112 protein-coding genes and 1 tRNA gene (2 of these 113 running past the window's edge) are annotated in these 110,784 nt (G+C 55.8%); 64 read left to right on the top strand and 49 right to left on the bottom strand.

Annotated elements, in window-relative coordinates:
- Positions 1 to 191, bottom strand: the 5' end (the start) of a protein-coding gene (locus WG622_RS06700) for an HD domain-containing protein (RefSeq protein WP_339402877.1). It extends 394 nt beyond the left edge of the window; only the first 191 of its 585 coding nucleotides appear in the window; the start codon lies at positions 189 to 191; its stop codon lies off the left edge, out of view.
- A gap of 369 nt (positions 192 to 560) precedes the next feature.
- On the opposite strand from WG622_RS06700, the gene WG622_RS06695 reads away from it, so the two are divergent.
- Positions 561 to 878: a hypothetical protein gene (locus WG622_RS06695; protein ID WP_209357816.1), complete on the top strand. Its 318-nt coding sequence runs from the start codon at positions 561 to 563 to the stop codon at positions 876 to 878.
- A gap of 93 nt (positions 879 to 971) precedes the next feature.
- Positions 972 to 2,360: an adenosylhomocysteinase gene (gene ahcY, locus WG622_RS06690; protein ID WP_339402876.1), complete on the top strand. Its 1,389-nt coding sequence runs from the start codon at positions 972 to 974 to the stop codon at positions 2,358 to 2,360.
- Between the two features lie 43 nt (positions 2,361 to 2,403).
- On the opposite strand, the gene WG622_RS06685 is transcribed toward ahcY, so the two are convergent.
- The 3 genes from WG622_RS06685 to WG622_RS06675 form a co-directional block, all read right to left on the bottom strand.
- A complete protein-coding gene (locus tag WG622_RS06685; protein WP_339402875.1) occupies positions 2,404 to 3,384 on the bottom strand; it encodes a Gfo/Idh/MocA family protein in 981 nt (326 codons plus the stop codon).
- A gap of 80 nt (positions 3,385 to 3,464) precedes the next feature.
- Positions 3,465 to 4,070, bottom strand: coding sequence for an HD domain-containing protein (locus WG622_RS06680; protein WP_339402874.1), 606 nt, complete (start codon positions 4,068 to 4,070; stop codon positions 3,465 to 3,467).
- Positions 4,067 to 4,936: a phytanoyl-CoA dioxygenase family protein gene (locus tag WG622_RS06675; protein ID WP_339402873.1), complete on the bottom strand. Its 870-nt coding sequence runs from the start codon at positions 4,934 to 4,936 to the stop codon at positions 4,067 to 4,069. Before WG622_RS06675 ends, WG622_RS06680 begins: the two co-directional genes overlap by 4 nt.
- Before the next feature lie 222 nt (positions 4,937 to 5,158).
- Between WG622_RS06675 and WG622_RS06670 the strand changes: the two genes are divergently transcribed.
- The gene (locus WG622_RS06670; protein ID WP_209357820.1) at positions 5,159 to 5,500 is read left to right on the top strand and encodes a DUF2853 family protein; all 342 of its coding nucleotides are present in this window, start codon (positions 5,159 to 5,161) and stop codon (positions 5,498 to 5,500) included.
- A 201-nt stretch (positions 5,501 to 5,701) separates the two neighbouring features.
- On the opposite strand, the gene WG622_RS06665 is transcribed toward WG622_RS06670, so the two are convergent.
- Genes WG622_RS06665 through tsaD form a run of 5 tightly spaced genes read right to left on the bottom strand, consistent with a single transcriptional unit; the run spans position 5,702 to position 8,903 of the window.
- Entirely contained in the window at positions 5,702 to 6,097 is a 396-nt protein-coding gene (locus tag WG622_RS06665; RefSeq protein ID WP_209357821.1) for a DUF1761 domain-containing protein, read from the bottom strand.
- 60 nt (positions 6,098 to 6,157) lie between these two features.
- Positions 6,158 to 6,577, bottom strand: a complete 420-nt coding sequence (locus WG622_RS06660; RefSeq protein ID WP_339402872.1) for an EVE domain-containing protein — start codon at positions 6,575 to 6,577, stop codon at positions 6,158 to 6,160.
- Complete coding sequence (locus WG622_RS06655) at positions 6,577 to 6,849, bottom strand: YciI family protein (protein WP_339402871.1); 273 nt, start codon at positions 6,847 to 6,849, stop codon at positions 6,577 to 6,579. Before WG622_RS06655 ends, WG622_RS06660 begins: the two co-directional genes overlap by 1 nt.
- 3 nt (positions 6,850 to 6,852) lie before the next feature.
- A complete protein-coding gene (locus WG622_RS06650) occupies positions 6,853 to 7,809 on the bottom strand; it encodes an NAD(P)H-dependent glycerol-3-phosphate dehydrogenase (protein WP_339402870.1) in 957 nt (318 codons plus the stop codon).
- Positions 7,806 to 8,903: a tRNA (adenosine(37)-N6)-threonylcarbamoyltransferase complex transferase subunit TsaD gene (gene tsaD / locus WG622_RS06645; protein ID WP_339402869.1), complete on the bottom strand. Its 1,098-nt coding sequence runs from the start codon at positions 8,901 to 8,903 to the stop codon at positions 7,806 to 7,808. The genes WG622_RS06650 and tsaD overlap by 4 nt, the downstream gene beginning before the upstream one ends.
- A gap of 68 nt (positions 8,904 to 8,971) precedes the next feature.
- Between tsaD and WG622_RS06640 the strand changes: the two genes are divergently transcribed.
- From WG622_RS06640 to WG622_RS06625, 4 genes are all read left to right on the top strand, one after another.
- A complete protein-coding gene (locus WG622_RS06640) occupies positions 8,972 to 9,670 on the top strand; it encodes a uroporphyrinogen-III synthase (RefSeq protein ID WP_339402868.1) in 699 nt (232 codons plus the stop codon).
- 96 nt (positions 9,671 to 9,766) lie between these two features.
- Positions 9,767 to 11,038, top strand: coding sequence for a COG4223 family protein (locus WG622_RS06635; protein WP_339402867.1), 1,272 nt, complete (start codon positions 9,767 to 9,769; stop codon positions 11,036 to 11,038).
- A 9-nt stretch (positions 11,039 to 11,047) separates the two neighbouring features.
- Positions 11,048 to 12,526 (top strand): heme biosynthesis protein HemY, encoded by a 1,479-nt coding sequence (locus WG622_RS06630; RefSeq protein ID WP_339402866.1) that lies wholly within the window; start codon positions 11,048 to 11,050, stop codon positions 12,524 to 12,526.
- 44 nt (positions 12,527 to 12,570) lie between these two features.
- Positions 12,571 to 12,646, top strand: a tRNA-Thr gene (locus WG622_RS06625).
- Between the two features lie 843 nt (positions 12,647 to 13,489).
- Here WG622_RS06625 and WG622_RS06620 read toward each other — a convergent pair.
- The 4 genes from WG622_RS06620 to WG622_RS06605 are packed head-to-tail and all read right to left on the bottom strand — an operon-like array spanning position 13,490 to position 16,528.
- Entirely contained in the window at positions 13,490 to 13,783 is a 294-nt protein-coding gene (locus WG622_RS06620; protein WP_339402865.1) for a YciI family protein, read from the bottom strand.
- 8 nt (positions 13,784 to 13,791) lie between these two features.
- Positions 13,792 to 14,640 (bottom strand): MBL fold metallo-hydrolase, encoded by an 849-nt coding sequence (locus tag WG622_RS06615; protein WP_339402864.1) that lies wholly within the window; start codon positions 14,638 to 14,640, stop codon positions 13,792 to 13,794.
- Positions 14,637 to 16,067: a sulfatase family protein gene (locus WG622_RS06610; RefSeq protein WP_339402862.1), complete on the bottom strand. Its 1,431-nt coding sequence runs from the start codon at positions 16,065 to 16,067 to the stop codon at positions 14,637 to 14,639. The genes WG622_RS06615 and WG622_RS06610 overlap by 4 nt, the downstream gene beginning before the upstream one ends.
- Positions 16,064 to 16,528: a MarR family winged helix-turn-helix transcriptional regulator gene (locus WG622_RS06605; protein WP_339402861.1), complete on the bottom strand. Its 465-nt coding sequence runs from the start codon at positions 16,526 to 16,528 to the stop codon at positions 16,064 to 16,066. The genes WG622_RS06610 and WG622_RS06605 overlap by 4 nt, the downstream gene beginning before the upstream one ends.
- A 103-nt stretch (positions 16,529 to 16,631) precedes the next feature.
- On the opposite strand from WG622_RS06605, the gene WG622_RS06600 reads away from it, so the two are divergent.
- From WG622_RS06600 to WG622_RS06585, 4 genes are read left to right on the top strand one after another with little or no spacing between them, the layout of a single operon-like run.
- Complete coding sequence (locus tag WG622_RS06600; protein ID WP_339402860.1) at positions 16,632 to 17,585, top strand: tripartite tricarboxylate transporter substrate-binding protein; 954 nt, start codon at positions 16,632 to 16,634, stop codon at positions 17,583 to 17,585.
- A gap of 33 nt (positions 17,586 to 17,618) precedes the next feature.
- Complete coding sequence (locus WG622_RS06595; protein ID WP_339402859.1) at positions 17,619 to 18,164, top strand: hypothetical protein; 546 nt, start codon at positions 17,619 to 17,621, stop codon at positions 18,162 to 18,164.
- Positions 18,164 to 19,747 carry a tripartite tricarboxylate transporter permease gene (locus WG622_RS06590; protein ID WP_339402858.1) on the top strand — a complete coding sequence of 528 codons (1,584 nt, stop codon included), beginning with the start codon at positions 18,164 to 18,166 and terminating at the stop codon, positions 19,745 to 19,747. Before WG622_RS06595 ends, WG622_RS06590 begins: the two co-directional genes overlap by 1 nt.
- Positions 19,744 to 21,270 (top strand): sulfatase-like hydrolase/transferase, encoded by a 1,527-nt coding sequence (locus WG622_RS06585; RefSeq protein ID WP_339402857.1) that lies wholly within the window; start codon positions 19,744 to 19,746, stop codon positions 21,268 to 21,270. Before WG622_RS06590 ends, WG622_RS06585 begins: the two co-directional genes overlap by 4 nt.
- Before the next feature lie 722 nt (positions 21,271 to 21,992).
- Here WG622_RS06585 and WG622_RS06580 read toward each other — a convergent pair.
- The 8 genes from WG622_RS06580 to WG622_RS06545 all read right to left on the bottom strand — a co-directional run bounded on the left by WG622_RS06580 (position 21,993) and on the right by WG622_RS06545 (position 30,446).
- Complete coding sequence (locus tag WG622_RS06580) at positions 21,993 to 23,030, bottom strand: ABC transporter ATP-binding protein (RefSeq protein ID WP_339402856.1); 1,038 nt, start codon at positions 23,028 to 23,030, stop codon at positions 21,993 to 21,995.
- On the bottom strand, positions 23,018 to 24,430 hold the full coding sequence (locus WG622_RS06575; protein ID WP_339402855.1) for a mannitol dehydrogenase family protein: 1,413 nt from the start codon (positions 24,428 to 24,430) through the stop codon (positions 23,018 to 23,020). The genes WG622_RS06580 and WG622_RS06575 overlap by 13 nt, the downstream gene beginning before the upstream one ends.
- Positions 24,423 to 25,322: a helix-turn-helix domain-containing protein gene (locus WG622_RS06570; RefSeq protein WP_339402854.1), complete on the bottom strand. Its 900-nt coding sequence runs from the start codon at positions 25,320 to 25,322 to the stop codon at positions 24,423 to 24,425. Before WG622_RS06570 ends, WG622_RS06575 begins: the two co-directional genes overlap by 8 nt.
- Positions 25,322 to 26,158: a carbohydrate ABC transporter permease gene (locus tag WG622_RS06565; protein WP_339402853.1), complete on the bottom strand. Its 837-nt coding sequence runs from the start codon at positions 26,156 to 26,158 to the stop codon at positions 25,322 to 25,324. The genes WG622_RS06570 and WG622_RS06565 overlap by 1 nt, the downstream gene beginning before the upstream one ends.
- A gap of 4 nt (positions 26,159 to 26,162) precedes the next feature.
- Positions 26,163 to 27,104, bottom strand: coding sequence for a carbohydrate ABC transporter permease (locus WG622_RS06560; protein WP_209357841.1), 942 nt, complete (start codon positions 27,102 to 27,104; stop codon positions 26,163 to 26,165).
- Between the two features lie 147 nt (positions 27,105 to 27,251).
- Complete coding sequence (locus WG622_RS06555) at positions 27,252 to 28,526, bottom strand: ABC transporter substrate-binding protein (RefSeq protein WP_339402852.1); 1,275 nt, start codon at positions 28,524 to 28,526, stop codon at positions 27,252 to 27,254.
- Between the two features lie 247 nt (positions 28,527 to 28,773).
- Complete coding sequence (locus WG622_RS06550; RefSeq protein ID WP_339402851.1) at positions 28,774 to 29,085, bottom strand: DUF4387 family protein; 312 nt, start codon at positions 29,083 to 29,085, stop codon at positions 28,774 to 28,776.
- The gene (locus tag WG622_RS06545) at positions 29,082 to 30,446 is read right to left on the bottom strand and encodes an acyclic terpene utilization AtuA family protein (protein WP_339402850.1); all 1,365 of its coding nucleotides are present in this window, start codon (positions 30,444 to 30,446) and stop codon (positions 29,082 to 29,084) included. Before WG622_RS06545 ends, WG622_RS06550 begins: the two co-directional genes overlap by 4 nt.
- 457 nt (positions 30,447 to 30,903) lie before the next feature.
- On the opposite strand from WG622_RS06545, the gene WG622_RS06540 reads away from it, so the two are divergent.
- The 4 genes from WG622_RS06540 (at position 30,904) to WG622_RS06525 (ending at position 36,285) form a co-directional block, all read left to right on the top strand.
- Complete coding sequence (locus WG622_RS06540; protein WP_339402849.1) at positions 30,904 to 31,848, top strand: response regulator; 945 nt, start codon at positions 30,904 to 30,906, stop codon at positions 31,846 to 31,848.
- Between the two features lie 225 nt (positions 31,849 to 32,073).
- On the top strand, positions 32,074 to 32,433 hold the full coding sequence (locus WG622_RS06535) for an Hpt domain-containing protein (protein WP_209357845.1): 360 nt from the start codon (positions 32,074 to 32,076) through the stop codon (positions 32,431 to 32,433).
- Positions 32,420 to 35,857, top strand: a complete 3,438-nt coding sequence (locus WG622_RS06530) for a PhnD/SsuA/transferrin family substrate-binding protein (protein ID WP_339402848.1) — start codon at positions 32,420 to 32,422, stop codon at positions 35,855 to 35,857. The genes WG622_RS06535 and WG622_RS06530 overlap by 14 nt, the downstream gene beginning before the upstream one ends.
- A 29-nt stretch (positions 35,858 to 35,886) precedes the next feature.
- Positions 35,887 to 36,285 carry a response regulator gene (locus WG622_RS06525; protein ID WP_339402847.1) on the top strand — a complete coding sequence of 133 codons (399 nt, stop codon included), beginning with the start codon at positions 35,887 to 35,889 and terminating at the stop codon, positions 36,283 to 36,285.
- Here WG622_RS06525 and WG622_RS06520 read toward each other — a convergent pair.
- Entirely contained in the window at positions 36,282 to 36,719 is a 438-nt protein-coding gene (locus WG622_RS06520; protein WP_339402846.1) for a flagellar FliJ family protein, read from the bottom strand. The two genes, WG622_RS06525 and WG622_RS06520, sit on opposite strands and share 4 nt — an antisense overlap.
- A 3-nt stretch (positions 36,720 to 36,722) precedes the next feature.
- Positions 36,723 to 37,589: a flagellar motor stator protein MotA gene (gene motA, locus WG622_RS06515; protein WP_339402845.1), complete on the bottom strand. Its 867-nt coding sequence runs from the start codon at positions 37,587 to 37,589 to the stop codon at positions 36,723 to 36,725.
- Positions 37,590 to 37,746: 157 nt separating this feature from the next.
- On the opposite strand from motA, the gene WG622_RS06510 reads away from it, so the two are divergent.
- The gene (locus tag WG622_RS06510; protein ID WP_339402844.1) at positions 37,747 to 38,901 is read left to right on the top strand and encodes a hypothetical protein; all 1,155 of its coding nucleotides are present in this window, start codon (positions 37,747 to 37,749) and stop codon (positions 38,899 to 38,901) included.
- A 55-nt stretch (positions 38,902 to 38,956) separates the two neighbouring features.
- On the opposite strand, the gene WG622_RS06505 is transcribed toward WG622_RS06510, so the two are convergent.
- From WG622_RS06505 to WG622_RS06490, 3 genes are all read right to left on the bottom strand, one after another.
- A complete protein-coding gene (locus tag WG622_RS06505; protein ID WP_438839080.1) occupies positions 38,957 to 40,291 on the bottom strand; it encodes a flagellar motor protein MotB in 1,335 nt (444 codons plus the stop codon).
- A 154-nt stretch (positions 40,292 to 40,445) separates the two neighbouring features.
- Complete coding sequence (locus tag WG622_RS06495; RefSeq protein WP_339402843.1) at positions 40,446 to 40,928, bottom strand: Ros/MucR family transcriptional regulator; 483 nt, start codon at positions 40,926 to 40,928, stop codon at positions 40,446 to 40,448.
- 148 nt (positions 40,929 to 41,076) lie between these two features.
- Positions 41,077 to 41,373, bottom strand: coding sequence for a hypothetical protein (locus WG622_RS06490; protein WP_339402842.1), 297 nt, complete (start codon positions 41,371 to 41,373; stop codon positions 41,077 to 41,079).
- A 419-nt stretch (positions 41,374 to 41,792) separates the two neighbouring features.
- Between WG622_RS06490 and WG622_RS06485 the strand changes: the two genes are divergently transcribed.
- From WG622_RS06485 to WG622_RS06470, 4 genes are all read left to right on the top strand, one after another.
- On the top strand, positions 41,793 to 42,332 hold the full coding sequence (locus tag WG622_RS06485) for a winged helix-turn-helix domain-containing protein (RefSeq protein WP_339402841.1): 540 nt from the start codon (positions 41,793 to 41,795) through the stop codon (positions 42,330 to 42,332).
- Positions 42,333 to 42,795: 463 nt separating this feature from the next.
- Positions 42,796 to 43,107, top strand: coding sequence for a hypothetical protein (locus tag WG622_RS06480; protein ID WP_339402840.1), 312 nt, complete (start codon positions 42,796 to 42,798; stop codon positions 43,105 to 43,107).
- A gap of 215 nt (positions 43,108 to 43,322) precedes the next feature.
- A complete protein-coding gene (locus WG622_RS06475) occupies positions 43,323 to 44,552 on the top strand; it encodes a flagellar hook-length control protein FliK (RefSeq protein ID WP_339402839.1) in 1,230 nt (409 codons plus the stop codon).
- A 14-nt stretch (positions 44,553 to 44,566) separates the two neighbouring features.
- Positions 44,567 to 45,232 carry a flagellar hook assembly protein FlgD gene (locus WG622_RS06470; protein WP_209357855.1) on the top strand — a complete coding sequence of 222 codons (666 nt, stop codon included), beginning with the start codon at positions 44,567 to 44,569 and terminating at the stop codon, positions 45,230 to 45,232.
- A 3-nt stretch (positions 45,233 to 45,235) separates the two neighbouring features.
- Here WG622_RS06470 and WG622_RS06465 read toward each other — a convergent pair whose 3' ends face one another.
- The 5 genes from WG622_RS06465 to WG622_RS06445 are packed head-to-tail and all read right to left on the bottom strand — an operon-like array spanning position 45,236 to position 48,771.
- The gene (locus WG622_RS06465; RefSeq protein WP_339402838.1) at positions 45,236 to 45,742 is read right to left on the bottom strand and encodes a flagellar biosynthesis protein FlgH; all 507 of its coding nucleotides are present in this window, start codon (positions 45,740 to 45,742) and stop codon (positions 45,236 to 45,238) included.
- 9 nt (positions 45,743 to 45,751) lie between these two features.
- On the bottom strand, positions 45,752 to 46,537 hold the full coding sequence (gene flgH, locus WG622_RS06460) for a flagellar basal body L-ring protein FlgH (protein WP_339402837.1): 786 nt from the start codon (positions 46,535 to 46,537) through the stop codon (positions 45,752 to 45,754).
- Positions 46,534 to 47,205 (bottom strand): flagellar basal body P-ring formation chaperone FlgA, encoded by a 672-nt coding sequence (gene flgA / locus WG622_RS06455; protein WP_339402836.1) that lies wholly within the window; start codon positions 47,203 to 47,205, stop codon positions 46,534 to 46,536. Before flgA ends, flgH begins: the two co-directional genes overlap by 4 nt.
- 3 nt (positions 47,206 to 47,208) lie before the next feature.
- Entirely contained in the window at positions 47,209 to 47,997 is a 789-nt protein-coding gene (flgG, locus tag WG622_RS06450) for a flagellar basal-body rod protein FlgG (RefSeq protein WP_209357858.1), read from the bottom strand.
- Positions 47,998 to 48,027: 30 nt separating this feature from the next.
- Positions 48,028 to 48,771 carry a flagellar hook basal-body protein gene (locus WG622_RS06445; protein ID WP_339402835.1) on the bottom strand — a complete coding sequence of 248 codons (744 nt, stop codon included), beginning with the start codon at positions 48,769 to 48,771 and terminating at the stop codon, positions 48,028 to 48,030.
- A 143-nt stretch (positions 48,772 to 48,914) separates the two neighbouring features.
- On the opposite strand from WG622_RS06445, the gene WG622_RS06440 reads away from it, so the two are divergent.
- The 4 genes from WG622_RS06440 (at position 48,915) to WG622_RS06425 (ending at position 54,752) form a co-directional block, all read left to right on the top strand.
- Positions 48,915 to 50,759, top strand: coding sequence for a tetratricopeptide repeat protein (locus WG622_RS06440; protein WP_339402834.1), 1,845 nt, complete (start codon positions 48,915 to 48,917; stop codon positions 50,757 to 50,759).
- A gap of 147 nt (positions 50,760 to 50,906) precedes the next feature.
- Positions 50,907 to 52,208 (top strand): flagellar hook protein FlgE, encoded by a 1,302-nt coding sequence (locus WG622_RS06435; protein ID WP_339402833.1) that lies wholly within the window; start codon positions 50,907 to 50,909, stop codon positions 52,206 to 52,208.
- Between the two features lie 26 nt (positions 52,209 to 52,234).
- Positions 52,235 to 53,653, top strand: a complete 1,419-nt coding sequence (flgK, locus tag WG622_RS06430) for a flagellar hook-associated protein FlgK (protein ID WP_339402832.1) — start codon at positions 52,235 to 52,237, stop codon at positions 53,651 to 53,653.
- A 13-nt stretch (positions 53,654 to 53,666) separates the two neighbouring features.
- Positions 53,667 to 54,752, top strand: a complete 1,086-nt coding sequence (locus WG622_RS06425) for a flagellin N-terminal helical domain-containing protein (RefSeq protein WP_339402831.1) — start codon at positions 53,667 to 53,669, stop codon at positions 54,750 to 54,752.
- Between the two features lie 91 nt (positions 54,753 to 54,843).
- Here the strand turns inward: WG622_RS06425 and WG622_RS06420 are convergent, their stop codons facing one another.
- Positions 54,844 to 55,617: a response regulator transcription factor gene (locus tag WG622_RS06420; protein ID WP_245168772.1), complete on the bottom strand. Its 774-nt coding sequence runs from the start codon at positions 55,615 to 55,617 to the stop codon at positions 54,844 to 54,846.
- 164 nt (positions 55,618 to 55,781) lie between these two features.
- On the opposite strand from WG622_RS06420, the gene WG622_RS06415 reads away from it, so the two are divergent.
- From WG622_RS06415 to WG622_RS06395, 5 genes are all read left to right on the top strand, one after another.
- Positions 55,782 to 56,918, top strand: coding sequence for a flagellar basal body P-ring protein FlgI (locus WG622_RS06415; protein WP_209357864.1), 1,137 nt, complete (start codon positions 55,782 to 55,784; stop codon positions 56,916 to 56,918).
- Positions 56,918 to 57,241, top strand: a complete 324-nt coding sequence (locus WG622_RS06410) for a rod-binding protein (RefSeq protein ID WP_209357865.1) — start codon at positions 56,918 to 56,920, stop codon at positions 57,239 to 57,241. Before WG622_RS06415 ends, WG622_RS06410 begins: the two co-directional genes overlap by 1 nt.
- Entirely contained in the window at positions 57,238 to 57,735 is a 498-nt protein-coding gene (locus tag WG622_RS06405) for a hypothetical protein (protein ID WP_339402830.1), read from the top strand. The genes WG622_RS06410 and WG622_RS06405 overlap by 4 nt, the downstream gene beginning before the upstream one ends.
- 190 nt (positions 57,736 to 57,925) lie before the next feature.
- Positions 57,926 to 58,765: a flagellin N-terminal helical domain-containing protein gene (locus WG622_RS06400; RefSeq protein WP_339402829.1), complete on the top strand. Its 840-nt coding sequence runs from the start codon at positions 57,926 to 57,928 to the stop codon at positions 58,763 to 58,765.
- Between the two features lie 253 nt (positions 58,766 to 59,018).
- Entirely contained in the window at positions 59,019 to 59,858 is an 840-nt protein-coding gene (locus WG622_RS06395) for a flagellin N-terminal helical domain-containing protein (protein ID WP_339402828.1), read from the top strand.
- A 71-nt stretch (positions 59,859 to 59,929) separates the two neighbouring features.
- Here the strand turns inward: WG622_RS06395 and nagA are convergent, their stop codons facing one another.
- Positions 59,930 to 61,114 (bottom strand): N-acetylglucosamine-6-phosphate deacetylase, encoded by a 1,185-nt coding sequence (nagA, locus tag WG622_RS06390; protein ID WP_339402827.1) that lies wholly within the window; start codon positions 61,112 to 61,114, stop codon positions 59,930 to 59,932.
- Positions 61,115 to 61,555: 441 nt separating this feature from the next.
- Here nagA and WG622_RS06385 point away from each other — a divergent pair, with 441 nt between their 5' ends.
- Positions 61,556 to 62,398: a flagellin N-terminal helical domain-containing protein gene (locus WG622_RS06385; RefSeq protein WP_209357870.1), complete on the top strand. Its 843-nt coding sequence runs from the start codon at positions 61,556 to 61,558 to the stop codon at positions 62,396 to 62,398.
- Positions 62,399 to 62,479: 81 nt separating this feature from the next.
- Here WG622_RS06385 and WG622_RS06380 read toward each other — a convergent pair whose 3' ends face one another.
- Positions 62,480 to 63,904, bottom strand: coding sequence for a FliI/YscN family ATPase (locus tag WG622_RS06380; RefSeq protein WP_339402826.1), 1,425 nt, complete (start codon positions 63,902 to 63,904; stop codon positions 62,480 to 62,482).
- Between the two features lie 24 nt (positions 63,905 to 63,928).
- On the opposite strand from WG622_RS06380, the gene WG622_RS06375 reads away from it, so the two are divergent.
- The 13 genes from WG622_RS06375 (at position 63,929) to WG622_RS06315 (ending at position 74,898) form a co-directional block, all read left to right on the top strand.
- Entirely contained in the window at positions 63,929 to 64,279 is a 351-nt protein-coding gene (locus WG622_RS06375) for a flagellar basal body protein (protein ID WP_339402825.1), read from the top strand.
- A gap of 3 nt (positions 64,280 to 64,282) precedes the next feature.
- Positions 64,283 to 64,693 carry a flagellar basal body rod protein FlgC gene (flgC, locus tag WG622_RS06370; RefSeq protein WP_209357875.1) on the top strand — a complete coding sequence of 137 codons (411 nt, stop codon included), beginning with the start codon at positions 64,283 to 64,285 and terminating at the stop codon, positions 64,691 to 64,693.
- Positions 64,694 to 64,699: 6 nt separating this feature from the next.
- On the top strand, positions 64,700 to 65,017 hold the full coding sequence (fliE, locus tag WG622_RS06365) for a flagellar hook-basal body complex protein FliE (RefSeq protein ID WP_209357876.1): 318 nt from the start codon (positions 64,700 to 64,702) through the stop codon (positions 65,015 to 65,017).
- A gap of 68 nt (positions 65,018 to 65,085) precedes the next feature.
- Entirely contained in the window at positions 65,086 to 65,322 is a 237-nt protein-coding gene (locus tag WG622_RS06360; protein ID WP_209357878.1) for a flagellar biosynthetic protein FliQ, read from the top strand.
- A gap of 35 nt (positions 65,323 to 65,357) precedes the next feature.
- Positions 65,358 to 66,122, top strand: coding sequence for a lytic transglycosylase domain-containing protein (locus WG622_RS06355; protein WP_339402823.1), 765 nt, complete (start codon positions 65,358 to 65,360; stop codon positions 66,120 to 66,122).
- A gap of 12 nt (positions 66,123 to 66,134) precedes the next feature.
- Positions 66,135 to 68,231, top strand: a complete 2,097-nt coding sequence (gene flhA / locus WG622_RS06350) for a flagellar biosynthesis protein FlhA (RefSeq protein ID WP_339402822.1) — start codon at positions 66,135 to 66,137, stop codon at positions 68,229 to 68,231.
- Positions 68,232 to 68,234: 3 nt separating this feature from the next.
- A complete protein-coding gene (locus WG622_RS06345) occupies positions 68,235 to 69,002 on the top strand; it encodes a flagellar biosynthetic protein FliR (RefSeq protein ID WP_339402821.1) in 768 nt (255 codons plus the stop codon).
- Between the two features lie 15 nt (positions 69,003 to 69,017).
- Complete coding sequence (locus WG622_RS06340; RefSeq protein WP_209357882.1) at positions 69,018 to 70,151, top strand: EscU/YscU/HrcU family type III secretion system export apparatus switch protein; 1,134 nt, start codon at positions 69,018 to 69,020, stop codon at positions 70,149 to 70,151.
- A 91-nt stretch (positions 70,152 to 70,242) separates the two neighbouring features.
- On the top strand, positions 70,243 to 71,349 hold the full coding sequence (locus tag WG622_RS06335) for a mandelate racemase/muconate lactonizing enzyme family protein (RefSeq protein WP_339402820.1): 1,107 nt from the start codon (positions 70,243 to 70,245) through the stop codon (positions 71,347 to 71,349).
- Positions 71,346 to 71,747 (top strand): ester cyclase, encoded by a 402-nt coding sequence (locus tag WG622_RS06330; protein ID WP_339402819.1) that lies wholly within the window; start codon positions 71,346 to 71,348, stop codon positions 71,745 to 71,747. Before WG622_RS06335 ends, WG622_RS06330 begins: the two co-directional genes overlap by 4 nt.
- Positions 71,744 to 72,850, top strand: coding sequence for a mandelate racemase/muconate lactonizing enzyme family protein (locus WG622_RS06325; RefSeq protein WP_339402818.1), 1,107 nt, complete (start codon positions 71,744 to 71,746; stop codon positions 72,848 to 72,850). Before WG622_RS06330 ends, WG622_RS06325 begins: the two co-directional genes overlap by 4 nt.
- Before the next feature lie 52 nt (positions 72,851 to 72,902).
- Complete coding sequence (locus WG622_RS06320; protein ID WP_339402817.1) at positions 72,903 to 73,808, top strand: DMT family transporter; 906 nt, start codon at positions 72,903 to 72,905, stop codon at positions 73,806 to 73,808.
- A 61-nt stretch (positions 73,809 to 73,869) separates the two neighbouring features.
- Entirely contained in the window at positions 73,870 to 74,898 is a 1,029-nt protein-coding gene (locus tag WG622_RS06315) for a VOC family protein (protein WP_339402816.1), read from the top strand.
- Here WG622_RS06315 and WG622_RS06310 read toward each other — a convergent pair.
- Positions 74,895 to 75,788, bottom strand: coding sequence for a LysR substrate-binding domain-containing protein (locus tag WG622_RS06310; protein ID WP_339402815.1), 894 nt, complete (start codon positions 75,786 to 75,788; stop codon positions 74,895 to 74,897). The genes WG622_RS06315 and WG622_RS06310 overlap by 4 nt on opposite strands.
- Before the next feature lie 131 nt (positions 75,789 to 75,919).
- Between WG622_RS06310 and katG the strand changes: the two genes are divergently transcribed.
- Entirely contained in the window at positions 75,920 to 78,079 is a 2,160-nt protein-coding gene (gene katG, locus WG622_RS06305) for a catalase/peroxidase HPI (RefSeq protein WP_339402814.1), read from the top strand.
- Between the two features lie 101 nt (positions 78,080 to 78,180).
- Here katG and WG622_RS06300 read toward each other — a convergent pair whose 3' ends face one another.
- Genes WG622_RS06300 through WG622_RS06285 form a run of 4 tightly spaced genes read right to left on the bottom strand, consistent with a single transcriptional unit; the run spans position 78,181 to position 80,774 of the window.
- Positions 78,181 to 78,858: a MotE family protein gene (locus WG622_RS06300; protein ID WP_339402813.1), complete on the bottom strand. Its 678-nt coding sequence runs from the start codon at positions 78,856 to 78,858 to the stop codon at positions 78,181 to 78,183.
- A 2-nt stretch (positions 78,859 to 78,860) separates the two neighbouring features.
- Positions 78,861 to 79,208 (bottom strand): flagellar motor switch protein, encoded by a 348-nt coding sequence (locus tag WG622_RS06295; protein ID WP_339402812.1) that lies wholly within the window; start codon positions 79,206 to 79,208, stop codon positions 78,861 to 78,863.
- Positions 79,189 to 80,142 carry a flagellar motor switch protein FliM gene (locus WG622_RS06290; protein ID WP_209357894.1) on the bottom strand — a complete coding sequence of 318 codons (954 nt, stop codon included), beginning with the start codon at positions 80,140 to 80,142 and terminating at the stop codon, positions 79,189 to 79,191. The genes WG622_RS06295 and WG622_RS06290 overlap by 20 nt, the downstream gene beginning before the upstream one ends.
- A gap of 11 nt (positions 80,143 to 80,153) precedes the next feature.
- Positions 80,154 to 80,774, bottom strand: coding sequence for a flagellar basal body-associated FliL family protein (locus WG622_RS06285; protein WP_292306944.1), 621 nt, complete (start codon positions 80,772 to 80,774; stop codon positions 80,154 to 80,156).
- 135 nt (positions 80,775 to 80,909) lie between these two features.
- On the opposite strand from WG622_RS06285, the gene fliF reads away from it, so the two are divergent.
- The 5 genes from fliF to WG622_RS06260 all read left to right on the top strand — a co-directional run bounded on the left by fliF (position 80,910) and on the right by WG622_RS06260 (position 85,678).
- Positions 80,910 to 82,688 carry a flagellar basal-body MS-ring/collar protein FliF gene (fliF, locus tag WG622_RS06280; protein ID WP_292306941.1) on the top strand — a complete coding sequence of 593 codons (1,779 nt, stop codon included), beginning with the start codon at positions 80,910 to 80,912 and terminating at the stop codon, positions 82,686 to 82,688.
- Entirely contained in the window at positions 82,685 to 83,356 is a 672-nt protein-coding gene (locus tag WG622_RS06275; RefSeq protein WP_339402811.1) for a FliH/SctL family protein, read from the top strand. Before fliF ends, WG622_RS06275 begins: the two co-directional genes overlap by 4 nt.
- Positions 83,357 to 83,359: 3 nt before the next feature.
- On the top strand, positions 83,360 to 83,719 hold the full coding sequence (gene fliN, locus WG622_RS06270) for a flagellar motor switch protein FliN (RefSeq protein ID WP_209357898.1): 360 nt from the start codon (positions 83,360 to 83,362) through the stop codon (positions 83,717 to 83,719).
- Positions 83,720 to 83,774: 55 nt separating this feature from the next.
- Positions 83,775 to 84,539: a flagellar type III secretion system pore protein FliP gene (fliP, locus tag WG622_RS06265; RefSeq protein ID WP_339403006.1), complete on the top strand. Its 765-nt coding sequence runs from the start codon at positions 83,775 to 83,777 to the stop codon at positions 84,537 to 84,539.
- A 113-nt stretch (positions 84,540 to 84,652) separates the two neighbouring features.
- On the top strand, positions 84,653 to 85,678 hold the full coding sequence (locus WG622_RS06260; RefSeq protein WP_209357900.1) for a flagellar motor switch protein FliG: 1,026 nt from the start codon (positions 84,653 to 84,655) through the stop codon (positions 85,676 to 85,678).
- A 7-nt stretch (positions 85,679 to 85,685) separates the two neighbouring features.
- Here the strand turns inward: WG622_RS06260 and WG622_RS06255 are convergent, their stop codons facing one another.
- From WG622_RS06255 to WG622_RS06245, 3 genes are read right to left on the bottom strand one after another with little or no spacing between them, the layout of a single operon-like run.
- Positions 85,686 to 86,513, bottom strand: a complete 828-nt coding sequence (locus WG622_RS06255) for a DUF1217 domain-containing protein (RefSeq protein ID WP_339402810.1) — start codon at positions 86,511 to 86,513, stop codon at positions 85,686 to 85,688.
- A gap of 11 nt (positions 86,514 to 86,524) precedes the next feature.
- Positions 86,525 to 86,956: a flagellar biosynthesis repressor FlbT gene (locus WG622_RS06250; protein WP_209357902.1), complete on the bottom strand. Its 432-nt coding sequence runs from the start codon at positions 86,954 to 86,956 to the stop codon at positions 86,525 to 86,527.
- 3 nt (positions 86,957 to 86,959) lie between these two features.
- Positions 86,960 to 87,358 (bottom strand): flagellar biosynthesis regulator FlaF, encoded by a 399-nt coding sequence (locus WG622_RS06245; protein WP_209357903.1) that lies wholly within the window; start codon positions 87,356 to 87,358, stop codon positions 86,960 to 86,962.
- 314 nt (positions 87,359 to 87,672) lie between these two features.
- Between WG622_RS06245 and WG622_RS06240 the strand changes: the two genes are divergently transcribed.
- Positions 87,673 to 88,746 (top strand): response regulator, encoded by a 1,074-nt coding sequence (locus WG622_RS06240; RefSeq protein ID WP_339402809.1) that lies wholly within the window; start codon positions 87,673 to 87,675, stop codon positions 88,744 to 88,746.
- A 138-nt stretch (positions 88,747 to 88,884) separates the two neighbouring features.
- Here WG622_RS06240 and WG622_RS06235 read toward each other — a convergent pair whose 3' ends face one another.
- Positions 88,885 to 91,101: an NADP-dependent isocitrate dehydrogenase gene (locus WG622_RS06235; RefSeq protein ID WP_339402808.1), complete on the bottom strand. Its 2,217-nt coding sequence runs from the start codon at positions 91,099 to 91,101 to the stop codon at positions 88,885 to 88,887.
- A gap of 346 nt (positions 91,102 to 91,447) precedes the next feature.
- Between WG622_RS06235 and gap the strand changes: the two genes are divergently transcribed.
- Complete coding sequence (gene gap / locus WG622_RS06230) at positions 91,448 to 92,449, top strand: type I glyceraldehyde-3-phosphate dehydrogenase (protein WP_339402807.1); 1,002 nt, start codon at positions 91,448 to 91,450, stop codon at positions 92,447 to 92,449.
- Positions 92,450 to 92,527: 78 nt separating this feature from the next.
- Here gap and WG622_RS06225 read toward each other — a convergent pair whose 3' ends face one another.
- A complete protein-coding gene (locus WG622_RS06225) occupies positions 92,528 to 93,178 on the bottom strand; it encodes a ChrR family anti-sigma-E factor (protein WP_339402806.1) in 651 nt (216 codons plus the stop codon).
- Positions 93,175 to 93,696 (bottom strand): sigma-70 family RNA polymerase sigma factor, encoded by a 522-nt coding sequence (locus WG622_RS06220; protein ID WP_209358188.1) that lies wholly within the window; start codon positions 93,694 to 93,696, stop codon positions 93,175 to 93,177. The genes WG622_RS06225 and WG622_RS06220 overlap by 4 nt, the downstream gene beginning before the upstream one ends.
- Positions 93,697 to 93,936: 240 nt before the next feature.
- On the opposite strand from WG622_RS06220, the gene WG622_RS06215 reads away from it, so the two are divergent.
- The 4 genes from WG622_RS06215 to WG622_RS06200 are packed head-to-tail and all read left to right on the top strand — an operon-like array spanning position 93,937 to position 97,634.
- Positions 93,937 to 95,229 (top strand): NAD(P)/FAD-dependent oxidoreductase, encoded by a 1,293-nt coding sequence (locus tag WG622_RS06215; RefSeq protein ID WP_339402804.1) that lies wholly within the window; start codon positions 93,937 to 93,939, stop codon positions 95,227 to 95,229.
- Positions 95,226 to 95,969 carry a DUF1365 domain-containing protein gene (locus WG622_RS06210; protein ID WP_339402803.1) on the top strand — a complete coding sequence of 248 codons (744 nt, stop codon included), beginning with the start codon at positions 95,226 to 95,228 and terminating at the stop codon, positions 95,967 to 95,969. Before WG622_RS06215 ends, WG622_RS06210 begins: the two co-directional genes overlap by 4 nt.
- A complete protein-coding gene (locus tag WG622_RS06205) occupies positions 95,969 to 97,126 on the top strand; it encodes a class I SAM-dependent methyltransferase (RefSeq protein WP_339402802.1) in 1,158 nt (385 codons plus the stop codon). Before WG622_RS06210 ends, WG622_RS06205 begins: the two co-directional genes overlap by 1 nt.
- Complete coding sequence (locus WG622_RS06200) at positions 97,119 to 97,634, top strand: DUF3833 domain-containing protein (protein WP_339402801.1); 516 nt, start codon at positions 97,119 to 97,121, stop codon at positions 97,632 to 97,634. Before WG622_RS06205 ends, WG622_RS06200 begins: the two co-directional genes overlap by 8 nt.
- Before the next feature lies 1 nt (position 97,635).
- Here the strand turns inward: WG622_RS06200 and WG622_RS06195 are convergent, their stop codons facing one another.
- From WG622_RS06195 to WG622_RS06185, 3 genes are read right to left on the bottom strand one after another with little or no spacing between them, the layout of a single operon-like run.
- Positions 97,636 to 98,652, bottom strand: a complete 1,017-nt coding sequence (locus tag WG622_RS06195; RefSeq protein ID WP_339402800.1) for an ABC transporter substrate-binding protein — start codon at positions 98,650 to 98,652, stop codon at positions 97,636 to 97,638.
- A complete protein-coding gene (locus tag WG622_RS06190; RefSeq protein ID WP_339402799.1) occupies positions 98,622 to 99,998 on the bottom strand; it encodes a sensor histidine kinase in 1,377 nt (458 codons plus the stop codon). The genes WG622_RS06195 and WG622_RS06190 overlap by 31 nt, the downstream gene beginning before the upstream one ends.
- Positions 99,995 to 100,660, bottom strand: coding sequence for a response regulator transcription factor (locus WG622_RS06185; protein WP_209357917.1), 666 nt, complete (start codon positions 100,658 to 100,660; stop codon positions 99,995 to 99,997). The genes WG622_RS06190 and WG622_RS06185 overlap by 4 nt, the downstream gene beginning before the upstream one ends.
- Positions 100,661 to 100,768: 108 nt before the next feature.
- Here WG622_RS06185 and WG622_RS06180 point away from each other — a divergent pair, with 108 nt between their 5' ends.
- From WG622_RS06180 to WG622_RS06140, 9 genes are all read left to right on the top strand, one after another.
- On the top strand, positions 100,769 to 101,752 hold the full coding sequence (locus tag WG622_RS06180) for a Bug family tripartite tricarboxylate transporter substrate binding protein (RefSeq protein ID WP_339402798.1): 984 nt from the start codon (positions 100,769 to 100,771) through the stop codon (positions 101,750 to 101,752).
- Positions 101,753 to 101,834: 82 nt separating this feature from the next.
- Positions 101,835 to 102,317 (top strand): tripartite tricarboxylate transporter TctB family protein, encoded by a 483-nt coding sequence (locus WG622_RS06175; RefSeq protein WP_339402797.1) that lies wholly within the window; start codon positions 101,835 to 101,837, stop codon positions 102,315 to 102,317.
- Positions 102,318 to 102,320: 3 nt separating this feature from the next.
- Positions 102,321 to 103,835, top strand: coding sequence for a tripartite tricarboxylate transporter permease (locus tag WG622_RS06170; protein WP_339402796.1), 1,515 nt, complete (start codon positions 102,321 to 102,323; stop codon positions 103,833 to 103,835).
- On the top strand, positions 103,825 to 105,012 hold the full coding sequence (locus tag WG622_RS06165; RefSeq protein ID WP_339402795.1) for a CaiB/BaiF CoA transferase family protein: 1,188 nt from the start codon (positions 103,825 to 103,827) through the stop codon (positions 105,010 to 105,012). Before WG622_RS06170 ends, WG622_RS06165 begins: the two co-directional genes overlap by 11 nt.
- A complete protein-coding gene (locus tag WG622_RS06160) occupies positions 105,009 to 105,773 on the top strand; it encodes a citryl-CoA lyase (RefSeq protein WP_339402794.1) in 765 nt (254 codons plus the stop codon). Before WG622_RS06165 ends, WG622_RS06160 begins: the two co-directional genes overlap by 4 nt.
- Before the next feature lie 134 nt (positions 105,774 to 105,907).
- On the top strand, positions 105,908 to 107,338 hold the full coding sequence (locus WG622_RS06155; protein ID WP_339402793.1) for a circularly permuted type 2 ATP-grasp protein: 1,431 nt from the start codon (positions 105,908 to 105,910) through the stop codon (positions 107,336 to 107,338).
- Positions 107,339 to 107,344: 6 nt separating this feature from the next.
- Positions 107,345 to 108,286 carry an alpha-E domain-containing protein gene (locus WG622_RS06150; RefSeq protein ID WP_339403005.1) on the top strand — a complete coding sequence of 314 codons (942 nt, stop codon included), beginning with the start codon at positions 107,345 to 107,347 and terminating at the stop codon, positions 108,284 to 108,286.
- Complete coding sequence (locus WG622_RS06145; protein ID WP_339402792.1) at positions 108,279 to 109,097, top strand: transglutaminase family protein; 819 nt, start codon at positions 108,279 to 108,281, stop codon at positions 109,095 to 109,097. Before WG622_RS06150 ends, WG622_RS06145 begins: the two co-directional genes overlap by 8 nt.
- A 36-nt stretch (positions 109,098 to 109,133) precedes the next feature.
- A complete protein-coding gene (locus WG622_RS06140; protein WP_339402791.1) occupies positions 109,134 to 109,874 on the top strand; it encodes a proteasome-type protease in 741 nt (246 codons plus the stop codon).
- 3 nt (positions 109,875 to 109,877) lie between these two features.
- Here the strand turns inward: WG622_RS06140 and WG622_RS06135 are convergent, their stop codons facing one another.
- Positions 109,878 to 110,784, bottom strand: partial view of a Hint domain-containing protein gene (locus WG622_RS06135; RefSeq protein WP_339402790.1) — the 3' portion only. It continues 65 nt past the right edge of the window; 907 of the gene's 972 nt are visible here — the last part of the coding sequence; its start codon lies off the right edge, out of view — the gene reads right to left on this strand; the stop codon is at positions 109,878 to 109,880.

Raw genomic sequence — 110,784 nt, 5'->3', positions numbered from 1 at the left:
CGGGCATAAAGCTCTTCGACAAGCAGTGAGTGTTCCGCGACCGAATAGGCGTAGTCGCCCAGAGTCTGCCCATTCCAGCGCGCCACAAAGGCGAGGCCGTGGGCGATGTCTTCGATTTCGATGTCCACCGGAGTCGGGTCCAAGAGGTCAAGCCTCCGGCCAGATAGCATCCGTTGCCATGCGCGTGCCATGTGGTGTCCTGTATTTTTGACCGAGTGTCCCCTAGCTGGGCGGGGATCGCAATGGATTCTTGGCACCGACACGCAAAAACCAACCCCTGTGCCGTGCAGGGAATTTGTCTATCTATAGCAATTGTCACAGCGGGGGAGCGCGACAATTACAACATATAGTGTCATAAATTGGTTACAAACTCAACTTTCGCGCTTGAGTTTTTACAAAATAGCGCTGACACTCAATACGTTCGACTAGGTCTGTCGCCGAGATCTCCGCCGGGTGCGGGTGTATGTGCGATACAGTTGGATCAATATCTAGTGCGAGGGGGACGCGCGTTCCTCCCGCGTGTCCTCCTGCCAGAAACCATTCAGAGAGCAGGAGTTACTATGTTCAAACGACTGACAATCTCGGGACTGCTTTTCGGTCTTTTGGCTGTGGCGCAGCCGTCGCTGGCGCGTGAAAATTGTGGCGTTCGGGAGACCGTGGTCGCCAAATTGCAAAACAGCTATTCAGAAAGCCTCGTAGCGGGCGGGCTACAGGGCAACAAGAATGTGCAGACCATGGTAGAGGTCTGGGCGTCGGAAAAAACCGGCACTTTCACCATGCTTTTGACGAGCCCCGAAGGCGTGTCCTGTGTGGTCGCCGTGGGTACGAATTTCTTTACCAAAGAGCCCATGGAGTTGGCAGAAGGCCTCAAAGGCTAGACTGGGCGGGACTACGACCTACTTGACCATTGTCGCAAGCGCTCTTGAGTGTTATGCGAACGCGAAATTCGTACTGGTCAGGAGAGCGGGCATATGCCGACAGACTATATAGTTAAAGACATCGCGTTGGCTGGTTTTGGCCGCAAGGAACTCGATATTGCTGAAACCGAGATGCCGGGCCTGATGGCGCTGCGCAAGGAATATGGCGAAGAAAAACCGCTGAAAGGCGCGCGCATCGTTGGGTCTCTGCACATGACGATCCAGACAGCTTGCCTGATCGAGACGCTGGTCGCACTGGGCGCGGATGTGCGCTGGGCGTCCTGCAACATCTTCTCGACCCAAGACCACGCGGCGGCGGCGATTGCAGATGCTGGCATTCCTGTATTTGCGATCAAAGGTCAGTCTCTGGAAGAGCACTGGGACTATCTGGACAAGTCCTTCCTGTTTGAGGACGGCCCGAACATGATCCTCGACGATGGCGGCGACGCGACCCTCTATGTTCTGCTGGGTGCACGTGCCGAGGCGGGTGAGGACATCATTCCAGTGCCGCAATCTGAGGAAGAAGAAGTCATCAAAGCGCAGATCGCGAAACGTATGGCGGCCTCTCCGGGCTGGTTCACCAAGACCCGCGATGCGATCATGGGCGTGTCCGAGGAAACCACCACCGGCGTACATCGTCTCTATGAGCTGCAGAAAAACGGCCAGCTGCCCTTCCCTGCGATCAACGTGAATGACTCGGTCACCAAGTCCAAGTTCGACAACAAATACGGCTGTAAAGAGAGCCTCGTTGACGGTATCCGCCGCGCGACCGACACGATGATGGCGGGTAAAGTGGCTGTAGTTTGCGGCTATGGCGATGTGGGCAAAGGCTCTGCGGCATCTCTCGCAGGTGCAGGCGCGCGTGTGAAAGTGACCGAAGCCGATCCGATCTGCGCGCTGCAAGCCGCGATGGACGGGTTCGAAGTCACCTTGCTGGAAGACGAAGTCGCCACCGCAGACGTTTTCATCACCACCACCGGCAACAAAGACATCATTCGCATCGAGCATATGCGCGCGATGAAGGATATGGCGATTGTTGGCAACATCGGCCACTTTGACAATGAGATCCAGGTTGCGGCTCTGAAGAACCACAAATGGACCAACATTAAAGAACAAGTGGACATGATCGAGATGCCTTCCGGCAACCGGATCATCCTCTTGTCTGAAGGTCGTCTGCTGAACCTTGGTAACGCAACTGGCCACCCATCCTTTGTGATGTCAGCCTCCTTCACCAACCAGGTTCTGGCGCAGATAGAGCTGTTCCTGCGTGGAGATCAGTACAAGAACGAGGTCTACATCCTGCCAAAGCATCTGGACGAGAAAGTGGCTGCGCTGCACTTGGATCGTGTTGGTGCAAAGCTGACCAAGCTGACCGAAGAGCAAGCGTCCTACATCGGCGTGACGCCAGAAGGTCCGTTCAAGCCAGAGCATTATCGCTACTAAGCGACATCAAATAGACAAAGGGCCTCACTTCGGGGCCCTTTCTTTATGCGCAGGCAGCTTCCCAATCGTTGAGGAAGCGCATGATTTCCAGTGAGTCCTTTAAACGTGGGGATGGCCGTGGCGCTTTGGTTAAACCCGCAGCAAGGCTTGCTTCGACCATTTCGAGTTGGTGATCGAAAGCGTCTCCCTGAACATCGACCGAGTACTGCATTTCTGACCCATCATAGCCACGCCACGTAAACCCATTGGCTTCCGCATCCGGCAGCCATGGGTTGTGGTCAAAGCGGATCGTGCCTTTGGTGGTGGCAATCACGAACTCATGCGCCATGCCATAGCTGTCTGTAGAGTGTAGAGACGCGAGAACGCTGTTTGCAAAACGCACAGTCACAGCCGCGTCGCAGACGTTGGCGTCTTCGTTGAAGTTGCCCTGAGCGGTGAGGTCTCGGGCAGAAAACACCGCGTCTCCGCACATGGTCTGCACAACCAAATGCATCAGAGATACGGGATAACAGCCAAGGTTATAGAGCGTGCCTTTGCCGGCAGGATTGACCACTTGCCAAATGTCGGCGGCATAGAAACCTGTGATGTGACGCAGCTCTCCGACATCTTTGGACCGCAAGACGTCGACGAGGGTTTGATAGATCGGATGTGCCAAGTACATCAGCCCTTCGACAAAGAATTGGCCCGAAGAAACGACCGTTTCAGCCAAGGTCTCAGCGTCGTCATAGGTCGTTGTCAGAGATTTCTCGCAGAGAACCGCTTTCCCAGCAGTCAAAGCCACTTCTGAGGCCTCTCGGTGCAAATGATTTGGCAGGCCGATATAGATGGCATCTACGCCCGGCAGGGCGGCTAGCTCGGCGACAGTCTCTACACCTGTCCCAATCCCATATTGGGCCTGCAATTCGGCGCGCGTCTCAGCCGAGCGCCCTGAAATCGCGACCGCCTCAGATCCTTCGCGCCGCGCAATCGCGCCCAGCATGGCGTGTGAAATAAACCCGGTACCTGCGATGCCCCATCTGCTCATGATTGTCTCCTGCTTGGCCGACCTGACGGCCAGAAAGGCAGGACCATAGGCCAAGCATCTCAGGTGGGAAAGCCGAAACCCTAGGCTACGAGCGCTGACACAAACCCCTCGCGCAGCACCGCTGGATCGTAAGCCTTGCGCCCAAAGACTTCGCGCACCATGGGTTCGAAATGCGAGAGCGGCTTCATTGGGTACTCGGGATCAAAAGACGACTGATCCCAGCGCTCGCAAAAGGCGGCACAGCTGTCAAAGCACGGGTGATCCTTAAACTGATCCCGCGCGTTTTCGTCCCAGCCATAGTGTTTGCCGTAGTAGAGCATCTGGAAAATCCCATGGTGTTCGACCACCCAAGACACATCCCAGCGCACGAATGGACGGATGACCTCGGCGGAAAAACGATCATGGTTCTGTGGTGCAAGCCCATCACCGATGTCATGCAGCAAAGCCCCAACGATCCAGTCGATATCCGCCCCATCGGCCTCGGCGCGGGTGGCGGATTGCAACCCATGTTGCAGCCGGTTTATTCGATAGCCTTCCAGCGAGGCCTGCCCGTGCCGCTCCATCTCTTCCAGCACCCGATCGGCGGTCATGCCCAGATAGGGTTTCTCCAGCTCGGCCAGCAATAGGTAGTCTTCCTTGGTGCCATCCTTCATCTGGGTAAAGCTAACCAGTTTTTCTTCGCTCATGACGCACCTTCCGCCTGATACATGCCCACATTCCCTTCGGCCCCTGCGGCCAGAGTGGTGGATTGATGATTAAGAACCTCACGATAGAGCGCGAGGTCTTCGGGATCAAACAGGCGATTGGGGCCTGCGATATGGATCCAGCCGTTCTCGGCATCCTTGCCGCGCACAAGCATCGCATAATCACGCCCCTGCGCCGACTGCCGCACGCCCGGGGTGACATAGCGGATCGCCAAACCGATCCGGCGGTCATCGGAGGTGTTTGGCGCGGAGGCATGGAACGTCCGCCCATGGTGAAACGACATTTGACCGGGTTTCAGAGGCCCGTGCTCGGCTTTCATCTCGTCGATGCCCGCGATCTCTTGCCCGCGCGACAAAAGGTTGTCCTCATCAAAAGTGTCCTCATGCGCCACGATCTTGTTCTTGTGGCTGCCGGGGATGAACCGCATGCAGCCCGCCTCGACGCTTACGTCAGAAAGCGCGATCCAAGCCGTCAGCTCTTCGTCTGTTTCGCCCATACCCCAATAGGTGATGTCCTGATGCCAGCTGACGACGGATTTGGTGCCGGGCTCTTTGATGAAGAGCTCTACCGACCAGACCAAAAGGTCCGGCCCAAGGATCGCGGCAACCTGATCAAGGATCTGGGGCGTGCGCGATACCTGCGCGAGCAAAGGAATGACCAGATGTCCGTTCACGCGAAAGAACTGTCCCAGATCAAAGCCATCCGCACCAGCGGCATACATCTGTTCCAAAGTCTCAACCTGCTGGCGCAAGCCTGCCGCGTCCTCAGAGGAAAACGCGGTCAGACCGGCCACATAGCCTTTGTCGTGATAGTGCTGGGTCTCTGTCGGTGACAGTTGTCCTTGCATGGCATCTCTCCTCTATGCCTTTACTGGGAAAGCATGCGACCCAAGGTCAACGCGCGTCCACACCGAATACGTCACCGAAATGGTCGCTTTTCGCATGAATTTGCGGGGAATAGCGGGAAGTTTTCCCTTTGTGGGTTTCGCCAATCCGGCTAGGCTCACTCCCAAGCACCACTCGGCGCTGTCTTTAATGTTGTTTGCTTTTTTGCAGGTGGGAGAAAGAAAATGGGAAAACGCGACGATTTGATCGCTCAATACGCGGATGATCTGCGCAACAAATGCGGTATGGAGCCAGATATGGACCTGCTGGAAAAGGTCACTTTGGGCTGTGGTCCGGCGATCTATAACGCGGATGCCTCGACGGTGGCAGCGACGCAGGAAAGCGAGCTGGAAACCGTGAAGAACAACTTCCTGATCAAGAAGCTGGGCCTTGCGGATGGTCCGCAGCTGATGGATGCGATCAACTCGGTCATGGACACTTACGGTCGCTCTGAGCGCAACAAGTACCGCGCTGTGGTCTACTACATGCTGACCAAACATTTCGGCAAAGAGTCTATTTACGGCTAATTCCGAGGCCCGCGTTCGCGCGGGCTTTCCTACACCAGAGTTTAATCAAATTTCACTTTATTTATAACAGCTTGGAATTTGATTTTCCGCGCCACACTCGCTAGATCTCTGGGGAAACCATGATGCATTTACGTGCTTTGGTGTGTGGGATTTCGGGGGAACGGGGACGTGCTTTGAACAGGCGCGTCCCCGTTCGCATTTTCAGATCAGGGTCAGAACCAAGCCGATAATCGCGCTGCCGCCGGTCGCATAGATACCGTCCAGCAGGATCAGCGCGCGCGGCCGGCCGGCGAAAGTGTAGTTGGTCGCAAGCCACGGTACCGCCAGAAACAGACCGGCACCCAGTCCCGCGATCAGGCCTTTTCCGGGTTCAGTGATGCCCGACAACGCAAACATATGCCGCATCATGCCCGCCACGATGATCAGGCAAATGATCGACACGATATAGGGCATTGGGTTCTTCGAATTGGCAGGCCGCCCGTCCTCACCGACCTCAACCCCCGAAGCTGCCATCCAGGGTTTGGCCATCGCCATATACCAGACCGCGCCAAACACATAAGCGGCCACTGCAGCCGCAATCACACTCACAAAACCCATTCGTCCCTCCATGAATTGGGGTTTACGCAAGGGAACTATGCGAGAATTTTCGGGGTCTGGCTAGGTTTCAACGCCCGCTATGTCGCAGATCACCTGCCACTCGTCCTCGGTCACGGGCTGGACTGACAGGCGAGAGTTCTTGACCAGCACCATCTCGGCCAGACGCGGATCTGCCTTGATCATGTCCAGTGACACCGGCGTTTTCACAGGCACTACGGCCTTGATATCCACGCACTCCCAACGGTCGTCGTCGGTGGTGCTATCTGGATGGGCCTCGGCGCAGACTTCGACCACGCCGACGACGGATTTCTTTTTTTGGGAATGATAGAAAAACCCGCGATCGCCCAGTTTCATCTCGCGCATGAAATTGCGCGCCTGGTAGTTGCGTACACCGTCCCATTCCTCGCCCGCGTCACCTTTGGCAACCTGATCGTCCCAGCTCCAGGTCGAGGGTTCGGATTTGAACAGCCAATAGCGCATCAGCCGATCACCTTGTTCCACGCAGTGATTTCGACGGATTGAAAGAGATCGGCGGCTTTATAGGGATCCTGCGCGGCCCAGGCCTCGGCGGCGGCCATATCGGGCAAGTCCAGAATGATCAGCGATCCGCACATCTCGCCGTTGTCGTCCAGAAACGGGCCTGCCATTTCGACTGCATCGGTGGATTTCAGATAGGCCACATGGGCGTCGCGATTGGCCTTGCGGACCTCAAGTGCACCGGGTTTGTCTTTCGCAATCAGGGCAAAACGCATGGGTTATTCCTCTTTCGGGGGGCGGGCCAGAAGTTGCTCCATAGCCTCGCGTAGGTTGAGTTTCTGGTCAAGCAATCCGACGACCGCTTGGGTGATGGGCATGTCGAGGCCAAGTCCGGTCGCACGTGTTAGCGTTGCGCGCGCGGTGGCGGCACCTTCGACGGTGATGGTCGGGTCAAAGGGTTCGCCCCGCCCAAGCGCGAGGCCAAATTGATAGTTGCGCGATTGCGTTGAGCTGCAGGTCAGCGACAGGTCTCCGAAACCAGAAAGGCCTGACAAGGTGGCCCGATCCGCGCCCAACGCATGCGCCATGCGTTTCATTTCCGCAAATCCACGCGTCATAAGCGCCGCGCGGGCGCTTTCGCCGAGGCCCGCGCCAATGGCCGCCCCACACGCAATCGCAATGACATTCTTAAGCGCGCCACCGAGTTCGGCACCGGTGACGTCTGTTGTGCGATATATGCGCAAGTTTGGGGCTTTGAGAGCGTCTTGCAAGGCTTGGCCCTTTGCGTCATCTGCGCAGGCCAAAGTCAGGGCCGTTGGCAGACCAATGGCGATGTCTTGGGCAAAGCTCGGGCCCGTCAGGATCGCGCCGGTTGCGTCGGGGTATATGTCTTGGATGATGGACACAGGGCCTTTGCCAGTTGAAAGCTCGATGCCCTTACAGCAGGCGACCAGCGTTTTGCCGTTGAGCTGTGGGAAACTTGCAAGAACAGAGCGGAGCGTCTGAAGTGGCACGGCCAACAAAACCACGTCGGGCAGATCTTGGGGAAGGTCCGACGTCAACGTCACGAGGTCGTTGAAGCGCACGTCCTTTAGGCGGGCACTTTGTCGTGTTCTGTTTTGCGCCGCGATGGAGTTTGCATCTCGTCCCCAAAGCGTCACCTCTGCGCCGCCGAGGGCAAAACTCTGCGCCAAAGACGTGCCGAAAGCGCCAGCGCCCAGAACCAGAATGCTCATGCTTTGGCTCCTTTCTTGCCGCCACCCAAAAGGGCAGGGGCTTTCTTGTCCAGTGGCCAGCGAGGGCGCGCAACAAGGGACATATCGTCCTGATGCCCTGCCTTGAAACGTGCGAGGCCCGCATAGGCGATCATTGCGGCGTTGTCTGTGCACAGCGCGAGAGGCGGGGCGGTGAAATCCACTGCGTGATCTGCACAAACAGTCTCTAATGCGCCGCGAATGGTCTGGTTTGCGGCGACGCCACCTGCGACGGCAAGGGTCGGCGTTTCGGGATTTTCCGCGAGATATGTTTCCAAAGCGCGCGCTGTTTTCTTGGTCAAGACATCCGCCACCGCCGCCTGAAATGACGCGCAAAGGTCCGCGCGATCTTGGCGCGTTAGCCCGCCTTTCTCTGCGACCATTGCATCGCGCGCGCGCAGCAGAGCAGTCTTGAGGCCAGAGAAGGACAGATCACAACCCGGACGATCCAGCAGTGGCCTTGGGAACGCAAAGCGCCTGGGGTCGCCCGACTTGGCTTCAGCTTCGACGCTGGGGCCGCCGGGTTGCGGCAGGCCCAAAAGCCGCGCGGTTTTGTCAAAGGCTTCTCCGGGGGCATCGTCAATGGTGCCGCCCAGACGCGTGAATTCTTCAGGTCCGTGTGCTATCAGAAATTGGCAATGCCCACCGCTCACCAATAGCATCAGATAGGGAAAGGCGATCTGATCCGTCAAACGCGGCGTCAGCGCATGGCCCGCAAGATGGTTCACGCCGACCAACGGAATACCCAGACCCGCCGAAAGCCCTTTGGCACACATCACGCCAGAGATCACGCCACCGATCAGCCCCGGTCCAGCGGTGACAGCGATGGCGTTAACGTCTGAAAACCCTATTCCCGCCTTAGACAAAGCCTCTTCGACCGCCAAGTCCAGCTTTTCGGCATGGGCCCGCGCTGCGATTTCCGGAACGACACCCCCGAAAGCAGCGTGTAACTCGGTCTGGCCATAAACCACATTGGACAGGATTTTCGGCGCGGCCTCGCCTGATTGGCGCACCACGGCCGCCGATGTGTCATCGCAGCTGCTTTCGATACCGAGAAGGGTGAGAGTGTCCGTCATGGTCTGCCATTGCGCCGTTTGATATGGGCAGGTAACACTCTAGGCCCGCGCAAACAATGGGTGAGACAATGTCCGCCGTGAAACCCGTGATCATCCTGACCCGCCCCGCAGCGCAAAATGCGCGGTTCGCGCAGGCTATTGAGGCCAGCGGTCTTGAAGCGAGGATCATCGAGGCTCCGGTGACCCTGATCATTCCTGAGCCGCAAACCGCTGATCTGAAACCAGCGGCAACCGCGATCTTTACCTCATCCTATGGGGTTGAATACGCGCCCGGAGGAACCGGTGTTGCGTGGTGCGTTGGCGACAGGACAGCGGAAGTTGCCGTTACGAAAGGCTGGCAAGCGCGGTCCGCAGGCGGAGACGCAGACGCGCTCTTCAAGCGGATTTGCGCCGATCTCGCGGGCGCTGAGGTGCAGGACACGCTCGTGCATTACTGCGGAAAAGAGACGCGTGGTGATCTGAGTGGACGGCTCTCTAATGTTGGAATTTCCACCCAACGATGTGTGGTTTATCGGCAGGAGAAACAGGCGTTGTCTGAGGACGTACACCAAGTCATATTAGGCTCTGATAAGGCTATTTTTCCTGTTTTTTCGCCAAACTCGGCTCAAAGGCTTGTGCAGCAGTTGCCCGCGGGCTCCAAAGTGGATTTTGTCGCAATTAGTCAAGCAACAGCTCAGACGCTCCCGCCAGAGATGGTCCGTAATGTGGCGGTTGCGAAAACCCCCGATGCCCAGTCTTTAATCGAAGCGCTGCGTGACATGGTTTAGGGGGAAAAAGCTGCGGAGTGACGCATTGTAGCACTGAGGGTGCTAACTTAGATTGATAGTAACGATTTGAAGAATACGGATTCGAAAGGGAAGATCGTGGCGAAAGCGAAAAAGAGCGATACGTCGGACGATCAGGACAAAACGCCCTCAACTGACGTGAAAGATGACGTTGTCGAGGCCGAAGTGCTTGAGGAAATTCCAGCAGAGGCCGAAGAAGCCGCCGCCGATGTGGAAGACACGTCGGATGAGGCAGAGAGTGCCGCTTCGGAAGGTGATGCAGCAGAGGACGAGGACGCCTCTGATGAGGACACCGAAGAAGAGGCTCCTGCCGAAGATGTTCATCCCGAACCGGAAACCAACGACCTAGAACCCGAACCAGCGCCTCAGCCCACGCCGGAACCTGCGCGTTCGAATAGTGGCTTTGTGCCCCTTCTGATTGGCGGTATCCTTGCCGGAGGCATTGGCTTTGGGGCTGCCCAAGTTTTGGGACCTCTGCAATCAGGCCCGGACGAGGCGACTTTGGCGTTGCAGTCTCAGGTGCAAGAGCAGATGGCATCCATCGAAGCCCTGCAAGCCCTGGTCGAGACATCGCAAGGCGCGGCGGATCAGTCCCAACAAGCGGCGTCGACGTTGCAAGGCTCTGTTGACGGGCTGACCTCGTCTTTGGCGGCCATCAACGGCCAGTTTGACGACATAGCAAATGCGCTTGCCGGATTGGATGCGCGGATCATCGAGCTGGAAAAACGTCCGCTGACCCAAGGATTACCGTCCTCGGCGATAGAAGCATACGAGCGCGAGCTTGAAGAGCTGAAGGCCTCGGTTGCGTCGCAACGTGCCGAAGCACAGGCCATGGAAGAAAACGCCAAGATGACGGCACAACAGGCCTTGGCCCGTGCAGCACTCACGCGAGTCTTGTCAGCGCTTGACGCAGGGCATTCGTTCCGCGCGCCCCTCACGGATTTTGCGACGGCAACCGGTTCGCCAGCTCCTGCCGTCCTTGAAAGCCTTGCCGACACCGGTGCCCCAAGTCTTGCGTCCTTGCAAAGCAGCTTTCCGGATGCCGCCCGCGCAGCCCTTGCCGCCGCGCGCCGTACTGAAGGCCAATCGGGCAACCGCCTTTTGTCCTTCATGCAATCCCAGCTCGGCGCGCGCTCTGTCACGCCACAGGAGGGGGACGATGCGGATGCCGTCCTCAGTCGCGCTGAGGGCGCTTTGACATCGGGCAATCTGACGGATGCCTTGGCGGAATTGGCCGCCCTGTCTGAGGACGCTCAAGCCGAAATGGCAGAATGGATTGCCAGCGCGCAGACCCGCCAAGAGGCCCTCGCCGCTGGCGAAGCTCTCTCTCAAGCACTCAACACGAATTAAAGGTCGCTCATGCTCTGGTCTCTTACCAAAATCCTTCTTTTCGTGGCGGCGATCGCAGGCCTGACCCTTGGTGCGGGCTATTTGTTGGAAAGCGACGGGGGCGTGATGCTGACCGTTGCGGGCGTGGAATATACGCTCAGCCCGTTGATGTCGGTGATCGCGCTTTGTGTGTTGCTTGTGGTCCTGTGGGTTTTTCTCAAGCTTATGTCGCTGTTGGTTGCGACGCTTAAATTCATCAATGGCGATGAAACCGCGCTTAGCCGGTATTTTGACCGCAGCCGAGAACGCCGTGGCTTTCAGGCTCTGACCGAAGGCATGATGGCCTTGGCTTCGGGCGAAGGTCGGGCCGCTATGGACAAGGCGCGCAAGGCAGAACGGCTGTTACGGCGTCCTGAACTCACCAACCTGATCACAGCGCAGGCCGCTGAAATCACTGGCGACAAACGTAAGGCCGAAGAGGTCTATAAACGGCTTTTGCAGGATGATCAGACCCGATTTGTGGGTGTGCGGGGCCTGATGAAGCAAAAGCTTGAGGATGGCAAAACTGAAACCGCGCTCAAGCTAGCCGAAACCGCTTTTGCCCTGAAGCCGCGCCATGTGGAAACCTCTGACATTTTGCTCAAGTTGCAAGCGGACAGCGAAGACTGGAAGGGCGCGCGCAACACGCTGAACGCCAAACTCAAGCACGGCACGTTGCCCCGCGACGTACACCGTCGTCGCGATGCGGTTCTGGCCTTGTCCGAAGCGAAGGCGCTCTTGTCAGAGGACGCATCGATCTCCGAGCGAGAGGACTTTATTGAGGCCAACCGCCTGTCGCCGGATCTGATCCCGGCAGCAGCAATGGCCGCGCGCAGCTATATCGCCAAAGGCAAGCCTCGGTTCGCGATGAGGATCCTGAAAAAAGCCTGGGAAGCACATCCTCACCCTGATCTTGCCGCCGCCTACGCCGAAATCGAGCCGAACGAGACGCCTCAAGAGCGGATCAAGCGGTTTGGGGTTCTAGTCAAACCGACTTTGGACCATCCGGAAACCAAGATGCTGATGGCCGAATTGCAAATCGCCGCCGAGGATTTTCCAGCGGCACGCAAAGCGCTGGGCGACTTGTGGGAAGCCGACCCCACCGCAAGGTCTCTGACCATCCTTGCGGCGATTGAAAAAGGGGAAGGTGCTGCGGACGACATCGTCAAAGGCTGGCTCGCCCGCGCAGTCAACGCGCCACGCGGGCCGCAATGGGTTTGCGACAAGTGTCACAATATTCACGGCGAATGGGTACCGGTCTGTGGCAATTGCGGAGCGCTGGATAGCCTAAGCTGGACTGCGCCGTCGTCCGACGACACAGGAGGACCTGTTTCCGTCGATATGCTTCCTATGATCGTCGGTGCTCCTGAACCGATGACGGGCGAAATTGTGTTTTCCGATTCCGTTGGGAGCGGCGATACAGAAGAAGAAATTGACGAAGAGACGGTCGCCCACGAGCCGACAAAATAGGCCTTTTCCATCCCGGGTCGGGGTGTTAAACCCCGGCCTCAGGCGCCGCTGTAGCTCAGCTGGTAGAGCACGTCATTCGTAATGATGGGGTCGTAGGTTCGAGTCCTATCAGCGGCACCATCAAAATCTGACAACACTGAATAAAATGTAAGGCGCTTTGGTTTTCCGCCTTATTGTCCACCTACGCGTAGGCGAATAGGGCGCGATTGGTGGCGGTTTAAGACGGGGTGCGCCCCGGAACAGTGTAGACTGTCTCGACCTAGACCAGAAATGCGGAAGCATATTTTTGGTATCTAGTTGAGGTCAGCGTATTCTAGGGTGAGTCTCAGGGGATTTTCACAGTTTAGACAAAGTAATTTTGTTTCTAAAACAAGCGGTTATCTTTCAAGTGTCTACATCGATTGTTTGCATAAAACTAAGCCAAAGACTCTACTTTGTTCCCTATGTAGCGATCTGCACCGTTTTATTCACGGTCTCGTTGAATCTCGGCGAGCGCGGGCGGACAGGACACGCACCTGTAGCTTTGTCCGCTCTTTTCGGGTGTCGGGAGCTGTTCCCTCGTGTTGAGACCGCAGTTTGGTCGCCGAAGTACGAAGAAGTGAGGCACACGCTCTTAGATCTGAGCGGTATTTTCTGCGATAGCAATACAGGGTTTTTCAAAGGGGCGGAAAGCGGATTTTCGCAGCGCGTGCGAAACCAACCGCCGATGACGTAAGTCTTTCTCATTTTTGGCGACTAGGTTCACAAAAATTCAGAAAACACGACGGAATGCTTTCAGCCGGTTTGCGACTGAGAAAATTTTAGTTTGATTGTTCCGCCAAATTTAGAGTGAATCGCACAAAGCCAAATAAATCGAGAGGTGACCAGTTCTTCCTGACTGATTGCGTGGGTTGGGGCTGTTAGAAAAGGCAGTGAAATCCCGGTTTGCCAATTTGTTATTTCTGTCCAAGAAGGCTTGTGGCGTCACTCCGGTTCGGAAATATTGAACCTCTTTCCGGTCGCAAAAATCTTGTAGCTGCGCAGCTCAGGGCTGTACATTGGGTCTCCCTCAATAAGGCGCACGATTTCGTCGCGATCTGTCGCACGCAAGATCCAGATGCCGCCTGTCGGATCAGAATCTTCAGCCCCCGCCAAGGAACCGCCATCCAGGAAAATCTCGGTCCGAGATGTCAGGTATGCGACGTGCTTTTCAAAGTGCGTCTTGCGCCGTTCAAGCATTTCTGGCGCGTCATTGAATATCACGACCCAATGATTCATCGGCTTTCCTATATCTCAAACGTCATAAGGTCTTCGGCAATCGTGGCCCGCGCTCCAAATTCTAGACTTGCGTTTTGTTGCGCTTTTTCGAACCGTGTTGGTTCGTCCATGTACTTCCTGAAATGCGTGATGACTAAGGCCTTGGCCCCGACACGTTGCGCGAGTTTGCCGATTTCCGTTGGGGTTGGCGTGACCGCGGCCATCGCGTTGGACGCATCGCTATCTTCAAGGCGATAGCACCAATGCAGCAAAAGGTCAGCATCCTCAGCAAGGCTTTCGAGGTCCTCGCAAAGGCCCGCGTCTCCTGAGTAGACAAATCGTTTGCCCCCAGCATCCAGCGCAAAGCCCATGCAGTCCAAAACAGGCTGCGCGTGGGGAACCGCGCAAGAGCGAATACGCCATCCCGTTCCTTCGATTGTATCGCCGGGCGTGATCTCTTGGACGATCGGCGCGGGCCATGGGCGGGGCAGGGTGCCACCACGCTGAACCCAGACTTCTTGGCTATGGGGCAATTCTGTTCGCGCGATAAGATCATGCGCAAGCACTCCGTCGCGTCCAAAGTATCCCTTAGTGATCTGAGCAATCGGCGCAGGCCCAAATACTTTGATCGCTGCGCCACCCTCGTCCCATGCTGCATGCACCAATCGGGCATAGTCCATCATGTGATCCGAATGCAGGTGGCTGAAAACGATGTGTGTGATGTCAGAGGGCAGTCGGCCCGATCTTAAGAGATTGTCAAAGACGCCACCGCCGCAATCAAAAAGTATGCGATCCGCGCCAACTTCAATAAGGTAGCCGCTGGAGGCGCGACGTTCATAGGCCTCTGGCGAGCCTGACCCCAAGATTGTTAGCTTCATTTTGCCATCTCCGGTGGTGGCGTGGCACCTGGCGCGCCGAGGCCCAAAGCTGCGTCTCGTCCACCAACGCGCTCGACCAAAGATGCCTGATCCGCGAAAGCCTGCGCGTCGGTCGCTGCGGGATCGCAAATTGCGCTAAGCTCTGCGTGGAGTTCCGCGAGTTTTGCGGCACTGTCTGGATCAGTGGCCAGATTGCGCAATTCTTCAGGATCTTCGGCCAGATTGAAAAGTTCGTCAGGGAAGCCGACATAATGGATCAGTTTCCAATCTCCCTTGCGCAGCATGAAGGCACCGGACACTGCGCCAGCGGCGTGGTATTCCGAGAATACGACGCGTTCTTTGGGCGAGTCCGCCGCAATCGACGAAAGGTCCGTGACGCCGTCCGTTGGGGTGAAGTCGGCCTCAAAATGGGTTGCAATCGTTGCCGCAAGATCCAGAAGGCTGACAGGCGTATCACATGTGCCTGTGGCGACATTTGGCCCCGCCATGATCATGGGAACCGCCGCGCTTTCCTCGTACATGTTTGACTTGCCCCAAAGGCCGCGCGCCCCAACGTTGTCACCATGATCTGACGAGTAGATAATCGTCGTGTTATCGAGTTGGCCGCACTCTTCCAGAGCCGCAAGGATTTGGCCGATATTGTAATCGAGCCATGAGCAAAGCCCATAATACGCCCGCAGCGCGGAAATCCGTTCATCCTCGCTTTTGAACTTGGCCTCACTGTCCATGAAGGCGTTTTGCTTTTCCACCCATGGGTGGCGTGGATGGCCTTTGTTCGGGTGAAGTTTTACCTCAGGCATCATGTCTGCCGGATACATGTCATAGAACTCCTGAGGCACCACCAATGGGAAATGCGGAGCCACTAATCCCACATAAAGGCACCACGGGTCTTCGCCGCCATTTCGATCGTCAAGCCAGGTTTTTGTGCGCGCGACGACCGCTTCGTCGTAATCGGTGTATTTGCTGTTCCCAGGCCCGATGTAGTCACCCAGCATGCGGCCGGGCCCCAGAATGCGTTCGTCTTCCTTACGTATGCTTGCCCAGACCATTCCGACGCCGTCGGCAACCATCATCGGAATATGTTCGACGTCAAAACCTGCTGGGTCTTCCTCTGATCGATAGTGGAGTTTGCCGATGCTCTCAACTGGCACACCTTTTTCCTGAAGAGCATGCCCCCAGCCGCGGATTGACCCCTCGTAGGGCATCGCATTATCCCACATGCGCGTTTGATGAGGATAGAGGCCTGTTGCAAAACTCGCGCGGGCGGGCACACAGATGGGGCAGGGCGTATAAGCGTTGGTAAAGCGCATGCCCCGAGCCGCCAACCTGTCCAGATTTGGTGTTTTAACAAATGGGTGCCCGGCGCAACCCATCGCGCGGGACTGATGTTCATCCGATAGAATAACAAGGAGGTTGGATTTGGTCATGGGATCTCGCGTGTTTTCGAGGCGGCTTCAAGTTTGTCGATCACTTTGTAAAACACCTCGAGGTCATCTTTGGAGACGTCCTTCAGCAAAAGGTCCTGTCGGGCTTGCATGATCGGCATAGCCTTGGCGCAAATATCGCGCGCGCGCTGCGTCAGGGTCAAATGCTGAACGCGTTTGTCCATCTCGTCGGGTGTTTGTTCCAGCAGTCCTTTGTCAACCATGGAGGCGATTTTTCGGCTCAGCTGCCCTTTGTCGATTTCGGTAATGTCCGACAACTGCTTCAACGTGTTGAATTCAAACCATTCCAGAGTTTGCAATATGCGCCATTCGACAAGCGATAGCCCGGAACTGGTTTTTAGGATCGATGTGGCTTGAGCGTTCAGGCTCGCCTGAAGCCGCGCCAGCCGGAAGGTGACAAAGGATGTGAGTTGCCGTGGTCGGGGTTTCTGATCCTGCTTCATGGGGCAACATTTTCAGAGTTAAGTTGATAGGTCAACTTTTTATTTGACAGGTCAACTAAATTGTGGATTCCTAGCTGGCAACAACATTTTGGGAGGAATGAAAATGAAAAATCTATTGAAAGCGGGAGCTGCGGCTGCCGTTCTGGCAGTCTCGACGGCGACTTCGGCGTTTGCGGACGGGCATGGATGGTCCCCTGAGGGGCCTATCAAAATGATCATCGCATTTGCTGCGGGGGGTGGTGCTGACACCTCTGGTCGCCTGATTGCCGAAGAGGTTCAAAAGGCGACTGGCTGGGAAATCATTCCAGAGCAAGTTACGGGCAAAGGCGGTGTGAACGCAGCCGTAGCGCTCAAGGACATGCCGGCCGATGGCACGAGCATCGCTTTGATCGTGACCGAAACGCTTGGCTACAACGCTGCCGCAAACCCCGGAGCGGGCATCACGCCCGCTGACTTTACGGGTCTGACGACAACTGCTGGTTTCCAAATGGGCATCGTGTCCAAATCCGACACCGGATGGACCTCTTTTGCTGATATGATTGCTGCGGCCAAAGGCGGTCAGGACATCCGCTTTGGTACAATGAGCCCGAAGCTCTCTGACCTTGCTTTCCTGTTGGGTGAAGCACAGGGCGTTGACTTTAATATCGTACAGGTCCGCGGCGGCCGTGCCGTTCTGAATGGCGTCACCGCAGGTGATATGGACGTAGGCTTTATGGCTGGCATCCAAGGCAAAGGCGTCGCCGCTGGCGATCTGGTAAACCTTGCCTCTGCCCTCACGGTGCCTCTGAAGCAAACGCCTGATGCGCCAACGATGGCTGACCTTGGTGTGGATTTCACTGCGGATGGCTACTTTGTTTTTGTGGCACCTGCCGGTCTGCCTGATGACGCGCGAGAGGCTTTGACAAACGCATTGGCTGCGGCAACGACAACAGGTGGCGCAGGCGCCATGATCAACAAGGCCTTTGGTGGTGCTCAAAACATCATGGGTGCCGATTTGGACGCCTTGCTCGCCGCTGACTATGAAAGTGCAGGAGCGCTTCTAGAAGCAGTTCAATAAATTTCCAAAACTTCATACTCCGAGGCCAAGCCAATGTTTTCTAACTCTAAAGCAGAACGTTGGCTTGGCCTTTTTTGTGTCGCCTTTGCCTTGGTGTTGATTTTTGTCTGGATTCCCCACGACGTCGAAACAGGGGCGTTTCAAAAGGTGCGTCGACGATTGACCATTGGGGATAGCCTGGCGCCAATGGTGGCGGGGGTCGTCATTCTGCTCGGGGGGGTATTGACGTATCTTTCCCCATCGGAAAACGCGAAAACACTGGACCGCAAAGCAATCCTCTGGGTTTGTCTTGTGGTTCTCTCAGTTGCTGTTTCCATCACGATCATGCGTTGGTTCGGGCCTCTGGTGACAGAGTTACTGACCGACCAAACCTACCGCAGTTTACGGGCCACAGCGCCGTGGAAATATGTGGGCTATGTGAGCGGAGGAGGTGCTCTGGTCTATCTTCTGATCGGAGTTGCCACGCGATCCTGGTCGTTGAAATACCTTTTGATTGGCCTGCTTGCCGCGCTGTGTATGGCTCTGTTTTACGACCTGCCATTTGAAGACCTTCAATTGCCGCCAAATGGAGATGTCTGATGGGCATTTGGGACCACGTTCTACTTGGGTTTCAGGCCGTTTTTCTGGGAACAGAGGCCTTTAGCATATTCGGTCTGCCGATTTCTGTGACTGTCCTGATGGTTTTGGGCGGCTTCCTTTTGGGCATCGCTGTGGGGGCCACTCCGGGTCTTGCGGGGCCCATGGCAATGGCCATCGCCCTGCCGATTTTGATCTCGATCTTTGGGTTTTCTTCAGATGCGTTTCTACCGGTCCTAGGGTTTCTCGTCGGGATCATGAAGGGTGCGACAGTTGGGGGTGCAGTGCCCGCAATCCTCTTTAATACGCCCGGAACGCCCGACGCCTATATGACAACGCTTGACGGCTGGCCGATGTCAAAAAAGGGAGAGGCGAAGAAGGCGCTTCGAGTGGCCCATTTCTCTTCGGCCTCTGGGGACACGTTCTCTGATATCGTGCTAATCCTTTGCGCCCCGTTCTTGGCCGTTTTGGTTGAAACCTATCTCGACCTTCCGGAAAAGACGGGGCTGCTGCTGCTGTCTTTGGCTTTCATCGCCTCTGTGATCGGGAACTCGGTTGGCAAAGGTCTGATCTCTATGGGACTTGGCCTATTGGCCGCGATGGTCGCAACGGGCGAAGATTTCTATCCTCGCCTAACAATGGGTATCCCAAGTTTAAATGAGGGCTTCCCGATCGCCTCTGCGATCCTCGGCGTTCTTATCATTGGCGAGGTCTTTCGACGCCTTGAAGACATGCGCTACGGAGGCGTTCAAAAACAGGGACAGGCCGTAGCAAGTGCATCCGCGTCTTCTCGGCTTGGGTGGGCAGGGTTGCGCCCCTTGCTTCCGTATATCGGACGTTCGGCCGTTATTGGCACGGCCATCGGGGCGCTTCCCGGCATCGGGTCAACGCTGGCCGCAACATTGGGCTATTCCACCGGCAGCACGCGACATGAAAAGACCAAAGCACCTGATGCCCCAAGTTTCGGCGAAGGGGCGCCTGAGGGCATTGCCGCGACGGAAGCGGCAAATTCCAGCGTGTCCGGCGCGAACCTTATTCCAGTCCTTTCCTTGGGTATTCCGGGCAATGCCGCCGCTGTTTTTCTGATCCTGGCGATGGATACAATTGGCGGCTTCAACCCCGGTCCATCGGTCTTTCGCCTAAGTGGCGATGGTGTGAATACGGAAATGGTTTTGGCTTTCGGATTGTTCACGACCATGTTTTTGGCAAACGGTCTCAATTGGACAATCGGAGGCCTGTTCATGCGCGTCGTCGGCGTTATGGCCCGTATCCCGAACCATCTCTTGCTTCCGATTGTTTTCCTGATGACCCTAACGGCGATCTATGTCCAAGAAACCAGCCTTGCGGCGATTTGGATCACGCTTGGGTTCGGCGTGCTGGGGTACCTCATGCGCAAACTCGATATATCGCCATTGCCCTTTGTGATTGCCTTTATTCTATCTGGCAAACTCGAAGACACCGCACGCCAGGCCTTCGCTGCAACTGGCGCAGATCCGTTCTTCTTGTTCAAAAGCCCGGTCGCGCTCGCCTTTGTTGTCCTAACCGTTGTCGTCGTCGTTGCTAACCTGAGAAAGTCTTCTAAATGAGCCGCCCAAACATCCTTTTGATCTCTGCAGACCAACATCGTGCCGATTGCTTTGGGTTTGAAGGGCGGAGCATTAAGACGCAGCATCTGGACAGGCTGGCGGCAGACGGCACCCATTTTTCGAATTGCATCACGCCAACAGTGGTCTGCCAACCAGCACGTGCATCCATCCTGACAGGGCAGCTATGTCGGACGCATGGCGTCCACGACAATGGCATCGACCTTGATCCCGCGATTGGAGAAAAGGGATTTGCGGGCGCTATGTCGGCGGCTGGCTATGACACAGCCTACTTCGGCAAGGCGCATTTCTCGACGTATCATACCTTCGAAGCCACCGGCACGCCTGAGTGTCTAAAATCCTCGGCCAGCTATCCCGACACGTGGAACGGCCCCTACATGGGCTTTGACCATGTGGAGCTGATGCTTGTCGGGCACAATTGGTTCCTACCGGAAAAACCGCCCCATGGTCAGCACTATGAGCGCTGGTTCTATTCCGATGGGAAAGGGGATGAAAAGAACGCACTTTACCAAGAAAACGCGGGCGATACCAAAGGCGCGGCTCAGACGTGGCATTCCAAATTGCCGGTGGCCTGGCACAACTCGACATGGACTGCCGACCGCACAATTGATTGGCTTGAAAATAGTCGCGGAGATTCACCGTTCTGCGCTTGGGTGAGCTTCCCTGACCCGCACCATCCCTTTGATGCCCCTGAACCCTGGTCGCGATTGCACGATCCGGCCGAAGTAGACCTTCCTAAGAACCGCGTGCGTTCCTTTGAGGGGCGCCCTTGGTGGCATGAAGAGGTCCTAACAGCAGAACCGACAGGCGCAAAAAAAGACGCCGAAGTTCGCAAGTCCTATAGCCGTATCGCTGAACAGAGTGATGAGCAACTGCGCGAGATTATCGCCAATACCTACGGCCAGATTGCACTTATTGATCACAACGTAGGACGTATTCTCATCGCTCTCGAAGAAGCAGGGATCGCTGACGATACAATAGTTATCTATATCTCTGATCACGGTGATTGGCTTGGCGATCATGGGCTGATCTTAAAGGGGCCCATGCACTATGAGGGCCTCCTTAGGGTACCGATGATCATGCGCGGCCCTGGCGTGCCCAAGGGTAAGAAGGTCGATGAACCTGTTTCGACCCTGGATCTGGGGCCAACGTTCTTTGACTATGGCGAGGCCGTGGCGCTTCAGCCGCAGCATGGCGAAACGCTTAGGCCTTTGATCGAAACCGAAGAGGCGACAAGAGAGTTTGCCATGAACGAGTGGGAGCTTTTGCCAACACGCGCTGGGGTCGCCCTTAGTTTGCGCACAGTGCGCACGAAAACGCACAAGTTGACCTATGATCTAAGGTCCAAAGCTGGTGAGCTTTATGATCTAGCGAGCGATCCAGACGAGATGCAGAACCTGTTTGATGATCCTGCGCATAAAGATGAACAAGACTATCTGATGGAACTTTTGCACAAACGTCCCGACGATATGCGCCCAATCCAAACCCAGGTCGGGATGGCTTAGGGCCAGGTATCGATTGCATTTCTTTTGCAATTCTGGCGCGGAAAAGAGATAGGCATTCTCAGGAAAGATCGCATTTTCATTTTTTCGCTTGGTAAAAGCCAGTGTGCGCAAAGCTTGAATGGTCTCCACAAGAGTTACACGTGAGCGAGCGAAGCCTATCTCAAAAGTGGCATCGCGGCACATAAGGAGGTTGCGAATGACCGGTTTGGGCCGAAAGTGGTACGGCGGAATTCCCTATTTTGACCACCAAATGAAGTAGTCTCTGAAGATAGCGATCCAAAAGCTCATCCAAAACGGCCTGTGTTTCCTGCAGTGCAATCGTAGATCCGTGCAGCTCGTTTTCCCGCAGGCGGGACACGTCTTCGGTTTTTCAGTTGATTCTTCTCAAATAAAAAATGGAACACTTTTCATTCGTCCCTGACATGCCCGGTCCGTCCGAATGAAAAGTACTGTACATTCGTGTTGAGGACGCGGCTTAGTCGACTTGCGAGACTAACCATGCAATCCCTTCCGAAAGAACTCGCAATACTTTCTCTTCACTTGGAGAGAAAGGCTCAATGCCTTTGTGGGGGACCTTGTAGCATTCAAGATGGCGCTTTTAACGAGGTTACCCATAAGCGGCACCACTTCTCAATCCAGAAGTAACCCTGGGCTCGGCGCTTGGGCTTTCAGCTTTCGGGCGGGGGCAAAATGTTACACCCGTCGCCGTAAAACGCCTTGGTTCAGCCCCGTCTCACACCCGTTGTTTTGTCGAAAACATGTACCTTCTCTTCCAAGAAAGAAAAGTGCAGCTCGTCGCCGTTTGAAACCTTGGGCGGCGTTTCCAGTTTCGCGATGAATTCGACGCCATCGTCTGTTTTCATGTGAACCAGCGCGAGCTCCCCTAGGTTTTCGACGATCTCAAAGCGTGCCGTGATCATGGCCTCGTCTGAGGAACACAGGCGCAGATGCTCGGAACGGATGCCGATGATGGCCTCCTCGTCGCTCAGAGACGCCAAATTCTTGGGCGCGGATGCGGCCAGATTTGACGGTGCGAAGAAGTTCATCTTTGGGCTGCCGATGAATTGTGCGACGAACGTGTTTTGCGGTCGGTCATAGAGGTCGATCGGAGCGCCAACTTGTTCGATATTGCCACCGCGCAAAACGACGATCTTGTCGGCCAAGGTCATGGCTTCGACCTGGTCGTGGGTGACGTAGATCATGGTGGAACCCAGCCGCTCATGCAGTCGCGCGATTTCGAGGCGCGTTTGAACACGCAGGGCGGCGTCCAAGTTGGACAGAGGCTCGTCAAAGAGGAACACTTCGGGTTCGCGCACAATTGCACGGCCAATGGCCACGCGCTGGCGTTGACCCCCGGAAAGCGCCTTGGGGGTGCGATCCAGATAGTCTGTGATGTCGAGGATCGCCGCTGCCTCACGGACGCGTTGGTCGATCTCATCTGCGGGCATCTTGGCCTGCTTCAGACCGAACGCCATGTTCTTATAGACCGTCATATGCGGGTAAAGCGCATAGGTCTGGAACACCATCGCCACACCGCGTTTGGCGGGGGCCACGTCATTGACCAGAGTGTCGCCGATGGACACGTCGCCCCCCGAGATCTCTTCAAGACCCGCAATCATGCGCAACAACGTAGATTTACCGCAGCCTGACGGGCCGACGAAAACCACGAATTCACCGTCTTCGATATCGAGGTCGATGCTCTCGATCACTTGGACGTCGCCGTAGGACTTGGCGACATTGCGGAGTGTTAAACCAGCCATCTATTTTCCATTTCTTGGATTGCCGCAGTGAGGTCGGGCACAAAGGTTTCATATGTTGTCGGAAGATCGCCCCAGAGGTTTGGGTCGCAGACCAGATAGGCCTCGCGATCTTTCGGCAAAATCGGGGAGAGTTTGTCCCAAAGGGGTTCGTGATAAGGAACCTGCGCCTTTCCCGCTTGGAACTGACGCGCATAGACGATCCAAGAGGCTGCGCAGTCATAGCCTGCCAGCGGGCGCTTGCCTTGTTCTAGACAGGCGCGCAGCGTTGGACGGATATAAATCGCCATTTTCGAATAGCCATCCATGCAGATGCGCTCGAGTTGATCTGCAATGCCTGCATTCTCAAACCGCGCTGCGACTTGGGACAGGTAGGCCGAGGTATCGAACGGTATATCGTGGCCGAGGCCTGCGAGGACTTCTTCACGCTCATAGCGGTCGAAATGTTGGCGCAGCTCGGGATCAGCCATGGCGTGATCAAACGTGTCGTGACCGGCCAATGCGCCAAGATAACACAGCGCCGTGTGCCCCCCATTCAGGATGCGGATCTTGGCTTCTTCATAGGGCTCAACGGTCTGAACGACTTCGACGCCAACTTTTGAGAGGTCCGGCATCGGGCCTGCGAATTGATCCTGAAGCACCCATTGGCTGAAATCTTCGGCGTGGATGGGCGAGGTCGCGTGATCCGGGAATAGCTGGACGACTTCGGATTTAAGGTCCGGCGTGCTGCGCGGGGTGATCCGGTCGACCATCGAGCATGGGAAGCTCGCATTCTCAAGAACCCAAGCTGCCAGCTCCGGTTTTCCCGCGGCCTCCATATAGGCCAGAAGCGCATTTTTCAGCACTTTGCCATTGTTGCGAATGTTGTCGCAGCACAGGAGGCTGATGGGCGCATTGATGGACTGCACGCGACGCTCCAGCGCTTGCGTCAGAAAGCCGTAGATCGTCGCAAGACCGCCGCCATTAAGCTCATCAGCAACGGGCCCAGCCGCAAGGTCGAGGCTCCAGTCGTCCTTGAAGTAGTAGCCGCTTTCCGTGACCGTCATGGAGGCCACATGGACCGAAGGACGGGACAAAAGATCAAGCGCCGCGTCCAGATCTGTCGCGGCGTCTACGAACGCTACATGAGACCGGATCGAGCGGAATTCCTGTGTTCCGTCCGCTGCAATGGACTTCAGCAGATAGCCACGTTCCGCCCCAGCGGCTTCGGCAAAAGACGGCGACTCTGAGGCGCGCAGATTGACCGCTGCAATGCCCCAGCGAAGGTCGCCCGTCGCCTGCATGTAGTCGTCCACATAGACTGCCTGATGCGCCCGATGAAACGCCCCGTAACCGATGTGCACGATGCCGATATCACAGGATTTGCGATCATAGGCGGTCGTGAAGAATTGCGTATCAGTCATAGGAGGCTCCACTCGCAGGAGCCAACTCGGACCGCGTCAGATCGCGATAAGCCGAGGGGGTCATGTCTTTGACTTTGAGGAAGTGGCGATTGAAGTTCGCGAGATTACGGAAGCCGACCTCGTGACAGATCGTGGCGATCTTGTCGTCTGTGGCTTGCAGCATGGAACAGGCCTGACCAATCCGCACTTTGGTGACGAATTCGACAAACCGGCTGCCTGTGAACTTCTGAAAATTGCGCGAAAAGGCAGTCGGGCTCATCCGCGCCATATCGGCGGCTTCTTCGAGCGTGAACTCTTCGGCAAAATGTGTGGTGATGTGGTCAACCACATCCGCAATGCCCGATTGCTTGGTCGTGCGCGTTGGGAAAGCGACGGTGTGATCGGACAGCTGCTTTTGATGAGGATGTTTGGAGGCAATCGTCAGGAACGAAAGAAACCGTGTGATCCTTTCCGCGCCTGTTGCGTCGCGAATGCCCGCGAGATGCGTGGCGGCGACCGATTGATCAAAGTCGATGAACTCAATCCCGCCGCGAGAACGTTGCAAAACCTCGTCCAGCTCGCGGAATTCGGGGAAGCCCTTTGCAACCTGATCGATGCTTTGTTGACTGAATTGCACCAGCATATCGCGCAGCTCGACCGGTTCATACGCGCCGACCTCATCGGTCACCCAGTTATGTGGCACATTCGGACCGACCAGATAAAGCGCACCGGGTCCAAATGGGCCGATATGCTCGCCAACAAATGCCTTGCCATGGGTCGAGGTGATCAGATGCAGCTCATAGACCTCGTGGCTGTGCCAGCGGCATAGGTCCGTGGGCCAGCCGTGTTCCAGATAGCGGACAGACTCGGACGCCTGATCGACAAATTCAAATTCGGGGGTCAGGATCGACATTACTTCACCGCTCCGAATGTCAGGCCCTGCACGAGCTGTTTCTGACAGAACCAACCAAGGACGACGATAGGGCCGACGGCGGCGGTGGACACAGCGGACAGGCGGCCAAAGAACAGGCCTTCTGGCGCTCGGTTGCCTTCGATCAGCTTGGACAGCGTGGCCGCTTCCGTGGTGGTCAGGCGCACGGTCCAATAGGCTTCGTTCCAGCAGAAGATAAAGCACAAGAGCGCGGTCGAGGCGACGCCACCCCAGGCCAGCGGGATCAGGATGTCTTTGATCTCGCCCCAGGTGTTCACACCGTCCATTTTGCCCGCTTCGATGATCTCTTTCGGGATCTCTTTGAAGTAGGTGAAGAGCATCCAGATCACGATCGGCAGGTTGATCAGGCTCAACACCAGAATGATCAGGAAATGGGTGTCAAAGATGCCAAGGAAGTTCTTGGTCAGGAAGGTCATCGGATATAGAACCGCAGCCGCAGGCAGCATCTTGGTAGACAGCATCCACATCAGGATGTCTTTGGTGTGACGGCTTGGGTTGAACGCCATCGCATAGGCCGCAGGTACGCCGACAAAGAGCGTAAAGGCTGTGGCAAAGACCGAGGTGATGACCGAATTGGTCGCAAAGCGCCAATAGTCATAGTTCTGGGTCATATTGGCGTAGTTCTCAAGCGTCGGCGTAAAGAACAAGAGATGCTCTGGTTTGACCGCGTCGGCGTCTGTTTTAAAGCTGGTAAAAACCATCCAGAAAATCGGAAAAAAGAAGATCAGTGCGACGACCCAGGCCAATGTGGGCCAGAAGATACGGCTAAATTTGGTTTCTTGAGCGACAATAGCCATAGGATCAGTCCATCAGAGTTTTGCCGACCATCCGCAGAAGGAAGATGGCGACGATATTTGCAAGAATGACAGCGAAGATGCCGGTGGCGCTGGCAGCACCGATGTTGTTGGTCGAAAACTCGCCGATCAGATAGGGCAGGTTCTTGTTGCCGTTGCCGCGGCTGACGATCTCGATCTCGGCGTAAAGCGACAGGTGAAAAATCGCCTGGATCATGACCACAATTGCAATCGGACGACCTAGATGCGGTAGCGTCAGGTTGCGGAACATGGACCATGCGTTGGCTCCGTCCAAAATCGCGGCTTCCTTTTGCTGCTGATCCTCAGATTGCAGGGAGGTCATAAAGATCAGGACAGCAAAAGGAGTCCACTGCCAGGTGACCATGATGATCACAGCATAGGCCGATGTTTGGGTCGCGCGGAACGAAATCGGATCGATCTCGGGCCAAAGGGAGAAGAATGCCCCCAGTATCGGGAAATTCTGTAGGCCCGAGATCATCTCATTGATCCCCGCCACGGCCAGACCTTGCAGGCCAAGAACGGGGTCCAAAATCATGTTGATCCACAGAACCGCGTTCACTGCTGGCATCACAAAGAAGGGCGAAATCAAAAGTACGCGCACGATGCCGCGTCCCGGGAAAGATCTGTTGACCAAGATCGCAATCGCGAGGCCCAGAACTACGGTAAGAATGATGATCGAGCTGACGATGAACAGGCTGTTCTGCACCGCGAACCAAAAGTCCTTGGCCTTGAAGAGTACAAACTCATAGTTCCCAAACCCGCGCCAGTTGCTCAGACTTGGGGTCGTCCATTCCGGACGTCTCAGGTTGTTCAAGTTATAGCGGATAAAGGAAAAATACAGCGTCATGCTCAGGGGCACGAGCATCCAGATCAACAGCAAGATCACGGATGGTGTCTGCAATAATCTGGGGAGAGTTCGTTTGGACATGGGGTCGGTTCTCGGTAACTTCGCAACTCGGAATGGGTCTGCGATTAGCAAAACTCTAAGAATTTAAGGGAGTTTGGCAAATGGCAGGGCAAGCTGCGCGGAGTGAGAGGGGCGCAAGACGCGCCTCTCTCGATTGCCTGATATGGCTTAGTAGTAGCCTGCCTCGGACATGATTGCGTCAGCTGCCGCTTGTGCTGCTGCCAGAGCATCATCGACAGATTTCGCACCGGACAGAGCTGCCGCCATTTCCTGAGCCACCGCAGAACCCACTTCTGGGAATTCTGGGATCGCTGCGAACTGAACGCCAACGTAAGGCTTCAGATCTGTCGCTTCTGGGGCTGCGGATTCAATTGCGGCCATTTCAGCTGCGGCGAAACCTGCAACCGCCTGGAACTCAGGGAATGCGTAGGTGGACGCACGCTGGCCAGTTGGGACAGAGCCCCAGCCGAACTCTGGATGGTTCGCAACCGCTTGGACGTACTCTTTAGATGTCGCCCACTCGATGAAGTCCTTCGCAGCATCTGCGTTCGGAGATCCAGCTGGAACCGCCATCGCCCAAGCCCAGAGCCAGTTGGCCCCTACTGGGTTACCCGCGTTTGGAGATTGTGCGTAAGCAACACCGTCAACTTCAAGGAAGGAAGCCGCGATTGTGGCGTCGATCCACATGCCACATTTGCCTTCGTTGTAAAGCGCGAGGATCTCGTTGAAGGAGTTACCTTCGGATCCTGGAGGGCCATAGGTGCCCAGCAGATCTACGTAGAAGTTGATCGCAGCTTTCCACTCGTCGCTGTCCAGAGTTGGACGGAAGTCTTTGTCAAACCATGCGCCACCGAAAGAGTTCACAACCGTGGTGATGAACGCCATGTTGTCGCCCCAGCCTGGCTTACCGCGCAGACAGACGCCATAAACGCCCGCATCTGGGTTGTGGATCGCAGCGGCTGCTGCTTTGACGTTGTCCCAGCTGTCGTTGTCAGCAATGGAAACGCCGGCTGCGTCCATCAGGTCTTTGCGATACATCACCATCGAGCTTTCGCCGTAGAATGGGGCCGCATACATGGTGCCCTCATGGGACAGACCTGCGCGGATCGCGGGCAGAATGTCGTCTGCATCATAGTCTGCACCGAAGTTCAGAGGCTCGATCCAGCCGGCTGCGCCCCAGATTGGCGCTTCCTGCATGCCGATGTTGATGACGTCATACTGGCCACCACCGGTCGCCGTGTCAGAAGTCACCTGCTCGCGCAGAACGCCTTCTTCCAAGGACACCCAGTTCAGCTTGACGCCGGTCTCGGCGGTGTAGGCTTCGGCAACGGTTTGCATGTTGATCATGTGACCGTTGTTCACGATTGCGATGGTCAATTCGTCTGCCGATGCGAATGTTGCCGCAGCAGTCAGAGCAAGCGCAGATACGCTCAATTTCTTCATAATTTCCTCCCAAAACAAATTCGGTTTGGTCCCGAACATGCTCTTATTCTGGCGATGGATTCTCGATACAAACTAGTATGAAGTCGGCTTAGAATGATACTTTTAGTCTAGTTTTCGTCAAGAATTTCCAAAATTTCGCCAATTGAATATATGTTGAGAGGGATTAACAGCTTGTTGGCGTCACGGGTTCATCTTTCAGAATCTTGCTAAACGCATCGATTCCCTTGGCCACCCGCGCAGGTTTTCGTCACGCGTCTTCAGTGGCCTCAAGGTCCGCCAAAAGTGTTGCAAAAGACGCCCCATGCATATCGCGATCAAATCGTGTGCCTTGGATCTGGGGTCTTGGAATACTGAATTTCAACACATTGAGATCAGCGATTTCATACCGCTTAAGCTCGGATTCTTCCGCACCCAAGGCTCTTGCCACTTTCGCGGTCTCAGCAAGGGCGCATGCCTCATGGAAACGTTGCGGAGACTCACAAAAGATATCGATCGTCAGCCAAAACGGCCCGGCATTCTTGGATCTGATCTTGAAGGCTATGTCCGAGAGCTTTGTCATACGCCGATCTCCAGAACTTCGAGGTGGAAAGCGTCCATTGGGTCATCCAGTTCCAGAACATGATTGAGGCAAAACTCATAGATCTCGCCGCGTGACATTTCCGCAGGAGAGAACGGGAAGGCGAAAGTTGGCATCTCTTCCTGCTCGCTTAGGGGGTGATGCAACAGATAGGGGTTCAGGATCTTGGCAACCTCTCGCGACGCGGCTTCCGTGGGTGCCGTCACGATCCCCAAAACGCCGATCTCGCTGCCATGGCGAGCGTTTTGGTCCAGCTCTCCTAAAGTCGCGTTGGCGCCAATCAACCGAAGCTCTAACGTAAAGGCCTCGTTCAAACGCGTCTTGGCCTTGGCGGTGCATTTTTCCGCGATGTCATCGACCCAGGCTTGAATGTTGTCGACATAGCGTGGCTCTCGCACCAGAACCAAAGAGACGGTTTGATATCCGCCACTCCGTGCGCCCTCTAGTTTTACTGTATAGGTGTCGCTTGGCACCCATGCGCTGCCCGTCACGCGGACAGAGCGGTCGTCCATGGCATCGTATTCTGCGCCTGTGACGTCCAAATGCCCGCCGGGTTCATAGAGCTGATAGGGATTTGAGTTCTCGTAAAGCATATGTGCAGACACGGTGTAGGGCGTCGCGCGGGCGGCCTCGCCCATGGGTTCCACCGTAAATCCCGCATCGTCAAAATGGATCATGATCGTGCCGGTGTTCGGGCTGGTCGTTGCCAGCGCTCCGCATTCACCGATCTTTGCACCATGCCAGGCCGCGCCTGCGTGACACCCGCGCGCCAAGGGCAGGGCTGCGATGGTCGCCGTGTCGGTGGTGCGCCCTGCAATGACAATGTCAGCGCCTGTTGCGAGGGCTGCCTGAATTTGCTCGGCTCCGGCGAGCGCCACAACGTTGGTGCAGCTCTGCAGCGTTTCTGCGCTGATCCCAATATCCGGAGCGAGGGGTTTGATACGCCCTTCCGTCAGCGCCTTGGTCATGAGGTCAACGGGTTGCCCGGATTTCAAAACGGCCACGCTAAGCGACATGCCCTCTTCGGTAGCAATTTCACGCGTGATTTCGACAAGCCAATCCACCGCATCGTCAGCCCCACAGGTGCCAGCAGTCCCGATCACCAGAGGCACGCCCGCCTGTGCCCGCGCCAGCATCAATTCGCGCCACTCGGCTTTGGTCGATCCGCGGGAGTACTTGGATGTGCCGGTTCCCAGATAATGCGGGCCGCTGTCTGTCGAGCCTCCGTCGATGGCGATCAGGTCCGGGCCCTCTGCCACGCCGCGGGCGAGGGCGTCCCTGTCATAGCCAAGCCCGAGGGCGCCCGAAGGTATGAGGATTTTGGTCACGTTGGATTGAGTCACGGGGTGGTGCTTTCACGAAAGATGCGTCCTGTGTGAGCTAGTCACCGGACCTGACACAGCCCTGACAGAGCCGTCCAAACGGGCCATTGATCTTGATTCGGAAACAAAGCCGGCCGGGCCGTTTCGCGACTCGCAACAATGGCGGGCATCTGCATGCTGGTGAAAATTCGCTTCTGACCCGCGTCAGCCAGTAAACCCAAGATTGCATAGCATCCGGCCCACAAAGTTCCGTACTAATCAATTAAGAAATTGTAATTAAACAATAAAACCTGATCCACAGTTCGATTTTACGGTTAATGTCTGGTTAACGAAACAGGAAATATTTTCACCAAATCCGAGTATACGCCCCAATTGCGCCATATTCTCCCGTATATAGTGGTCGGAAACGACAGCAGTCCTACAGGCGAATTCCATTGCAGAAGCGACCGGGCCCGTGGGTGAGCGAACGGAGACGAATATGAAAATTCTGGCCGTCGATGATGACGAACTGATCCGCGAAATTCTGGGTGCAACACTCGAAGCGCATGGCTACACGGATGTGACCATGGCCGATTGCGGCGAGGACGCCCTGCGCAAGATCGCAGCCGCGCCGCAGCCGTTTGATGGGTTTATGTTCGATATCCAAATGCCAGGCATGGACGGCACCGAGCTCTGTCAGCAAGTGCGCCAGATGGAGCAGTACAAGAACTCTCCGGTGATCATGATCACCGCGATGAACAACAAAGAATATGTCGACCGTGCCTTCATGGCGGGCGCGACGGATTATGTGACCAAGCCCTTCGACACGACTGAACTGATGACCCGTATTCGTCTCGCGGATCGTCTTCAGCAAGAAGCGCGCAAGGCAGCAACAGCTCAGGCGGCAGCCCCTGCGGCAGCGGCAGCGGCCCCGAAAGCTCCGTTCCGCGATCCGGTCACGATCAAAGACGTACGCGGCGTTGTGAAAAGTGCGGCGCTCGACAACTATGTCATGCTGATGCTGGAACAGAAGCAATTCGCCATGGGCGCCTTTGCCCTGCAGATCCCTGAACTGGAAGCCGTGCACGCAGGATCCAGCACCGAAGAATTCACGTATGTTGTCACTGACATCGCCGAAGTCATTTCGGATTGCCTTGTCGGGGCGCAAGCCTTCCTCAGCTATCTTGGCGGCGGCACCTTCGTCTGTGTGGGTGCGAAAGCAAAACTGCCGTCCGCAGATGCGATGCATGATGAGTTCGTCATGATGCTGAACGACCCTGATCTGGTCTATTGCGAAGAGGTACAGACCGGCTTCTCTGCCATCATTGGCGATGCGGCGGCGCCTAAGCTGTTCGAGAAGCGCGGCGACCTGCGGTTCCTGGATCGTGCGGTCGAAAAACTTAAAGAAGCAGGCGGCTCCGGTCGTGCAGCCTTCGCGGCCTAAGCGCCTTTTTTCAAGCTATGACAAAAGGCCGGGCGTGGACCTCGGCCTGTGATCTCCAAAGCAAAAACCGCGAAAAATGTCATAAACCCCTGTTTTCTTTAACGGTCCTTTAAGAAAACAAGCCGTTTTTTTCACAGGTGATGATCATTTCGTGGTATATAAGAAGCATAATAAACAATCAGCGCCAGAAGAGCGTTGAGGTAAAATGTGGATGAGAGCAGTGCCATGATGCAAGGTACAGAGGCCGACAAGTCGGCCATCTTACAGGCCGGTTTGGCAAAAATTCGCGAACGATTCATCAGCTCAATCGATGGGCGGATCGAAGAGTTTTGCGCGCTCCTGGAACGTTTGGAAAATCCAGAGACAGAAGAATCTGCCTGCTTGGATATTCGGGCCGAAGCACACAAGCTTCACGGAATTTGCGGAAGTGTGGGGTTTCCCCGCATGGGCGCATTGGCAGCTCAGCTAGAGCAGCATATTGATTCCCTGGTCGCCGGACCACGCCCCCTCAACACCGACTTTGTCGACGAGCTCCTCAACACGCTGATGGATGAGATGGAGCAAAGTTTGGATGGGGCCGCATAAAGCAACCGTGATCCCTCGGCTTGAAGCCAACGGACACCGGCACTTTCTAATCATACTGATAGCCACAGCTTATCTGCTGTTGTCTGCGCCGTTTACCTCGGCGCAAAATGAGCAGCCTGTGTTCAGTGGGCAGACGGATCTTGTAGAACGCCGTATTCTGACCGTCGGAGTTTTGACCACCGAGGGCGTGACGCGCGCAATCGAAGCCTGGCGGCCCACGGTCGATCTGTTGAACCGCGAAGCTGATATCGTCGAAATGCCGGTACGGTTCGTCCTAAAGCCGCACACGCTCCCATCGCTGAGGCGTGCCGTCGAAAGCGGCGAGCTGGACTTTATTCTGAGCAACCCAGCCTTCTTTGTTTCCGCTGAAGTAGAGCATGGCGCGCGCGCTGTGCTGTCGCGCGCCCGCATGTGGGACGACCGCACCTATGGTGAAATTGGGTCGGTTATCTTCACCAACCAAGACAGCCCCTATCGCAGTTTGTCGCAATTGCGCGGCCGTCGCGTGATGGCTGTTGGTCAAGATGATTTCTCTGGCTGGTGGCTTGCGGAACAAGAATTCCGGCGGCGGCGTCTGGAGCCTGATCGTACGTTCAGTGAACTGATCTTCGCGGACGGTAACGAACGCGAAGTGGTTTACGCAGTGCAAACCGGCCTAGTTGACGCCGGTGTCGTGCGCGCTGGAGTGCTTGAATCCCTGCATCGTGGCGGCGTCATCGATATCGACGATTTTGCGCCGATGGAGCCGATCTTGCATCAGGGCTATCCCTTTATGTCGTCGACCGAGCTCTATCCGGAATGGCTCCTATCTGCGATGCCGAATATCGACGAAACGACGCTGGCGCATGTCATCAACGTTCTGTTGAACGTAGAGCCGGATTCGGCGGAATCTTTGGCCGCCGCGGGCGCGGTCTGGCAAGCGCCTCGAAACTATCAAAAGGTGCATGACCTTTTGATTTCATTGCGTGTTCGGCCCTATGAAAACTATGTGCTGCAGGCCGCAGGGCGGATCTATCAGAACTATCGCTTCTATATCCTGGCCTTCGTCAGCGCGATCCTTGCGTCTTTGGTCTTCCTGGTCTTCCAGTTGCGCCGCAACATGCTGATGGTCGAGATCAACAAGAACGTTCTGCAGTCCGAGATGAGATCCAAGGTCTTTTATCGGAGCGCCGTCGAAGAACATACTGTGTTCCTGATGATGGATACGCGTGGACGCATCACCCACGCCAACTCGAACTTCTGTGATACAACTGAGCGCTTGGCCGAGGATCTGATCGGCACGCAACTGATGGATATCCTGCCGGAACATGAACAGATGATCCTGCAGAATGATGTTATGTCCTCGATGCGCGCTGGGCAGCCATGGGATGGGCCGATGAAGGTCTATAAGGATGATGGCTCGATTGCCTGGGCGCAATGTACGATCATTCCGGTCTCGGGTGCCGAGGAAGAGCTGAGCGAAATTGCCGTTGTCGCGACTGATATGACTCAGACCCGCAAGGGCATCTCGGAAGCCACCTTTAACGATTCACTAGAGCTGATCGAGGATCAGGTGATCGTCTTCCGTCCGGAAAACTATGACCTGCTGTATTGCAACAAAGCCGCCGACGAAATGTTCGTCGGACGTCGCGCCAATATCGATACTTGGCGCGAGCGTAAGGTGTCTCATTTCATCACTGACGACGATATGCGCAGCCTCAAGATGCGCTGTCAGGCGCTGCAGGAAGGTCCACAGCGCCGGATGACGTGGGAAGTGACCGCGCAGAATGGCACGCCCTATGAGATCAGTCTTGAATACGTCGAACCAGAGAACGACGAGCCGCGTTTCATCTCGATGTATCGCGATATCACCGCGCGCAAGGTGGCCGAAAAAGCCAAGAACGACTTTGTTGCCACCGTCAGCCACGAGCTGCGCACACCTCTGACCTCTATGAAGGGTGCCCTTGGTCTGGCGCTGTCCGGCGCAATTGGCGAGATGCCCGAGCAGATGAACAAGATGGTCTCGATGGCGTCTAACAACTGCGACAAGCTGGTGACCCTGATCAATGACATGCTGGACATCGAAAAGATGACCGAGGGCTCGATGGAGTTCGCTCTGGAGCAGGTTGATCTGGCGGAAGTTGTCGAAGAGGTCGTAGAGGCGAACAAGATGAAGGGCGAAAAACGCTCGGTCAACGTGCGCTACAATCTTGTCGAGGATGAAGAGGGCATGTTCACCCTCGGCGAAAGAACCCGACTGGTTCAGATGCTCGAGCATGTGGTCGACAACGCTGTTAAATTCTCCGACGACGCAAGCGAAGTAATCGTCTCGCTGCTTGTACACCGCGGACGCCTTCGCGTGTCTGTGCGTGACTTTGGGTGCGGTATTCCTACGGCCGCGCGCAGCACGATCTTTGACAAGTTCACGCAAGCCGACATGGGCGATACACGCGCAGCAGGAGGCACTGGTCTCGGCCTCGCGGTCGCCAAGGCGATCACTGAAGGTCACAATGGCCGGATCTTCTTTGCCTCCGAAGAAGGTACGGGATCTGAGTTCTTCATCGATCTGCCACGCTTGATTGGCGAAGAAGTTGTTTCGCTTGAAGAGGCCAACAAAGCCGCTGAAGAAGCCGAAGCCATTGCGCGCTCTGAAGGTGCCGCTGATGGCGAGAAGCGAAGTGCGCAAAGCACCGTCGCGATCAACTACGACTCCATGGAGGTCACCCATTTCTCGCAAGTGGGCATGAATGCGGAACAAATCGGAGAAGAAGGTGAAGTCTTTGAAGGTCAGAGCTCTATTCAGAACCTGCTTGTGCAATTGCGCTCTGGTGGCTTTGACGTCGATATTGAATCTGGAAGCGTCTCGGTCGCGCAGATTGTAAGCGGCAAGGGCGTGGTCGGTCAGTCTACAGTCTTCAACTGGCTGAGCGATCAGGGCCGCAACCTTATCGCGGGTCTTACCGAACGCAATCAGCTGGCCAACATCCCAGTGTCCGTCATTCAGGCGAAGGCAGTGGACGAGAACCTGACCGACGCTTTGATGCTGAACGGCGTGCGCGCGAACCTCTACACCAACTGGCTGTCGACCCTTCCTGAACTAAGCGACAAAGAGGATCTCAAGTTTGACCTGATGGCCGTGGCGTCCAGCGATCTGCCCATTTTGGATGCAGAAGAGATCAATATGTCCTCGGTGACTGATGTCCAACAGGCACTTGCGCTGGCCGGAATGGAAAAATTCGACGCTGTCCTTCATTTTGACACATTGGGATTGGCAAACTGTATGACAGTGATTCCCGTCGTCGGAGGCAAACTGCCTGCGTCGGTTCCTGTCGTTCTGGTCGTATCCCAGACCGAAGCGCCAGAAGCAGAGCGTGGGGTCGTATCGAAATTTACAAGGTCCAACCCAGCAGGACGAGGCAAATCGCGGCGCAGGTCGCGCGGCTAGTCCGAACCCTAAGAGAAAAGAGGCAAACCATGGGTGAACTAAACAAAATCCTCCACGTCGAAGACGAGGCCGATATTCGCGAGATCGCGCATATGGCTCTTGAACTTATCGGCGGTTTCGAAGTTGCACAGGCCGAGCTTGGCACTGTTGCTCTGGACATCGTTCAGGGCTTTGCGCCTGACATGATCCTAATCGACGTTCAGATGCCAGAGCTGACGGGTCCAGAAACTCTGGAAGCGATCCGCAAGATGCCAGGCTTTGAGAACATCCCAGCGATCTACATGACTGCGAAAGTCAGTGAATCTGAAAAAGGGTCTTTGATTGGTCCGTTGGAACTGGGTCTGATTTCCAAGCCGTTTGATCCAACCACTCTGGCTACGCAGATCCGTGCCATGTGGGACAAAGGTCTTTCCGCCGCAGCCGCCTAAGACGATCCGCCCATCTGCCGCATATACCGGTTGCGGGCGACCTCTTCGAGCGCATTGGATTCTGCAAGATCCTCTTCTCGCCTCTTTTCATAGAGGGACTTGTCCAGAACGTTCTCGTTCGTGCGCACTTCGGCATAAGTTTCAAAAAGCCGCCCCTCGATCTGGGCGGCTTTTTCGTCGAGTTTCACCATTTCTCGGTCAATGAACTCGCGCCTTTGCTGCACGGCTTGCAAAAACCCTGCAAGAAAAGGCGCCGCTTCTGGTGAGGTGATCTGGGTCTCTGTTTCCAGACGATGGGTCAGCGAATCCAATTCGCGTTGCAGATTGCCTTGCGCCGCGCGGATCACACCCATCTTGGCGGCTTGCTCGTCCAGCTCATGCTCTTTGATCCTTTGCAGGGTTGTCAGAGCTTTGATCCGACGGGCGCGGTCCATGGATTAGGCTTCGGCCAGATCGGTGCGGGCTTCTTCCATCTCATAGAAGCTTGGCTGCAGGATGGTCGGGATATTGCCGCGGCCGATTTCAACGCAGATGGTCGGGCTGTGGTCATGCAGGATCGCCACAAAGATATCGCGGATCACGTTATAAAACGCGCCGTCCTGTTCTTCGATAGCAGTCAGACGACCGGATAGAGGGGCCACGAAACAGTACGCCAAGAAAACCCCAAGGAAGGTACCCACAAGCGCACCACCGATCATCTCACCCAGAACCGCAGGGGGTTTGTCGATCGAACCCATAGTTTTGATAACACCCAAAACCGCCGCAACAATCCCGATCGCCGGGAGGCCGTCGGCCACAGTCTGAAGCCCATGGGCCGGGACTAACACCTCGTGGTGATGCTTCTTGAGCTTTTTGTTGATCACGTCCTCGGTCTGGAACGGGTCGTCAAACTGCAGCGCCAGCATGCGGAAGCTATCGGTGATCAGATCAATCGCATGGTGGTCATGCTGGATCCGCGGGAATTGCGAAAAGATCGCGCTGTCATGTGGGTTTTCGATGTGCTCATCCAGCGCCAAAACGCCGTCACGCTGATAGATCTTGGTCAGGCCATACATAAGGTTCAACAGATCGATATAGTCGCTCTGCTTCCACTTGGGCCCCTTCAGCGATTTGAAGACCGCCTTAAAGGTGCCGATCACATCGCCAAAAGAGTTCGCGGCCACATAGGCCCCGAGGGACGCGCCGCCGATCATCATGCCCTCGTAGGGAAGGGCATGAAGGATGGGGCCCATTTCCCCGCCTGACAGCAGGAAGCCACCAAAGACGAGGGCGATAACAAGGATAAATCCGATAATGATGTTCATTTTCAGGTCGCTGTATTTGGGGGGCTTATTGTTGCCCGACTGCTCTATTTTTAACAGATTCTCGCACATCCACCCCGTAACCAGCAAGGAATAAAACGGTATTTCGTGAAGGATTGGCAAGAATAATTGACAATCATAGCGTGTAGGTTAAAGAATAGTGAAAATAATCATGGCCTTTGGAGAGGATCCAGAGATGTCACGGCCCGAGCAGATCATGTCAGTCTTATTGGACGCAGAGGATATGCGTCTCATTCACCGCGCCTGGCCGGTGGATATGCGTCTTGGCGTATGTCTTATGCCAAGCGGCGATTGTCAGCTTATGTTATTTCATCAGGATGAAAGTCTCGGCTTTCCGGACCGGCTGAAAGACCATTTCGGTCTGCGCGCGTCAGAGATTTCCATTCATCCTAAGGTTGCAGGTTTTGCGACTCATCCGATGAAATATTCGGAAGAGCGCGCACTGGCTAATCTTTTGTCCGACAATCTCGAGTTAACCGAAGAGGCTTTGGACTATTCCGTAAACTTCGCCTACGCCCGCGAAGAGGGACTGGACCCGGTGAACTTCATGGGGCGCGAAGCCGCACATCCATCAGCTGCGAACAGTGTCATCGAGGATGCGGAACTTGTACCTGTTGATCCGCCCGAACTCACCTTTTCAACGCGGCGCAAATCAGCCTCATCCAACAAGCCAATTCGCAACCTGCACTTTGATCTCAAACGCGAGGCGCAACGCTTAGAAGGTGGCACTGGCAGAAAAGCCCCCAAGGCTCCAACCTTTGGTTTCAAATCCGCCGCGCATCTCTCGGCCCTTGATACCGAGCCGAAAGATTTTGTCCTAAAGGCAACGCCAGCGGGTGGCATCACAATCACGGCGAAATCGGGCGTTGGCCCAAAGATAACAGTACGAGACGCGCAGCAAGTCTTCTTGCGTGACGACCGTAAACTCCTGGCGCTGCAGCTGGGTGAAACGACAGTTCCGGAAGAGATCAATCTGCTGCCACACGCAGTGCCCTCTGCATTGCTGCAAGCTCTTGGCGGCAAGGTGGAGGCGGCCGAGGTCTTTGTTCAAGACGACTATGTCTATGCCACCTTGGGTCAACAACCTGTTGTCCAGGCCAAGGCCAGTTCCAAGAAAGCTACGCCCAAACCTCTCAAGGTACGTAAGCGCTGGGCGGCGCTGCGTCTTGTGGGGTTAACCGCCCTGACGATTGCCGGGATTTATCTGGTTCTCAACAGCCCGTTGGGTGCTCCTCCCGAGCCGGTGGCGGTGGAAACACCGATCGATTGGCAGAGTTTTACCGGTAACCTCTAAAAGCAAACCGCCCGCGACGGGATCGCGGGCGGTTTAAATAAGATTTTCTCAGGTCTTAGCGAAGAGCACTGCGCAGGTTTTCAAAGACTTGCTCGTCCAAAACTGTCGCTTCCGGCGCGCTTGGCAGGATCTCTTCGACCACCGATGCCTTTGGTGCTTCCATCGCCATGGTTTCTTCTTTGACCATCTCTGCCTCTACCGGAGTCTGCGCGATTGGGGCAGGTGTGGCTTCGATCGTTTCGGTTGCCATGGCCTTTGCACCTTCTGGCACCTCTGACTTTTGATAGGCCAGCAGAACCTCGATGCGACGGTTGGATGGATCCTTTGGTGCATCCGCGTTCAAAAGCTGCGTGTCCGCGAGGCCAGATACCCGAGAGATCCGGTCCTGCGTGACGCCAGTTTGCAGCAGCACACGGCGCATTGCATTGGCGCGGTCCGAGCTCAGATCCCAGTTGTCATAGGATGTCTGGTTGGCAAATGGCACTGCATCGGTGTGACCAGAGATCACCATATCGTTTGGCAGTTTCGCCAGGCCTGCACCCAGTGTTTCCATCAGCATACGGGTCGCTTTGTTCATCTTGGCCTTACCAGAGGCAAACATCGCCTTACCGTCTTGATCCATAATCTGCACCAGCAAGCCCTCATCGGTTTCCTTGAACACGATGTTTTCCTGCAAAGCGGCCAGCTCGGGCGCTTGTTGCATTGCTTGCTTCACTTCCGCTTCAAGGGCCGCAAAGCGCTCTTTGTCCGCAGTATGAGTCGGGTCTTGCTCAGGTACCGCTTGCGAATTCGCACCAACATGGGTGCTGTTTGGATCCAGAGCTTCGGATTCCTCCATAGTGCTGCCAGCGGCAACGTTTGGATTGACTGTACTTTCGTCGAAAGCTGGGGCTTCCGCATCTGCAGACGCGGCGGCTGCACCGCCTTCGGACAGACCTTCTGCCGAGGAATCTTCTACAAATTCGGGGCTTACGGCGCCTGCTGCTGGGTTCGTATGGTCACCCATATTAGTGCCACGCATCTCCTCATCCGGGCTCGCGGTCTGAGTCACATCCATGATTTCCCAGGTTGCAGGGCTTGGGTCGTCCACCTCACCGCGGTCCGAACCGCGGGCCACAGTCGCACCATTTGACGCGGTCAATGTACCCGGAGGGCCCAAAGTCGCACCGTCCAGAACACCAGATCCACCTGGCATCGTCGCATCTGTAAAGTATTCAGCAATCCCGCGCAGTTTCTGTTCATCCGAGGATGACAGGATCCACATCAGCAGAAAGAACGCCATCATCGCGGTCATAAAGTCCGCATACGCAACTTTCCATGCGCCGCCGTGGTGTCCATGCCCTTCGACGACTTCGATCTTTTTAATAATCGTTTGGCCTTTGGCTGCCATCGTTTCTTGCCTCATATCGCCGGTTTGACCCGGTTGATTCCCGTAAACCGGCTTTTGCGCGGTTTTTCTCGGGAACAGATATGAAGGGGAACCGTGCCCCTAGAGGGGCGCGATTAAGAAAAGATTGTGGCAGGTTGAGAAACAATTGGGGCGCTTAGCGCGCCACCGCACCTTGTTCCGCTTCGCCATCGCGGTTGTATTTGCCCAGGCCGACTTTCTTTGCGTAGGCGGCCTTGCGCTCGGAATACTTTGGCGCAACCAGTGGAAAGTCCTCAGACAGGCCGAACATTGTGCGATATTCGTCCTCAGTCAGACCGTGCTCTGCCTTAAGATGCCGCTTGAGCATCGTAAAGCCCTTGCCACAGCAGAGGCAGTAGACCTTATCGTCTGTCACAGCCTTTTCTATGGCGATTGCGGGTTTGACGATTGGGGCCTCCACCGCATTTGGTGCGATGGTCGTTGTGCTATGGGAAACCGTATGGGACGGGATCCCCGCGAATACTGGGATAAGTCGCTGAGCGAGTGAAAGGATGTCGTCCTGTGTAACATCCGTGCGTCCTGCGTAAGATGCGACGACCTGCGCGACGGCACCTAAGGATTGCTGCGATTGGTTATCCATGTTGTCTTTATCGTTCATGGGCTGCCTCTTTTTATGGCAAGGTATATAGAGGTTCGATTCAAGTACTGTCAAGAATAGCGAGGCGCTGTTCATGACAATTTGTGCGAATTTTCCCTTACATTACCGTGGGTTGTGAGTCCCGTGACTTGCGCAACCGGCGCAAAAATCAACCTATGCGCGCTTCTGCCAGAGCAGCCGTCTGATTTTCCAAGACATAGAACTGATGCCGGCGACGGGCCGCCAGATAGTGCGAGTCAAGGATAGCAGGGCGGTTGGCCGCGCGCGCCAAAGTTGGCATCATCGGCATCTCGGCGGGTTCGATATCGTGCAGAATATCAAAGGCCGCGGCGAGGACGTCGAACATGAAGTCGTTGGTTTCAGGGGAAGAAAGCAGCTTCTCGATGGTAGCAACTGCGTCTTGTGCAGCCGCCATTCCGGCATAGGTCGCCTGAGTCTGTGCCATGAGGATACTCCGTTCAGAGTGTTAACCGGCGCATTCTGCAACCTGACGAAACCTTAGGCTGATCAAGGTTAAAATAAGGTCAAAGTTTGCGGTTCTTGAAAAATAAATGGTTAAAAGATGTAAAACCCCAAGATCTCGCGCTTACTGTTTATTTAAATCCTTGCGTAGGACTCACGGCGCACCAATTCACAATTCTCGTTGCGTGTTTAGGCATTCCTTCCCTATGAAAGACGGGGCAGAGGGCAAAAAAAATGCTTGGCAAACCGACATATGCGATTGTCTTAGATCGGGATAACGCGCGCGCGTTATCCTTGCGGCATATGTTTTCTGTGATTTGCGGTGAATCTTGTGAGGTTTATTCAAGCGTCGAGGCCTTTTTTGACCACGTAAGTACGGATGTGTCCCCGCAAGTCATTCTCGTGGGCGATGTTCCAGATCGGGCTGATGCGGTCAAAGCAATTGCGGATGCTATCCCAGGATTTCTGATCGCAATTGAACAGTCAGACGGCGACCTTTCCGTCGAAGATGCATTCTTGCAAGGAGCCGATGATGTGCTCCGCGTGCCTTATACCCTGCGGGAATTGGCTTTGCGGCTGCGCGCAAGAATTGGATTGCTCGGTTCTTCAGAGAATGACGATCTGTTCTTGGACGCGACACATTGGGGCGACGAAGCTTATATCTCTGAACGCGCCGGTTTAACCGAGTCCGAAGCGCATATCGTGCACGTTCTCATGAAGCATAGCGGCAAAATCGTTTCGCGAGATGCCCTGAGCTTAGAGATTGATGGGCGCGCTTGGGACTATGGCGACCGAAAATTTGACGTCCACGTTGCAAAGATACGCAAAAAATTAACCTCGACATTTGGTGACAATATCTCTGTCCAGACTGTGCGGTCGGCTGGTTATATTCTGTCGATCGACGAAATTGGGCAGGCCGAACTAGCGGAAAATCAAATCTGACAGTGTCCATTGTGTGTGCTGTCAAGAAGAGAATTGTAAATGTCGATTTTCAACCTACATGTCGCGGTTTCTTGGAAATGCTGGCCTATAGGTTGTGGATAACTCGGGCTTGTGGTGGGAAAACGTTAACTTTCTCTTGTTTTTGGCGAGTTGCAAAAGGCGGTGCTCCCGCATTTAACGATTCGCCGCGCCGGGTTGTCGGGTTCGAAGACTCAAAATTAACAATCAAAAATTCGACCACAATTTTACAAAGAGTCGATTCTACTTTGAACAGAGCTGTCCTAAGATATGACCAAGCGATAAAATATATTCGGGGGAATATGTAGTGGACTACGATGCGCTACTCGCACAGATATGGGGTGGGTCCATAGAGCTAGATCGCGCTTCTGAACCATCAGGTTTGGTCGCTCTTTTGACATCCATGATCAGTGTTCCGTTGGTTGTGTTGCAATCGGACGCTGAAATGGATCGGCCTTATGCGTTCATGGAAACAACCGAAGTGATGGATGGGGTCATCCTCGGTGACGTCTTGGCAGAAGAGATGGAGCTGGAAGTTCCTTACGGCGCTATGATCCTAGTCGAGCCAAAAGGGTTCTTCGACAAAAAGACGTCAGCAGGGACTCTTGGACAGATCCTTGGTTTGGTATTGATGGACATTGCACATCCAGATGCGCCAGCGACTGCCGGCGTGCCTCGGGACGAAGATCACAAGCTGGGCAATCCTATCGTCGCGCTAAGCGAATTCGCTCAAAACTGGGCCAATCGCATTCAGTAGATCTTTTTATGGTTAACACAACCTAAAGCTTTTGTTGATTTAATCCTTCATTAATCAAGTCTATCTTTGTTTATCCTTAAAACTGTGTGATTTTATCCTTGCCGAAGGAGCTTCGGCAGGGTGCACTCTGAAATTCAGTCTTCAGACAGGGCACTTAAATGACCCGGCACAGAACCGGGCGTTGTTGAGGTAGTGCAGGCTTTAAGACTTTGAATATGAATACCGCTATCAATCCGCTGGTTTCCCTTCTTGGTGGGGGTGCTCCGAACGCGGGACAGACCGCGTTGCTGGGTTCGACGAGTTTCGCGCAGTTAATCCAAGGGCAGCAGCTTTTGGCCAACACGCAAATTCATCCAAACAATGAATTGGCGACCCTAGTGCTCAAAGCTAATAACGCAGTTGCATCTTTGAAAGCGCTTGAGGATCTGGATTTTTCCGACCTTACGTTGGATGATATCCATGCATTTTTCGCCGAAGGTCAGGACTTAGGTGTCGATCCACATTCCTTGATCGAGACATTACGCGACATTCAAGACATCTTGCGCGATCTTATCGATGTGTTGCCGGACCTGATGTCTCAATTCGCACCCGAAGAACTGGTAGTCGAAGACCTGGATGTTCTAAACTTTGCGGCGATTGTCGAGGTATCCATTCTAGTAAGGGATATCATTTCAAATCAACATCTTGCCGCTCAACAGACAGCCGTCGTAAGCCCTGATGCGCCGCATCTTCAAGTGGTCGCAGCTACGCGACGCGAGCCCCAAATTTTCAACGGTGCAGGTGTTCGCCCTCTTCAATCTCTTTCCCTGGTTTCTGACATCGACGGGATTACCTTGCCAGAGCCCAACGTCAGAGAGACGCTGACGCCCCCTGGCGCGACGGTGTTTCGGACAATTGTCACCGCAGTGATCCAGTCGCAAAGATCTTCAGTACAGTCGATCGATTTCGAGGCCAGCGAAGCCCCCCTTGCGCTGAGTGCCCGTGCGGATCAACCGATTTTTGAACAAATCGACCAACCGCAGGCCCCTCAACCAGCTCAGCGGCCTGAAAACCTGATCTCCACAAAATTCGCGAATGTCTTGGTCAATCAGGTGCGACAGGTTGATATTCAAGAAGGCACAACGCGCATCGAACTGTCTCCGCGTGGATTGGGCAGCATAGAAGTCGAGATGCGTACAAACAGCGACGGGTCTCTGTCTGTTGTTGTCCGCGCTGAAAACGACGCGGTGCTATCTGCTCTGCGCGAAGAAAGAGACCTTCTGGCGGCCATTATCGGTGAAAACGCGTCCGGATCTTTGGATTTTCAAGAATATTCGCAAGAACAAAGCAATGAACACTCGGGCTTTGCCAACAATAGTGCTATAGTGGGCGAAGAAGAACTTGCAGAGGCCGAAGTTGGATCAGAGGCAATTGTCGACGGTCCGCACTTGGATCTGGTGACCTAGCGGGAACGTAAAGCATGGATGCAGTTGGCTCCAATAGTTTGCTGAATACTTCAGGCGTAAACAGCACGTCGTCTCTCGCTTCGTTGAGCGAGGACTATGAGCGGTTCTTGACGCTTTTAACCGCTCAAATTCAGTACCAAGATCCATTGGAGCCGATGGATTCCACGCAGTTCGTGACACAGCTTGCGCAACTTAGCCAAGTTGAACAGGCGGTTGCCACGAACGACAATCTCGAGCAGCTGGGCGCAAAGATCGGATCGCTGGTCTCGGTATCTGGCGCGGATATGATCGGCCGAGATGTGACCATCCCGTCCAGCCAATTTGCTTTGGCCAATGGCACAACGGACGCAAGCTATCGGGTTCCTGAAGGAACCAACAGCGTCAGCGCTCAAATTCTGGATGAAAACGGCACGGTCATTCGAACTTTGTCAGATCTATCGATTGACTCTACCCAAGTCCAAAACTTGAACTGGGATGGGTTGGACGAAGGTGGAAACGCGCTTTTGGATGGTGAGTATTTCGTTTCCCTCACGGCTTTGGATATTGACGGAAACCAACTGGAAACCAGCACCTTCAGAAAAGCACGCGTGGAAGAAGTGTTGTTCAGCAATGGCGTGAATTACTTCAACCTGGATAGCGGACAGCAGGTTGAGTCTACCTTGGTGTTGTCCGCAAGCTAATCTCTACATTCTGTTTGTACGCGCTGTGCTGAATTCGTTTATGCGCGCGGTGCGGATGGCGTCGAAGTCCCGGTGCATTTTACGCACGATTTCCTCGATCATCTTCAGGCGATCCAGATTGTTTTCCTCACCAGGGTTCACCCACAACGTGGTTTCCGCCATATCTGACAAGACGCCAATAGCACCATCCCGAAGGCGCGCACGGCCTTCGGCACCATTCAAGCGTTCAAACTCGCTGGCTCCGGCCAGATAGACATCCATATCAATCACGATATGCAAAACATTCTCGGGTTGCATGACCTGCACGGTGAATTTCCCGAGCGGCATTTTATACAGGATTTCTTTCGGAGCAGCCGCCACCTTGCCGGCCTCTTCCTTCTTCATCTGCATCTCTTGGTCGGCCATTTCCGCAGGCGGAGGCGCTGCTTCCGGGGCCATCATTTGCCCCAGAAAATAGCCCGTGGGCCCCAATAGCAGGGGCCCAAGCAGTATGATCAGAATTTTCTTCATTTCAGACCCCTAGTAGGGGAGGATCACGTCTAGGAAATCTTCGCCATAGCGCGGTTGTTGAACCTGGCTGATCTGACCGCGTCCACCATAAGTGATGCGGGCCTCGGCAATCTTGTCATAGGCGACTGTATTCAACGTGCCGATGTCTTGAGGACGGATAATCCCCGCAACACGCAGCTCGCGCAGTTCATTGTTCACTTTGACTTCTTGACGACCTGCGATGACAAAATTTCCATTGGGCAGTTCTTTGATGATCAAGGCTGCGACTCGCAGGTTGATGGCTTCTTTCCGCGCAATAGAACCTTCGCCTTTAGAGGCAGAGGTATTGCCCAGATCAATGATCTGCGGGGAAGGCACTTCGCCGGCGCCAACGCCCGGAAGCACTTTGTTCAACTGGCTGCCATAACCCAAGAATACTGGTGTATCGACGTCCTGCGTCGAAGACCGCGACCGTTCAGACGCGTTGTCCAGTTTGGCATCATCAGAGATATTGATGACGACCGTTAGGATATCACCCACGGTTTGCGCGCGTTGGTCATCAAAGAAGCTGGATGTCCCACGCCGCCAAAGGCTGCTGGCTTCGGCCCGTTTTGGACGCATCATGGGTTCTTGCGCAGGCATCGGAACCGAAATTCGGTTAACTTCGGGGATGTCCGTGGACATATCACTGAACTGAGGATTGCGATGCTCTTTGAATTTCGGCGTGCAGGCACCCAATGCCATGCCGGAAATCAGCAGTGCCGATACGACAAACCGTCCACGGGAAAAGGATTTGGCCAGAGATGGGACTGTCAAAATTGTGCCTCCACAAGCCCATCGCCTTTCGCGATGGCTGTTATTGTTTTGTTGCTTGAAAGATTGACCACGCGCACTTCCTGCCCGAGATGCGCGTCAGAGATCGCTTTGCCTGCTGCGGTCAGCTGCAGCGGCCCATGTTGCAGTTCGATCGTGACCCTGTCACCGCGCGACACGATGACCGGGGGCGACACTGACTGGTGGTGCACGGGGCGTCCGGGCGAAAGCATGCGGCGCACCTGCATGCCCACGAGTTCCTCGTATTCAGTGATGGCAAAGGCATGAACACGCGCCCAGGCCATATCGATCATTTCGATGTCGCGGGGCAGCAGGATCTCGTCAGGCTGCACGCGACGGTTCACGACAGGGATGGGGACGCTCAGAACCGCAAGGCCCCAAACGCGTGTGACGTCTCCGAAATTCGTGACAACATTGGCGATGAACTGGCCGCTGTCTTTGTCGATCCAGAATTCTTGGATGTACTGGCCGTCTTTGGGCAGCCCATCCGCCAGATGCACGACAAACTGACCGCTGGGCGGCAGCGCCGGACCAAACTCCTGCTCTGCGCGCTCTGCCACGAGGTCTGTGATCAAAGCGGCCCATGAGGCGCTCGGTAGCATCAGAACGCTGAGGGTCAGAGCCAGAAGATATGTTGCGACACGCTTCATCGATTAGGACTTAATCTGGTTTGCTGTCTGCAGCATCTGGTCCGCAGTCTCGATAGACCGAGAGTTCATCTCATAGGCCCGTTGAGCCTGAATGAGGTCAGTGATCTGTGCCACGATATTCACGTTGGCGTTTTCCAGATAACCTTGCTGAACCAAACCCACACCTGGATCACCCGGAGTGACAATGGTGGCTGCGCCAGAGGCCGTGGTTTCTTCGAGCAAGTTGTTACCGATTGGTTTCATTCCTGCTTCGTTAAGGAAAGTCGCAAGGTTCAACTGGCCGAGGTCAGTGGTCTCATTGTCGTTGCCGAGGAAGGCTTGCACCAATCCCTGACCGCTGATCACCACGGAACGCGCATCGTCGGGTATGTTGATGCCCGGATCGACTTCGAACCCATCCAGCGTCACCAATTGACCTGTTGCGCTGACTTGAAAGGCTCCGGCGCGCGTATAGGCTTGAGAGCCGTCTGGGCGTGTCACGACAAAGAAGCCACGGCCATTCACAGCGAGGTCGAACTGGTTTTCCGTCTGTGCAAGCGCACCCTGTGTATTCAGGCGCACAACACCTGCACCCTGAACACCAAGGCCGACATTCAGTCCAACCGGGCGCGATGTGCCGTTGGTTGAGGTCGCCGCGCCTTCTTGAAGCTGGGCTTGGTAGATCAGGTCCTGAAAGGCGGCGCGTCCGCTCTTGAAGCCGGTCGTGTTGGCGTTCGCGATGTTGTTGGCAATCACGTCGACATTGGTCTGCTGCGCCAACATGCCGGTAGCGGCAATTCCGAGAGCTTTCATGGCCTTGTTGTCCTTATGTTATTGCCAGCCTCAGACCACACGGCCCAGACGCTGGATTGCCTGTTTAGTCAGTTCGTTTTCGTCGCTCATCAAATGGGTCGCGCGTTCGTAAGCGCGCTGGATGTCCATAAGATGGATCATTTCGACGACCGGCTTCACGTTGCTTTGCTCGATAAAGCCCTGCGCGAATTGAGCGTTCTCAACCGGTGCGGAGGCCGGGGCATTTGGATGTGGGAGGAACAAGCCATTTCCAAGCGGCGATGCGCTCGCAAAGCTTGGAACATTAAACAGTCCGATGCGGCCTAGAACGCCACCATTCTGATCCGTGAGCGTGCCGTCCTGGCCAATCTGCACCAGATGAGCGACGTCCTGAGGGATGTTAATCGGAGCACCGGCTTCATCCACAACGGGGTTGCCCGCAAGATTGACCAGCTGCCCATCTGCATCCACGGAAAGACGTCCGTCACGACCATAGGCCGTTTGCCCATCTTCTGTCAGATACCCAAGCCAACCTTGTCCCGTTACCGCGATGTCCAAAGAGTTACCGGTCTGAACCAAAGCACCCTGAGACAGGTCAACATAGATGCCATTGTCTTTGACGAAACTCACAGCTTGGGTGTCGTCGCCAGAACCTGAAGGGTCCACAGCCTCCAGCAAAGGATGCTGCGCCTTGTACCCTGCGGTAGAGGCGTTTGCCATATTGTGCGCTGCCAAATCCAACGAACGCTCTAAGGCGGTCGCCAGCGAAATGGACACATAGCTGGTTGTTCCCATGCCCGTTGCCTTTGTCGACATGCACTAATGCAAGAACAAAAGTGCTATACTGCTCATTAGTTTATTGTTTCTTTAAGAATTATCCATCAAGATAAGGATTAAAACAAGCTATATTTGGCAAAGAGCAAGAATAGAAAGAAAAGATGGGCAAGGCGCGACTGCTTCTGACGATCCCGTTCTGGGTGCTGCTTTTGGCATCCGGCGTCTATTCTGCGTCTGACCCAGGCGAAGAAGAGCCTAAAGTTGAAGAAGCTGAGCCTGCGCCCAAAGAGCCTAAGAAGTTAGAGATCACCGCTCCTCAGACCTCTGTTCAGCAGTTGTTTGATCTGGACCTTCGCCGCTGGCCCGAAGAGCGATTTTACGAGAACCTCACGGGACTTATCAATGAGCTGTCCGTCCGCTATGGCGACGAAGCGACGGCCACGCTTCTGGATACAGCGGAGTTGTTCCTTGGACAGATGATGGTCGCCGAAGCGGAATCCGTTCTTGGAGAGTTGGAAGAGGTTTCGCCAGGCCAACTCCGTCGCAAAACTGCGCTTAAACATGCCCAGATGCTTTTGAACGGTGCTTCAGTCGACGATTTTGAGGCGTCTCCATTGAACGAAGACAGCAGACCGGACCGCGCGTTTTGGTCCGTGCTGCAGGCGATTGCCACGGCCGACGGAGTCATGCTCAATGAAAACCTCAGCGGTGGTGTATTGGGGCTGATCCACCAGACGAGGCCGGTTGCGCGCTCGGTTCTGCCGATCATTATCGAAGCGATGATCGAGACCGAACAGCTGACTCTGGCCGCACGCAGTCTTGAGTTGCTCGAAGACTTCCCCGACCTCAGTGATGCACCGATGGGGCATTACTTAAGGGGTCGCGCGGCGGAAAAGCAAAACAATCAAAAGACAGCGCTTGTGCATTACTTTGAGGGCATCAAGGGATTTGACCGCTATGCCGTGCGCTCGCGGCTTGCGATCGCTGATATGGCGATCATGGATGGTGGGCGCGGCGCTTTGATGGCGGCAGAAGACGTGCTTGAAAACGGTCTGGATTCTTGGCGCGGCGATCAGTTTGAGATCGCGACTCTTCAGAAGTTGCACGAAGTTTATGCGGCTGCGGATGAGCGGGTCGAAGGACTTATCCTTCTCAGCAAGATCACAATGCGTTTTCCCGGTACCGAAGCCGCAGAGCGCGCCGAGGCCGCGTCAAAAGATGCGCTGCGTGCGGTGTACCAGGACGGTTTTGACGGCAAAATTCCGCTGTCTCGCTGGCTTTCGGTCCACCTCAGATTGGTGCCAGCCTATCGATACCATCCTGAATACGCACGGCTTGTCGAGGAACTGGCGGATCATCTCATGACCCTTGGTGGGACGACGATGGCAGCCAAGGAATACCAGCGGGCTTTAGATTTCCGCGTGGACCTGAAGGATCTGAATTCCGACTGGGTATCTGATGAAGAAATGATTCAGAACAAGCTCAAACTGGCGCGTGCTTATGCTGCTGGCGGACAGTATCAAGAAGCCAAAGAAGCCCTCGCGACGCTGGACGGCGCGGTTGATATCATGGTGCGCAATGACATCAATACTCTGCGAGCAAAGATCGCAGCGCAGATGGGCGACGCAGATGGGTTGCTGCGTACCCATGTGATGTCCCCAAGTGCGGAGAATTTGCGCAATGTCAGCCATGCGCTTTGGGAAAAGCAGGAATGGGATGGCGCAAACGAGTTCTACAACCGCCTTTGGGCGGAGTATCCGGGCAGTTTCAGCCTCAGCGACGCCACATATTTGCTGATTGCCGCGCATCGTACCGGAGATCGAAATACTGCGACCCGCGTGGTCGAAGCCTTCCCGGGCATGACAGAATCAGAGAACTGGGTGCGACTGGCAGAGAGCTTCTTGTCGCAACCTCCGGACGTGTCGACTCTCACGCTGGATGCGGCGAATGGGCGGTTGGATCGCCTCAACTCTGCATTGGAAAATATCCAAGGAAATGGGCTTTAATCCTTAAAATAACTCATCTGTTCTTGAGAAATCATAGATAAATATGCCGAGAACAAGGATTTTTTAATTTCTTTAACTCTGCTTAAAGGAGTTTCATGTAACTATCCTTGCAATCAAAAGACTAAAAAGAATAACGAGGCAGACAAAATGTCATTGACCAGTGCGCTTCAAACAGGCGTGAGCGGCCTGTCAGCAAACTCGACAGCGGTGGGCGGAATCTCCGAAAACATCGCCAATGCGAATACTGTCGGTTACAAACGTAGCTTCTCTCAAATGGTAACGACCACCGCATCGCAGGGTTCGGACAAAGGGGTATTGTCCGTTATCGCCCAAGAAGTAAGTACCATTTATGCGGCGGGCGGTCTTATCGCGACCAATAGCAGTACCGATTTGGCGATCTCGGGGCGCGGTTTTTTCGTTGTTACGGAACAGCCAAACGAAACCAATCAGGGCAACTTCTTGTTGACGCGGGCAGGGTCGTTTCTGCCTGACGCGGACGGCAATCTGGTAAACGCTGCTGGTTACTACCTGAATGGTTTCCCTTACGATGGTGATGGTAACCTTTTAGGGGTAGACCGAAGCTCTTTTGCATCAATGGAAGTTGTAAATGTTGGTACAGTAACACTGGCAGCCGACGCGACCACGGCGATCGACGCGTCAGGTAATGTTCCAAGCCAGGAAACTGGGCTCACAACGCCTGGCGCTCCGTTCATCACCTCTTCCGAATACTTCACGCCTTTGGGGGCGATTGAACGCATAAATATCAGCTGGCAGCCAACGAGCACCGCAAATGTTTGGGAAGTGACGGTCTCCGACAACAATTCAACCACGCTCGGGTCTTTCGATATGACCTTTAGCGACTCCGGTGCAACGGCAGGCGCGCCCAGCAGCTACACCAACATCACCAGCGCAGCAGTGGCGCCTGCGGCATTTGCAATGGATGCTTCGACAGGCGTCGTGTCACTTACTTTGAACAATGGTGCGACGCCGCAGCCTTTGACAATGTCGTTCGGTGCAATCGGAAGCTTTGCCGGGATGACGCAGTTCTCTGGTGACTTCAGTCAATCCTACGATCGCGATGGGTCGAATTTGGGTGAGTTAGTTCGGACCGAGTTTGACGATGCCGGCACGATCTTTGGTGTTTTTGACAATGGGACTCGGCGCCCGCTGTTTGAAGTGCCGCTCGGCGTCGTTGACAACCCCAATGGCCTCGGCGAGCGCGCAGGTAACGCGTATCAAACAACCGTAGATTCCGGCTCTTTCCAAGCGCTTACACCGACTGGTGGTCGAGTAGGCATCATCAACGCGGGTGCATTGGAAGGGTCTAATGTCGATATCGCACAAGAAATGACGGACCTGATCCGCTTCCAGCGTGCGTTCTCTACGAATGCCTCTGTTGTGACAACAGTCGACGAAATGATGGAAGAGACAACGCGGCTCAAACGGTAACAGATTAATGTAGGGCAAGGCCTAAGATGAGTATCACCAGCGCACTGAACACAGCGGCTTCTGGACTTCGCGTTCAGCAGTCCTTGTCGCGTGTGGCTGCTGATAACGTGGCGAACTCTAATACCGAGGGGTACGCCAAGCGGTCGGCGGTTGTCGTTTCCACTCTAATCGGCGGCGGCGCGAACGTGACCGAGATCCGGCGCGAAGTCGACTCCGCCTTAGCGCGCATGGCACGGCTCGAAAACGCTCGGATGTCTGAACAGCAGGCGGTCTACGAAGGCCTGCGCGACTATTCGATTTTTCTTGGTGAAATCGGCGACGGCAACTCACCCGCGGAATCCTACGCAGAATTCAGCGCGTCTATGTCGACCTTGGTCAACATGCCGTCCTCCAGCGGCGCTCAGGCTGGGGCCATCCTTGCGGCAGAAAACCTTGTGACCACGCTCAACCATGCCAGCGACCGTTTGGCTGGGGTGCGCGCGGATGTGGATATGGAAATCCGCTATGAGATCGCCGACTTGAATGACAAGCTGTACGAGTTGGTCGATCTGAATACGAAACTTCACACGTATCAGCAAAATACCTTTGAGGCCGCAGCATACTCCGACCGCGTCGAGACCATCATCGACGAGATCTCGAGCATGGTGGATGTACGGGTGAGCTACGGGTCGGCTGGTTGGGTCAACCTCTACACCACCGGCGGAGCTGCGTTGATGGAGGGTGACCAGGTTCATGACGTCTCCTACAACGCGGGCGACGGAACATTCTGGGCAGGTGGCCAAGAGATCACGCCGACGAACCCGAATGTCCGCGGCATTGAGCACGGGACTCTTTCTGGTTTTGCCACACTGCGCAACGAGACAATCCCGACGTTCCAGTTGCAACTAGATGAATTTGCGCGTGGCCTTATCACCACCTTCGAAAACGCAGATACGTCACTTGGCGCGACTGATGCAGGCCTGTTTACGGACAGTGGCGGGCGGTACAACGCAGCGAACCTTGAGGGACTCGCATCTCGCATCCAGATCAACAGCCGTGTTGAGGGAGCCACGACCGGAACGTCCTGGCTGATCCGCGATGGTCTCGGAACCGCTACGGAAAGTGAAAACGTATCGGATGCAACCCAAGTTCAGCTGTTCATCAACGAGATGAATTCGGCGATGAATGCGGATCCGTTGACTGGGATTAACAGCACGGTGTCCTTGTCTGACTACGCGGCCGAAATGATCAGCGCGCAGGGCACGACGACGGCGCGGGCAGAAAGCAGTTACAACGCAGCTCGTTCGGCGGCTGAAGTCGTCGCAGCTTCGCGACAGAACGTCGAAGGTGTCAGCATCGACGAAGAAATGCAGAATCTCATGCTGATCGAGCAGAGCTTTGCGGCCAACTCTCAGATGTTGTCGACCATCGGCGAGATGCTCGACACATTGTTGTCCATTGTTTGAGGGAGGGTGATCGTTGACACTTTTTAACTCTCGGGTCTCCTCCTACCAAATGAACTATTTCATGCGCGCGAACGTCAATTCCGCGACGGTCAAGCTGCAAGAGGCGACCAAGGAACTGGGGACGGGCCGCCACGCGAACTTGTTCAAGGAACTTGGACCTCGGTCCGCCTCTGCGTTGCAAATGAGGGTCACGGAAACCACGACGCAATCTTTTGTGACAGCTAACAATGTTTTGGCGAGCAAGCTCGAAACAACATTGGCGGCCACGAACAGCATTCGCGAGACGGTGAGCAGTGTTCTTGAACTGTCCTTGCTGAACTTGACTCGCCCGAATACCGGGGCAGAGGCCTTGCAAGCCGAAGCGCGCGCTGCCATTGAATCAGTCGTTGGGTCGTTGAACCAAAGCTTCAATGGCGACATGATTTTTGCGGGGATCGCAAGCCGCTATGCACCTATGACACGGTGGGAAGACGTCAACCCAGACACAGGCTTTTCACCCGAAGGGGTCATCAATTCCATCGTAGGCGCTGGACCGCCAGACGCCGCAACAGCGGGCACAATGATTGCCGATATTCAGGCGGTGTTTGACTCAAGCTATGCCGCCAACCCCAACATGAACTACGAGGCGACGTTCTACGGCGGTACGCCCCTGCTTGATGGCGGAGGCAACCCAAACGCGCGCGTAACCGCCCGTTTGGACTCGGATCAAGAGCTGGATTACGGCGTTCAAGCCAATGATCCTGCGTTCCGCGAAGCGCTTCGAGGTCTGGCGATGCTGGCGAGTGTGGATGTATCGCAGGTTTCCGATGAAGCGACTTATCAAGCCTGGATGCAAGAGGCCGTCGACTCTTTGGCAGCCGCCTCTGAAGGCATTTTGAAGATCACCACCGACGTTGGTTTCCAGCAAGAGGTCGTGGAAACAGCGACGCAGCGACTTGAGGATGTTTCCATCATCCAGCGCTTGCAAGTCGCGCGCCTGGAGAATGTCGACGCCTATGAAGTGTCAGCTCAGATCGCATCACTGGAAGCTCAATTACAAGCCAGCTACAGCGTGACCGCGCGCCTCGGTCAACTGAGTATCCTCAATTACATGAGATAACAGATCCCTCGAGCCCGTCTTGGATGTGCTCAAGTTAAAACCCCCGCTCCAGAAGGATGCGGGGGTCTTTTTTGTCTATTTTTGAGGGCGCTTAGGCGCGCGCCTCAAGTCGCATGCCAGAGCTGGTCAGCGCCGGAATTGGGGTCACATCGTCCAGAACATCTGGGGCGCTTAGCTTGTAGCCGCGACCGTGGATGGTCTCGATATACTGCGCTCCGGTGTCAGCCGCCGAGGCGATTTTCTTGCGCAACTTACAGATGTAAACGTCGATCACCTTGTCAAAAGGCTGATCTGCGCTCATGCCATAGACCGCATCATAGATGGCGTTCTTGGAAATCACCTTGTTCGAGTTCAATGCCAGGTGCTGGAAAATCGAATGTTCGCGCTTGGACAGCTTGATGCGTGTGCCCGACACGATTGGATCGCGGCCGTCAAAGAAGGCGGTGACTTCGCCGACGCTGATGCTTTCGGCCGCGTGGCCGTGGAAGCGACGCACGATAGAATTGATCCGAGACAGCACTTCGCCGCCTTTGATCGGGCTGACGATCACGTCGTCCGCACCACGATCCAAAGCTGCGGCGGTGTCCGCCGAATTCCGGAAATCCCGCAGGATTATCAACGGGTTCTCGCATCCTGCATGACGCACCGCGCGGATTTGGCGGTGGGTGTTCACAGATTCCCCGATCAGAATGGCGCGATGTTCGCTGCCCGTCTGAGTCAAAGGCGCAAGGCCCGTTTCAAAAAATTCTTCGCCCACAAAGAGAGGTTGCAGACCCGCGTTTTCCAACTCGGATGCTAGTGATGCTCGACGTTTCTCTCGTGGCTCATAAACATAGGCGCGCATAGCGTCCTCCGTTCCTGCCATTTTTGTTATTCTTGACGGCTAGCAAGGATTAACCAACCGTTCAACTATAAAAAGAATAAATCACAAAGATTAAAACGTAGTTAAAACAGTGAATTGCAAAGATAGTATGGACGAAGCAAAGATAAATGGTTAAAGTGTCCTTGGGCATAGAGGCAAAAATATCTATGGAGCAGTACCATAAACTCTTCTGGCCCCGAGCAGGTGTACTACTATGCGCATTGATCTTGGCAGGGTCAGTGTTTGGGGTGTCAGTGGCTAAGGCCGACGTTCGCATCAAGGATATTGCGAGCTTTGAAGGCGTGCGAGAGAACCATCTGATCGGCTACGGGCTGGTCGTGGGTCTTTTGGGCACGGGCGACAAGATGGCGAATTCTCCGTTCACACGTGAAAGCGTGCGGGGGATGCTTGAGCGTCTCGGTGTGGCCAACATTGACGCCAACCTGCTGCAGACCAAAAACACCGCGGCGGTGATGGTAACGGCGAAACTTCCGCCGTTTTCCCGTCGCGGTGCTCCCATTGATGTCACCGTGAGCTCCCTCGGAGACTCGACCAGCTTGAGAGGTGGCACTCTGCTGGTGACGCCGCTGGCTGGGGCTGACGGTGAGGTTTATGCGGTCGCCCAAGGTGCCGTCGCGGTTTCGGGCTTTCGCGCCGAAGGGGCGGGAGCGACTTTGACCGAAGGCGTTCCGACCATCGCCCGCATTGATAACGGCGCGATCGTGGAGCGCGAAGTCGGGTTTAGTCTGGATCAGATGAAATCTGTGCGCGTCGCTTTGCGGACACCTGATTTCACCACGGCCACCCGCGTGCGGGATGTTGTGAACACGGAATTGGGCGCTCAATTCGCCGAAGTTCTGGACCCTGGCACCATCGAAGTCGCCATCGCGAGCAAAACCAATGTCGCGGAATTCGTGTCCGTGATCGAAAATCTGACGGTTCAGCCGGATTCAATCGCTCGCGTTGTGGTCGATGAAAAGTCCGGCACAATCGTGATCGGATCCAATGTGCGCATCGGCCAGGTTGCGATCAGCCAGGGTGGTTTGACGATCCGAGTTAAAGAAAATCCGAGCGTCAGTCAGCCTAATCCGATTTCCATCGGTGGCACGACTATCGTGATCCCGGATACCGATCTGGATGTGACCGAGAAAGACAGCAAGTTCACGATCCTTGAGGGAGACGTTAGTCTTCAGGACCTCGTGGACGGCTTGAACGCGATCGGAGTCGGAGCACGTCAGACCATTTCCATTCTGCAAGCGATCAAGTCCTCGGGCGCGCTGCACGCAGATCTGGAGATCATCTGATGGCCGATCTTCCGATTCTCTATTCACCGCTCGCAAATGCGCAGATTCCGAATCAAATCGGGCCCCAAAATCGGCTTTCCGAACAAGAAATTGCGAAGGCAAAAGAATTTGAGACGCTTTTTTTGTCCCAGTTCGTCGACGAAATGCTCAAGACCGTTGACCTCGATGCAGCGACGGGCGGGCGCGACATGCACATGTGGCGATCCTTCATGTCTCAAGCAATGGCTGAGTCCCTCGTTGACCAGGGCGGCCTGGGTTTGGCGACCAGTGTTGAACAAATGATGTCGGCATACAAAACCGCCGGAAACGGAGGCAATTCATGATTTCTCAGCGCCAATTCCGGGTGGCCGGTCGCAAGCAAAATCGCACATCTGGGCAAGGAACAATGGCCATCGCACCTACCGAATTGGACCTCCAGAATATCGATGCTTTTGCCAGCAAGATTTCGGAAGCCGTGTCGGTGTTGAAACAAGAGATTGCGGGTATCAACGACGGGCAACTCAATATCGTGAGTGAACTCTACAATAAGAAGGCCGGCATTCTGAAGTGGCTAGAGCTGAAAATGCCGCTGATTGAACCCTTTATGAACGACGATGCGGTCAAGGCCAGACGCCTTCCGGACAGGCTTGCAGAACTCAAAGAGGCAGTGTCCGAGAACAACGCGCTTTTGTCACGCATGTCTGTCGCCGCAGGCACCATCGTTCGTGAAATCGAGAAGGCCCAGAACAGGCACAGCCTGAACGGTCTTTATGGAAAATCCGGTCGTCGCATTGGCGCGGATGGCAGCCGATCGAGGGCTTTGGATAAGGAGCTGTAGCAGAGAAAATCAGGGAACCGTCTTACCTCTACGGGCCGTGAAGGTTTAAAAAAACGTAAACCTTAACCCCGCTTTAACCAAAATTCTGTTAATCTACGAATGGTTGTACAGCCAGGCGTAGGTTTGGCATGTGCGATTGATACTCTGTCAGAAGACGGACTAAAAAATCGAGAATTGAGGAGAGCGTAAAATGACGTCCATTCTCACGAATAACTCTGCAATGACGGCTCTACAGACCCTGACTATGGTCAACAAGAACCTGAACGAAACCCAAGGCCGCGTATCCAGCGGTCTCGCAATCAGCTCCGGTAAAGACAACGCAGCTTACTTTGCTATCTCCGAAACTATGAAGGGTGATAGCGGTATGTTTGATGCGATCAACGAGGGCCTGACATCTACCCGCAACTCAGTAGCGACTGCGCGCCTTGGCGCGGAAACCGTTTCTGATCTCGCACAGCAGTTCACCGAGCGCGTCGCGTTCGCACAGGGCTCTGGTGTGAATCTGGCAGATGTTCAGGCAGAACTTGATTCTATTGTCGAACAAATCGGTACAGCTATCAGCCAGTCGACCTTTAACGGTGATGATCTGGTGTCTGGTGCTGCTGCAACGCAAACCATCGTTTCCGGCGTGTCCCGGACTGGTGGTTCTTTCGCAGCGACCACTATGACATTTGACTCCGTTAACTTAGGCGCGATTCAAACCGCACTGGACGCGGTAGATGTCGTAACCGCAGGTGCGACGAGCCAGGCTGCACTTCAGGCAACGCTGACGACTGCAGAGGCGCAACTGGGCCTCGCAATCGACGCAGCGACGTCTTTGGGTGTCACAGAGAAATCCATCGAAGCACAACAGAGCTTCCTGGGTTCCCTGACCGACACCCTGGATCAAGGTGTGTCCTCGATGGTTGATGCAGAGATGGAAGAGGAAGCAGCGCGTTTGCAAGCCCTTCAAACTCAACAACAGTTGGCGACTCAAGCACTAGCTATGGCAAATTCTTCGCCTCAGTCCGTGCTGTCGCTCTTCCGTTAAGAGCAATAGAAGGGAAGCCGGGGATCCTCGGCTTCCTTTTTTCTTTAGCCGCACATTAAACAGTTTTAACGCGCGGTTACCAATTCTCTCAAAAATTTAATTTTCTCAATGGGTTCGCTGAAAAGGTGGCAAATCCTAAACTTGGCTTTAACCATGCCTCCCTTATTCTTTTCAGACGCGTGCGGTGAGAAATCCGTGCGTGCCATATCAGTCAGAAGACTGAGACATAACGAGAATTAGAGGAGAACATTAAATGTCATCCATTCTCACCAATTCCTCTGCAATGGTCGCTCTTGCCACGCTTAACAACGTGAACATGAAGCTTAACGAAACCCAGAACCGTGTTTCCACGGGTCTTCAGATCAGCTCTGGTAAAGATAACGCAGCCTACTTTGCGATTTCCGAAACCATGAAGGGCGACAGCGGCATGTTTGAGTCGATCAACGACGGCCTGACTTCCACCAAGAACTCCATTGCTACTGCACGCCTGGGCGCGGAAACTGTTGCAGACCTTGCTCAGCAGTTCACTGAGCGTGTCGCTTTCGCACAAGGTTCCGGCGTGAACCTGTCCGATGTTCAGGCTGAGCTGGATTCCTTGGTTTCTCAGATCGGCCTTGCCATCAGCCAATCGACCTTTAACGGTGAAGATCTGGTCTCTGGCGCCGCGGCAACTGTGACTGTGGTATCGGGTGTTTCCCGTACCGGTGGTTCATTTTCCGCAACGACCCTCAGCTTTAGCTCTGTAAACTTGGGTGCAATTCAAACTGCATTGGATGCAGTTGACGTTGTAACCGCGGGTGCAACGAGCCAAGCCGCGCTTCAAGCGACTCTGGTTACCGCAGAAGGACAGCTGTCCGCGGCGATCGATGCAGCAACGTCCTTGGGTGTCTCCGAGAAAACTGTCGAAGGCCAACAAACCTTCCTCAGCTCGCTGACAGATACGATCGATTCAGGTGTGTCCTCAATGGTCGATGCAGATATGGAAGCCGAGGCGGCGCGTCTGCAGGCACTTCAGGTTCAGCAGCAGCTGGCAACGCAATCGCTTTCCATGGCGAACCAGACTCCACAGAACATTCTGTCTCTGTTCCGGTAAGTTCCCCTTAGACCGTTTGGTCTTTGAATACCGAATGAAAAAAACGGTCGCGCGAATGCGCGGCCGTTTACTTATGTCTGGAGCTTTTGTTTAAGCACTTGCCTACCACTGCGCCAAACACTGCTAAGCGCAAAGTCTGAAGACAAGTGCACAAAGTCAGCTGGCCCATTTTCGAACAAACGCCCTAATGCTGATTTCCCAATTGCATCCGCCGGATACTGAGTTGCTCGCTTCAGCGCGATTTCAGCAGGCTCACCGCAAGTGGAAACCAAGAGTTTGATGGCGTCAGCCAAGGCCAAATGCGCTCCAGCTAAGGTTCCATCGGCAAGGGTGAGGCGATCCCCCGATCTTAGGATTTCGCGTCCGTTGAGGGTGAAAGACTCCAGGTCCGACCCAATCGTCGCCATAGCGTCAGTGACAAGGAATATCTCTCCGGGGCCTTTATTGGCGCGCAGAGCCAAACTGATCATCGCAGGATCAACGTGAATGCCGTCTGCGATGAGGCCGGCGCAAAAAGCGCCCGAAACCAACGCGGCGCCAACCGTCCCAGGTGCACGTGCTGTCATCTGACTTTGCGCGTTAAACAAATGGGTCACACAGTTGGCGCCAGCTTTGGCATAGCGCAGACAGGTTTCGTAGTCTGCATCCGTATGACCAATCGACACGACAACACCTGCATCCGTGAGGCCGCGTACTTGATGCTCGGATGCATGTTCAGGGGCAAGCGTTACCTTTAGGACAGGGAGCGCTCTAGCGGCCCTTAGCAAAACCTTCATGTCTCGATCATTCATTGGCCGTACAAAAGACTCGCGATGCGCACCTCTGCGATTTGGCGCGATATGAGGACCTTCGAGGTGCAAACCAAGTACGCCCGGTATCCGCGCGGCGATTGCGTCCTCAATGGCAGCGATCGCTTGCGATGTTGTCTCTGGACTATCGGTGATCAACGTCGGAAGGAAAGATGTCGTCCCCAACAATGCATGCGCTTGGGACATTGTGGAGAGAGTTTCCGCCGAAGGTGCATTGTTAAACAAGACGCCACCGCCCCCATTAACCTGAAGATCAACAAAACCCGGTGACAAAAAACCGCCATCCAATGCGATAGACGTGGTTTCTGCGGGAATTGCAGTGTCATCGACAAGGCATTTTACTTTGCTCTCCTCTATAAGAAGGGCTTTTCCTTTCTGAAGAGTGCCCTGCCAAAGAATGTCTGCACCCTTGAGTGCTAAGGTTCTTGATTGTTCTTGGTTCAGCAAAGAAAGACGCTCCAAATCGGTTTCGCGCTCATATTAGCAAGTTAGGCCCTGGTTCGGGGAAGCGATTTCTAAGTCGCAGATATGCAACCATGGCGGTATGGGGGATTCAGCTTGGTTCTACATAGTTGTGTGATGGTGAGTATTTAGTAGAGCACAACGCCCGACGATACCGGGGTTGGAACGTCAAAAGTCTTGAACCACACTGCACAAAAATAATGCACCAAAACTACAGCGAATGATGCGTCAGAGGATATCCTTATAATTGAGTAGGAAAACAAGGATACAATCTGTGCATTTAACAACTTTAAGAAGAATTTCTTGGAATTTCTCAAAAACAGCAAGAACATATACCTTGCTTTAATCTTTTATTCTTTATAGTGACCTTATTAAAGAGAGTAATGGTCCAGAAGGACCCTCGCCCGAAAGATAGGAGCGCAGGCAATGTCGTCTATTCTTACAAACCATTCAGCCATGGTGGCTTTGTCCACACTCAACATGGTCAACAAGAATCTGACCGACACGCAGAACCGCGTTTCAAGTGGTCTTCAGATCATGTCGGGCAAGGACAACGCTGCCTACTACGCCATCTCGGAAACGATGAAGGGCGACAGCGGCATGTTCGAGGCCATCCATGATGGCTTGACCGCGACCAAGAACTCGATCTCCACGGCGCGCCTTGGTGCCGAAACCGTAGCAGACCTCGCAAAGCAGTTTACCGACCGTGTGGCCTTTGCGCAGGGCAGCGGTGTTAACCTTGCTGATGTTCAAGCGGAACTGGACTCGCTGGTAACTCAAATCGGTACCGCGATCAGCCAATCCACGTTCAACGGAGAGGACCTCGTATCGGGCGCCGCAGCGCCTGTGACTGTTGTTTCGGGTATTTCCCGCACAGGTGGCTCTTTCACAGCGACCACAATCACTTTCCAGTCCATTGATCTGGGTGCAATCCAGACCGCGTTGGACGCAATCGATATTGTTACCGCAGGCGCAACTAGCCAAGCGGCTCTACAGGCAACGCTGGCAACCGCTGAGGCGCAGCTTTCCAATGCGATTGACGCGGCGACCTCGATGGGCGTCACTGAAAAGACCATCGAAGGTCAGATGTCATTCCTTGATATGCTCACCGATACGCTGGACTCAGGTGTTTCCGCGATGGTCGATGCGAATATGGAAGCCGAGGCGGCCCGTTTGCAGGCGCTTCAGGTTCAACAGCAGCTGGCGACACAATCGCTCTCTATGGCCAACCAAGCGCCACAGAACATCATGTCGCTGTTCAGACAATAATTACAGTTTTCTGGGGGGAAGGCCGAACATTCGGTTTGACGCCATTGCAGAACTCGGCCGGCTAGTCACCGGCCGATTTTTTTATGCGGCACTGGGTTGATCGACCGCTGCGACGTCGATGGGAACATCAATACCTGCTTCAAGAAGCATCCGGTAAAGCTCCGCAAAGCTTTGGTCAGACATCATCGTGTCGCTCTTGCGCTGGGACAGGAAGGTTTCAGCTACTTTGGCAAAGCGCATAGCTGCGTCGACCTCTGGGTCGGTGCCGGGCTTGTAAGCCCCGACGCGGATCAGGTCTTCCATATCCGCATAGCGCGCAAGCGCGCGACGCGCTTCGTTCATGATTGCGTATTCTTCGTCCGAATGGCAGGCGGGCAGCATCCTAGAAATTGACTTCTGAATGTTGATGGCCGGATAGCGCCCCCGCTCGGCAATGGCGCGATCCAGAACCATATGACCGTCCAAAATGCCGCGAATGGCGTCGGCAATTGGTTCATTCATGTCATCGCCATCAACCAAAACCGTGTAAATCGCAGTGATGTCGCCTTCCCCCTCGCGACCGGGGCCAGCGCGCTCCAAAAGATGCGGCAGTTCCGAGAACACAGTTGGTGGATACCCTTTGGTCGTCGGTGGCTCGCCGGAGGACAAGCCAATTTCTCGTTGCGCCATGGCAAAGCGGGTTACCGAGTCCAGCAACAAGAGAACCTGACGGCCGGTCGACCTAAAGTGCTCAGCCACAGCCGTCGCGGTCCAGGCTGCTTGCCGCCGAAGCAGGGGGGCTTCATCGCCAGTGGCTACAACAACAACCGAGCGCGCCATGCCCTCGGGGCCAAGGTCTTCTTGGATAAACTCCTGAACCTCACGCCCACGTTCTCCGACCAGCCCAATAACGATGACATCTGCATTCGTATTGCGCGCCAGCATCGCCATAAGAGTGGATTTCCCAACGCCGGATCCCGCAAAGACACCCATGCGCTGTCCCTGACACAGCGGCGTGAACACATCCATGCACTTCACTTTGGTCGAGAGCTTTTGCCCTACGCGACGACGTGCAAAAGCGGGGGGCGGCTCTGCCCGTCCACTGGATCTTCGTCCTCTACCTGTCTTGAACCGAGGCGCTGCAGAGAGCGGTTTGCCAAGGCCGTCCACGACGGTTCCGATCCAACTGTCGTCAGGGCTGATGCCGGGATCGTGCTGAACGATCTCAACGTCATCGCCGACTGCGACGCCATCCCAGCTCCCGAATGGAAGCAGTTTCAATCCGTCAGAAGAGGCGCCAACAATCTCGGCCATAACCGGCCCGCGCGCGCCTTTCACGACACAGCGTTGACCGATGCCGGCAGCCCTTTTCAGGCCGGCTGCAGTCATGGTCATGCCTACAATTGACTGGACTTGGCCAACAATTCTTGTGGCCTCCAAAGAGGATACACGCGTCTTGAGGTCGGAAAAAACCTTGGCCACAAGAATAAACCCTCTGTTAATCCATGCTATACTTGCTATAATCATTGATAACTCTCTCGGAGTCTACCTATGAATACAGAGGCTACTAATCTTTTTGATCTTGCGTCTAAGCGTCTGAAATGGCTCTCAGACAGCCAAAAAACGATCTCTGAAAACATCGCAAACGCCGAGACATCCGGATATCGCGCGAAAGAAGCGCAAAGCTTCGAGAGCTATTTGTCGCGCGCAGAAGGCGCCGAGATTGCACCTGACGCGACTTCAGCGGAAAGCGATGTGACATGGGGCGAAGATTTGACGGGGAACTCTGTTGTTCTCGAAGAGCAGATCCTTGCGGCTTCCAGCGCGGCAAGTCAGTACAAGATCGCAGCTAATCTCTACAAGAAAGCGCACTCGATGTTGCGCGCTGTGGCAGGGGGCTAATAGATGGATCCGTTAACCACCATTTCCCGTATCGCAAGCACCGGTCTTCGTGCCCAGGGCGAGCGGATGCGCGTTGTTTCTGAAAACGTCGCGAACGCCAATTCAACGGCCAACGAGGCAGGCGGCGATCCCTATCGGCGCAAAACCATCGCTTTCAACGAGCTCGTTGACGTCGAATCCGGAAGCTCTTTGGTTGAGACCACTGAAGTCGAACGCGACATGTCAGCCTTCACCGTGCGCTACGAGCCTCAGCACCCTGCAGCGGATGCCAATGGCTATGTCAAGCTGCCCAATGTGAATCCGCTGATCGAGATGGCCAATATGCGTGAGGCCTCGCGTTCTTATGAAGCCAACCTCACGATGCTGGAACAGGCACGGTCCATGCGTTCGCAGCTGATCGATCTGTTGGAGTGATAGAAGATGGCTGATTTTACATCGATCCGCCCAAACACCCTGATCCAAAGCGCTTATGGTCAATCCAAGGACCTGAAAGCCGCGACCGAAGCCCAGCCGGAAAAGGCCGAGAGTTTTGGCGATATGCTGCGCGCGGCAGCGGCTCAATCAGCAGAAACCGTGCGCAGGGGTGACGAGGTCTCGACCGCGGGTCTTACAGGTGACGCCAGTATTCAGCAGGTTGTTGAGGCCACAATGGACATGGAATCCACCGTTCGCGTTTCCGTTGCTGTGCGGGACCGCATTGTCGAAGCTTATCAGGAAATCATGCGGATGCCGATCTGATCTCCGTTTGATTTTGTTCGGAAAGGACCGCCCGATTGGACAGCACAGGTGCATTTGACGTTATTAGGATGACCCTAGAGACCATCCTGATCGCCTGCGCGCCGGTTCTGGCAATTGCGCTTGGGGTCGGGTTGATCATCTCGTTCATTCAGGCGCTCACGCAAATTCAGGAAATGACGCTGACATTTGTGCCCAAGATCATCGCGATCTTTGGAATCTTGGTTTTCACAATGCCTTTTATGTATGGCACGCTGACCCGCCTGTCCGACACTGTGTTCGACCTAATCGTGTCGGGGGGCTTCTGATGGCGCCTCGGTTTTCTAATGTCCTGAAACTTTTCGTGGCAAGCGCCTTTTTCTGTGCGCAGACCGCTCAGGCGGACCTGTTTACGGGATTTTACACATCATCGGCGCCAAAACCGAAGCCGGCGCCTGAACGTGTAAAGTCATCCATCACGACCGGCGCACGCTGCATCTCCGCTATTTTGGCCGCGCAAGAGCGACATGGGATTCCTGATAACCTCCTTTTGGCGATAGGTATCCAGGAAGCTGGCCGTAATGGACCAGAAGGACTCGCTGTCTGGCCCTGGACCGCAAATGCGGCCGGCGAGGGCGTGTTTTTCACCAATCGTATCGAAGCTGAGGAGTGGGTGTCGCAGAAGTTGGCGAATGGGGTAAAAAGCATCGATGTCGGATGTATGCAGGTCAATTTGCACTGGCACGGTGAGAACTTTCCAACCCTCAGCATGGCCTTTGATCCAGAGCGCAACGTGGATTATGCCGCCCGGTTCCTGCGCAACCTGTACAGAGAGACGGGTGATTGGGCCAAAGCCGCCGGTCGATATCATTCCGCCACCGAAAAGCATCAAAAACGTTATCTGACCAGCCTCAAGCGCAACAAGAACGTGGTCGACACCCAAATGCCGCGTCTTACGGCCTTGGCAAATTCTGTCGGACGCCCGATCCAGGTCGCCGAAGTCACGCTGCCCAAAGCGCCACCACCGCCGGTGTTTTGGGCCGCTGATGCGGAAAGTGGCGCGAACTATTCGATCTATACAACGCAACCCCTGCAGCCGGTCCTTCCGGCTTTTCGCAATTCTCCCTGATGAAGTCCGACTATGGCAGCAAATGACGCAAATCCTCCGGTGAATCTTGGTGACCAGCTGAAAGGCATGCTGGCCAACCGCGATATCGTCTTTGCGCTTGGCGTGGTGATGATCCTGGGCATGCTTTTTGTGCCATTGCCGCCCGCGATGCTGGATTTCGGGTTGGCAGCGTCGCTGTCTTTGTCCGTGCTGATCCTGATGGTGGCCCTTTGGATTCCAACGCCGCTGGAATTCAACTCCTTCCCAACGCTCCTGCTGGTTGTGACCATGCTCAGGCTCGCGCTGAACGTTTCGTCGACGCGTTTGATCCTGTCTGAGGGCCACACCGGCTCGGGCGCAGCAGGTCAGGTGATCGAAGGCTTCTCGCGGTTTATGGTCGGCGGCGATTTCGTGATTGGGATCGTGATTTTTGCGATCCTCGTGATCATTAACTTCATCGTGATCACCAAAGGTTCAACCCGCATCGCCGAAGTCGCGGCGCGGTTCAGCCTGGATGCGATGCCTGGCAAGCAAATGGCCATCGACGCCGACCTTGGCGCGGGCATGATCACCGAAGACGAAGCCCGCGTGCGCCGCAAGACGCTTGAGGATGAAAGCAGCTTCTTCGGGGCGATGGACGGTGCGTCCAAATTCGTCCGAGGCGACGCTATCGCGGGTCTGATCATCACGCTGATAAATGTCGTGGGCGGCATCCTGATCGGGATCATCAGCCATGATCTGACGGCGATGCAGGCAGCGTCCAACTATACCGTCCTGACAATCGGCGACGGTTTGGTCACTCAGATCCCGGCCTTGGTGGTATCTCTGTCCGCTGGTCTTCTTGTCACCAAAGGTGGCACGACGGGCGCGGCAAACGAGGCGGTGCTGGGCCAACTCTCGAACTTCCCACGTGCGCTTTATATGGCTGCGGCTCTTTGCTTTGTTGTGGGTTTCTTGCCCGGCTTCCCCTTTGTGGTTTTCGCAATCTTGGCAGTCGGTATGGGATTCCTTGGGTACTTCATGCAGGGCCAACTGGAAGAACAGGAACGCCGCCGCGCCGAAGAAGAGCGTCTTGCTGCCGAAGAGCCCGCCAAAACCGAAGACACCATTCAGGATCTCTTGAAACTGGACGAGCTGCGTCTGGAACTTGGAACGGCCCTCGTACCTCTCATCAACTCTCCGGAAGCGGCGCTGCCCGGCAAAGTCAAAAGCCTGCGCAATCTCTTCATTTCGGACTATGGCTTTGTCATCCCGCCCGTACGGATCAAGGACAATTCGACCCTGCCACACATGACCTATTCGATCTCTATTCAGGGTGTCGAAACAGCGACCGGCGAAATCCGCCCGGGTGCAATGATGCTGATTGAACCCAATGGCGAAGAGATCGATATACCAGGCGAACGCACCAAAGAGCCGACCTTTGGTCTGAACGCAGTTTGGGTCGACCAAAGCCGTGCGTCGGAAGCAGAGGCGCGTGGTTACACCGTCGTTGATCCGGAAAGCGTCATCACCACGCATATCACCGAGATCATCAAAGAGCATATGCCGGATCTGTTGACATATTCAGCCACCCAAGAGCTGATGGAGAACCAGACCAAAGAGTATCAAAAACTGCTGACGGATATCTCCAATCCATCCCCAGTGGTTCTGTTGCAGCATGTTCTGCAAACGCTTTTGTCCGAGCGCATTTCGATCCGCAATCTGCCGCGCATTATCGAGGCGATTGCCGAGGCCTCTGTGACTACGAAGAAGGTGCAGCAGGTTGTTGAACATGTCCGCACGCAGCTGTCCAAACAGATCTGCCAGAACCTGCAGGATGAAACGGGCTTTGTGCCTGTGATGACTTTGGGGCAGAGTTGGGAAACCGAGCTGCACAACGCCATCTCTAAAACGGGCGATGAGGTGAATTTCATCATGTCGCCGCAGCGTGTGCAGGAGTTTGTTCTCGCAGTCAGAAAAGACATCCAGCAATTCGCCTCCTCGGATCAATGGCCCGCGCTTTTGGTGGCGCCGGACAGCCGCCCCTATGTGCGCTCGATCCTTGAACGGGTTAGCCCGATGACTCAGGTGATCTCGCACAACGAAGTCCACCGCAAAGCGTCGCTTAAGACGGTCGCTACGATCGGATAAGCCATGGATCTCGACAGTTTTGTCAGCGGGATCGTCTTTGGCTACCTTCTGGTTTTCGCGCGGCTTGGCTCGGCCATGCTGTTCATGCCTGCCTTCGGAGAAACCCAGATCCCAACGACCTCGCGCCTTGCCTTTGCGCTGGTCCTCAGCCTTGCCCTTTACCCGATCATCCCAACGCCGGACCGCGCGCCGCAAGAGGCAGGGCCCATGGCAATCATGCTCGCAAGCGAAATCACCGTAGGCTTGTGGATCGGCCTGACGGGGCGGGTTTTGCTGTCTGCAATGCAATTTGCGGGCGGGCAGATCGGTCAGGTGACAGGCCTCGCCAACGCCTTTGGCGGCAATATCGGATCTTTCGAAGGCGCAACCCTCATGGCGACCTTTCTATTGATCGGAGCCGTGGCGTTGATGTTCCTATTGGACATCCACCACATCATCCTACGCGCCTTGCTCGACAGCTATGATATTTTCCCACCCGGTCCCTTGATGCTGGGCGATATGGCCGAACAAATGGTCCGAGTGGGTGGGCATTCGCTTTACATCGGTACCGCAATTGCGGCACCCTTCTTTGTAATGGGGGTGATCCTGAACCTTGGGATGGGTCTGGCCAACCGTATGATGCCTCAGCTGCCGGTCTTCTTTGTGGGTGCGCCGTTGCTGATCATCGTAGGGTTCCTGATCTTTGCCGCAGCAGCCCCTTCAATGTTTGAATACTTCCTCACCGATTTTGTCGAATGGTTCGGCAATCTTCGGTTCACCACAATGCCCTAGCGCAAGCGAGCCCAGATGGCAGAAGGCGACGAACAGGACAAGAGCCAACAGACGCAGGAACCGACGGAGAAAAAACTCCGCGACGCGCGTAAGAAAGGCGATGTCCCCACCTCGAAAGAGACCGGCAACATGATGGTTGTGGTCTCTTTGATTGGTGTGGCCGGCTTTGCTCTGCAATGGCAAGGGCCACAGATGGTGGATGCGCTGTCCTCACTGATTGACCAATCCGGCACGATCAACATCGGCAGCGACAGCGCGGGGGTGAACGACCTTGGCGAGATCTTCTGGGACTTTGTGATCCGCATTTCGGTCGCGATCACTCCGATTTTTGCGCTGATGCTGGCGGGGGCCATTTTCGGCGTCTTGATTCAAGGTGAAACCGTCGTCGCCGCAGAGCGGATCAAACCCAAACTGTCCAAGATCTCCTTGATTGGTGGGATCAAACGCCAGTTCTCGGCCAATACGCTGGTCGAATTTGTCAAAAGCCTCGTCAAAGTCCTTGTAGTCGGAGGCCTTGCCCTCTGGGTCACCAACGGCGCCGTGCGGGCGATTTGGCAGACACCGGGGTTTCTGCCTGAATACCTACCGGGCTATATGGCGGACGCTGCGCGCAGGCTCTTGATTGCTGCTGCGATCTTTCTTGTGCCCGTCGCGATCCTCGACATCCTCTGGCAGCGCTTTAACTGGCGCAACAAACAGATGATGACGATCAAAGAAGTCCGCGACGAGATGAAAGAATCCGAAGGCGACCCCTTGATCAGAGGCAAACGCGCAGCCCTGCGTCGCCAACGCGCACAACAACGCATCGCGGCGGCCGTACCGAACGCCGATGTCATCCTGACCAACCCGACCCACTATGCGGTTGCTCTGAAATACGAACTCGGCGAGGACGTTGCGCCGGTGTGTGTGGCCAAAGGCGCAGACCTTATGGCGCGCCAGATCCGCTTGATCGCCCATGAACACGACGTGCCGATCCTGGAAAACAAGCCACTCGCGCGCACGCTTTACGATGTGGTGGAGATCGATGACCCTGTTCCCGTGGAACATTGGGAGGTCGTGGCCGAGATCATCAGCTTTGTCATGGCACTCAAAACCGATCCAAATCGCAAGCCGCCCGCTGGCTCGTCGCTGCGCGAGGATCCTGAATAAGGCCGTCGCAAACTACATTTCGCGTCGTTTTTTGCAACTCAGTGCGAAATTTCCGGCTTAAGCTAGGCTTCACACCAGCACCGGAGCCTTCATGAAAATTACCCGAATCCGTGTTTTTAAAACGCCCTTGCCCTATGTCGACGGCGCTTATGCCTGGGGTGCAGGGAACGCCATCGAGGTCGCTATGGCCTCGGTCGTAGCCATTGACACAGACGCAGGGCTACAAGGCTGCGGCGAATTCACGCCTTGTGGCGAGAACTACATGGTCGCGCATTCCGAAGGCGTCGAAGCCCTCGCAAAACTGGTGGCACCTAAACTGCTGGGCGAAGATCCGCGGCAGCTCGGCCGGATCGAGCAAATTCTTGATCACACGGTGCAGGGCCACGGCTACGCCAAAGCGCCTTTTGATGCGGCTTGCTGGGACATTTTGGGCAAGGCGACGAGCCAGCCTGTCTGGATGCTCCTCGGGGGTAAACTCACGGATGGCGCACCGATGTATCGGGTGGCGCCCCAGCGCTCGACCGAGGAAACCATTGCCGAACTCGACCGTCACCGCGCGGCCGGCTATCGCCAGTTTCAGATCAAAGTCGGCGCGGATTGGCAGACGGACATTGATCGCATTCGCCAAACCGTCCCATTGCTGAAACCCGGCGAAAAAGCCATGGCGGACGCAAACCAAGGCTGGCGCGTTGACAATGCGATCCGCCTAGCGCGCGCCACCAAGGATCTTGATTTCATCCTCGAACAACCTTGCCGCACCTACGAAGAATGTCAGCAAGTGCGACGTGTGGCCGAACAGCCGATGAAGCTCGATGAATGCCTCACCGGGATGCACGCGGCGCAAAGGATCGTCGCTGATCGCGGGGCGGAAATCTGTTGTCTCAAGATCTCAAACCTCGGCGGCCTCAGCAAAGCGCGACGCGTGCGCGATTTCCTGATCGACAATCGCATCCCCGTAATCAGTGAGGACACATGGGGCGGGGAAATCACCTCCTCGGTCGTGGCCCATTTCGCGGCCTCCACGCCTGAGGAATATCTGCAGAACACGACGGACCTGATGAACTACAACACCCGCTCGACGGGCATCGGCGGGCCGATTTCCAAAGACGGCAAGCTCTACGCCACCGACACGCCCGGCCTTGGCGTCATCCCTGATTTCGAAAGCCTTGGTGCGGCCGTGGCGGATTGGGCTCTATGATCGCGCGACTCATCGAGCGCTTCTACCGCGAGCTTTGGGAACAAGGCCGCGAAGACGTGGCGCTTGAAATTCTGCACCCCGGCCTCTCGTTTCGGGGGTCACTCGGGACGGACGCGTTGAACCTTGACGGCTACCTTGCCTACCTTCGCAGCGTGCGCGCGGGCCTCAGCGATTATCGCTGCGAAATCCTGTCGCTTGTGACGGAGGAAGACAAGGCAGCCGCCCAGATGAAATTTTCTGGTGACCACACCGGAGTGTTCATGGGCAAAGACCCGACTCATCGGCACATCGCGTGGCATGGTGCCGCATTCTTTGAGATGCGCGAGGAAAGGCTTTTCGACATCTGGGTGCTGGGCGATGTCAAAGCCGTTGAACAACAACTGAGTGAGGCAGCATGAAAATCACAGCCATAACCGTATTCCACAGAGACCTGCCGTTAGAGCATCCCTATTGGCTCTCGGGTGGTCGCCTCAAGTTCGAAGTGCTCGACGCAACCTTCGTCAAAATCGAGACCGATGCGGGTATCACCGGTTGGGGAGAGGGCACACCTTGGGGGCATACCTATGTCCCCGCGCACGGCCCGGGCATTCGCGCAGGCATAGAGACCATGGCCCCCTTTGTCATAGGCCTCGATCCTCGGCGGGTTCTGGACGTGGAACGTGCGATGGATCTTGCTTTGCCGGGGCATCTTTATGCCAAATCTCCCATCGATATGGCGTGTTGGGACATCGCGGGACAGGCGGCGGGCGTGCCGATTGCAGACCTCATGGGCGGCGGATCCCGTACCCCGCGTCCGATTGCGTCGTCCGTCGGGGCTAAAACCGTCGAAGAAACCCGCGCCGTCATCGATCGCTATCGCCAACGCGGGTATATCGCCCATTCGGTGAAGATCGGCGGAGACGTCGACCGCGATATCGCGCGCATTCGTGACGTCGAAGACATCCGTAAGCCCGGTGAAATCGTGCTCTATGACGTCAATCGCGGCTGGACTCGCCAACAGGCGCTGCGGGTCATGAGTGCCACCGAAGACCTGAATGTCATGTTCGAGCAACCCGGTGAGACGCTCGACGACATCGCGGCGATCTCGCAAAAACACGCAGGACCGGTGAGTGTGGACGAAAGCCTCGTCACGCTGCAAGACGCCGCCCGCATCGCGCGCGACGGGATTGCCGAGATCTTTGGCATCAAACTCAACCGCGTCGGAGGCCTCACCAAAGCGGCCCGCATGCGCGACGTCGCTTTGGCGCATGGGATCGATATGTTCGTGATGGCGACCGGAGGCTCGGTCTTGGCCGACACCGAGGCCCTGCATTTGGCGGCGACAATCCCAGATCACAATTGCCACGCGGTTTGGGCCTGCCAGGATATGATCACACTCGATATCGCGCCGGGGCAGGGGCCTCGGAATGTGGACGGTCATCTGCATCTGCCTGAAACGCCGGGCCTTGGCGTTCACCCAGACGAAAACCTGCTCGGTGATCCTATCGCGCGCTATACGTAATTGCCGCAAGAACCGGATTGTAGGGCCTGTCGTGGCCCCATAGTCTCGCGCCATGACGACACCAACTAAGCTCGACCTAACCTCCAGCCTGCTTTTACTTGCCCTCGCCTCTGTCTGGGGCGGGTCGTTTTTTTTCGCAGAGATCGCGCTGACCGAGGTTCCGCCCCTCACGATCACCCTACATCGCGTCTTCTGGGCCGCGCCGCTCTTGCTGATTGTGGTTCGGATCGCAGGCATTCCCTTGCCGAGAGACCCGCGCATCTGGGGCGCCTATCTGGTCATGGGCGCGCTGAACAACGCCATTCCCTTTTCCCTGATCTTTTGGGGGCAAAGCCAGATCGACAGCGGGCTGGCGTCGATCCTCAATGGAACAACAGCGATGTTTGGCGCGGTGGTGGCCGGACTTTTGCTCAAGGACGAGCCGCTTACACCGAACAAACTGGCAGGCGCGGGGCTGGGGCTGATCGGCGTGGGCCTCATCATGGGTCCAGACGCGCTCCTTGGATTTAACCTCGCCAATCTGGCTCAACTCGCCATTTTGGCTGGGTCTTTGTCCTATGCTGTCGCAAGCGTATGGGGCAAAGCCACGCTCGCCGCGCAGCCGCCCCTGATGAACGCCTGCGGCATGGTGATCGGCAGCACGGTCTTGATGATCCCAATCGTTTTCATCGTCGACGGACCGCCCAGTTTCGCTCTGTCCCCTTCTGTTTGGTCAGCGCTTCTGGGCCTCTCATGTCTCTCCACAGTCCTCGCCTATGGGCTTTATTTCGCGATCCTGAAACGCGCGGGCGCGGCGAACCTCATGCTCGTCACGCTGTTGATCCCTCCCTTCGCCATCGCCCTCGGCGCGGCCTTCCTCGGAGAGCGCCTCCCCTCCAGCGCGTGGATCGGCTTTGCGGTCATTGCCGTCGGATTTGCCGTCACAGACGGTCGCCTTCTGACGTCACGGACACGATGATCCCACTTGGACAGATCCAAAAAGCGCTTAAGTTGGATCTAAGAGAGGTAAGGGGGCTTTCATGGCGCATGGCGAATTCATCTGGTGTGATCTGTCGACGTTTCGACCAGATGTGACCAAACCCTTTTATACAGAGCTTTTCGGCTGGTCCTATGAGGGGCTGACCCAACCGGATGGCACCGCCTATGACGTGGCTGGAACGCAGCACGGTGCAAGCGCTGCGATCTACCAAATGCCCCCGAAATTCGTCGAGATCGGCATGCCCAGTTTCTGGATGCCCTATATCGACGTGGTCGACATCAACGCCACCTGCGAAACCGCTCTGTCCATCGGCGGACGGGTGGAAATCGGCCCAATCAGCTGGGGCGACTTCGGCCAGGTTGCTCTGATCCGAGACCCCCTGGGCGCAGGTTTTACCGTGATGCAGGGCGGGATGCCCGACACCAGCGCAATTACACCCACATCAGGCCACGCGATGGCCTTCGCGCTTTACATCTCAGATGCGGATGCGGTCAGCGGGTTCTACAGTGCGATCTTTGGGTGGACGTTGACCCCGCAGGCCACTGAGACCTCTTTCAATGTAATCTCAAAGAGCGGCACGCAAGTCGCCGAACTCCACCAAATGCCAGACGAAGAGCGCGGCAAAGAGCAATTCTGGTCGATCCAATTCGCGACCGAGAACCTTGCCGGTTCAAAAGCCACGCTGCTCGCCCAAGGCGGTGAAGTTGTCTTTGAAGGCGACGGCACGTTGCTCGCGCGCGACCCGGACGGCGGGGCGTTCTTCCTGACCGAAGTCAAAAGCGCCGCGACGCCAAGCAAACCCACGACAACTAAACCCACACCCGCCAAACCCGACACCAAGTGGCGCACATGGGTGGGGCTGGGTGTTGTCTATCTCGCGCTCTTCACCAACTTAAATTGGCTCTGGGGCATCCTGTTCTTGATGTGGACCATCCCCGCCTTGCGCAGCGGAGAGACGTTTTTCGTCGAGCCCATCAGCCGCCGTGACACTCCCGGGCTCTATTGGGTGCTCATCATCACCTGGATCGGCCTCAGCCTTTTGCTGTTCTGGTACGGGTGGGGCGTTTAGTTCGGGCTGAGAGCGTCCCTCAAAATATGCGCCAACTGTTCAAGCTGGCCCGCCAAGGAGCTGGATTTCCGCCAAGCCAAACCAATAGAGCGCGTCGGCTGCGGCCTGCCAAAGCGTGCCACCGCCACCTGCGCGGATTGGGTCTCCACTGGAACCGCCATCTCTGGGATCAAGGTCACCCCAACGCCTGACCCCACCAATTGCACCAAAGTCGACAAAGACGAAGCGTCCAACAACTCGCGCGACGAGCTGGGGTTGTAACTGCAAAACGCCAACGCCTGATCGCGAAAACAGTGCCCCTCTTCAAGCAACAGCAGCTTCATCTCACGCAGCTGATCTGGCGCGGGCACCGGCATGTCGCCTTCATCCGAGGGTCGGATCAACACGAACTCTTCGTCAAACAGAGCGAACTCGTCCAACTCCGCTTCGGCTAAGGGCAAGGCCACAATCGCCGCGTCCAGGCGACCTTCGGACAACTCCGCGATCAAGGTCTGAGTCAGGGTCTCACGGATCTTCAGCTCCAATCCGGGGTAAGCCTCATCTAAAACCCCCAAAACGCGCGGCAAGAGATAGGGCGCGACCGTTGGAATCACTCCAAGCCGCAACTGTCCCGCCATGCCCCCGCGGGAGGCGCGCGCAAGATCGCCCAGCTCATCCACCGAGCGCAGAATATCCCGCGCCCGCCGCGCAAATTCCTCGCCAAAGCCGGTCAAACGCACCTGCCGCGTGCTGCGTTCAAACAGAGCCATGCCGAGCGATTGCTCTAACTCTCTGATTTGCACAGACAAAGCGGGTTGAGACACGGCGCAGGCCTCGGCGGCACGGCCAAAATGCGCGTGTTTGGCCACCGCTGAGAAATAACGAAGCTGTTTCAATGTCAGGTTATTCATAAGAAAATCATATCAATTGAATTCAAAAATACAATTTCTTCAAATGAAAATTTAGATCTATTCTAAACCAGAGATACGCCGATTTCATGGCAGGCATCAGACCCACCTCGACTTTAGGAAAAGGATTTCACATGAACGTACATGACAAAAGCGCTGGCAAATGTCCGGTGATGCATGGGGGCAATACCTCTCAGGCGCAGCCGACCACCGACTGGTGGCCCAAGACGCTGAACCTGGACATTCTGCACCAGCATGACGTGAAAACAGATCCGATGGGTCCGGATTTTGACTATCAGTCCGAGGTAAAGGGGCTGGATTTTGACGCGGTTAAAAAGGACCTGCACGCCTTTATGACCGACAGCCAGGACTGGTGGCCAGCCGACTATGGCCACTATGGCGGGTTGATGATCCGCATGGCATGGCACTCTGCGGGCTCTTACCGTACGACGGACGGTCGCGGCGGCGCGGGTCACGGCAACATGCGCTTCGCACCGCTGAACTCTTGGCCAGACAACGGCAACCTCGACAAAGCGCGTCGTCTTTTGTGGCCGATCAAAAAGAAATACGGCAACAAGCTCAGCTGGGCCGATCTGATCATCCTTGCAGGCACTGTGGCCTATGAATCCATGGGTCTGAAAACCTTTGGTTTCGGCTATGGCCGCCCAGATATCTGGGCCCCCGAAAAAGACACCTATTGGGGCACCGAGCGCGAGTGGCTGACCGATGGCCGCTATTCTGATGCCGATGACCGCGAGAGCCTCGAGAACCCTCTGGCGGCTGTGGTCATGGGCCTGATCTATGTGAACCCAGAAGGCGTGAACGCTCAGCCGAACCCTCTGAACACCGCTCAAGACATGCGCGTCACATTTGGCCGTATGGCGATGAATGACGAGGAAACTGTGGCATTGACCGTTGGTGGTCACACCGTCGGTAAGGCGCATGGTAATGGCGATGCGGGCAAGCTGGGCGCAGAACCAGAGGGTGCGGAAATCGAAGACATGGGCTTTGGCTGGCTGAACAAATCCGGTCGTGGCATCGGGTCTGACACCGTGACCTCTGGCATCGAAGGCGCCTGGACCACGAACCCGACCAAATGGGACAACGGCTATCTGGACCTTTTGTTCAAATACGATTGGGAACTGGTGAAGTCTCCAGCTGGTGCACAGCAATACGCGCCAGTTGGTATTGCCGAAGAAGACATGCCAGTGGACGCCGAAGACGCTTCTCAACGTCGTATGCCGGTCATGACCGACGCGGATATGGCGGTCAAAGTCGACCCGGGCTTCCGCGAAATCGCTGAGAAGTTCCAGAATGACTTCGACTATTTCTCGGATTGCTTTGCGCGTGCTTGGTTCAAACTGACCCACCGCGATATGGGTCCAAAGGCGCGCTATGTCGGCCCTGACGTGCCTGCCGAGGACTTGATCTGGCAAGACGTGATCCCAGCGGGCGCAACGGGCTATGATGTTGCAGCGGTCAAAGCGGCGATTGCGGGGAGCGGTCTGTCGACCTCTGATCTGGTGGCAACCGCATGGGACAGCGCGCGGACCTTCCGTGGCTCTGACCTGCGCGGCGGTGCCAATGGCGCGCGCATCCGTCTGGCGCCTCAGAAGGACTGGGAAGGCAATGAGCCAGCGCGTCTGGCAAGTGTTCTTGGTACTCTGGAAGGCATCGCATCGGCCAATGGTGCAAGCCTTGCAGATACCATCGTGCTGGCGGGCAATGTCGGCGTGGAAGCCGCAGCCAAGGCGGCCGGGTTCGATGTCGAGGTGCCGTTCACTCCGGGTCGCGGCGATGCCACGCAAGAGTCCACCGATGTCGACAGCTTTGATGTGCTCGAACCAATCCACGACGGCTTCCGCAACTGGCTGAAGAAAGACTATGCGGTCGCGGCCGAGGAAATGCTGCTCGACAAAGCGCAGCTTTTGGGTCTGTCCGCTCCAGAGATGACAGTCCTAGTCGGCGGCATGCGTGTCCTGGGTACCAACCACGGCGGCAGCGCGGATGGTGTGTTCACTGACAATGTCGGCGCTCTGACCACTGACTTCTTCGTCAACCTGACCGATATGGCCAACACATGGCATCCGGTCGAAGGAGGCTATGAAGTCCGCGATCGCGCGTCAGGCTCTGTCAAATGGACGGCATCCCGCGTGGATCTGATCTTTGGCTCCAACTCCATCCTGCGCGCATACGCCGAGCTTTATGCGCAAGACGACAATGCCGAGAAGTTCGTGAGTGACTTCGTGACGGCTTGGACCAAGGTCATGAACAACGACCGGTTTGACGCATAAACAACAAAGGCGCGGGGGGAGACCCTCCGCGCCTTATTTCCATTCGCCGGATTTTTGAAAAAATCCGAAGTCTTTTTCTTTTAAAGAAAAAGCGACCCCCGTCAGTTCAGCCGTACCCCGTTCAAATCCTGATCACCCGGCAGTTGACTGCGTTCCAGAATAATTTTAGACACCGCCCGCGCCCGTACCGGCGTCATTTTCGCCAAAATCGGAGCAGCGGTGCGCGGCGACATGGTCCCCAGAACCATAATCGTCACTTCGATATCCATTTCGTTCATGAGGCTCGCAGCTTCTGCAGGCTTCATGTTCTTGTAAAAATCAATCAAGCGCTGCACGTCATCGGTCTGCTGCGCTTCAATCTTGGCCAGCAGGGTCTCAATCGAGCCCTTCAACTCCACCAGAGCCGCCTTCTCGATATCCAGCTTTTCGCGCGCTAGGGTCACTTCCGCCTCATGCGCATCGACCTTCGCCATGCGTTCGGCGATCAATTCGCGCTCTTTGGACAGTGCGCGCAGCACTTCTTCGGGAGTCTCACAAAGCCCGGGCGTGTCCGACAGCCCCGCAATCACTGGAGGTGGACCTTCGTCACCCTCTTCTTCGGACTTCGCAACAACCTTTTCATCTGTGTCAGCATCGCCTGCGGTCAGAACGATATCTGAAATGGTCGGCGCCGGAGCGGTAAACGGATTGGGCAATTCGGGCAAAGACACCGCGGCCTTCGCCACGACAGTCATCACCAGCCCCCCAATCAGGATTTTACCAACCGGAACCCGCGCCATGATCAGGCCCGTTCGGCGCGAGAGGCGTCAAAGAAGCGCCGCACCAGATCTTGCTTGTCACGCACCACCTGAACACCCGGGATTTTGGCGCGGGACTGGCGACGCGTGGCGAACATCGGCTCATCGTCATCCTCCGCGTCCTCAAACATCGGACGCTCTTCAAGGTTCTGCTTCATTGCAGCCACCGAGGCCTCGGACTTGTCGACGGCCTGAGAATATTCGTTGATCAGCGGCTCCAACTCTTTCAAAGCCCCCATCAAAACATGCACTTTACGCGATACGTAATACCCATAAGCGATCGCGCCAGTCAGCAGCGCTATGATCACAAGATCAGTCAATGTCGCGGCCATGGTCGGTCTCCTCTTCTGCTTCGATACGTTCTGTAATGCGAATGGCGGTATTGCCATTGTTGCGTTTGCCCATCAGCGCCTTGAACATCTCTGTTTCTGCGCAGATCACCCGGGCCTCGTGATCCTCTTCGATCCAGAGGTTCACCGTTTCGCCCGGTTTCCAATTCAGCAATGTCTGGATTGGCAGTTCGATCTCTGTCAGCACAGCTTCCAGCTCGACCACAGATCGTTCGATCTGGCCGGTCAGTTGATCTTTCCACGGGCTGCCATCCTCGTTGGGTTCTCCGTAGTGAATTTTGCCCAGCTTGGGACGGATTGGTTCTAGAGCGTCGTAAGGGATGATCGCGTCAAACATGCCAGTGCGACCGGCCAGCGCGACGGCAAAGCGCATGCGACACACAAGGCTGGTCGGTTGGGTTACCATCGACGAGTCCGGATCTGTCTCGATGCGGTCCAGTTCCATATCGACATCGGCGACCATCGCCAGACAGCGACGCAATTCAACTGTTAGAATATCGCCAATCCGGCGCGCAAAGCCGCGCTCGATTGCCGTGAACTCTTCGGACTGCCTTTTCAACTCGCCCTTCGGAGACCCACCCAGCATAAGCTCCATAGTGGTCAGGGCAAAGGTCGAGTCCAGTGCCAACAGGATAGCGCCATTCAGGTGGTTTGCCTCTACGATGCCAAAAAACGAAGGCATCGAGATCCCGTCGATCGCCTGCGCCATTGGAAGATAGTCCAGACTGTTCAAGGAGGCCTCGACGATCACACCTGTGACGTCGGGCAAAACGGCCGTCAAAGCATCCGCAAGTCGCTCGCCGATAATGTCCAGCATCGGAAGGCGGTCGAAATTGAAATCGGACATGCGGATGATCTCGTCGATCACCCCTTTGCCGTTTTCGGCGATTTCCTCTGGCGTCATGATCTTGTTCATTTTCGCCCCGCCTATTGCACGATCAGATCGCTGATCAGGATTTCTTGCGGCAAATCATTGCCCGCCGCCGCCCGTGCCCGTTTCAACAACTCGGATTTCACCGTCAGGATCCCTGCCATGCCCCGCACATCCGCTTCAGTCAGGCTGCGCGCGTAGCCGTTAAACAGATCCCGCATGAACGGCTTTCGGCTTTCCATCAGCTCTTTGGAGCCGGGATCCGGGCGATAGACCATGACGACATTCATCTTAAGGAAGGCGTTGATCGGGACACCGTGCTGATTGAAACTGGTGATATTGGTTAGGATCTCATCAAACTCGATAATGCCGTCTTCGGCCGTTTTGACCTCTTCTTCGCCCTCACCACCGCCGTCAGCGTTCTTTTCGTCAGACTCTTTAGCGGCGAGCTCCTCGTCGACACCTTCTTCGACGACTTCTTCAACATAGTCAGGCGCATAGGTCTCGGCGTCTTCTTGAAACGCCATCCGCGCAAGGAAGAACCCTCCGCCCAAAGAGACGAGAGACAGCACAACCGCTGCAATCAGAAGCTTTTTACTGCCCTTAGGCTGGGCGTCTTCTTCGCCCTCTGCCTCGGCCGCCAGCTCCGCATCGTTTTCCTTAGGTGCCTTAGCCATGGATTTTCCAATTATTCTGCTTGGTATATTCTTAGTTTTTTCAATTGAATGCAAGTATAGACATGGATATTTACTTGCTATTCAAAAATAGTCTATCCTTACATCAAAGACAGCCGTAACGCCTCAGGAGGCCCCGTGCAGAACTTTCTGAACAATCTGATGGCGCTGGGTCAGCGTCGGCTCATGATCCTGGGCGGGGTCGCGGCTGTGATTATGGGTGTCATGCTGTTTGGCATCACCGCGATCACCGCACCGAACTACCAGCCTCTTTATCGGAACCTTTCGACGGCGACGGCAAGCTCGATCGAAGCCACACTTACAAGTTCCGGCTTAAACGCGATCATGAGTGAAGACGGCACATCTGTGTCTGTCCCTGCGTCGGACATGGCGCGCGCGCGGATGGTTCTGGCCGAGACCGGTATTCCAATCGAAGGCGATCCGGGTTGGGAGCTCTTTGACGAATCCACCGGCCTTGCCATGAACTCTTTCATGCAACGCGTGAACCGTTTGCGCGCGATGGAAGGCGAACTGGCGCGGTCTATCCAAACGCTCGAGGGTGTGCAAAGTGCGCGCGTTCATCTGGTTTTGCCGGAGCGCGAAGCCTTTAGCCGCGAGCGTCCCAACCCGCGCGCGTCTGTGATTGTGCGCCCGGTGCCGGGTCGCGCCATCAGCCGCAAACAGGCGACGGCGGTGCGGAACCTTGTGGCGTCATCCGTCGCGGAGCTTGACCTCAACCGTGTCACAGTCCTATCGGCAAGCGGCGAAGTCATTCTGGCCGAGACCGGATCTGCCGGCGGTCAGGTGACGCTGCAAACCACAAAGTCCACCATCGAAGAGCGACTGGCGCAAGAAGTCCAGAACATGCTGACGGCCCGCGTTGGTGCGGGCAACGCTCGCGTTAGGGTCAATGTGGAACTCACCAACGCCCGCGAAGTCGTCGTCGAGCAGAGCTTTAACCCCGAGCAGCAGGTCGTGCGATCCACCGAAAGCACCACCGAAGATAAATCCGGCACCGAAGGCAACGGCAACGTTGGCGTGGAAAACAACATCCCTGCGGCGCTGCAAGGCGACGGGGCAGGCGCCAGCAATACGCAATCCAAATCCGGCGAAGTCGTTCAGTACGAAATCGGCAACACCCGCCGTGAAATCATCCGCGAAGCCGGAGAGGTCAAACGCATCTCAGTCGCGGTTCTGGTGAATGGTATCTACAACGTTGAAGACGGTGATGTGATCTATGAGGATCGTGCGCCCGAAGAAATCGCACGCTTGCAGGAACTCGTGAAAACCGCGGTCGGCTTTAGTGCCGCGCGTGGGGACGAGGTCTCTGTCGATAGCCTGCGCTTCATGGATTATTCGATGGAGGTGGGCGATCCAGTCACCATGTCCATTATGGATCAGATCACCCGCAACTTCATGTCTGTCCTGAGGGCTCTGCTGGGTCTGATCATTGTCGCGATGATTATGATCCTCGGTGTTCGCCCCGCCCTGCGTACCTTGCTTGAAAAACCTGTAGAGCTGTCGAATGACGACGCCGTTGCCCTTACAGGCCCTGATGGTGAACCTCTTGAGGTGACCGCAACACCCGAGGGCGATGTCATCGCCGCAGATCCAACCGTGCAACAGCCGCTCCCGTCCCCGACGGCCGAGCCAGAGCTTGCCGCGATGCAGACACAAGAGCAGCCGGAATACGAACCACGCGCCGTGCGCAATGGATCTGACCCCGAAGCCCCGGGCGCGACCTCGATCTTTGACATCAACGAAGACGACGGCCCGCACGAATACATCGAAACCCTCGGAGTGCGCGGCAGCCTGATCAAAGCGCGTGTCGAAGCCATTCAGAACATGGCCGAGGAAAAACCTGACGACGTCCTGCGCGTCCTGCGCAGCTGGCTGCATCAGGAGGCTGAGGCATGAACGCGCTCTTCCTCAGAGACTTTGATGCTGAGCAAGCCTCTGCCGCGCAGGTAGAAGGCGCCGATGAGGTCACCGAAGAGGCCGCTGAGCCACTTTTCACCTTCACCGAAGCCGAGCTGGGCAAAATGCTGGCGGACGCCCGCGCCGAAGGTCATTTGCATGGCCTCAACGAGGGCGAAGCCGCAGGGCGCCAGTCTGAGCGCCAGACCATCGAAGCCGAGGCGCTTGAGGCCCTGCAAGAACTCCAAAACCGTATCGCGGATTTTGCAACCGAAGACGCCCGTCGCCGGGCCGACATGCAGCAAGACATCATCGATCTGTTTCTGGACGTCGCTGAACGCATCGCGCCTGACTTCCTCAACGCCTATTCGGCAGAGCTTGTGCAAGCCCGCATCACCGAAGCCGCGCATCTGGGAGTCGGGCAGTCCAAGCTGCAGATCAAACTGGCCCCAGAAACTCAAGCCGCCCTTGCGGAGCCGCTCAAAGTCATCGATCCAACCGGTGAGATGCTCGAGGTCGCAACCGACCCTGATTTCAAGAACGGCGAGGCGCGCGTGACCTGGGAAAACGGTTTCCTGAAATACAACCTCGATCGCGTGGTGTCCGAATTGCTGGACGGGCTGCGCGAGGCCTCCTCGAAAATGAACCCTCAACCTCAGAAAGTCTAAGCCATGTCAGAAGACACGCCTGAAGCCGCTGAAACCGAAGCCCCAGCAGAGGGGTCCGTCACGCCAGAAGAGGCGCTTGAGGCGATTGCCGAAGGCGAAGAACTGGGCGGGCGCAACATCGATGCGCTCTATAACGTCAAGCTCGACGTCCGCGTGGTCTTGGGCCGGTCGCGCATGTCGATTTCCGAGCTTCTGGAGCTGACCAAAGGCTCGGTGATCGAGCTGGACCGCAAAGTCGGAGACCCGATTGACATCATGATCAACGACCGCATGGTCGCGCGCGGTGACTTGGTCAAAGTGAACGGCGAATTTATCGGTGTCGCCCTGCGAGAGATCGTCAAAGACTTTATTTCCGGCACCTGATCCGGTGCGCAGCCTGCACTTCCTCTTTGGGCTGATCATTGCCCTGACCGCCGGGATGTTCCTGGCGGATACGGCTGTGGCGCAAGAGGACTTTGGTGGGCTGCTGCGCGAACTTTCCAGCACCATCAGTGGCGAAGAACCGGGCAGCGAGGGTACAACCACACTGGCAGGTCGTTTGATCCAGCTATTCGCGTTGGTCACGGTTCTGTCGATTGCACCGGGGTTGTTGGTTGTGATGACCAGCTTCACACGCTTCGTCATTGTCTTTTCCATGCTGCGTTCGGCGCTGGGCCTGCAGCAGACGCCGCCGAATATGGTTCTGAACGCCATGGCGCTATTCATGACCTATTTTGTGATGCAGCCCGTTTTCGACGATGCCTATCAAGACGGCCTCCAGCCTCTGATCCGCAACGCCATCACCGAAGAACAGGCCGCTGTGGCGATTTCGGAACCTTTCCGCCAGTTCATGTTTGTGAATACGCGCGAAAAAGATATGGCCCTGTTTCGCGATATCGCAGGTGAACCTCAGCCCGAAGTCATCCCTGAGAATGCCCAAGACGTTGAATGGCGTGTACTCATCCCAAGTTTCATGATCTCCGAGCTGCGTCGCGCCTTCACCATCGGCTTCCTGCTCTACCTTCCGTTTATCGCCATCGACCTCATTGTGGCCTCGGTTTTGATGTCTGCTGGTATGATGATGTTGCCGCCTGTCATTGTGTCCTTGCCCTTTAAGGTCATCTTTTTCGTGCTGATTGACGGCTGGTACATGTTGGCTGGATCGTTAATGCAATCCTACACCGTCGTCGCGGGCGGAGGGTAGCGTGCAACACAAGATATTGTGGATAACTTAAGGTTGCAGAGTAAGTATGGCATAGGTTATCCATGGATAAGGTGAGTTTCACGAGGCCCTAAGGCCGTAAAATCAGAGCATCCATGAACCAATTCGCCACCATTCGCCGCGCACAGCGCCTGACCGGTCCCGAAAAGACCGCGATCCTGTTTTTGTGCCTGGGCGAAGAACGAGGCAGCAAACTCATGCAGGAACTCAAGAGCTCTGAGATCAGCAAAATCACGCGTGCCATTACCGCTATGGGCGAAGTGCAATCTGACATCGTCGAAGAAGTCATGCGCGAGTTTGGTCAGAAGTTCTCGAACTACGGCGGCATTGTTGGGTCTGTCGAAGCTGCACGTGGGCTCTTGAAGGGTTTCTTGCCGGAAGACCGCGTGGATTCCATTCTTGAGGAAATCGAAAGCGGCGTTGGCGACAATTTGTGGGAAGAACTCTCCAAGCTCGACGAGAAGATGTTCGCCGACTACCTGCGCAAGGAACACAACCAGACCGTTGCAGTTATTCTCGCGAAGGTGACCCCTGACGCCGTTGCGCGCGTTTTGCCCTTGATGGGGGAAGATCGCACGATCGATATCATCGAACGCATGGTCTCGATCGAAGTGCTACCGCCGGATTCTATGGCAGCCATCGAAGAAAGCCTGCGCCGCGAAGTTCTGGCCAAGGCCGGGAACAACGCTGAAGCCGAAGCCGAGAAGCAATTGGTGAAAGTGTTCAACAAACTCGACACAAAGATGTTCGAGGGCATCGCCAAGCAACTGGAAAAGAACATTCCAGAGAAGATCCGTTCCATCAAACAAAAGATGTTTGTCTTCGACGACCTCGGAAAAGTTCCAGCCAATGCGCTTGCGAAAGTCATGCGCGAGGTTTCGGGCAACACTCTTCCAATGGCACTTCGAGGGGCGGAGAAAGAAGTCCGAGATCACTTCCTCAATGCGCTTCCAGCGCGCTCACGGGATATGCTGCAGGATGAGATGAAGGCCATGGGCCCTGTAAAGTCTAAAGACGTCAAGAAAGCCCAGTCTGATCTGGTTGAAGCCGCGGTTCAACTGGCCGAAGCCGGGGACATCGAGCTGCCAGATGAAGATGAAGGCGAAGAGATGATGGAGTAGGCCGCGCTTAGCGGAAAAGCGTCGCGCTGCCTGAGAAACTCACAGCATCAATGTCGAGCGTAAACGGTACGAACTGTCCCGACGAGTTGTTCAGGATCTGAATAGCCGCGCTTGTCGCCTGCGCCGGCGGGTTGTTTACATCCCGAATAATCATATAGCGCGAAATCAAGGCTTCGACCTCACGCGGGTCTTGCAGTTTTTCCAGGCTGAAACGTTTTTCAAGCATCTCGGCCTGTTTGTCGATGTCCAGGCTCGACAGCTGCGACGGCATACCCAGCGCAGTCTGGAAGAACTCTGTCATCGTGCGGTCAGAGAGAATATTGTACCAAGAGCTGAAACCATCCACCTTATCGCGGAATTCCATCACTGTGCCGACGGTTTCATTCTGGTCGTTATATTGGTTCTGGAATTGAACGTTGAAATAGCGATCAACGATCTCATCCTGCCAATCCGTGCTGCCAAACCGAGACGGCGCAACCTGCCCGCCACCAGGCAAAGTGAAGCCAAGCGCATCGTGGATTTCGCCAAACCGTGCGTCCGAAAGCCGGTTCACCAAAGCGGTATCATCGCTTGGATCGCTTTCCAAAATCTTGCGCATCATGCCGCGACCGAAGATCTGGTCCTCAAGGTCAAAGGCATTCATGACGAAGCTGTAGACTTCAAAGTCCTTCACCAGCTCTTCTGGCGAGGTGATGGAGGCAATCCGTTCGCGAAAGACGCTGGCGGCACGATTGTGCTGCGCCTCGTTGCGAAGCGTGTTCATCTGCGTATCGCGGGTTCTGTCGATAAGGTTCAACGCAGCCTGGCTGGTCAATCCTGATACGCTGATAACCATTCGGGTCTGTCCTATTCTGCCGCAGCGCTGACCTGCGCGTCGTCAGATTTGCCCTGTAGCATATCCAAAAGCCGCGCTTCGTACTGGATCAATGGGCGCAGCGCGCGCATCGCCTTATAGAAGTCACGGCACGACACATGGTTCGCCGCTTCAAAAATATGTCCACCGATTTCTTCGTGGAACACAGGAACCAGCTTGGCCAGATCCTTGTGAATGACCGGGATCAGCTCGTCCCGAACTGCGGGCGTAAGCAAAGCGGTCTGAATAAAGAAGTAAACGTTCTTGACCGGAGATCCGGCCTCACCCTCGTCCAAAAGGTCTACGCCCCGCACGATGTCCGCATGATTTTCGATCGTCAGCATTTGTCTGCGGTCCGCATTGCGGATCACGCAGCCGTTGATAACAATCTTCTCATTCGGTTTTAGCGTAAGACGTAGGGCCAAGGGTCACTCCATGACGTGCATCGGGTTGCCTTCGAGTCCGCGAATGATGCTGCGGTTCACGTCCAGCAACGGTTTCACCGTTTTCTGTCCTTTCAGGACTTCGTTGGTGTGATTCTCAACCCAAAGCGACAGTGAAATCAAGCCCGCACGCAGGTCTGGTGCCAATGCGTTGCCGGGGTTGATCAGATCGCTGCGGATCGTTTGCCAAATGCGTTGATTATAAGAGAGCGTATCGCGCAATCCCTCAGAGAGGATCTTGAGTTTGTCTACGGCCTTCTCTGCCCCGTCGAACTCTTGCGAGCGCAATTCCATTTCGGCTGTGACATTCGAGAACACACGCCGTTCGATCTGCCGCGGATTTTCAGTTTCGGTGATGGTCCGCTTGTATGCAGTTATGCTCATAAAGGTTTATCCAGTTTTTTTGTTATGTGGTCTGCCTCACATGAATAGAGTACCTGAGGTTGTTTAAAGCCAGTTTAATCCTTCATGGCAATTTAAGGATTATCTGCCATTTATTTACCTTTGTTTCACTTTTGGCACCACAGTGTTGCTCAACTGGGGGCTATTTGCCCCAGTTTAGCCACGTTTCGCCACTTTTCCGTCAAACTGCGTCAATAAAACGGTTTTTCAGGGATATGGCGCTTTCTGCTCTTGGCGTCAGTGAAAGAATTCACGCACGACATTCCCTTTTAGGTTGAATGACGAGGATGTAGGCAATGCGTATACTTGCTGTTGATGACCAAGAAGATATCCGTGAGCTGCTAAAGACAGCTATCTCGACGGAAAGCAAACATTCGGTCCAGCTGGCAAGCTCCGGGGCAGAGGCCTTGGAGATGGTGCGTGACGCAGAGCAGCCGTTTGACTGCTTTATGCTTGATATTCAGATGCCGGGTATGGACGGCATTGAGCTCTGTTCAGAACTGCGCGCCACCAAAGGCTATGAACGCACACCTGTGCTGATGTTGACCGCGATGTCCGAGAAGAAATTCGTCGACCGCGCGTTTCAGGCCGGTGCGACGGATTACATCACTAAACCCTTCGAATTTCTCGAGCTGTTCAGCCGCTTAAGCAATGCAGAACGCCTGATCGCCGAAGCTGTGCGCATCGAAGAAAGCGAAACAGAGCTGCTGTCTCTGCGCAAAGACCTCGCACGCAGCTTTGAGCACAGCTTATCCGAACCCGTCGAAATAAGCGGCGTTGAACGCGTGACCGGTTATGTCAGCTTTGAGAACTATCTCTTGCAGATGTCGCGCATGAAAATGCTGACCACCAGCGTCTTTGCGATCAAGCTGCTCAATGTCGAAAAGCTTTTTGACAGCATGTCCGGTGCTGGGTTCCGCCGCATGCTGGGCGAAGTCGCCACCCAACTCACCACCCTTTACGGAGAAGACGCCGATCTTGTGACCTATCGCGGCAACGGGATCTTTGTGTGCGCCACATCCGCCAAGAACGCCTTCTCGCAGTTTGGTTTAGAGCGGAAGATGAACTGCAAACTGAAGGAAAGCGTCACGAGTCGCTTCTCGGATCTGGCGGTGCAAGTCAGCGCGGGGGAGCCAGTGTCACTGCTGTCGTTCACCCGCGCTGGCGCCTTGCGCTCTTTGCAAAACGCCGTGCATCGCGCGGAAAAGCGGGCCGAGACCTATTGTCAGATCCTGCATATGTCGACTCGTGCTTTGAAGGCGCGCGGTGTCTCTGAGCCCGTTATGAACCAAAGCGAAGAACGCGCGGCCTATCAGGCGATCCTCAAGGAAACCATGCGCAAAGATCTGCGGCTCGTCGCTGGCAACTAACAATTTCCCCTGTGCCAACCCCACGCTGGCACTAGAAAGGCGTCCGTTGTCCCCCGGGCGCCTTTCTCTATTCTATCTCCACCAATAAAAAACGCGCCGCCTGTTAGGACAGCGCGTTTCGCTTGTTCTGCGGTCGATTTAGTCGATGATCGCGTTCAGAGTCGCGCTTGGACGCATCACCGCTGCTGTCTTTACTGGATCGGTTTTATAGTAGCCGCCCAGATCCGCTGGCTTGCCTTGAGCGGCTGCCAGTTCAGACACAATCGCGTCTTCATTCGCCGCAAGCTTTTCCGCGATTGGTGCGAAATGCGCTGCCATATCGGCATCACCTGTCTGCGCCGCCAGAGCCTCTGCCCAGTAGCGTGCAAACCAGTAGTGGCTGTCGCGGTTGTCTGGCTCGCCCACCTTGCGGGATGGGGATTTGTTGTTGTCCAGAATACCCTGCGTCGCGATTTCCGCAGCCGCGCCCAGAACACCCGCTTTCGCGTTGCCTTGCGCATCTGCGATGAAGTTCAGGCTTTCACCCAGAGCACAGAACTCGCCCATGGAGTCCCAACGCAGGTGGTTTTCTTCAACCAACTGCTGCACGTGTTTCGGAGCCGAGCCACCCGCGCCGGTTTCAAACAGACCGCCACCGTTCATCAGCTTGACGATGGACAGCATCTTGGCCGAGGTGCCCAGTTCCAGAATTGGGAAGAGGTCGGTCAGATAGTCACGCAGCACGTTGCCGGTGATGGCGATGCTGTCTTTACCTGCGGTGATGGTTTCCAGTGACTGACGGGTCGCTTCGCGCGGCGCCATGGTCAGGAATTTGTCGGCTACACCGGCGGCTTCCAGCGCAGGCTGAACATATTCGATCAACTGCGCGTCATGGGCGCGGTTCGCGTCCAGCCAGAAGATCGCCTCAGAGCCTGTCAGACGCTGACGGTCCATCGCCAGTTGGATCCAGTTCTCAATCGGTGCTTTCTTAACGGTGCAAGAGCGCCAGATGTCACCCGCCTCTACGTCGTGGCTATGCAGAGTCTCGCCATTGGCCAATACGATGCGGATGGTGCCATCGGCAGGCGCTTCGAATGTGGTTGGGTGAGAGCCGTACTCCTCGGCCTTCTGCGCCATCAGACCGACGTTCGCCACCGCGCCCGCTTTGGTCACATCCAGCGCGCCATTGGCTTTAAAGAAGTTGATGGTTTCATCATAAACGGTCGAGTAGCAGCGATCCGGGATCACACAGTTGGTGTCGCCCTTGTTGCCTGCTTCATCCCAGCCTTTGCCGCCTGCACGGATCACGGCCGGCATAGAGGCGTCGATGATCACATCAGATGGGACATGCAGGTTGGTGATGCCTTTGTCAGAATCCACCATATACATAGACGGACGATCCAGCGCCGCGATCTCTGCTTTGATCGCGTCTGCATTGTCCATGGTTTCAATCGCCGCCAGAACGTCGCCCAGACCAGAGTTCGGGGAACCGCCCGCCGCGGCAATCGCCTCACCATGCGCGTCCCATACAGGGCCGAGCCATGCTTTGACCGCGTGACCAAAGATGATCGGGTCAGAGACCTTCATCATGGTGGCTTTCATGTGGAAAGAGAACATAGTGCCGTCGGCTTTGGTGTCCTCGATGGAACCCGCAAGGAAGGTCGCCAGAGCCTTCGCGGACATGAACGTCGCATCTGCAATCGTGCCCTCATCCAGCGGCCAGCCGTCTTTCAGAACGGTTGTGTTGCCGTCTTTGCCGACGAATTCGATTTTCGCGTCACCGGCTTGCGCCGCGGTGATGGTCGCAGAAACCTCATTGGCGTAGAAATCATTGCCCGGCATGGAAGACACTTTGGTTTTGCTTTCCGCAACCCAAGCGCCCATAGAATGTGGGTTGTTCTGGGCATAGTTCTTCACGGCCTTGGCCGCGCGGCGGTCAGAGTTGCCTTCGCGCAGAACCGGGTTCACCGCGGAGCCTTTGATCGCGTCATATTTCGCGCGGATCGCTTTTTCTTCGTCTGACTGAGGGTCTTCCGGGTAATCCGGCAGGGTGTAACCTTTTTCCTGCAGCTCGGTGATCGCACCCACCAACTGTGGGACCGATGCCGAGATGTTTGGCAATTTGATCACATTGGCTTCTGGCGTTTTCACCAGAGTGCCCAGTTCCGCCAGATCGTCAGACTGCTGCAGGTCTGCGGGCAGGCTTTCTGGGAAGGTGGAAATGATACGGCCCGCCAGGGAAATATCCTTGGTGCCAACGTTCAAACCTGCTGCAGAAGCAAAGGAACGGATGATGGGAAGAAGGGATGCAGACGCCAGCTCCGGCGCTTCGTCTACAATTGTATACAATACGTCTGGCTTCGATGTGTCGGTCATTGAATTTTAGCCTTTCACCTGTCTCAGAAGGGGTTTGCAGCTTTTGGCCAAAGCCTGCGCCGCGTGGTCCAGTGTCACTCACGAGTCCCTAGGGCATGGTTTGCGCGCAGGGGACTCATTTGAGGCTGCTTTTAGAGGAAGCCCTTTCAAGGATCAATCTCTGAGATGCGACCAAATGCGCGCTTTTTGACGCGGTCCCCCCTTGCACAAGCGGATTTGACCGCGATCCCACTTGATTTTCCCTATTGTTAGCGGTAGCGGTTGCGCAAATTTGTTACCGCTAACACGGGCCGCCGCGCATATTCACCAAAGTTTGGAGCGCTGCGACAGAACCGGAGAAGATACGATGACCCTGAATATCGCCATCAATGGCTTTGGTCGGATTGGCCGAAATGTACTAAGAGCAATCATTGAAAATGATGTGAGCGACGTGAATGTTGTGGCCATCAACGATCTGGCTCCGGCAGAGACTTTGGCGCATCTGCTGCGGTTTGACTCGGTGCATGGTCGCCTGAATGCAGAGGTCACTGTCGAGGGCGACGTGATCAAAGTGGGCAATCAGTCGATCAAACTGACCGCGATCCGCAACCCTGAAGAGCTGCCTTGGGATGGCGTTGACATTGCCTATGAATGCACCGGGATCTTCACCGCGCGCGACAAAGCGGCGCTGCACCTGAAGAATGGCTCTAAACGCGTGTTGATCTCGGCCCCCGGCAAAGATGCCGACCGCACCGTAGTCTACGGGGTGAACCATGGCGACCTGACAGCGGATGATGTGATTGTGTCCAACGCGTCCTGCACGACGAACTGCCTCGCGCCTTTGGCCAAGGTGATGGACGATAACTTCGGCATCAAAACCGGCTATATGACAACGATCCACGCCTATACCGGCGACCAGCCAACCCATGACGCGGCTCACAAAGATCTCTATCGCGCCCGTGCGGCGGCGATGAGCATGATCCCGACCTCCACGGGTGCCGCCCGTGCGATCTCTGAGGTGTTGCCGCATCTGAAAGGCCGCCTCGAAGGCTCCGCGATCCGCGTTCCAACCGCGAATGTCTCTTTGGTCGATCTGTCCTTCGTTCCAGAAAAACCCGCGACCGTCGACGCCATCAATGCCGCCGTCAAAGCTGCAAGCGAGGGCGAATTGAAAGGCGTGCTGGCCTATGAAGATCGCCCGCTCGTGTCCATGGACTTCAACCACGACGCCCATTCGTCCACATTTGCGGCACCACAAACCAGCGTCACATCCGAAGGTCTCGTGCGTGTTGTCAGCTGGTATGACAACGAATGGGGCTTCTCCAACCGCATGGTTGACACCGGCAAAGCAATGGGTGCGCTGCTGTAAACAGCGCATTCATCTTGCACAAAATACTCTGGGGGTGAGGCCGATCAGGCCGAGGGGGCAACGCCCCCTCTCCTCAACTTAAATCCGGAAAATCGGTTGGAAAATCCGCGGTATTAGTGAATGGAACCGTAATGGCGCCCCAGTGGCTGCCAGACAAATACAGGCCTCGCCTTTGTCCGCGATAGGAGCATGATCCAGATCGTCTCCGGCGATCTCGACGTCACCGACGCCAAAGCGGCCTGTTTCATCGCTAAACGATCCCTGCAGAACCAGCGTCAGTTCGATGCCGCGGTGTCCGTGCTCGGGCACAGCCTCGCCCGCAGGGATATACAGCAGGCGCACCGATCCAGATGCGTCGGAATGCAGAATCGATTGACGCACTCCAAATCCAACGGCCTTCCATTTCGGCGGTTTGCCTTTCAGCGCTGCCATTACAGGGGCCGGAAACACGCCCGATTTCGAATAAACAGGTGCGTCTGGTTTTGCCGGGCTATCAAGCATCGACATAACGTCAGATTTACAATCCGCGGAAATGTCCTGCTCCATAGAGCACTCCATAACGGCCCCACCAGCTGCTTCATGCGCATTAAGACGCGCGCGGCATTCGTCGCACATGGACACATGTGCCGCGACGACCAGCGAATAATGCCAGTCCAGCGAACCGGCGGCATAGGCGGCCAGCAGCGGTTCGGAAATGTGATGTGTGATGTCCTGAGAGAATGAGGTCATGGGCTTCTCAAGTCCTTGAGTTCATGTCGCAGCTTCTCCAGCCCCAGTCGGATGCGCGATTTGATTGTTCCTAATGGCAGACCAGTCTCTGCCTTGATTTCTGCGTGGGTCAGATCGCCCAGATAGGCTTTCTCGACCATTTCCCGTTGGCCAGGTTTGAGGCGCGCCAGAGCCTGGCGCAGCTGTTGCGCTTCTTGATCCAACGCGATGATCTGACTTGCGTCTTCATCCGTGGAGTCCGGCGGTTTCAATTCTTCGGGGACCGGGCGGCTTTCGCGGCGGATAATGTCGATCTGCCGGTTGCGTGCCACTTGATAGATCCAACTGCTGACTTGAGCCCGTTGCGGATCAAAAAGATGCGCCTTGCGCCAGACCGTCAGCATGACGTCCTGCACGATCTCTTCGGCCTGAGCGTTGCCCGTGCCGGATCGCATTACAAAGCCCTTCAGTCGCGGCGCATAATAATCGAACAACAGACCAAAGGCTGCCTTGTCGCGCGCATCGCGCACGGCAATCATCCAGCCAGTTTGATCCGAGTAGCCTTTCGCCACGACTGCCCTTTTGTCCTTCGAAGACACGACGCCCGCAGGCGCAATCTGGGCGCCCTCAAGGTCTTTGGTCTTTATTTGGTCCAAGGTCAGCATATCGAGATTACGCAATGGGTGAAGTCTCGGATCAAAAAACTTTAAAATCTCTGGCCAAATGTGATCCAGCCTACGGCGGCGCACGTAAATTCCGAAAGCAGAACCGGAGCTTACATGTCTTTTGACCTTCCTTCATCACTTCGCCAACGTATCGCTATTGTCGGGGGCGGGATCTCGGGCATGGCTGCGGCATATGAATTGGCCGATCAGTTTCACGTCACTCTGTATGAGGGCGAGACGTCGCTCGGCGGTCATGCGCGCACGGTTGTTGCGGGGCGCAACGGGGATCAGCCTGTCGATACAGGCTTCATCGTGTTCAACTATGTAAACTACCCGCATCTGACACGCATGTTTCAGGATCTGGATGTTCCGGTCGAAAAATCAGACATGAGCTTTGGCGCCACGATTGACGGTGGTCGCATCGAATATGGTCTGCGCAGCCTGAACGCATTGACGGCTCAGAAGCAAAATCTGGCCCGCCCGTCCTATTACCGCATGGTGCGCGACATCTTTAGGTTCAACGCGCAGGCCGAAGCCTTGGCGAAAACGGATGACGTTACCATTGGCGATCTGATCCGTGAGATGAATTTGGGCGAGTGGTTCCGCCGGTATTACCTGATGCCGATTTGCGGTGCGATCTGGTCTACGCCTGCAACCGAGATCGATGCATTTCCCGCGAAATCCTTGGTGCAGTTCTTCCGCAACCACGCTTTGCTCAGCCACAAGGGTCAGCATCAATGGTGGACAGTCTCGGGCGGCTCGACATCCTATGTGACCCGCCTGCGCGCAAACCTCGTCGCGCGGGGCGTCGATATTCGTGAAGGCAGCCCGGTTGAGGCCGTGCGCCGTGTTCAGGGCAGTGTGATTGTCTCGTCCAAGGGATCGGAAGCGGAAAGCTTCGATCAGGTGGTCATGGCCTGCCACAGCGACGATGCGCTTCGGTTGCTGACAGATGCGAGCATGGATGAGCGCGCGGCCTTGGGGAACCTGCGCTATCAGGACAACCACATGATCCTGCATCGTGACGAAGCTCAGATGCCCAAGCGGCGGGCGTGCTGGTCGTCCTGGGTGTATAAGGCCGATCTGGTCGATGAACGTGCCGAGATCGGCGTGACCTATTGGATGAACAAGCTACAGAACATCCGCGAAGACGATCCGATGTTTGTGTCCCTTAACCCAGCGACTCCCGTCCGCGAAGAACTGATCTATGATCAAAAAATGTTCAGACATCCGGTGTTTGATGGTGCTGCCCTGAAAGCTCAGCGCGCCATTGCTGACATGCAGGGCATGCACAACACATGGTTTGCGGGTGCCTATCTGCGGCATGGCTTCCACGAGGACGGTTTCGCCAGCGCCATGCGTGTGGCGCGGGCGATGACCTCGCAAAAAATGGCGATGGCCGCATGAGTCATTGGCCCGAACATATCGCGGCCCGTACGGTGCATCGGCGCAAAGGATCTGGCGCGCGCACGTTCAGCTACAACGTGGACTTCGTGATGATCGATCCGAAGGCGACGACGGGGCCAGCGTTGTTCTCGCGCAACCGGTTCAATCTGCTGTCCGTATGGGATCGCGACCACGGCGGTCAACGAGGGTCCGGCAGCGGCCTTGCTTGGGCCGAACAGGTATTTAACGACCATGGCGTGCGGTCTGAGCAGATCCTTTTGCTCACGCAACCGCGGTTCTTGTGGGTGGGGTTCAACCCAGTGAGTTTCTGGCTTGCGATGCGCAATGGCGCGCTTGTCGGCGCGATTGCAGAGGTCAACAACACGTTCGGAGACCGGCACAACTATCTTTGTGTGCCAGAGGGTTCGGTGATCTCGCCAGACGCCACCTTGTCGGCCAAGAAACAAATGCATGTCTCGCCGTTTCAAGAGGTGTCCGGAGAGTATCTCTTCAATTTCAATATCTTGACCGAAAAGCTCTCGATCAAAATCAACTTGTCTGAGGACGGGGCCGGGTTCTTTGCAAACCTCGCAGGACATCGTGCGCCTCTGCGGTCGCGTACAATTCTTGGCATGCTGTTCAAGCGTCCATTTGGGGCTTTGCGCACAATTGTGCTTATCTATTGGCAGGCTTTGAAGCTTAAGCTCCAAGGCGAAACCTACCGACCGCGCCCTGCGCCGCCCCAAGAGGAGATCTCGTAATGCCAATTTTGAAAGCGGCGATTCAGAAAGAGTTCTTAGCGACCTGTGAGAAACTGGAATACGGCCGGCTGCGCCTGAAGACGCCCGAGGGTGCGTTTTTCAACTTCGGGGACAGTGGGCCCGAAGCAGAAATGCATATTCACGACTGGTCCGTGGTGACCTCGCTTGCCGCGCGCGGCGACGTGGGCATGGGCGAGACCTATATCGCAGGTCTGTGGGACACGCCGTCCATCGAGACGTTGGTGTCTGTTGCGATCAAGAACATGGAGTTGTTTCGCAACTTTGCCTATCCGACGTCCTTCAACCGCATCAAGTTCCTGATCGTGGACCGCATTCTGCGTGCAAATTCCCGCATTGGCGCAGCGCGCAATATCAAAGCCCACTATGACGTCGGCAACGAGTTCTATCAGCTTTGGCTCGATCCCAGCATGACCTATTCGTCAGCCATTTTTGACGGAGGCGATAACGATCTGGAAACCGGGCAGAAGAAAAAATACGACCGCGTATTGTCCAAACTCGGCTCTGGTGAGAGCGTGCTGGAAATCGGCTGCGGCTGGGGAGGCTTTGCCGAACGCGCCGCCGATCAGGGCCGCTTTGTCACGGGTCTGACCATTTCGCCCAGCCAACATGGGTTTGCAGATGCACGTCTGGATGGGCGGGCGCAAATCAATCTGCAGGACTATCGTGAGACGCAAGGCACGTTCGACAACATCGTCTCCATCGAGATGATTGAGGCCGTGGGCGAGCGCTATTGGCCCAGCTATTTCGCGACGCTCAAGCGCAGCCTCTCTGAATCCGGCAAAGCCGTTGTTCAGGCCATCACGGTGCCGGACCACTATTTTGACCTCTATCGCAGTGGCAGCGACTTTATTCGCCAATACACCTTTCCTGGTGGCATGTTGCTGTCAGATGCCGTGATCTCGGATCAGGCGCGCCAGGCTGGGTTAAAGGTCACTGACAACTTCGCCTTTGGCCAAAGCTATGCAGAGACCTGCAGGCAATGGGCCCAAAGGCTGCGTGCACAAACCGACCGCATCATCGGTTTGGGGCACAACGATGCGTTCATTCGCAACTGGATGTTTTACCTAGAAATCTGCGCCGCGTCCTTTGCCGTTGGCCAAACGGACGTCGTGCAAGTGGAGATTGAGCATGCTTAGACTGCCTGGTTTCAAATCCCAGTCCATCACGGATTACATTGGCACCACGCCAGTGTTTGACATTCGCACACATCTGAACGGACCGCTGATCTCGGAAGGGATGATCTATGGTCCAACCGGCAAGGTCGTGTCTCGCTTCGTGGCCGATATGCACGGGAGTTGGTCCGGCGCGACGGGCCGTTTGCAAGAGAACTTTGTCTATGCAAGCGGCTTGCGGCAGGACCGCGAGTGGCGTCTGACGGAAAGCAACGATGGCAGCATTGTCGCGGATGCCGATGATCTGGTGGGCCAAGGCTATGGGCGCGCCGAGGGCTGTGCGTTTCAGATGAAATATAAAATCCGTTTGCCCGAAGATGCTGGCGGCCATGTCCTAAGCGTTGTGGACTGGATGTATCTGGTGGACAACGGCACGATCCTGAACCGCTCGCAAATGCGGAAGTTCGGCGTGAAGGTGGCCGAGCTGGTCGCCACTATGCGCCCTGCGCAGGCGGATCAGATCGCGGCTTAACCTATTCCTGCAGGATCGCGCTTTCCCATTCGCGGATGAAACTCTTGTTCTTGAACTGGTCGAGATAGACCAAAAGGCCCGGTCCCAAAGCGATCCGGTGAAGGGAGTTCTCGTTCGCCTCTGCCAGCATTTCAGATTGCAGCAGCGGTGATGTGCCTTTGGGAAAGGTCTGTCCCAAAACGAAATCCAGAAAGGTCCCGGCCAGATCGGGGTTCGCCGAGGTGGTCGGGATCAACATGGTGCGCAGCATCACGATGGAAAAATCCGACGGAAGGATGATCGTGAAAGCATCGGAATCCGCGCGCTTTTCCGCATAGCTGGCAAGGACGTTATAAGCGATGGCCAGCTCTCCGCTGACCACGGCGTCGATCATATTTGAGGTGCAGCAATAGAGCTTGGGATCCAGCGCCCCCATCACCTCGGTCAGACGCCAATAGGTATCCGAGGCGCGCGCGTCTTGGGTCGCAAACAGATATCCCGCGCCGGATTGGCGGATGTCATAGGTGCCGACACGGCTTTCAAAGATCTCGGGGTTTTGGCGCAGGGTGGTGATCAGATCTTGCCGGTCTTCTGGCAGGTCCAACCCTTCGAATGCCTTATTGGAAATCACGAAAGCCGCGGGTTCTTGGGTGAAGGCAAAGACCATATCATTCCAGACGGCCCAGTCCGGAAGCCGCGCGGTCTGGTTGGTGGAATGCACCCGCGCAAGCCCGTCATTGGCGAGTTTTGTCTGCAGGTCCATCGCGCTCGAGATCGCGAGGTCAAAGGAGTGCTGCTCTTCGTACAAAGCCGCCATGACATCGGTGGAACTGGCCACGGTATAATCCACGGCGACGTTTGGATTGGCCTCAAGATAGGACAGGATCATTGGCGTAAAAAAGCTGATGTCCGCCGTCGAAAGGATGCGCAGAGTGCTGGACGCTTCAGGGTCGCCAAAGACCGCCTGGTCCTCGACATCAAAGGCCGTGCCGGTACTGGCCCACAGGGTCAGCCCAAGGGAAAGGATAAGGTGACGCATGCTCCGCCTCCTGCGTTGTTAGACAGTGTGATAGACCCGCCATGCGCGCGCATGACCTCGTCTACGATCGTAAGACCAAGCCCAGAGCCGACGACCCCCTCGGCGTTCTGGCCCCGCGCGTAGCGTTTCAACAGCGCCTCAGTGTCGCCGTCCTGAAAACCGGGACCTGAATCCGAGATGACAATGTCGGCAAACCCGTCTTTTTTCGTCAAGGACAGCGCGACTTGGGTTTGGCCACTGGAATATTTGATCGCATTGTCCAGAATGTTGTGAAGCGCGCTTTGCAGCAGGATTGCATCGCCTTTGATCGCGACGGGTTCCAGTTTCAGTATGGCGATTTCGATATCCTTCAGGTCGGACAATGGGCTGAGGCGCTCAACCACGTCGGTCACCAGCTCGCTCAGATCGACCGTTTCATCCGCTAGATTGTCGGTTCTGAACGTCACCATCGCATGATCCAAAAGCTGCCCCGCCGTCCGCGAGCTTTCGTCAATCGCGCGGATCATTTCGCGGACGGATTTGCGGTTCTCTTCTTTCTCAACCCGGCGCAGGGTGATTTCGGCCTGCGTGCGCACGATGGCCAAGGGGGTGCGCACCCGGTGGGCAGCTTCGGCGATGAAATGCTCGGATTGGGACAGGGATTTTTGCAGCCGGCCCATCAGCGAATTCAGGGACAGCACCAGCGGCGCCATCTCGGTCGGGACAGGGGCTGCGACAGGGCGCAAATCGGCCGGGCCGCGTCGGGACACGGATTCCGTGAGTCGGTGCAGCGGGCGGATGGTGCTGAGCGCGATCAGCAATGCAACAACGGCGGAGAAAAGAAAGAACCCAACGCCCACCGCTAAAGCGATCTGCGATACCCGCGCGAGAGTCTGGTTAAGGCCAGTCAGAGTTTGCGCCACCGAGACCTCCAAGAAGGCCTGCTCGCCTTCGATGGAATAGCTGCGCCGGGTCGAGGCGATGCGGATGTCCTGTCCCAGATAGCTGGCCGATTGAAAAGTCGTGTCGCCACCCGCGAAATCCTTGGAACGTGGAAGTTTTTCATAGCCCGACAGGAAATCATCATTCAGCCGGATCGCATAGAACGCGCGCTCGTCGGTCACGCTGTCCAACATGGACAGGGCAGAATAAGGCAGGTCGATAGAGATCTCGCCTTGCTGCACCCGCGCACTGTCCAAAATGGAAATCGCCGAGGCCGCGAGGATATTGTCCTGGCTTTCCTGCGCGATTTGCGAGGCGACGGATTGCACGACCAGATACAAAAGCACCCCAATTGCGCCAGCGCTCAGCAAGAGCATTGCAACCAGACGCTGGCGTATCGAACCTTTGATGTTAGGCCGTTTCATTCAGTTTCCAGCTTATAGCCGAGGCCGCGCACGGTGGTGATCATCACCTGCGATCCTGTGAGGTGTCTGCGAAGGCGGCCGACATAGACTTCGATGGCGTTCTCGGAGGCCTCTTCGTCATAAGAAAACAGCCGATCAACCAGTTTGGATTTCGAGAAAATCTGGTTAGGCGCGTTGATGAAAATCTCAAACAGGCGCAGTTCTCGCGTCCTGAGTTGCGTCTCTTTGCCCGCGATTTTCAGGGTGCCGGCCAGAGAATCAAATTCCAGATTCCCCATCGCAATGACATTGCGCGCCTCGCCCCCACGCCGTCTGAGAACCGCCCGAACGCGCGCTTCGAGCTCAGAAAAATCGATGGGTTTGACCATGTAATCATCCGCGCCCAGATCGAGCATCCCGACGCGATCCGAGACCTCGGAACGCGCCGTCAAAACGATCACCGGCGTCAAGGATTTGCCCGCACGATGATGCGTTAGAAAACTGCGACCATCGCCGTCTGGCAGCATAATATCCAATAAAATCAGATCGTAATCGGTGGTCGCGGTGAACTCCATCGCGGTCTCTAGATCGCCCGCGTGATCGACCACATGGCCGTCCATGCCCAGACGATCCAGCACCGCCTTTGCCAAGGCCTCATTGTCCTCAATCAACAGGAACCGCATACCCGAACTCTTCTCATTCTGACGCCTTGTCAGGCTTGTGTCAGTTTGACCTTACACCTTTCGCGAACATGGGCGGCGGATGTCGCAAATGTCAAATGGGAGGAAATTATGAGTAACTTTGGATTTGGCCGTCGCGCCTTTATCGCCGCTGTTGCGGCTCTTGGTATTGCGGGCCCGGCATCTGCTGGTGGCCATCAGGTCGTGGACAGCATCCACTTTCTGATCCCTGGCGGCGCAGGTGGCGGCTGGGACGGCACGGCGCGTGGCACCGGTGAAGCGCTGACTGGCGCGGGGATCGTAGGCTCTGCGTCTTATGAGAACATGTCTGGTGGCGGTGGTGGTAAAGCCATCGGCTATATGATCGAAAACGCAGACAGCCAGCACGGTACATTGATGGTGAACTCCACCCCAATCGTGATCCGCTCGCTGACTGGCGTGTTCCCGCATAACTTCCGCGATCTGACTTTGGTGGCTGGCACCATCGGCGACTATGCGGCGATTGTTGTGGATGCAAACAGCTCCATGAACAACATGGCGGATCTGGTTGCGGCCTATGATGCGGACCCAGCGGGCACCGCGATCGGCGGCGGCTCTGTTCCGGGCGGCATGGACCATTTGGTTGCAGCCATGGTGATGGAAGCTGCGGGCAAAGACGCGCTGAACGTGAAATACATTCCTTATGACGCAGGCGGTAAAGCCATGGCGGCGTTGCTGTCTGGCGAGATCAAAGCGCTCTCTACCGGTTTCTCTGAAGCGGTGGCTCTGGCACAGGCTGGCGAAGTCAAAATCATTGGCGTGACCTCGGATGAGCGTGTTGCTGCGATGGACAGCGCGATGACCATGAAAGAGCAGGGCATCGATACATCCTTCGTCAACTGGCGCGGCTTCTTCGCGGCTCCGGGTCTGCCTGCAGACAAGCTGGCGATGTATCAGGACGCGCTGAGCAAGATGTATGACACGCCCGAGTGGGAAGCCGTGCGTGCGCGCAATGGCTGGGTCAACATCCACAACTCTGGCGCAGATTTCCAAGCCTTCCTTGAGAACCAGGAACAGGTGATCGGCGATCTCATGAAGAAGCTGGGCTTCCTGTAAGTCTGACGTGATTGGCGCGTGATTGCGCGCCGCAGGATAGGCCGGGCTGAGGCTCGGCCTATCGACCTATAAGGGGGGAAACATGGCACTTGATCGTTGGGTTGCGCTTGTTTTGTTAGGGATTTGTATGGTCTACGGCTATACGGCTTGGTTTACGATGGATGCGACTTTGCCGCCGATTATGAAGCGGCTGGCGGTTTGGCCGTCCTCTTTTCCAAAGGTTTTGTCAATTGCGGGGATTGTCCTGTGCCTCATCGTCCTGAGCGGGATTGAAAAGGGCGAGGAGAAGATCGGCGACATCGATTATCGCAGATTGCATGAATATAACTTGGGGCAGGCTATCGCGCTTCTGGCGCTGATGGTGGCCTATGCGCTTCTGCTGCGTCCGGCCGGATTTTTGCTGGCAACCAGCGGGTTCCTGATCGGAGGATCGGTTCTGTTGGGCGAGCGCCGCTGGATCACGATGATCGTCGTGGCCTCGATTGCAACCATTGGCATTTGGTATCTGGTTCAGGAAGTGCTCGGCATTTTCCTGCGTCCTCTGCCGTTCTTTTTGGGGACTTGATCGATGCTTGAAGGAATTCTCTTAGGCCTGTCGACGGCCCTGTCGATGCAAAACATTCTGATGGTGATCGGCGGCTGTCTGATCGGGACATTCATCGGCATGCTGCCGGGTCTTGGCCCCATGTCGATCATCGCGATCATGATCCCTGTGGCGATCACAATCGGAGACCCCTCGACCGCTCTGATCCTCTTGGCCGGTGTCTATTACGGAGCGATCTTTGGCGGCTCGACCTCGTCTATCCTGCTAAACGCACCAGGCGTTGCGGGGACCGTTGCGACCAGTTTTGACGGCTATCCCTTGGCGCGCAAAGGCAAGGCGGGCAAGGCGCTAACGATTGCGGCGATTGCGTCTTTCGCGGGTGGTACCATTGGCGCAATCCTCTTGATGGTCTTTGCCCCGATGCTCTCAACCGTCGCGCTCTTGTTCCATTCGGCAGAGTATTTTGCCCTGATGATCGTCGGCCTTTCAGCCATCGCAGCCTTTGCGGGCACGGGGCAGGTGTCCAAAGCGCTGTTGATGACGGTGCTGGGTCTGATCATGGCCACAGTGGGTGAGACCGCGCAGTTCAACGCGCCGCGTTTCACCATGGGGCTGATGGATCTGCAATCAGGCTTTGGCTTTATCACCTTGGCTATGGCGATGTTTGCTTTGCCCGAGGCGCTTTATCTTGTACTGAAACCTTCGCGATCCGAGCAAGGCAGCAGCGGAGAGATCAAAGACCTGCGCATCACGCGCGACGAGGCGAAAAAGATCACGCCGGTGATTGGCCGTCAGTCGATCCAAGGGTTCTTCATCGGCGTTTTGCCCGGGGCTGGGGCTACGATTGCGTCCTTCCTAGGCTACGCGGTGGAACGCAATATCGCGCCTGCGGAGGAACAGAAAGAGTTCGGCGACGGCTCTGTCAAAGGTCTCGCCGCGCCGGAAACGGCAAACAACGCGGCTTGCACAGGCTCGTTTGTGCCCTTGCTGACGCTCGGCATTCCGGGCTCGGGGACAACTGCGATTTTGCTGGGTGCTTTGATTGCTCTGAACGTCACACCGGGGCCGCGCCTGATGGTGGATGATCCTCAGATCTTCTGGTCCGTTATCATCTCGATGTATATCGGCAATGTGGTTCTCTTGATCCTGAACCTGCCGCTGATCCCTTACATCGCCAAGATCCTGGCCGTGCCGCGGAACTTCCTGATCCCGTTTATCCTCTTCTTCACCCTGATGGGGGCCTATATCGGGCAGAACAACGCGACCGAGCTGTTGATCCTTGTGGCCTTCGGCATCTGCGCGACGATCTTCAAGTTCGCGGATTACCCGCTGGCACCGCTGCTGATTGGCTTCATTCTGTGCACCATGCTCGAAGACAACTTCGCGCGCTCGATGAACCTCTATGATGGCGCGAGCTTTGTCTGGGATCGTCCGATGACGCTGGGCCTCTTGGTGATCTCGGTCTTGCTGGTGGTCTTCCCAAGCTATCGCGCACGGCGCGCCAAAGCGCGGGCGGCTGGGATTGCTGATGGCGACTAAACCTCTGAACGGTGTTCGGGTTTTAGACCTGACCAACGTCTTGGCCGGCCCCTATTGTTGCTATCAACTGACAATGATGGGGGCCGATGTCATCAAGGTCGAACGCCCCGGGTCTGGGGATCTGGCCCGTGTGCTTGGGGCCGATCCAGAGCGCAATTCAGCAGGCATGGGCATTAGCTTCCTCGCGCAGAACGCGGGGAAAAGGTCGGTCACCTTGGATATGAAATCCGCACGGGGCAAGGATCTTTTGAAAGAGCTCGTGAAAACCGCAGATGTGCTGGTTGAGAATTTCCGTCCCGGTGTGATGGCGCGGCTTGGATTGGACTATGAGGTGCTCAAAAACGTGAACCCGCACCTGATCTATTGTGCCATTTCAGGGTTTGGGCAGACCGGCCCGCGTCAGAACGATCCCGCTTATGACCAGATCGTACAGGGCGTGTCAGGCGTGATGTCGATCACCGGCGCGCCCGATACGGCTCCGTATCGTGTGGGTTATCCACTGGCTGACACCAACGGAGGCATGGCGGCCGCGATGTCCATTTGTGCAGCCCTCAACGCGCGTCCGAGGGGTGCGTTTCTGGATGTTTCCATGACGGACTCGGTGATCTCTTCGATGGGCTGGGTGGTGTCCAATTATCTGATCGGCGGCGTGAGGCCCGCCGCCCATGGCAATGAAAACACCACGTCAGCACCGTCGGGCACATTCGCGACCAAGGACCAGCCGATCAACATCGCCGCCAATCGGGATGAGCAATGGGAGGCTTTGGCCCGCCATATCGGAAAGACGGATTTGCTGACCCATCCGGACTATAAAACCCGAGAGGATCGCAAACGCAATCGGCACGCATTGCGGGCAGAGATTGAGACAGTTCTGGTGACGCGTCCATCGGAGAAGTGGGTGGCAGAGCTCAACAAGCTCGGCGTGCCGACCGGTCCTGTGATGACGGTTCCGCAGGTTCTGGATGATCCGCAATTGGTGGATAGAGGCATGATCGCATCTTTGTCTCAAGGCGGCGACACGATCCAAGTGACGGCGAGCCCCGTGGTTATGGATGGTGAGCGGCCATCACCAAAAGACGCGCCACCAGAACTTGGAGCGCATAACGCAGAGATCTGGGCAGAGCTTGGTCTTTCGGCGGCCGAGATAGACGCGTTAACGGCGGAGGGTATCTTATGAGCGACGTTGCAGACTGGTGGCGCACGTCTATCATCGACATGGAGCCCGGGCGCATCGAGCTGCGCGGCCATCCGATTGAGGAACTGATCGGGAAGGTCAGTTTCCCCGAGATGATCTGGCTTATGGTGCGCGGCGATCGTCCGTCTGCGGGGCAAGCAAAGCTTTTTGAGGCGGCTTTGGTGTCGGCGGTGGATCACGGCCCCCAAGCGCCGTCGATTGCCGCTGCGCGCATGGCTGTCACCTGTGGTCTGCCGCTGAATAACGCCATGGCGAGTGCCGTGAATATGTTGGGCGATGTGCATGGCGGGGCCGGGGAGCAGGCGGTTGAACTCTATCATTTCCTGGCGAGTGCCGGCGCGCCTTTGTCTGACGCCTTGGATGACTGGTGCGCCGCACGCGGTAAGATCGTCCCGGGTTTTGGGCACAGGTTCCACACCCCGACCGACCCGCGTGCGCCTCGGCTTTTGGAGCTGGTGCAGGACAGCGTAGAGGCGGGTGTTTGTGACGGGAATTTCGCTGAAATTGCGATCCAAGTGGAACACGAGTTGTTGAAGCGCGCAGGCAAACCCATTCCGATGAACATCGACGGCGCAACAGCGGTGATCTATGCGGAACTCGGCTTCGCACCGCCTCTGGCACGCGGCTTGTTTTGTTTGTCCCGCTCGGTGGGAATCCTCGCGCATGCTTGGGAGCAGACCCAGCAGGGCGGGCGCAACAAGGGGCCAACCCCACCAAGCTATCGTTGGACTTTTGACGGTTAAATCACCCGATCAGACACCCTGTGGATTCGCCTAAATATTCAGCACTTCCACACGTAACCCCCTAAAACACGGACCTATTTCAGCCTCTAAAATTATCTACTTGCGCTCAGGTTTCTTTGTGCGAACGTAATTTTATGACCGATAGTAATCAGTATTTCGACGAAATGTTGCGAGAGGCCGGGTTGCCTCGGCAACCTTATGAAGCCTACTTCAATTGGTTTAAGAACGAAGACCTCAAAACGCTGAGGCGAAAATCCGCAGAAGCCGAGAGTTTCTTTCGCCGGATTGGCATTACGTTCAACGTCTATGGTCAGGACGAGGCTGACGAGCGTCTGATCCCCTTTGACATCGTCCCACGTGTGATTTCCGCCAAAGAATGGCGCACGCTCGAGCGCGGGATCGAACAGCGTGTCCGTGCGATCAACGCCTTTCTGCATGACATCTACCATCGTCAGGAAATCCTGCGCGCTGGGCGTATCCCCAAGGAGATTATCGCAGGCAACGAGGCGTTTCTGTCTGAGATGGTCGGGATGAAGCCACCCGGAGGCGTCTATACCCATATCGTCGGAACTGACCTTGTGCGCACGGGTGAAAACGAGTTCTACGTGCTTGAGGACAACGCCCGCACTCCGTCCGGCGTGAGCTATATGCTCGAGAACCGCGAGACCATGTTGCAGATGTTCCCAGAGCTTTTCACCCAGCTCAAGGTGCGTCCGGTCTCTGCTTACCCACAGCTTTTGCGCCGTTCTCTGGCTGACAGTTGCCCCGACAATTCGCCAAATGCCAAACCCGTTGTGGCGGTGCTGACACCGGGGATCCATAACTCGGCCTATTTCGAACACGCGTTCCTTGCGGATCAGATGGGGGTCGAGCTGGTCGAGTCCACGGACCTGAGGGTCGAGGACGGCTTTGTCTCGATGCGCACGACGCGGGGCTATCAGCCGATTGATGTGCTCTATCGCCGTGTGGATGATGACTATCTGGATCCGCTGACCTTCAATCCAGACAGCATGCTCGGTGTGCCGGGGATCATGGATGTTTACCGCGCGGGCAACATCACCATCGCGAATGCGCCGGGTACGGGGATTGCTGACGACAAAGCGCTCTATTCCTACATGCCCGATATCGTCGAGTTCTATACCGGCGAGCAGGCGATCCTAAAGAACGTGCCGACCTGGCGTTGTTCCGAGGAAGACAGCCTGAAATACGTCTTGGATAACCTCGCCGATTTGGTGGTCAAAGAAGTGCATGGGTCGGGCGGCTATGGCATGCTCGTGGGACCCGCAGCCTCCAAAAAGGAAATCGCGGCTTTTGAACGCAAACTCCGCGCGCGGCCTGCGAATTACATTGCTCAGCCGACACTGTCATTGTCGACGGTACCGATCCTGACCAAGGCGGGGCTTGCGCCGCGCCATGTGGACCTGCGTCCCTTTGTTCTCGTGTCGCCCAATCGCGTCGATATCACGCCCGGAGGTCTGACCCGCGTGGCGTTGAAGAAAGGTTCTCTGGTGGTCAATTCCTCGCAAGGGGGCGGCACCAAGGACACTTGGGTATTGGGGGACTAAGACATGATGCTAGGCAAAACCGCTGGCGGTCTGTTTTGGATGTTCCGCTACCTTGAACGCGCTGAAAATACTGCTCGGCTGCTTGAGGCGGGCTGGCACATCGCCCTGACCCGCGCGGATGGGGCGTCTAATGAGTGGCAATCCATCATCTCGACCGCTGGCATGAACGCGGCCTATCTCGAGAAATACGACAGCTACGATGCCGGGCAGGTGATCAATTTCATGCTGCGGGACAAGGACAACCCGTCTTCGGTCATGACGGCGATCACGGCAGCGCGCAACAATGGGCGTCTGGTGCGCACGGCGCTGAGTTCCGAGGTCTGGGAAGCCACCAATGAATGTTGGATGGTGCTTAAGGATCTGCTCTCGCGGCCTGTCACCGAAAGAGCGATGCATGACATTCTGACCCAGATCCGGTTCAGAACCTCGGTCGTGCGGGGGGCTCTGCACGGCACGATGCTGCGCAATGATATCTTCGCCTTCTCGCGGCTTGGGACGTTTATCGAACGCGCAGACAACACGGCGCGGATTCTGGACGTGAAATACTACGTGTTGTTGCCCTCGGCTGCTTTCGTCGGGTCCTCCATCGACAACGCGCAATGGGAGGTCATTTTGCGGTCTGTCTCGGCGGAGCGGAGTTTTCGCTGGCTCCATGGCGGCGAAAGCACGCCGGCTACGATTTCAAACTTTCTGATCCTGGATGGACGCATGCCGCGATCTCTGGCCTTCTGCGCCAAGAGGATCGGAGAGAATTTGAAACATCTAGAAATGGAATACGAAGCCCGCGAGGAAAGTCACGTTCAGGCCGATGCCTTGTGCCACCGGATCAACGCGCATTCGGTCGATACGATTTTCGAAGAGGGTCTGCACGAGTTCCTCAGCAGCTTCATCGCCGACAACGCCAAGCTCGCAGCGCATATCGAAGAGGACTTTAGGTTCTATGGATAAGACCCGCCGCCTGACCGTGCGCCATGTAACAACCTATTCTTACGACGTGCCGGTGCACTACGCGTTGCAACGCCTGCGCCTGACGCCCAAGGATGGGCCGGGGCAGAAGGTTTTGGAGTGGAGCACCAAGGTCACCGGAGGGGTCGTGCAATGCGGCTTTGACGATCAATTCCAGAACCGCACGGAACTGGTGAAAGTCGATACCGGCGCCACCACGGTCGAGTTCCTTTGCGAAGGCGTGATCGAGGTCGAGGATTTGGCCGGTGCTTCGGGCAAACATCGCGGGTATGCGCCACTCTGGCTTTATGAGCAGCAAACGCCGACGACGAAACCCGGCCCCGCTCTTCGCGCGCTGATCAGTGACATGCAGAAGCAGCGTAAGGAGCTGGATGATATCCCTCTGCTCCATGCGCTTTCTGCCGAGATTTTAAAGACCGTGTCCTACAGCATCGGCGCAACCGACAGCGCCTTTACGGCCGAAGACGCGATGTCGGAAGGCAAAGGCGTGTGTCAGGACCACGCGCATATCATGATTTCGGTTGCACGGGCGCTGGGCTTTCCGGCGCGTTATGTGTCGGGCTATCTCTTGATGGATGACCGTGTGGATCAGGACGCGACCCATGCGTGGTGCGAAATCCATGTAAACGGTCTGGGATGGGTCGGATTTGACGTCTCTAATGGCATTTCGCCGGACTCCCGATACATCACCGTCGCCGTTGGTCGAGACTATCGCGACGCGGCCCCAATTCTGGGTATTCGTCAGGGCGAAGGCCAAGAAAGGCTTGATGTTGCGCTGCAAGTGCAGCAATAGCCTAAACGCTGTGCAAGAACTTAAATTGAGGGCACTATGACCTACTGCGTCGGGCTGATGCTGAACAAAGGCCTGGTCTTTATGTCTGACACGCGCACCAACGCGGGCGTCGACAATATCTCGACCTTTCGCAAGATGTTTGCCTGGGATGAACCAGGCGAACGCTCGATTACGGTGATGACCGCCGGCAATCTGGCGACGACGCAGGCTGTGATCAGCCTCTTGGAGGAACGCAGCAAGGCGGTCGAGCATCGCAGCCCCTCGATTTTGAAATGCGAGAGCATGTTTCAGGTCGCAACTTTGGTGGGCGACACCCTGAAAGAAGTGATCTCGGATCATGCGGACGAAGGCCAACAGGCTGACAGCGGGTTCAATGCGACGATCCTTGTGGGGGGGCAGATTAAAGGCGGCAAGCACCGTCTTTTCATGATCTATCCCGAAGGCAATTTCATCGAGGCCAGCGAGGACACGCCGTTTTTCCAGATCGGAGAAACCAAATACGGGCGTCCAATCCTAGTGCGCGCCTATGATCCAGAGATGTCCTTTGATGAGGCGATCAAACTGCTCTTGGTGTCATTTGATTCAACCATCAAGGCCAACCTCAGCGTGGATTTGCCTCTGGATGTGCGCGTTTACGCAAAGGATGCCTTCCAGTGTGACCACACCTTCCGGATTGAGGTCAATGATCCCTACTATCTGGAGATTTCCGAGGGCTGGGGCGGCGCCTTGCGCGAGGCTTTCGGCCGCCTGCCGGACTTCGACCTCGACGCGCTTTAGGCACTACTTCCGCAGATTGCGCCCTTTGCGCAGATGCGCTTGCACGATGGTTTTCTGCAGCGAAGGCGACGGGATGTTGGTCTTAGGTTTTGGAGTCGTCGGCGTGCCGTTTGAAAAGGGCAAAAGCCATTCCAGCTCGGCCTGAGCCTCAGGACTTGTGATGAGGTCCGCGTCATCACCGTGCAAAAGGCTCTCAGCGGGCGCACCTTCTGCAAAGACGATCTCGTGATCTTCAAACCCGAGGTGATAATAGGTCGTGTCCTGAATGTTGGGTTCCAAAAAGATGCCAGGCAAGATCGTCAATTTGATCGCAGCCACAAGCGCATCTTCCTGTCCGAACTTGTTTTTCGAGATCTTGGATTTTACCAACATGCGGTGCTGACGTGAGACAAGAAGGTCGCGTTTCGGAACACCCAGCCCAATGGCACCCGCAGTGATCCGAACCGGACGTAGTTTTTCGTTGCGTTCGAGCTGACGCTCCGAGAATGCGCGTTTCAGGACATAAGCAAGGGGCTTTGTTTGCCCTTCGGCGCAGGTGACCAAATCTCCGGCGCGCAAGCTTTCAACGGGTCTTGCGCCGTCGGGTGTCTCAATCATCGTGCCCGACACAAAACAAACCACATCGCTATAGTCCCACCCAACGGTATGGCTTTGATAAGAGCCAAGTGTTGCGCCAACCGTGAATTCAGAGTCCGGTTCGGGTACGAAATACCACCCGCCGTCACTGGTGTAGAAAAAGTTGAAATCTTCGACGTGCGAATTGCCGTTGGTATCCGTGAAAGAGACCGCGATCTTATAAGGCTGACTGGCTGTCGAGTTGAACGACCCGCCGTCGATCTGAACCTGTTCGTCAGAGTCGCCGCCACCTTGGTAGGCGCCATCATTATCAGAAAACGTCGCCTGATAGGAC

The sequence above is a fragment of the Cognatishimia coralii genome (assembly GCF_037478305.1).
Lineage (GTDB): Bacteria > Pseudomonadota > Alphaproteobacteria > Rhodobacterales > Rhodobacteraceae > Cognatishimia > Cognatishimia coralii.
This window is presented reverse-complemented; position numbering and strand designations above follow the sequence as displayed.

What these genes read in the sequence shown, in the direction of transcription:
- flgG (WP_209357858.1), bottom strand. Translation starts at nt 47,997, where the DNA reads ATGAAAGCTCTCGGAATTGCCGCTACCGGCATGTTGGCGCAGCAGACC.
- WG622_RS06675 (WP_339402873.1), bottom strand. Translation starts at nt 4,936, where the DNA reads ATGCAAGGACAACTGTCACCGACAGAGACCCAGCACTATCACGACAAA.
- ahcY (WP_339402876.1), top strand. Translation starts at nt 972, where the DNA reads ATGCCGACAGACTATATAGTTAAAGACATCGCGTTGGCTGGTTTTGGC.
- WG622_RS06695 (WP_209357816.1), top strand. Translation starts at nt 561, where the DNA reads ATGTTCAAACGACTGACAATCTCGGGACTGCTTTTCGGTCTTTTGGCT.
- WG622_RS06530 (WP_339402848.1), top strand. Translation starts at nt 32,420, where the DNA reads ATGGGGCCGCATAAAGCAACCGTGATCCCTCGGCTTGAAGCCAACGGA.
- WG622_RS06410 (WP_209357865.1), top strand. Translation starts at nt 56,918, where the DNA reads ATGGCCGATCTTCCGATTCTCTATTCACCGCTCGCAAATGCGCAGATT.
- WG622_RS06560 (WP_209357841.1), bottom strand. Translation starts at nt 27,104, where the DNA reads ATGTCCAAACGAACTCTCCCCAGATTATTGCAGACACCATCCGTGATC.
- WG622_RS06195 (WP_339402800.1), bottom strand. Translation starts at nt 98,652, where the DNA reads ATGCGTCACCTTATCCTTTCCCTTGGGCTGACCCTGTGGGCCAGTACC.
- WG622_RS06640 (WP_339402868.1), top strand. Translation starts at nt 8,972, where the DNA reads ATGTCCGCCGTGAAACCCGTGATCATCCTGACCCGCCCCGCAGCGCAA.
- WG622_RS06340 (WP_209357882.1), top strand. Translation starts at nt 69,018, where the DNA reads ATGGCAGAAGGCGACGAACAGGACAAGAGCCAACAGACGCAGGAACCG.
- WG622_RS06595 (WP_339402859.1), top strand. Translation starts at nt 17,619, where the DNA reads ATGTTTTCTAACTCTAAAGCAGAACGTTGGCTTGGCCTTTTTTGTGTC.
- WG622_RS06240 (WP_339402809.1), top strand. Translation starts at nt 87,673, where the DNA reads ATGCGTATACTTGCTGTTGATGACCAAGAAGATATCCGTGAGCTGCTA.
- WG622_RS06665 (WP_209357821.1), bottom strand. Translation starts at nt 6,097, where the DNA reads ATGGGTTTTGTGAGTGTGATTGCGGCTGCAGTGGCCGCTTATGTGTTT.
- WG622_RS06380 (WP_339402826.1), bottom strand. Translation starts at nt 63,904, where the DNA reads ATGATTATAGCAAGTATAGCATGGATTAACAGAGGGTTTATTCTTGTG.
- WG622_RS06525 (WP_339402847.1), top strand. Translation starts at nt 35,887, where the DNA reads ATGGGTGAACTAAACAAAATCCTCCACGTCGAAGACGAGGCCGATATT.
- WG622_RS06505 (WP_438839080.1), bottom strand. Translation starts at nt 40,291, where the DNA reads ATGGCAGCCAAAGGCCAAACGATTATTAAAAAGATCGAAGTCGTCGAA.
- WG622_RS06650 (WP_339402870.1), bottom strand. Translation starts at nt 7,809, where the DNA reads ATGAGCATTCTGGTTCTGGGCGCTGGCGCTTTCGGCACGTCTTTGGCG.
- WG622_RS06385 (WP_209357870.1), top strand. Translation starts at nt 61,556, where the DNA reads ATGTCGTCTATTCTTACAAACCATTCAGCCATGGTGGCTTTGTCCACA.
- WG622_RS06605 (WP_339402861.1), bottom strand. Translation starts at nt 16,528, where the DNA reads ATGAAGCAGGATCAGAAACCCCGACCACGGCAACTCACATCCTTTGTC.
- WG622_RS06465 (WP_339402838.1), bottom strand. Translation starts at nt 45,742, where the DNA reads ATGAAGAAAATTCTGATCATACTGCTTGGGCCCCTGCTATTGGGGCCC.
- WG622_RS06245 (WP_209357903.1), bottom strand. Translation starts at nt 87,358, where the DNA reads ATGAGCATAACTGCATACAAGCGGACCATCACCGAAACTGAAAATCCG.
- WG622_RS06600 (WP_339402860.1), top strand. Translation starts at nt 16,632, where the DNA reads ATGAAAAATCTATTGAAAGCGGGAGCTGCGGCTGCCGTTCTGGCAGTC.
- flgC (WP_209357875.1), top strand. Translation starts at nt 64,283, where the DNA reads ATGGATCCGTTAACCACCATTTCCCGTATCGCAAGCACCGGTCTTCGT.
- WG622_RS06570 (WP_339402854.1), bottom strand. Translation starts at nt 25,322, where the DNA reads ATGTCGATCCTGACCCCCGAATTTGAATTTGTCGATCAGGCGTCCGAG.
- WG622_RS06655 (WP_339402871.1), bottom strand. Translation starts at nt 6,849, where the DNA reads ATGCGTTTTGCCCTGATTGCGAAAGACAAACCCGGTGCACTTGAGGTC.
- WG622_RS06550 (WP_339402851.1), bottom strand. Translation starts at nt 29,085, where the DNA reads ATGACAAAGCTCTCGGACATAGCCTTCAAGATCAGATCCAAGAATGCC.
- katG (WP_339402814.1), top strand. Translation starts at nt 75,920, where the DNA reads ATGAACGTACATGACAAAAGCGCTGGCAAATGTCCGGTGATGCATGGG.
- WG622_RS06590 (WP_339402858.1), top strand. Translation starts at nt 18,164, where the DNA reads ATGGGCATTTGGGACCACGTTCTACTTGGGTTTCAGGCCGTTTTTCTG.
- WG622_RS06225 (WP_339402806.1), bottom strand. Translation starts at nt 93,178, where the DNA reads ATGACCTCATTCTCTCAGGACATCACACATCACATTTCCGAACCGCTG.
- WG622_RS06185 (WP_209357917.1), bottom strand. Translation starts at nt 100,660, where the DNA reads ATGCGGTTCCTGTTGATTGAGGACAATGAGGCCTTGGCAAAGGCGGTG.
- WG622_RS06490 (WP_339402842.1), bottom strand. Translation starts at nt 41,373, where the DNA reads ATGGCACAGACTCAGGCGACCTATGCCGGAATGGCGGCTGCACAAGAC.
- WG622_RS06585 (WP_339402857.1), top strand. Translation starts at nt 19,744, where the DNA reads ATGAGCCGCCCAAACATCCTTTTGATCTCTGCAGACCAACATCGTGCC.
- WG622_RS06520 (WP_339402846.1), bottom strand. Translation starts at nt 36,719, where the DNA reads ATGGACCGCGCCCGTCGGATCAAAGCTCTGACAACCCTGCAAAGGATC.
- WG622_RS06565 (WP_339402853.1), bottom strand. Translation starts at nt 26,158, where the DNA reads ATGGCTATTGTCGCTCAAGAAACCAAATTTAGCCGTATCTTCTGGCCC.
- gap (WP_339402807.1), top strand. Translation starts at nt 91,448, where the DNA reads ATGACCCTGAATATCGCCATCAATGGCTTTGGTCGGATTGGCCGAAAT.
- WG622_RS06235 (WP_339402808.1), bottom strand. Translation starts at nt 91,101, where the DNA reads ATGACCGACACATCGAAGCCAGACGTATTGTATACAATTGTAGACGAA.
- WG622_RS06205 (WP_339402802.1), top strand. Translation starts at nt 95,969, where the DNA reads ATGCCAATTTTGAAAGCGGCGATTCAGAAAGAGTTCTTAGCGACCTGT.
- WG622_RS06435 (WP_339402833.1), top strand. Translation starts at nt 50,907, where the DNA reads ATGTCATTGACCAGTGCGCTTCAAACAGGCGTGAGCGGCCTGTCAGCA.
- WG622_RS06660 (WP_339402872.1), bottom strand. Translation starts at nt 6,577, where the DNA reads ATGCGCTATTGGCTGTTCAAATCCGAACCCTCGACCTGGAGCTGGGAC.
- WG622_RS06140 (WP_339402791.1), top strand. Translation starts at nt 109,134, where the DNA reads ATGACCTACTGCGTCGGGCTGATGCTGAACAAAGGCCTGGTCTTTATG.
- WG622_RS06190 (WP_339402799.1), bottom strand. Translation starts at nt 99,998, where the DNA reads ATGAAACGGCCTAACATCAAAGGTTCGATACGCCAGCGTCTGGTTGCA.
- WG622_RS06320 (WP_339402817.1), top strand. Translation starts at nt 72,903, where the DNA reads ATGACGACACCAACTAAGCTCGACCTAACCTCCAGCCTGCTTTTACTT.
- WG622_RS06220 (WP_209358188.1), bottom strand. Translation starts at nt 93,696, where the DNA reads ATGATTGCCGTGCGCGATGCGCGCGACAAGGCAGCCTTTGGTCTGTTG.
- WG622_RS06275 (WP_339402811.1), top strand. Translation starts at nt 82,685, where the DNA reads ATGAACGCGCTCTTCCTCAGAGACTTTGATGCTGAGCAAGCCTCTGCC.
- WG622_RS06395 (WP_339402828.1), top strand. Translation starts at nt 59,019, where the DNA reads ATGTCATCCATTCTCACCAATTCCTCTGCAATGGTCGCTCTTGCCACG.
- WG622_RS06580 (WP_339402856.1), bottom strand. Translation starts at nt 23,030, where the DNA reads ATGGCTGGTTTAACACTCCGCAATGTCGCCAAGTCCTACGGCGACGTC.
- WG622_RS06535 (WP_209357845.1), top strand. Translation starts at nt 32,074, where the DNA reads ATGATGCAAGGTACAGAGGCCGACAAGTCGGCCATCTTACAGGCCGGT.
- WG622_RS06360 (WP_209357878.1), top strand. Translation starts at nt 65,086, where the DNA reads ATGACCCTAGAGACCATCCTGATCGCCTGCGCGCCGGTTCTGGCAATT.
- WG622_RS06175 (WP_339402797.1), top strand. Translation starts at nt 101,835, where the DNA reads ATGGCACTTGATCGTTGGGTTGCGCTTGTTTTGTTAGGGATTTGTATG.
- WG622_RS06405 (WP_339402830.1), top strand. Translation starts at nt 57,238, where the DNA reads ATGATTTCTCAGCGCCAATTCCGGGTGGCCGGTCGCAAGCAAAATCGC.
- WG622_RS06440 (WP_339402834.1), top strand. Translation starts at nt 48,915, where the DNA reads ATGGGCAAGGCGCGACTGCTTCTGACGATCCCGTTCTGGGTGCTGCTT.
- WG622_RS06495 (WP_339402843.1), bottom strand. Translation starts at nt 40,928, where the DNA reads ATGAACGATAAAGACAACATGGATAACCAATCGCAGCAATCCTTAGGT.
- WG622_RS06170 (WP_339402796.1), top strand. Translation starts at nt 102,321, where the DNA reads ATGCTTGAAGGAATTCTCTTAGGCCTGTCGACGGCCCTGTCGATGCAA.
- WG622_RS06160 (WP_339402794.1), top strand. Translation starts at nt 105,009, where the DNA reads ATGAGCGACGTTGCAGACTGGTGGCGCACGTCTATCATCGACATGGAG.
- WG622_RS06255 (WP_339402810.1), bottom strand. Translation starts at nt 86,513, where the DNA reads ATGGTTATCAGCGTATCAGGATTGACCAGCCAGGCTGCGTTGAACCTT.
- WG622_RS06400 (WP_339402829.1), top strand. Translation starts at nt 57,926, where the DNA reads ATGACGTCCATTCTCACGAATAACTCTGCAATGACGGCTCTACAGACC.
- WG622_RS06470 (WP_209357855.1), top strand. Translation starts at nt 44,567, where the DNA reads ATGGATGCAGTTGGCTCCAATAGTTTGCTGAATACTTCAGGCGTAAAC.
- flgA (WP_339402836.1), bottom strand. Translation starts at nt 47,205, where the DNA reads ATGAAGCGTGTCGCAACATATCTTCTGGCTCTGACCCTCAGCGTTCTG.
- WG622_RS06215 (WP_339402804.1), top strand. Translation starts at nt 93,937, where the DNA reads ATGTCTTTTGACCTTCCTTCATCACTTCGCCAACGTATCGCTATTGTC.
- fliP (WP_339403006.1), top strand. Translation starts at nt 83,775, where the DNA reads ATGTTCCTGGCGGATACGGCTGTGGCGCAAGAGGACTTTGGTGGGCTG.
- WG622_RS06325 (WP_339402818.1), top strand. Translation starts at nt 71,744, where the DNA reads ATGAAAATCACAGCCATAACCGTATTCCACAGAGACCTGCCGTTAGAG.
- WG622_RS06150 (WP_339403005.1), top strand. Translation starts at nt 107,345, where the DNA reads ATGCTAGGCAAAACCGCTGGCGGTCTGTTTTGGATGTTCCGCTACCTT.
- WG622_RS06630 (WP_339402866.1), top strand. Translation starts at nt 11,048, where the DNA reads ATGCTCTGGTCTCTTACCAAAATCCTTCTTTTCGTGGCGGCGATCGCA.
- WG622_RS06145 (WP_339402792.1), top strand. Translation starts at nt 108,279, where the DNA reads ATGGATAAGACCCGCCGCCTGACCGTGCGCCATGTAACAACCTATTCT.
- flhA (WP_339402822.1), top strand. Translation starts at nt 66,135, where the DNA reads ATGGCAGCAAATGACGCAAATCCTCCGGTGAATCTTGGTGACCAGCTG.
- WG622_RS06165 (WP_339402795.1), top strand. Translation starts at nt 103,825, where the DNA reads ATGGCGACTAAACCTCTGAACGGTGTTCGGGTTTTAGACCTGACCAAC.
- WG622_RS06315 (WP_339402816.1), top strand. Translation starts at nt 73,870, where the DNA reads ATGGCGCATGGCGAATTCATCTGGTGTGATCTGTCGACGTTTCGACCA.
- WG622_RS06540 (WP_339402849.1), top strand. Translation starts at nt 30,904, where the DNA reads ATGAAAATTCTGGCCGTCGATGATGACGAACTGATCCGCGAAATTCTG.
- WG622_RS06260 (WP_209357900.1), top strand. Translation starts at nt 84,653, where the DNA reads ATGAACCAATTCGCCACCATTCGCCGCGCACAGCGCCTGACCGGTCCC.
- WG622_RS06480 (WP_339402840.1), top strand. Translation starts at nt 42,796, where the DNA reads ATGGATCGGCCTTATGCGTTCATGGAAACAACCGAAGTGATGGATGGG.
- WG622_RS06210 (WP_339402803.1), top strand. Translation starts at nt 95,226, where the DNA reads ATGAGTCATTGGCCCGAACATATCGCGGCCCGTACGGTGCATCGGCGC.
- WG622_RS06330 (WP_339402819.1), top strand. Translation starts at nt 71,346, where the DNA reads ATGATCGCGCGACTCATCGAGCGCTTCTACCGCGAGCTTTGGGAACAA.
- WG622_RS06445 (WP_339402835.1), bottom strand. Translation starts at nt 48,771, where the DNA reads ATGGGAACAACCAGCTATGTGTCCATTTCGCTGGCGACCGCCTTAGAG.
- WG622_RS06335 (WP_339402820.1), top strand. Translation starts at nt 70,243, where the DNA reads ATGAAAATTACCCGAATCCGTGTTTTTAAAACGCCCTTGCCCTATGTC.
- flgK (WP_339402832.1), top strand. Translation starts at nt 52,235, where the DNA reads ATGAGTATCACCAGCGCACTGAACACAGCGGCTTCTGGACTTCGCGTT.
- fliE (WP_209357876.1), top strand. Translation starts at nt 64,700, where the DNA reads ATGGCTGATTTTACATCGATCCGCCCAAACACCCTGATCCAAAGCGCT.
- tsaD (WP_339402869.1), bottom strand. Translation starts at nt 8,903, where the DNA reads ATGACGGACACTCTCACCCTTCTCGGTATCGAAAGCAGCTGCGATGAC.
- WG622_RS06285 (WP_292306944.1), bottom strand. Translation starts at nt 80,774, where the DNA reads ATGGCTAAGGCACCTAAGGAAAACGATGCGGAGCTGGCGGCCGAGGCA.
- WG622_RS06290 (WP_209357894.1), bottom strand. Translation starts at nt 80,142, where the DNA reads ATGAACAAGATCATGACGCCAGAGGAAATCGCCGAAAACGGCAAAGGG.
- WG622_RS06180 (WP_339402798.1), top strand. Translation starts at nt 100,769, where the DNA reads ATGAGTAACTTTGGATTTGGCCGTCGCGCCTTTATCGCCGCTGTTGCG.
- WG622_RS06345 (WP_339402821.1), top strand. Translation starts at nt 68,235, where the DNA reads ATGGATCTCGACAGTTTTGTCAGCGGGATCGTCTTTGGCTACCTTCTG.
- WG622_RS06475 (WP_339402839.1), top strand. Translation starts at nt 43,323, where the DNA reads ATGAATACCGCTATCAATCCGCTGGTTTCCCTTCTTGGTGGGGGTGCT.
- fliN (WP_209357898.1), top strand. Translation starts at nt 83,360, where the DNA reads ATGTCAGAAGACACGCCTGAAGCCGCTGAAACCGAAGCCCCAGCAGAG.
- WG622_RS06575 (WP_339402855.1), bottom strand. Translation starts at nt 24,430, where the DNA reads ATGACTGATACGCAATTCTTCACGACCGCCTATGATCGCAAATCCTGT.
- WG622_RS06415 (WP_209357864.1), top strand. Translation starts at nt 55,782, where the DNA reads ATGGAGCAGTACCATAAACTCTTCTGGCCCCGAGCAGGTGTACTACTA.
- WG622_RS06295 (WP_339402812.1), bottom strand. Translation starts at nt 79,208, where the DNA reads ATGGCCGCGACATTGACTGATCTTGTGATCATAGCGCTGCTGACTGGC.
- WG622_RS06420 (WP_245168772.1), bottom strand. Translation starts at nt 55,617, where the DNA reads ATGGCAGGAACGGAGGACGCTATGCGCGCCTATGTTTATGAGCCACGA.
- WG622_RS06620 (WP_339402865.1), bottom strand. Translation starts at nt 13,783, where the DNA reads ATGAATCATTGGGTCGTGATATTCAATGACGCGCCAGAAATGCTTGAA.
- WG622_RS06155 (WP_339402793.1), top strand. Translation starts at nt 105,908, where the DNA reads ATGACCGATAGTAATCAGTATTTCGACGAAATGTTGCGAGAGGCCGGG.
- motA (WP_339402845.1), bottom strand. Translation starts at nt 37,589, where the DNA reads ATGAACATCATTATCGGATTTATCCTTGTTATCGCCCTCGTCTTTGGT.
- WG622_RS06670 (WP_209357820.1), top strand. Translation starts at nt 5,159, where the DNA reads ATGGGAAAACGCGACGATTTGATCGCTCAATACGCGGATGATCTGCGC.
- WG622_RS06300 (WP_339402813.1), bottom strand. Translation starts at nt 78,858, where the DNA reads ATGGCGCGGGTTCCGGTTGGTAAAATCCTGATTGGGGGGCTGGTGATG.
- WG622_RS06375 (WP_339402825.1), top strand. Translation starts at nt 63,929, where the DNA reads ATGAATACAGAGGCTACTAATCTTTTTGATCTTGCGTCTAAGCGTCTG.
- WG622_RS06680 (WP_339402874.1), bottom strand. Translation starts at nt 4,070, where the DNA reads ATGAGCGAAGAAAAACTGGTTAGCTTTACCCAGATGAAGGATGGCACC.
- WG622_RS06555 (WP_339402852.1), bottom strand. Translation starts at nt 28,526, where the DNA reads ATGAAGAAATTGAGCGTATCTGCGCTTGCTCTGACTGCTGCGGCAACA.
- WG622_RS06200 (WP_339402801.1), top strand. Translation starts at nt 97,119, where the DNA reads ATGCTTAGACTGCCTGGTTTCAAATCCCAGTCCATCACGGATTACATT.
- WG622_RS06615 (WP_339402864.1), bottom strand. Translation starts at nt 14,640, where the DNA reads ATGAAGCTAACAATCTTGGGGTCAGGCTCGCCAGAGGCCTATGAACGT.
- WG622_RS06685 (WP_339402875.1), bottom strand. Translation starts at nt 3,384, where the DNA reads ATGAGCAGATGGGGCATCGCAGGTACCGGGTTTATTTCACACGCCATG.
- WG622_RS06610 (WP_339402862.1), bottom strand. Translation starts at nt 16,067, where the DNA reads ATGACCAAATCCAACCTCCTTGTTATTCTATCGGATGAACATCAGTCC.
- WG622_RS06310 (WP_339402815.1), bottom strand. Translation starts at nt 75,788, where the DNA reads ATGAATAACCTGACATTGAAACAGCTTCGTTATTTCTCAGCGGTGGCC.